The sequence below is a fragment of the Hoylesella buccalis ATCC 35310 genome (assembly GCF_000177075.1).
Lineage (GTDB): Bacteria > Bacteroidota > Bacteroidia > Bacteroidales > Bacteroidaceae > Prevotella > Prevotella buccalis.
In genome coordinates, this window is sequence record NZ_ADEG01000058.1 from 57,672 (window position 1) to 160,970 (window position 103,299).

Annotated in this window: 78 protein-coding genes and 2 tRNA genes (1 of these 80 cut by a window edge); 39 read left to right on the plus strand and 41 right to left on the minus strand. The window is 47.3% G+C overall.

Features of this window, described 5'->3' with window-relative positions; all coding sequences use genetic code 11:
* Positions 1-1,213 carry the 5' portion of an emp24/gp25L/p24 family protein gene (locus HMPREF0650_RS06360; RefSeq protein WP_155813593.1) on the minus strand. Its footprint begins 278 nt before the window's first position, so the window shows 1,213 of its 1,491 coding nt (coding positions 1-1,213); it begins with the start codon at positions 1,211-1,213; its stop codon lies off the left edge, out of view.
* A gap of 303 nt (positions 1,214-1,516) precedes the next feature.
* Here HMPREF0650_RS06360 and HMPREF0650_RS06365 point away from each other — a divergent pair, with 303 nt between their 5' ends.
* The 4 genes from HMPREF0650_RS06365 (at position 1,517) to gpmI (ending at position 4,748) form a co-directional block, all read left to right on the plus strand.
* Complete coding sequence (locus tag HMPREF0650_RS06365; protein WP_004349306.1) at positions 1,517-1,972, plus strand: hypothetical protein; 456 nt, start codon at positions 1,517-1,519, stop codon at positions 1,970-1,972.
* A 2-nt stretch (positions 1,973-1,974) separates the two neighbouring features.
* Positions 1,975-2,427 carry an energy transducer TonB gene (locus tag HMPREF0650_RS06370; protein ID WP_040562676.1) on the plus strand — a complete coding sequence of 151 codons (453 nt, stop codon included), beginning with the start codon at positions 1,975-1,977 and terminating at the stop codon, positions 2,425-2,427.
* A 192-nt stretch (positions 2,428-2,619) separates the two neighbouring features.
* The gene (locus tag HMPREF0650_RS06375; RefSeq protein WP_004349309.1) at positions 2,620-3,051 is read left to right on the plus strand and encodes an Hsp20/alpha crystallin family protein; all 432 of its coding nucleotides are present in this window, start codon (positions 2,620-2,622) and stop codon (positions 3,049-3,051) included.
* A 179-nt stretch (positions 3,052-3,230) separates the two neighbouring features.
* On the plus strand, positions 3,231-4,748 hold the full coding sequence (gpmI, locus tag HMPREF0650_RS06380) for a 2,3-bisphosphoglycerate-independent phosphoglycerate mutase (protein WP_040562678.1): 1,518 nt from the start codon (positions 3,231-3,233) through the stop codon (positions 4,746-4,748).
* Between the two features lie 122 nt (positions 4,749-4,870).
* Here gpmI and HMPREF0650_RS12455 read toward each other — a convergent pair whose 3' ends face one another.
* A complete protein-coding gene (locus tag HMPREF0650_RS12455) occupies positions 4,871-8,167 on the minus strand; it encodes a DUF2961 domain-containing protein (protein ID WP_162013126.1) in 3,297 nt (1,098 codons plus the stop codon).
* Between the two features lie 277 nt (positions 8,168-8,444).
* Positions 8,445-10,397: a T9SS type A sorting domain-containing protein gene (locus HMPREF0650_RS06390; RefSeq protein ID WP_004349312.1), complete on the minus strand. Its 1,953-nt coding sequence runs from the start codon at positions 10,395-10,397 to the stop codon at positions 8,445-8,447.
* 281 nt (positions 10,398-10,678) lie between these two features.
* On the opposite strand from HMPREF0650_RS06390, the gene ung reads away from it, so the two are divergent.
* Together ung and HMPREF0650_RS06400 are read left to right on the plus strand one after the other, a co-directional pair.
* Complete coding sequence (gene ung, locus HMPREF0650_RS06395; RefSeq protein WP_004349313.1) at positions 10,679-11,344, plus strand: uracil-DNA glycosylase; 666 nt, start codon at positions 10,679-10,681, stop codon at positions 11,342-11,344.
* Between the two features lie 14 nt (positions 11,345-11,358).
* Positions 11,359-11,961 carry a DUF3109 family protein gene (locus HMPREF0650_RS06400; RefSeq protein WP_004349314.1) on the plus strand — a complete coding sequence of 201 codons (603 nt, stop codon included), beginning with the start codon at positions 11,359-11,361 and terminating at the stop codon, positions 11,959-11,961.
* Here the strand turns inward: HMPREF0650_RS06400 and HMPREF0650_RS06405 are convergent.
* The 4 genes from HMPREF0650_RS06405 to alaS all read right to left on the minus strand — a co-directional run bounded on the left by HMPREF0650_RS06405 (position 11,946) and on the right by alaS (position 19,512).
* Complete coding sequence (locus HMPREF0650_RS06405; RefSeq protein ID WP_004349316.1) at positions 11,946-12,830, minus strand: helix-turn-helix domain-containing protein; 885 nt, start codon at positions 12,828-12,830, stop codon at positions 11,946-11,948. The genes HMPREF0650_RS06400 and HMPREF0650_RS06405 overlap by 16 nt on opposite strands.
* A gap of 126 nt (positions 12,831-12,956) precedes the next feature.
* Complete coding sequence (locus HMPREF0650_RS06410) at positions 12,957-13,877, minus strand: alpha-L-rhamnosidase N-terminal domain-containing protein (RefSeq protein ID WP_040562682.1); 921 nt, start codon at positions 13,875-13,877, stop codon at positions 12,957-12,959.
* A gap of 75 nt (positions 13,878-13,952) precedes the next feature.
* Positions 13,953-16,334: a glycoside hydrolase family 95 protein gene (locus tag HMPREF0650_RS06415; protein WP_004349319.1), complete on the minus strand. Its 2,382-nt coding sequence runs from the start codon at positions 16,332-16,334 to the stop codon at positions 13,953-13,955.
* A gap of 556 nt (positions 16,335-16,890) precedes the next feature.
* Positions 16,891-19,512 carry an alanine--tRNA ligase gene (gene alaS, locus HMPREF0650_RS06420; protein WP_040562684.1) on the minus strand — a complete coding sequence of 874 codons (2,622 nt, stop codon included), beginning with the start codon at positions 19,510-19,512 and terminating at the stop codon, positions 16,891-16,893.
* Between the two features lie 378 nt (positions 19,513-19,890).
* Here alaS and HMPREF0650_RS06425 point away from each other — a divergent pair, with 378 nt between their 5' ends.
* Entirely contained in the window at positions 19,891-20,241 is a 351-nt protein-coding gene (locus tag HMPREF0650_RS06425) for a MerR family transcriptional regulator (protein WP_004349321.1), read from the plus strand.
* Between the two features lie 212 nt (positions 20,242-20,453).
* On the opposite strand, the gene HMPREF0650_RS06430 is transcribed toward HMPREF0650_RS06425, so the two are convergent.
* The 5 genes from HMPREF0650_RS06430 to HMPREF0650_RS06450 form a co-directional block, all read right to left on the minus strand.
* The gene (locus HMPREF0650_RS06430) at positions 20,454-22,724 is read right to left on the minus strand and encodes a RelA/SpoT family protein (protein WP_004349322.1); all 2,271 of its coding nucleotides are present in this window, start codon (positions 22,722-22,724) and stop codon (positions 20,454-20,456) included.
* A gap of 28 nt (positions 22,725-22,752) precedes the next feature.
* Positions 22,753-24,120 carry a lytic transglycosylase domain-containing protein gene (locus HMPREF0650_RS06435; protein WP_004349324.1) on the minus strand — a complete coding sequence of 456 codons (1,368 nt, stop codon included), beginning with the start codon at positions 24,118-24,120 and terminating at the stop codon, positions 22,753-22,755.
* Positions 24,121-24,162: 42 nt separating this feature from the next.
* On the minus strand, positions 24,163-24,909 hold the full coding sequence (locus tag HMPREF0650_RS06440) for a DUF5683 domain-containing protein (RefSeq protein WP_004349326.1): 747 nt from the start codon (positions 24,907-24,909) through the stop codon (positions 24,163-24,165).
* Positions 24,910-24,927: 18 nt separating this feature from the next.
* Positions 24,928-25,836, minus strand: coding sequence for a ParB/RepB/Spo0J family partition protein (locus tag HMPREF0650_RS06445; RefSeq protein WP_004349328.1), 909 nt, complete (start codon positions 25,834-25,836; stop codon positions 24,928-24,930).
* Positions 25,837-25,968: 132 nt separating this feature from the next.
* Positions 25,969-26,733, minus strand: a complete 765-nt coding sequence (locus HMPREF0650_RS06450; RefSeq protein ID WP_040562687.1) for a ParA family protein — start codon at positions 26,731-26,733, stop codon at positions 25,969-25,971.
* Between the two features lie 195 nt (positions 26,734-26,928).
* On the opposite strand from HMPREF0650_RS06450, the gene surE reads away from it, so the two are divergent.
* Positions 26,929-27,732 (plus strand): 5'/3'-nucleotidase SurE, encoded by an 804-nt coding sequence (gene surE / locus HMPREF0650_RS06455; protein WP_004349331.1) that lies wholly within the window; start codon positions 26,929-26,931, stop codon positions 27,730-27,732.
* A 91-nt stretch (positions 27,733-27,823) separates the two neighbouring features.
* Positions 27,824-28,972, plus strand: a complete 1,149-nt coding sequence (gene lpxB, locus HMPREF0650_RS06460; protein ID WP_004349333.1) for a lipid-A-disaccharide synthase — start codon at positions 27,824-27,826, stop codon at positions 28,970-28,972.
* A 308-nt stretch (positions 28,973-29,280) separates the two neighbouring features.
* Here the strand turns inward: lpxB and HMPREF0650_RS06465 are convergent, their stop codons facing one another.
* From HMPREF0650_RS06465 to rsfS, 4 genes are all read right to left on the minus strand, one after another.
* Positions 29,281-30,363 carry an SGNH/GDSL hydrolase family protein gene (locus tag HMPREF0650_RS06465; protein ID WP_040562689.1) on the minus strand — a complete coding sequence of 361 codons (1,083 nt, stop codon included), beginning with the start codon at positions 30,361-30,363 and terminating at the stop codon, positions 29,281-29,283.
* Positions 30,364-30,556: 193 nt separating this feature from the next.
* Positions 30,557-31,420 carry a phosphatidate cytidylyltransferase gene (locus HMPREF0650_RS06470; protein WP_040562691.1) on the minus strand — a complete coding sequence of 288 codons (864 nt, stop codon included), beginning with the start codon at positions 31,418-31,420 and terminating at the stop codon, positions 30,557-30,559.
* Between the two features lie 121 nt (positions 31,421-31,541).
* Entirely contained in the window at positions 31,542-33,575 is a 2,034-nt protein-coding gene (gene ftsH, locus HMPREF0650_RS06475) for an ATP-dependent zinc metalloprotease FtsH (protein WP_004349337.1), read from the minus strand.
* A gap of 50 nt (positions 33,576-33,625) precedes the next feature.
* Positions 33,626-33,985, minus strand: a complete 360-nt coding sequence (rsfS, locus tag HMPREF0650_RS06480) for a ribosome silencing factor (protein WP_004349339.1) — start codon at positions 33,983-33,985, stop codon at positions 33,626-33,628.
* Positions 33,986-34,168: 183 nt separating this feature from the next.
* On the opposite strand from rsfS, the gene HMPREF0650_RS06485 reads away from it, so the two are divergent.
* From HMPREF0650_RS06485 to HMPREF0650_RS06495, 3 genes are all read left to right on the plus strand, one after another.
* Positions 34,169-34,242 (plus strand) — tRNA-Gln (locus tag HMPREF0650_RS06485).
* A gap of 181 nt (positions 34,243-34,423) precedes the next feature.
* Positions 34,424-35,494 carry a peptide-methionine (R)-S-oxide reductase MsrB gene (msrB, locus tag HMPREF0650_RS06490; RefSeq protein WP_004349343.1) on the plus strand — a complete coding sequence of 357 codons (1,071 nt, stop codon included), beginning with the start codon at positions 34,424-34,426 and terminating at the stop codon, positions 35,492-35,494.
* A 118-nt stretch (positions 35,495-35,612) separates the two neighbouring features.
* Positions 35,613-36,338: a nitroreductase family protein gene (locus tag HMPREF0650_RS06495; RefSeq protein ID WP_004349346.1), complete on the plus strand. Its 726-nt coding sequence runs from the start codon at positions 35,613-35,615 to the stop codon at positions 36,336-36,338.
* A gap of 185 nt (positions 36,339-36,523) precedes the next feature.
* Here the strand turns inward: HMPREF0650_RS06495 and HMPREF0650_RS06500 are convergent, their stop codons facing one another.
* From HMPREF0650_RS06500 to HMPREF0650_RS06515, 4 genes are all read right to left on the minus strand, one after another.
* A complete protein-coding gene (locus tag HMPREF0650_RS06500; RefSeq protein ID WP_004349347.1) occupies positions 36,524-38,509 on the minus strand; it encodes a DUF349 domain-containing protein in 1,986 nt (661 codons plus the stop codon).
* Positions 38,510-38,723: 214 nt separating this feature from the next.
* Positions 38,724-39,650, minus strand: a complete 927-nt coding sequence (locus tag HMPREF0650_RS06505; RefSeq protein ID WP_004349348.1) for a magnesium transporter CorA family protein — start codon at positions 39,648-39,650, stop codon at positions 38,724-38,726.
* Between the two features lie 985 nt (positions 39,651-40,635).
* Positions 40,636-42,396, minus strand: a complete 1,761-nt coding sequence (locus HMPREF0650_RS06510) for a M6 family metalloprotease domain-containing protein (protein ID WP_162013127.1) — start codon at positions 42,394-42,396, stop codon at positions 40,636-40,638.
* 436 nt (positions 42,397-42,832) lie between these two features.
* Positions 42,833-44,713 (minus strand): DUF4139 domain-containing protein, encoded by a 1,881-nt coding sequence (locus HMPREF0650_RS06515; protein ID WP_004349352.1) that lies wholly within the window; start codon positions 44,711-44,713, stop codon positions 42,833-42,835.
* A 275-nt stretch (positions 44,714-44,988) separates the two neighbouring features.
* Here HMPREF0650_RS06515 and HMPREF0650_RS06520 point away from each other — a divergent pair, with 275 nt between their 5' ends.
* The 3 genes from HMPREF0650_RS06520 to HMPREF0650_RS06530 all read left to right on the plus strand — a co-directional run bounded on the left by HMPREF0650_RS06520 (position 44,989) and on the right by HMPREF0650_RS06530 (position 46,108).
* The gene (locus tag HMPREF0650_RS06520; RefSeq protein ID WP_004349354.1) at positions 44,989-45,378 is read left to right on the plus strand and encodes a rhodanese-like domain-containing protein; all 390 of its coding nucleotides are present in this window, start codon (positions 44,989-44,991) and stop codon (positions 45,376-45,378) included.
* A 163-nt stretch (positions 45,379-45,541) separates the two neighbouring features.
* The gene (locus HMPREF0650_RS06525; protein ID WP_004349355.1) at positions 45,542-45,787 is read left to right on the plus strand and encodes a GlsB/YeaQ/YmgE family stress response membrane protein; all 246 of its coding nucleotides are present in this window, start codon (positions 45,542-45,544) and stop codon (positions 45,785-45,787) included.
* A gap of 3 nt (positions 45,788-45,790) precedes the next feature.
* Positions 45,791-46,108 (plus strand): heavy metal-binding domain-containing protein, encoded by a 318-nt coding sequence (locus HMPREF0650_RS06530; protein ID WP_004349356.1) that lies wholly within the window; start codon positions 45,791-45,793, stop codon positions 46,106-46,108.
* Here HMPREF0650_RS06530 and HMPREF0650_RS06535 read toward each other — a convergent pair.
* From HMPREF0650_RS06535 to lysS, 5 genes are all read right to left on the minus strand, one after another.
* Positions 46,105-46,701, minus strand: a complete 597-nt coding sequence (locus HMPREF0650_RS06535; protein WP_245543468.1) for a hypothetical protein — start codon at positions 46,699-46,701, stop codon at positions 46,105-46,107. The two genes, HMPREF0650_RS06530 and HMPREF0650_RS06535, sit on opposite strands and share 4 nt — an antisense overlap.
* A gap of 106 nt (positions 46,702-46,807) precedes the next feature.
* Positions 46,808-47,545 carry an inorganic diphosphatase gene (locus HMPREF0650_RS06540; RefSeq protein WP_004349358.1) on the minus strand — a complete coding sequence of 246 codons (738 nt, stop codon included), beginning with the start codon at positions 47,543-47,545 and terminating at the stop codon, positions 46,808-46,810.
* 6 nt (positions 47,546-47,551) lie between these two features.
* The gene (locus HMPREF0650_RS06545) at positions 47,552-48,910 is read right to left on the minus strand and encodes a glucose-6-phosphate isomerase (protein ID WP_004349360.1); all 1,359 of its coding nucleotides are present in this window, start codon (positions 48,908-48,910) and stop codon (positions 47,552-47,554) included.
* Positions 48,911-48,917: 7 nt separating this feature from the next.
* On the minus strand, positions 48,918-49,916 hold the full coding sequence (locus HMPREF0650_RS06550; RefSeq protein ID WP_004349361.1) for an NAD(P)H-dependent glycerol-3-phosphate dehydrogenase: 999 nt from the start codon (positions 49,914-49,916) through the stop codon (positions 48,918-48,920).
* A gap of 110 nt (positions 49,917-50,026) precedes the next feature.
* Complete coding sequence (gene lysS / locus HMPREF0650_RS06555; RefSeq protein WP_040562694.1) at positions 50,027-51,757, minus strand: lysine--tRNA ligase; 1,731 nt, start codon at positions 51,755-51,757, stop codon at positions 50,027-50,029.
* Between the two features lie 280 nt (positions 51,758-52,037).
* Between lysS and HMPREF0650_RS06565 the strand changes: the two genes are divergently transcribed.
* A complete protein-coding gene (locus tag HMPREF0650_RS06565) occupies positions 52,038-52,355 on the plus strand; it encodes a hypothetical protein (RefSeq protein WP_040562696.1) in 318 nt (105 codons plus the stop codon).
* 211 nt (positions 52,356-52,566) lie between these two features.
* Here the strand turns inward: HMPREF0650_RS06565 and HMPREF0650_RS06570 are convergent, their stop codons facing one another.
* Positions 52,567-53,928, minus strand: coding sequence for a TrpB-like pyridoxal phosphate-dependent enzyme (locus HMPREF0650_RS06570; RefSeq protein ID WP_040562737.1), 1,362 nt, complete (start codon positions 53,926-53,928; stop codon positions 52,567-52,569).
* 144 nt (positions 53,929-54,072) lie between these two features.
* On the opposite strand from HMPREF0650_RS06570, the gene HMPREF0650_RS06575 reads away from it, so the two are divergent.
* Complete coding sequence (locus tag HMPREF0650_RS06575; RefSeq protein ID WP_040562739.1) at positions 54,073-55,497, plus strand: sodium:solute symporter; 1,425 nt, start codon at positions 54,073-54,075, stop codon at positions 55,495-55,497.
* Positions 55,498-55,661: 164 nt separating this feature from the next.
* Here the strand turns inward: HMPREF0650_RS06575 and HMPREF0650_RS06580 are convergent, their stop codons facing one another.
* The 6 genes from HMPREF0650_RS06580 to HMPREF0650_RS06605 form a co-directional block, all read right to left on the minus strand.
* Positions 55,662-58,520 (minus strand): putative LPS assembly protein LptD, encoded by a 2,859-nt coding sequence (locus HMPREF0650_RS06580; RefSeq protein WP_004349368.1) that lies wholly within the window; start codon positions 58,518-58,520, stop codon positions 55,662-55,664.
* Positions 58,521-59,091: 571 nt separating this feature from the next.
* Complete coding sequence (locus tag HMPREF0650_RS06585; protein ID WP_004349369.1) at positions 59,092-59,628, minus strand: HDIG domain-containing metalloprotein; 537 nt, start codon at positions 59,626-59,628, stop codon at positions 59,092-59,094.
* Positions 59,629-59,720: 92 nt separating this feature from the next.
* Positions 59,721-61,496, minus strand: coding sequence for a hydroxymethylglutaryl-CoA lyase-like TIM-barrel protein (locus HMPREF0650_RS06590; protein WP_004349371.1), 1,776 nt, complete (start codon positions 61,494-61,496; stop codon positions 59,721-59,723).
* Positions 61,497-61,728: 232 nt separating this feature from the next.
* Entirely contained in the window at positions 61,729-63,186 is a 1,458-nt protein-coding gene (locus HMPREF0650_RS06595; protein ID WP_004349372.1) for an aminoacyl-histidine dipeptidase, read from the minus strand.
* 84 nt (positions 63,187-63,270) lie between these two features.
* Positions 63,271-64,296 (minus strand): lysylphosphatidylglycerol synthase transmembrane domain-containing protein, encoded by a 1,026-nt coding sequence (locus HMPREF0650_RS06600; RefSeq protein ID WP_004349374.1) that lies wholly within the window; start codon positions 64,294-64,296, stop codon positions 63,271-63,273.
* Between the two features lie 879 nt (positions 64,297-65,175).
* Positions 65,176-66,957, minus strand: coding sequence for a DNA polymerase III subunit gamma/tau (locus tag HMPREF0650_RS06605; protein ID WP_004349375.1), 1,782 nt, complete (start codon positions 66,955-66,957; stop codon positions 65,176-65,178).
* Positions 66,958-67,110: 153 nt separating this feature from the next.
* Here HMPREF0650_RS06605 and HMPREF0650_RS06610 point away from each other — a divergent pair, with 153 nt between their 5' ends.
* From HMPREF0650_RS06610 to mfd, 8 genes are all read left to right on the plus strand, one after another.
* Complete coding sequence (locus HMPREF0650_RS06610) at positions 67,111-67,452, plus strand: FtsB family cell division protein (RefSeq protein ID WP_040562698.1); 342 nt, start codon at positions 67,111-67,113, stop codon at positions 67,450-67,452.
* Positions 67,436-67,840, plus strand: a complete 405-nt coding sequence (locus HMPREF0650_RS06615) for a hypothetical protein (protein ID WP_040562699.1) — start codon at positions 67,436-67,438, stop codon at positions 67,838-67,840. The genes HMPREF0650_RS06610 and HMPREF0650_RS06615 overlap by 17 nt, the downstream gene beginning before the upstream one ends.
* A 257-nt stretch (positions 67,841-68,097) precedes the next feature.
* Positions 68,098-68,895, plus strand: coding sequence for a DUF4369 domain-containing protein (locus HMPREF0650_RS06620; RefSeq protein WP_004349380.1), 798 nt, complete (start codon positions 68,098-68,100; stop codon positions 68,893-68,895).
* A gap of 15 nt (positions 68,896-68,910) precedes the next feature.
* Positions 68,911-70,236 carry a dihydroorotase gene (locus HMPREF0650_RS06625; protein ID WP_004349381.1) on the plus strand — a complete coding sequence of 442 codons (1,326 nt, stop codon included), beginning with the start codon at positions 68,911-68,913 and terminating at the stop codon, positions 70,234-70,236.
* A gap of 53 nt (positions 70,237-70,289) precedes the next feature.
* Positions 70,290-71,459 (plus strand): metallophosphoesterase, encoded by a 1,170-nt coding sequence (locus tag HMPREF0650_RS06630; protein ID WP_004349382.1) that lies wholly within the window; start codon positions 70,290-70,292, stop codon positions 71,457-71,459.
* Between the two features lie 18 nt (positions 71,460-71,477).
* Positions 71,478-72,236: a lysophospholipid acyltransferase family protein gene (locus HMPREF0650_RS06635; protein WP_004349384.1), complete on the plus strand. Its 759-nt coding sequence runs from the start codon at positions 71,478-71,480 to the stop codon at positions 72,234-72,236.
* A 311-nt stretch (positions 72,237-72,547) separates the two neighbouring features.
* A complete protein-coding gene (locus HMPREF0650_RS06640; RefSeq protein WP_004349385.1) occupies positions 72,548-73,300 on the plus strand; it encodes a polyprenol monophosphomannose synthase in 753 nt (250 codons plus the stop codon).
* Positions 73,301-73,517: 217 nt separating this feature from the next.
* Positions 73,518-76,961: a transcription-repair coupling factor gene (gene mfd / locus HMPREF0650_RS06645; protein WP_040562741.1), complete on the plus strand. Its 3,444-nt coding sequence runs from the start codon at positions 73,518-73,520 to the stop codon at positions 76,959-76,961.
* A gap of 53 nt (positions 76,962-77,014) precedes the next feature.
* Here the strand turns inward: mfd and HMPREF0650_RS06650 are convergent, their stop codons facing one another.
* The gene (locus tag HMPREF0650_RS06650; protein WP_004349388.1) at positions 77,015-77,557 is read right to left on the minus strand and encodes an NUDIX hydrolase; all 543 of its coding nucleotides are present in this window, start codon (positions 77,555-77,557) and stop codon (positions 77,015-77,017) included.
* Between the two features lie 271 nt (positions 77,558-77,828).
* On the opposite strand from HMPREF0650_RS06650, the gene HMPREF0650_RS06655 reads away from it, so the two are divergent.
* The 7 genes from HMPREF0650_RS06655 to HMPREF0650_RS06685 all read left to right on the plus strand — a co-directional run bounded on the left by HMPREF0650_RS06655 (position 77,829) and on the right by HMPREF0650_RS06685 (position 84,978).
* Positions 77,829-78,245 (plus strand): PaaI family thioesterase, encoded by a 417-nt coding sequence (locus HMPREF0650_RS06655; protein ID WP_004349389.1) that lies wholly within the window; start codon positions 77,829-77,831, stop codon positions 78,243-78,245.
* On the plus strand, positions 78,242-79,357 hold the full coding sequence (locus tag HMPREF0650_RS06660; protein ID WP_004349390.1) for an isochorismate synthase: 1,116 nt from the start codon (positions 78,242-78,244) through the stop codon (positions 79,355-79,357). Before HMPREF0650_RS06655 ends, HMPREF0650_RS06660 begins: the two co-directional genes overlap by 4 nt.
* 247 nt (positions 79,358-79,604) lie before the next feature.
* Positions 79,605-81,317: a 2-succinyl-5-enolpyruvyl-6-hydroxy-3-cyclohexene-1-carboxylic-acid synthase gene (gene menD / locus HMPREF0650_RS06665; RefSeq protein ID WP_004349391.1), complete on the plus strand. Its 1,713-nt coding sequence runs from the start codon at positions 79,605-79,607 to the stop codon at positions 81,315-81,317.
* A 6-nt stretch (positions 81,318-81,323) separates the two neighbouring features.
* Positions 81,324-82,151, plus strand: a complete 828-nt coding sequence (gene menB / locus HMPREF0650_RS06670; RefSeq protein ID WP_004349392.1) for a 1,4-dihydroxy-2-naphthoyl-CoA synthase — start codon at positions 81,324-81,326, stop codon at positions 82,149-82,151.
* 127 nt (positions 82,152-82,278) lie between these two features.
* Positions 82,279-82,833, plus strand: coding sequence for a four helix bundle suffix domain-containing protein (locus tag HMPREF0650_RS06675; protein WP_004349393.1), 555 nt, complete (start codon positions 82,279-82,281; stop codon positions 82,831-82,833).
* Between the two features lie 10 nt (positions 82,834-82,843).
* A complete protein-coding gene (locus tag HMPREF0650_RS06680) occupies positions 82,844-83,905 on the plus strand; it encodes an o-succinylbenzoate synthase (protein ID WP_004349394.1) in 1,062 nt (353 codons plus the stop codon).
* Entirely contained in the window at positions 83,902-84,978 is a 1,077-nt protein-coding gene (locus tag HMPREF0650_RS06685; RefSeq protein WP_004349395.1) for an AMP-binding protein, read from the plus strand. The genes HMPREF0650_RS06680 and HMPREF0650_RS06685 overlap by 4 nt, the downstream gene beginning before the upstream one ends.
* A gap of 58 nt (positions 84,979-85,036) precedes the next feature.
* Here the strand turns inward: HMPREF0650_RS06685 and aroB are convergent, their stop codons facing one another.
* Positions 85,037-86,089 (minus strand): 3-dehydroquinate synthase, encoded by a 1,053-nt coding sequence (gene aroB, locus HMPREF0650_RS06690; protein ID WP_004349396.1) that lies wholly within the window; start codon positions 86,087-86,089, stop codon positions 85,037-85,039.
* An 874-nt stretch (positions 86,090-86,963) separates the two neighbouring features.
* On the opposite strand from aroB, the gene HMPREF0650_RS06695 reads away from it, so the two are divergent.
* Positions 86,964-87,485: an outer membrane protein assembly factor BamD gene (locus HMPREF0650_RS06695; RefSeq protein ID WP_245543469.1), complete on the plus strand. Its 522-nt coding sequence runs from the start codon at positions 86,964-86,966 to the stop codon at positions 87,483-87,485.
* 36 nt (positions 87,486-87,521) lie between these two features.
* Here the strand turns inward: HMPREF0650_RS06695 and HMPREF0650_RS06700 are convergent, their stop codons facing one another.
* From HMPREF0650_RS06700 to HMPREF0650_RS06720, 5 genes are all read right to left on the minus strand, one after another.
* On the minus strand, positions 87,522-88,442 hold the full coding sequence (locus HMPREF0650_RS06700; RefSeq protein WP_004349398.1) for a DNA/RNA non-specific endonuclease: 921 nt from the start codon (positions 88,440-88,442) through the stop codon (positions 87,522-87,524).
* Between the two features lie 90 nt (positions 88,443-88,532).
* A complete protein-coding gene (locus HMPREF0650_RS06705) occupies positions 88,533-88,784 on the minus strand; it encodes a type B 50S ribosomal protein L31 (protein WP_004349399.1) in 252 nt (83 codons plus the stop codon).
* A gap of 98 nt (positions 88,785-88,882) precedes the next feature.
* Positions 88,883-90,316 carry a DUF6359 domain-containing protein gene (locus HMPREF0650_RS06710; RefSeq protein WP_004349400.1) on the minus strand — a complete coding sequence of 478 codons (1,434 nt, stop codon included), beginning with the start codon at positions 90,314-90,316 and terminating at the stop codon, positions 88,883-88,885.
* A 95-nt stretch (positions 90,317-90,411) separates the two neighbouring features.
* The gene (locus tag HMPREF0650_RS06715) at positions 90,412-91,269 is read right to left on the minus strand and encodes a DUF5689 domain-containing protein (protein ID WP_004349401.1); all 858 of its coding nucleotides are present in this window, start codon (positions 91,267-91,269) and stop codon (positions 90,412-90,414) included.
* Between the two features lie 15 nt (positions 91,270-91,284).
* A complete protein-coding gene (locus tag HMPREF0650_RS06720) occupies positions 91,285-93,843 on the minus strand; it encodes a TonB-dependent receptor (protein ID WP_004349402.1) in 2,559 nt (852 codons plus the stop codon).
* Positions 93,844-94,013: 170 nt separating this feature from the next.
* Here HMPREF0650_RS06720 and HMPREF0650_RS06725 point away from each other — a divergent pair, with 170 nt between their 5' ends.
* The 5 genes from HMPREF0650_RS06725 (at position 94,014) to trxB (ending at position 98,731) form a co-directional block, all read left to right on the plus strand.
* Positions 94,014-95,063, plus strand: a complete 1,050-nt coding sequence (locus HMPREF0650_RS06725; protein ID WP_040562743.1) for an endonuclease/exonuclease/phosphatase family protein — start codon at positions 94,014-94,016, stop codon at positions 95,061-95,063.
* Positions 95,064-95,614: 551 nt separating this feature from the next.
* Positions 95,615-96,205, plus strand: coding sequence for a uracil-DNA glycosylase family protein (locus HMPREF0650_RS06730; protein ID WP_004349406.1), 591 nt, complete (start codon positions 95,615-95,617; stop codon positions 96,203-96,205).
* Positions 96,206-96,216: 11 nt separating this feature from the next.
* Positions 96,217-96,867: a uridine kinase gene (udk, locus tag HMPREF0650_RS06735; protein WP_004349409.1), complete on the plus strand. Its 651-nt coding sequence runs from the start codon at positions 96,217-96,219 to the stop codon at positions 96,865-96,867.
* 249 nt (positions 96,868-97,116) lie between these two features.
* Positions 97,117-97,665: a glutathione peroxidase gene (locus HMPREF0650_RS06740; protein ID WP_004349411.1), complete on the plus strand. Its 549-nt coding sequence runs from the start codon at positions 97,117-97,119 to the stop codon at positions 97,663-97,665.
* A 112-nt stretch (positions 97,666-97,777) separates the two neighbouring features.
* Positions 97,778-98,731 (plus strand): thioredoxin-disulfide reductase, encoded by a 954-nt coding sequence (gene trxB, locus HMPREF0650_RS06745; protein WP_004349413.1) that lies wholly within the window; start codon positions 97,778-97,780, stop codon positions 98,729-98,731.
* 228 nt (positions 98,732-98,959) lie between these two features.
* On the opposite strand, the gene pepT is transcribed toward trxB, so the two are convergent.
* On the minus strand, positions 98,960-100,183 hold the full coding sequence (gene pepT / locus HMPREF0650_RS06750) for a peptidase T (protein ID WP_004349414.1): 1,224 nt from the start codon (positions 100,181-100,183) through the stop codon (positions 98,960-98,962).
* A 34-nt stretch (positions 100,184-100,217) separates the two neighbouring features.
* Positions 100,218-100,294 (minus strand) — tRNA-Arg (locus tag HMPREF0650_RS06755).
* 341 nt (positions 100,295-100,635) lie between these two features.
* Between HMPREF0650_RS06755 and HMPREF0650_RS06760 the strand changes: the two genes are divergently transcribed.
* The gene (locus tag HMPREF0650_RS06760; RefSeq protein WP_040562703.1) at positions 100,636-102,864 is read left to right on the plus strand and encodes a glycoside hydrolase family 3 C-terminal domain-containing protein; all 2,229 of its coding nucleotides are present in this window, start codon (positions 100,636-100,638) and stop codon (positions 102,862-102,864) included.
* Positions 102,865-103,299 lie beyond the last annotated feature (435 nt).

Sequence of the window (103,299 nt, forward strand, 5' to 3'; positions counted from 1 at the left end):
CAACCTGCTCTTTCTTCCCAAACTGGCTGATGTTGCCATTGTGTAGGATGGCATCAAGCACGTCGATGCCCAGCTTGATTTGTGCCACCGACTCATAATTGCGGTCTGCCTGCATGGCTGGGGGCAGCTTGTGTTTCAACTGCTCCAACTCTTTTAGTCGGCTGTCCATCGCCTGTTTCATCTCTTCTATCGTGAGGTTTTTGGCCGAGAGCCGTGTGTGCAGTTCGTCTTTGATGTCGGCTATTTGCTCTTGGAATCGCTTGTATAGCTGATGGTTGCGTCGGTAGTACCAGTAGGAGAGGACAAACAATAGCAGCAAGAGGGCGATGATGACGACCGAGTAGCGGTATCGTTGGCGGGCACGATCCAATTGTAGCACGGCGTTGTCATAATCGTTTTGCACTTTGATGATGTCGGTGTGCGTTTTCTCCGAGTAAAGCGAGTCGTCGAGTGCTTTGAGGCGCAGCATCGATTCGTATGCCTTGCGGTAGTCACCGTGTGTCTCGTGCAAGTGCGTTTCGGCGAGCAATCGGTTGTACGCCATGGTGGAGTTGTTTTTTTTCGACATCATCGACATGACGAGCCTTACCTTCTCGGGCTGGTCTTGCCGAGTGTAGATTTGGCTGAGTAGCGTGAGTGCGTTGCCAAGTGCTGACGAGTCTTGTGCCAGCATGAACGCTTGGTAGGCGTGATGCTCGGCTGATGCAAGCGAATCGCGCAGCAGGTCGTAATGAGCCAGATGCTTTTGGATGACCGATTGTTGCCCTCTGCCAACCTTGTGGTAATACAGCATGGCTGTTTTGGTGGCGTTGCGGGCGCTGTCGGGCAGCTCCATATTGAAAAATGTATTGGCCTTGTTCACCAGAACGTCGACGATATGTTCGGGCTTTCCATACGTCATGGCATATTTTAGGGCGCGGTTCTGGTATTGCAAGGCCAGTTCGTTGGCACCGCTGTTCTCATTGATCCACCCGATGTACTGGTAAATATGGAAGATGGTTTTGGCACTGTCGAGTGCGGGAATCAGTCGCTCGGCTTGCTTCAGTTGCACCATGGCAGCCTTTAAGTTGTGTTGGTCGATATACTGCAGGGCGCTGTCAATGTAGGTGCGGGCTTGTTGCTCGGGTGCGGGGAGGGCGCTTTTTTGGCTGCTCGGGTTGCATGCGCCGAGTAGAAGGGTGGCAGAAAGCAGCATCACGAATATCTTTTGCATACGGCTGTGTTTTGGTCTTTTTTGTTCAGGGCAAAGATATAAAAAACAATTCATATTCGTTCTTTGATGTGTCAAAAGAGATGTTGGCGGTATTTTAAATACCTGCTAGTCAGATGTTTGCGTTTTCTGCGTGTGTCAATGTCTATCGGTCTATTGACAAGGGCAGTCTGAAGTTGTATCTTTGTCTGCGAAAGCTATATGCAAATCTGAAGTACAGTTCGCACCTGTCTTTGGTTTCCTCGGTCATAGACGGTGCGGATGTACTTTTTGAAAGGATGGAACAATGTTTAAAAAAGATAAGATATGAAGAAATATGGTATTTTGTTGGTTATGTTTTGCTTCGTTGTTTTTCAGATGACGTGGTCGCAAAGTCACAAGAAAAGCTTGCCACGACCAGATGGAAACATATGTTGGTCTGTCATTGACGACATACCTGTTTATCCTGGTGGAACAGTCGCCTTACGCCAATGGATGATTGATTCTGTGGCTCCCGGGCTGGACAGTATTAAAAGCTCGGCAGAAGGAAAGTTGTTGATCTCGTTTGTCGTTCTGGAAAATGGCGCTTGTGATAGTTTTAAAGTGGTAAAATCGGTGGCTCCCGAGATTGATACCTTTTTTTTAAACGGACTGAAAAAGATGCGGAGGTGGACCCATGGTAAGTTCAAAGGCAAGGCTATGCCTGTAAAATTTTGCTTTCCTATCACGATTAAGAGGGAGCGTGAGAATGAAAAAAATACTGTTTCCAAAACTAAAGAATAAATATGATGAAGAGAAGAAGTGTATTGTTATTTTGGCTTATGATGGCTGTTTGGGCGGCAATGTCGGCACAGTGTGTGGACTCATCGAAGTATGTTGAACCGTCGGATAAGATATTTTCCGATCCCGAGGTGATGCCAGTTTATCCCGGAGGGGAAAAAGCGTTGATGGCATTTGTAAGCGATAGGGTGATTCCTAAGCTGATGAAGGCTGACTCTACGTTAACGGGAACCATGATGGTGAATTTTGTTATCGATAAAAAAGGTCGTTGCAAAGATTTCAAAGTGTATCGTTCGAAAGGCCCAAGGTTTGATAAAATCATTATTAGAGAAATGAAACACATGAAACGTTGGACACCTGGCATGCTAGTGGGTAGACCAGTCAGTATGCGTTATTGCGTACGTATCAGAATGAAAGTGAAGCAAACACAGAGGGTGAAGAGCATGGAAAAGCCTTGATCTGTACGTCAATAACGCTGATACTTAGTTGGATGAAAAGTCTCAAATAGCTGACATAATGGCTTGGTTTTTGGGCTAAATAATGGAATATGCGCCATAATGGCACGATTTCTTCACTGGTACGCTCCTTGCAACAATGGTAAGTGAACTCGAAAGAGCAAATAAAAATAAACAATATAAAAATAGGAGGAAATGATTATGTTACCAGTAAGAAACAGAAATTCTTGGTTACCAAGTGTGTTTGATGACTTTTTTGATACAGGTCTTGCACCAAGATTGAACAGTACAGCACCCGCCATCAACGTCATCGCTCATGATGGTGATTATATAGTAGAGTTGGCTGCACCTGGCTTGAAGAAAGATGATTTTGTCGTGAATATCGATAACGATGGAAATTTGACTATCAAGATGGAAAAGAAGGTGGAGAACAAGGAAGAGGACAAGAAGGCTCACTACTTGCGTAGAGAGTTTAGTTACTCGAGCTTTGAGCAGACACTGATTTTGCCAGATGACGTAGACAAAGAGAAAATTTGCGCAAAAATGTCGGATGGTGTCTTGACAGTAACCTTGCCGAAACGTGAGGAAATCGTACAGACATTAGGCAAGCAAATCACCGTAGAGTAATCAATCTCTTAGGTGTCTATATAACCGCAGCCCTGCAATCCTAACAGATTGTGGGGCTTTTGCGTGGATGAAAATAGTGAAGTATTCTTGTATTTATAAGGTGTAGATGATGCGTAAGTCAGAAAATTGCAGTACCTTTGCCAAAAGGAAAATTATATATTAGACAGGTAACAATAATTATGGCAAAGAAAGCTTTATTGATGATCCTCGATGGATGGGGAATAGGAAACAAGGGTAAAGGTGATGTGATTAACAATACGCCTACACCTTATTTGGATTATCTGAATGCTACATGTTCGCATTCGCAGTTGCAGGCTTCGGGTGAGAATGTAGGATTGCCCGATGGACAGATGGGTAACTCGGAGGTAGGACACTTGAATATTGGTGCAGGACGTGTGGTTTATCAGGATTTGGTTAAGATTAATAGAGCCTGTAAAGATGGGTCAATTCTGCAAAATCCTGAAATCGTTTCTGCCTATACGTATGCACAGAAAACGGGAAAGAAGCTCCATTTAATGGGATTGACCAGCAATGGCGGTGTTCACTCTTCTTTGGATCATCTATATCAGTTGTTGATCATCTCTAAAAAATACGGTCTTAAAAATACGTATGTGCATTGTTTCATGGACGGACGCGACACAGACCCGAAGAGTGGAGTTGGCTTTATCGAGGCTTTGCAGCATGTTTGTGAAACGAACGATGCGCACATTGCCAGTATCATAGGGCGTTTTTATGCCATGGATCGTGACAAGCGATGGAATCGAGTGAAAGAGGCTTACGACTTATTGGTAAGTGGTGTGGGTAAGAAAGCAACGGACATGGTGCAGGCGATGCATGAGAGTTATGCCGAAGATGTGACCGACGAATTTATCAAACCCATCACCAACGCTGCTGTTCAAGGACAGATAGAAGAGGGCGATGTGGTGATTTTCTTCAACTTCCGTAACGACCGTGCCAAAGAACTCACTCAGGTGTTGACCCAAACCGATATGCCCGATGAGGGAATGCACACCATCAAGGATTTGCAATATTACACGATGACGCCCTACGATGCTAACTTTAAGAATGTTCATGTGCTGTTCCCGAAGGAAAATGTAGAGATGACATTAGGCGAATATCTTAGCAGTCTGGGTAAAAAACAATTGCATACAGCGGAGACAGAGAAGTATGCACACGTTACATTCTTCTTCAATGGAGGACGTGAGGAGCCTTACAAGGGAGAGGATCGTATCTTAGTCAATTCGCCCAAGGTAGCTACTTACGACTTAAAACCCGAGATGAGTGCCTACGAAGTGAAAGACAAACTGGTGGATGCTATTGGTACACAGCAGTACGATTTCATTGTGGTGAACTTTGCCAACGGTGATATGGTGGGACATACGGGTGTGTATAACGCCATTGCCAAAGCGGTTTGGGCCATTGACCATTGTGTGAAAGAGGTGATAGAGGCTGCCAAAGCCAACGATTATGAGGCGATTATCATTGCCGACCATGGTAATGCTGACAACGCAATCAACGAGGATGGAACGCCCAACACGGCACACTCGCTCAATCCTGTACCATTTATTTATGTGACAAACAACAACAGTGCCACCGTGAAGGACGGCAGATTGGCTGACGTGGCACCGTCTATATTGCACATCATGGGCTTGGAACAACCGGAAGCCATGACAGGTGAAAATCTGATAGTGGATTAAATCGGGTTGTGCAATTGCCCTATTTTCTCGAATTTTAGGGAGAAGAAAACAAAACAGCGATGACCCTCGAAAGCTGATAGGCAGCGGACGAGGGTCATTGCTGTTTTGATATCCGTAAGAAGTTAATTACGTTTGATGATGATTTTTGAGCGAGTGGTTTGCTTGTCCGAGGTGATTTCCAACACATACAGCCCGGGAATGAGCCGTTGTTGGAAAGTCTTGGAAAACATACGCTCAACGACTTTTTGTCCGAAGACATTATAGATGCTGACCTTTGTGCGAGTGGGACTAGTCATACGGATGTGCAGCGTTTGCCCCGATGTTGTGATTTGAGCAGCTTCGTATGTATGGTTTTTGATGTTTGTGCTAACTTGTAGTCTTCTGATGGGTGCGAATTTGCCACCAAAGCGTGCTGCATCAATGGCCTGTACGGTCCACTCATAGGTTCCAAGAGGCAGAGTAAGAGTAATCTGTTTGTTTAGAAACAAGTTGCCAAGTTGGTTGATTTTCCGCCATCCGTCATGTTCGCCGCCTATCACGGCCATAGGGTTATACAACCATTTGCCTGTGTTGACATCCTTAAGAGCTAAATTGTAGGTGATTCCTTGCTGGTGCCTGATGTTGTTAGGGGCGTCCCAGCTGAAGGTTACTTGGTAGGTTCGGCCGTGCAAAGTTGTAGTGGCATTCAGGTTTTGAGGCGATTCCAGCGGAACAAACTCATGGGCTTTGAACGACTGATGAGAGGGACTGGGTGACCATCCGGCGATGACTCGGTTGGGATGGTAAGGATTATCTTTGTATCCTTCCGCAAACCCTTGATAGATAAAGTCGGGTTTCATGTCGCCATCCACGTCGGCTATCTCGAAGTCTTGCTCTGACATGCCGGGGAGATATTGGTTGCTCAAGAAAAATTGTTCGTTAAAGTCTTCATATTCTAACGTCTCATCCCGGTTGTTGTTGACAAATACAAATGTTTTCTGTCGTCGTGAGGGTAGCAGTCGGTCACAATATCCACCAAACAGAAAGTCAACGTCTCCATCGTTATCAATATCCTGCAAGATGGTGGCTCCTCCCATTGAAAATTGTCGACATCGTTCGTATTTGAAAATTTCGGTCATTTTTTCATGGTCATTTTGATAGATGCGAGTCGTCCAGTCGTTAGGTTCGCTGCTGCCTTTTCCTTCACCATGGATGATAAGGTCGAGCCATCCATTGCCATCCAAGTCGTTCCAATCGGCTGAACCAAAGCATTTTTGCTTAATGTGAAATGTTGGGTTGAGGGTGAATCTGCCTGTTCCATCATTCATGAAAACGCCTGTGAACGGTTGGGAAGATGTGCCTTCTGGTGTAGAGGGAGTATAGGCCATGATGAAAACATCCATCTTTCCATCGTTATTATAATCAATAATTTGAACCTGTGGGTTGATGAATCGATAGTTGGAAAATGCAGTCTTGTCTTCTATGAACTGTCCGTTGGCTTGCTGAAAATAAATGGCAATGTATGAATCGGGATAGCTGCCTGCACAAAGATAGTCCATCTTTCCGTCGTTGTTGAAGTCGGCAAACCCGTTACCTGTAATCTTTGCGGGGGGCATGGGATATTGATGGGTAGATCCCAATGTAAACACTCCCTGTCCATTATTCAACGCTATGCCATTCGAATACGTGCATCCCGTGTTTGCTCCTCCATTAAAAATCACATCGATGTCACCATCTCCATCAATGTCAGCAGCATTCATGGTGGCCATCTTACCAGGAGTGATGGGGCAGTTGTGTTGTGTAAAATGACCTTTACCGTCGTTTTTGAACAGTCCTCCTTGATATAAAAAGGGAGCATCGCGTTGCTCTCCAGCCAGCAATACGTCCAGGTCGTGGTCGTCATCACAGTCAAAGACAAGGATATCCCCATGTTGTGGCCGCATGGTTGTGTTGAATTCTCTTGTGTCGGGCCGTAAAAAAGGATTGTCAGGAAGGTATACTTCTCGTAGAAGTGCTGTTGGTTCCATCAGTTCTGTCAATGGTTCAGAGTTGTAGAAGAGAGCTACTGAAGTGTAATCAACGGGAAATTCGTTACCAACCGGTCCATGTTCGACGGCATGTCGAATGCTTTTCTCGAACGACATCTTATCAGCGAGGAACAGACGGTAGCCTCCTGTTCTGTACAAGGCGGCATTGTATTCCAGCGAACCGTGAATGGGTGTGCTGTATGCTCTGTCCCATCTTCCTTTTTGGTTGTACCATCCGCCGTTAAAATAATCTTCTGTTCCAGTCCCATTGATGGTTCTTTTCCCATCTATTTCCGTGATATCATCGCCTTCAAAGAATAGGGTGACGCCGGGTCTGAGGCCTTGTGCTGACAAAATGGTACCTACATAATGACCTTTACCTTTGGTTTTTAGAAAATCATAGTAGCATCCTGAAGGGGGATTGATGACCCTTCTCCATACCGCATAGAACTTTCCTTCTTCTTCTGGAATGCGCGCTACGTCATTATAGTATACCTTGACAGAAATGGAGAGGGGAGGCTGTTGGGCACCATCACGCTTCTTGTAAATTAGCTTTAGCTGTGCCGATTCATCGAAAGGCATGGGTAAGTAACAGTAGTTCCTAGACTGAACCGTGCCAAGCACGACGGATTGCATGCTTCTCTTACCGTATGCATAGCCCATGAAATCAGCGATAGGTGCATGGATGGCTGCAAATTTCTCATGGTCCCAATGTGCAGAGAGAATGATGTCTTTATGAATTCCTTCAAATAATTCGCCGCCATCAATCTCGAATCCAACAATGCGTCCACCTGTTTTTGTATCAAAGAAAACTTTTTCCTGGCCGGCATTCAAAATAAAATGCTCGGCATGTATGCTTGGATTGGACGATCGTCCCGTGGTAAAAAGGTCGATGGTAGGGGTGTTCGTCGTCCATACTTTCTTGGTATGGTGAAGTGTCAGTCTGTCTTGGATTGAGAAGTTGCCAGTGTAACTCTCCACATCAGCTTGTGACATCTTGCGGTATTGAATCTGAATAAACTGTATTTTCCGCCCATGGAAAAGTATTTTGCAGGACTTCTGATAGGGAATGGGAATGTAAGAGAAATGTCCTCCAAGAATATGGTCGGCCAATGGAGCCATGAAAGGGTCTTTAGCTTGATTGAAAAGTTCACAGAACTTCATGGTGATCCGTGGCGTCTTTTCGCCGTCGAAATAGAATGAAATGGAGTCGTTGGTTGGCGTAGCAGTCCATATCCGGTTGATCACTCCAGGTCCAGATAGGTCGGCCAGTACCAACTTGTCGCCTTCTTTCCTAATATACGAATACTTTCCAGAGAATCCATCATCGTTTCCGCCTGTCCTATCATAGCTGGAAACTTGCTCAACGGTTGTGTGGGACCGATAGGATGGCAGCAGGTCAATTTGGCTCAATTGCGCCATTTCTGTGCTAAAAGTTGTTTTTTGTGCATTTAATGCTAAACAGCATAAATTGAATAAGGTGAGTACAAGGAGTCTAAATGCTGGATGATGTTTCATTGACTTGGTGATTCTAGAGAACAAATTTTGGGGGAGATAAAGGTCAGTTTTCTATATTATTATCAAAAATCCAGTTGCAAGAATTCTTTTCCTGCAACTGGATTGTTTAGTGACAGTGTTCACTTTGATTCGAGGAAAACTGCCTGTATATGGCTTATCAAAGACAGCTTACTTATTTTACTGTAACCTTTTGGTGCAGAACTTGGTCACCGTTCTTTACCTCAACGATGTACAATCCAGTAGGAACGGTGATGCGCAGACTGTTTTTAAATAGTGCATTCTCCACTTCAACACCAGTTGTGCTGTACACTTTAGCTTGCATGGCGTTTGTAGTTTGACTGGTGATGCCTATGTATCCCTTACCAGTTGTGATGACAGGTTTGGCAACTGTGAACTCTTGTACGTTGGTTGAAACACTTAAAGTTTGCATTGGTGCGAAGCTACCTCCAAATTTAGCAGGGTCAATAGCTTGTACGGTCCATTCGTATTCGCCTTTGGGAAGCGTTAGTGTCCATGATTTGTTGAGGTAGGTGTTGCCCATCTTCACCACCTGTCTGAAACCGTCTTTCTCTCCACCGATGATGGCCATTGGGTTGTACAGCCATTTACCAGTTGTCTTGTTGCGCAAAGCAAGGTTGTAAGTTACACTTTTCTTCGTCCCAATGTTGTCTGGTTCACTCCAAGCAAACGTCACTTTCATTTGTTCGCCGTCTGCAACTTGTGTGGCTGTTAGGTTGCTCGGTGCGTTCAATTTAACGAAAGGCTTTACGAAATTTGGATCGTTGAGGCCCGGAGTCCATCCGCCAAAGTTCACATCTAATTTATCCGTTGGTGGCATGTTCTTGTTACCTCCCTTAAATCCCATATAGACATAATCAAGGATGTAGTCGCCGTTGAGGTCGGCAGCTTTATAGTCATGTTCCGAAAAGCCAGGGAGATAGTTGTCACCCAAAGTCTTGTTTTCAACGAAATCTTCTTGTGTAATGTTTCCGTCAGCATCCTCATTGGCATACACAAAGGTTTTTTGTTTGCCTAATTTGTCTGCGAATCCGCCACAAAGAATGTCGACATCTCCATCATTATCCAAGTCTTGAAGGAGGTTGGCGCCTGTCGTAGAGTATGGTCTTGCACGATCTGATACAAATGACTCCTTAAAGACCATGTCTTGGTTTGTAAACAATCTATGATACCATGTGGCGGCATCCCAACCCGTCTTGCCATTGAATGGGCCGTCGCCTACGACGAGAAGATCAAGAAAACCGTTGCCATCAACGTCTGCCCAGTCGTGTGATCCATGTCCCAATGGGGGTAATTCTGTGTACTCTTGACGGCTAAAATGTCCCTTTCCGTCGTTTACGAAGATGTAACCTGTCCAGTTCGATTTGTCCAGTCCAAAAGGTGTGATGGATTTATCTACACGAGGATAGTACCCTTGGAAAAAGATATCTACGTCTCCATCATTGTCAAAGTCACCAAAAGAGCAAACTTCATCCCTGAAATAGTTGGAAAATTGGTTTTCATCCATCTTGAAAGTGCCATCTGGCTGTTGGAAGAACAGCGTCCACTTGCCTTTATATTCAATCCTTTTATTAGCCTCCCAGTCAAAGTGTCCCTGCATATCGGGTGGCGTGAGCATGTAATCCAGCAATCCATCATTGTTCAGGTCGGCAAACAAAGCATTGTAACAAGGCTGTGTTATTGTGGGGTATTTGGCAGGATCTGCAATCGTAAAATTGCCCTTCCCATCGTTCAAGGCCAGTCCGCGGGCACTGGCTTCCGGTACTTTGAGGTTCTTGTGTCCAGTAAAGATGATGTCCAAGTCGCCATCACCGTCAATGTCCCCAAAATCCATGTTGCCCTTGAAGCCTACCATGATCGGACAGTCTTTCTTCGTAAAGTTACCTTTACCGTCGTTGATGTACAGACCACCGCGTTGCAGATGAGGGTCTTTTCTTTGCTCCCCACCGATGAGTACATCCAAATCACCGTCGTTGTCAACATCTCCTATCAGGATACACCCGTGCTGTCCGTCGGCATTTTCAAAATAATTGTAAGCGTTACCTTGTGCTTGCATCCCCATTGCAACGATGAAAGACAAAGTAAATAATGAAGTAAATCTTTTCATGATAAAATGGTTTTAAATGGTTGTTTCATTGAGTTTTAGCAAAAATACAATTATTAATTGCGCTAAAGATTTTGCTAAAAGTTAATGTTTGTCAAAGGATTACTTTTTATAAGAATTCCCTAAGTTTAGTCTGCGACAAGGATTAAAATGAGCCATTTTTACGTTTTTAGCTTCTGTTAGGATGACGCTCATTTTGCATTCTGACAGATTCTTTGTACTTTTGTATCCATCAACTCCATCTTTTTATTGTTTCGTTTGATATTTGTGTGCGATAATCATTCATGGAAGTACAGATAGAACAGAGCTGGAAAGCTCATTTACAGCAAGAGTTTGACAAACCTTACTTTGCCAAACTAACCGAGTTTGTGCATGCCGAGTACAGCCAATTTGCGTGCTATCCTCCCGGAAAGCTCATCTTCAACGCCTTTAATCTCTGTCCATTCGATCAAGTGAAAGTGGTGATTATCGGGCAAGACCCTTATCATGAACAGGGTCAGGCGCACGGTTTGAGTTTTTCAGTTAATGACGGTGTGCCGTTTCCACCCTCGTTGCAAAACATCTTTAAGGAGATACAAGCCGATATGGGGATGCCCATTCCCACAACAGGAAACTTGACTCGCTGGGCGAAACAGGGCGTGATGCTGCTCAATGCAACACTCACCGTGAGAGCGCATGCAGCAGGAAGCCACCAGCGAAGAGGGTGGGAAACGTTTACAGATGCTGTCATTAAGTTGTTAAGCGACCATAAAGAGCACTTGGTGTTCTTGTTATGGGGCGGTTATGCGCGCTCAAAATCCTATCTTATTGACAAGCGCAAACACTGTGTTTTAGAAAGCGTACATCCCTCACCGCTATCTGCCAATCGAGGTGGCTGGTTTGGTAATCATCATTTCTCACGCTGCAATGAATACTTAATACAGCAGGGCATTGAACCCGTGAAATGGTAAAAACTCCTCAATGTATGAATCATTCATATCCTCCCATTATACAAGTAGGCAACGTCTTGGTGTCTCCAGATGTTTTCACGCAAAAGTTTTGTTGTGATTTAGAGGTGTGTCACGGCGCTTGTTGCATTGAAGGCGATGCAGGAGCTCTTGTCACTATTGAGGAAATTGCAAGCATAGAAGAGAACGTGGATGCTGTGTGGAACGAGCTTTCTGCTTCGGCTCAATCGGTCATTGACCAGCAAGGCGTGGCCTATGTCGATAGAGAGGGCGATATGGTAACCAGCATCGTCGGCCGCAAGGATTGTGTTTTTACTTGTTACCAGCAGGGCACGTGTCTGTGTGCGCTTGAGAAGGCCTACCGAAATGGGCAGACCAACTTTTGTAAGCCCATCTCCTGTGCGTTATACCCTATTCGGGAAAAGGCGTTGGGAAATGGACTTGTTGGGCTGAATTACCACCGTTGGAAAATTTGCCAATGTGCGGTAGAGAAAGGTAAAGAGCTCAATTTGCCACTTTACCAATTTCTCAAAGAGCCATTGATACGCCGCTTTGGGCAGCAATGGTATGAAGAATTGTGCGCCGTAGCCGAACAATTGAGTCGTCAAGACTTTCTGTAATCAGATGGCGACTGACCTGTTCGGTCTTTAAAGTACTTTCCTAAGAAGCTCTGGTTGGGAAAGTTCATCTCTACAGCTATTTCCTTTATGTTTTTGGAAGAATTCTTCAACAGCAAACGAAGTTCTTTCGTTACGTAGCTGTCTATCCAACTATTAGGCGTTTCCTTACTGACTTTCTTCACCGTTTCCGACAAATATTTAGGCGTAATGCACAGCTTCTCGGCATACCAGCTTACTCTTCTTATCTCCCGGTAATTCTGTTCGACCAGCTTAATGAAATCGGTGAATATTTTTTCACCACGACTCAGGCGGGCATCACCTCCTATTTGTTGGGTGCGCCAGATGTGGTTACCCATGTCGTATACTAAGGTTCCCAGCATGGCACATGCGCTTTCGCGACGAAAGTGATGTGACTTGTCGTCAACTTTCCGTTTGGTTATCTGGAAAAATTCATCAAACGCTTTGGCTTCTTTGCTCGTTAAATGTAACACGGGGTGCGTCTTTGTAAAGATAAAGAGCGATGACATCTCATGGATTCCGCGAGCGGTGTCTTGCAGAAAGTTTTCCGATGCCAGGAGGGCGATGCCTTTACAGTCGCGACTCAGCATGTAATCACTGATCACTTGTCCCTCGCTCAGGACAATCATATCGTTCGCCTGAATCGTACACTTCTTGGTGTCTACCAGATATTCTGCACGCCCTTGGACACACATTCCAATCAGCAGACAGCTCATTTTGTGCGGTTCTAGCGGTAAGGGCAAATCCTCAAAGTGTTCAAACAGTATCAGGTCGTTATCAATGTAACAGCTTTCTCCTGTGACAGACTTGATATGTTCAATCGTCACTTCTTTCATTGTCTTGTCCTGCATATTCCAATTACTTTTTAATTCTTATACGTTCTGAATTCCATCTGGTATTTCCAAAAAAGAAGAATGCGCTTTGATGTTCACCTTGCAAAGATAGGGGAAAAATACAACAATCAACGAAAACAGATGTTAATATTGCAAGCTTTCATGGAAATATGGAACAATTTCTATGCCTTCTACCGATTGAATCTGTTCGTTTTTGAAGTTTTGGTCGCCATTAATCAACACTCTTCGATGATCAGCCACGGTAAATTTCCGGCATGCTTGCTCGTCCATTTCACCCGTGCAAGTGTATTCCAAACCGTCAATGTATATCTTTTGTCCGCGTTTGGCATCGCGCAACGTAATTCTTAGTTGGCCTTTAAACGTTTTGTCGAATTGATAATACACGCCGTTACCTACCAAGTCGAAATAGCGGGGCGTATAGGTCATGTTCCTTTTTACGGCAGGGTAGCCCGTTAGATGATAGCTCGAAGCAATGGCAGGCATGTTGGTGTTGCGTGCAGGTTGCCACAATCCCCAGTCAACATCATCTGAGTTCCATTTCAATGGGTAGGCGTTGGCATCATACCGCTCACCACCATCTCTGGTAAGTGATACGTTTGCCCGCCTCGTCAGCCACCCATCATCCGAGCAGAAGGCCCTCTTCTCCCCGTTCTTCATCCTTCCGCAGAGCGAGAACGCCATCTGTTGCTGGTTGATGTGTGGAAAAGTGGGCGAATACCAGATGGCTATTGTGTTGATGCCTGGTTGCAGAAACCTGGTCACCTCCATGTTGATACTCACCGGAAGATTGTCGTTACCCATCCTGCAGGGCATCCAACTGGCGGTAGATACATTGCGCTCGTTGATGTACACGTCCACCTTGCCCGTGGTGGCTATTGTCGCAGAGGCAAATACGGGCAGTTCTTGTAACCATATCTGTTGCCTGAACCAAATCTCAGAAGTGCTGTCTACCTGCTGGGTGGCAATCCAGTGCGTGTGGAATGATTGTGAATGAGCAATCAGTACACACAACATTGTCATCGCAAGTATACTTATTTTTCTCATGAATCAATCGTCTATTGTGCTTCAGGCCAATGCGCTCTTGCAGTCTTATTCAAGAGGTTCAGCCTGCTTTTGTCTTCATTTTATCGTGGTGGTCTTGTCTCGTTTCAGACCAACTCTTGTCAGTTTCCCATTCATGTACACGGTTACGGTTTTAACATGATGCTGGGTGCCTGGTTTTAATTGAACCCATTCCACTTGTCCGTTCCTCCATTTCATGCTCACTTCGTAGCCTCCCCGCGCCCTGATGCCCCGCACTTCTCCGTCTTTCCACGCATCCGGAAGGGCGGGAAGAAGATACAATTCGTTGTCGGTGCTTTGCAACAACATCTCGCAAACGCCGGCGGTGCCACCGAAATTCCCATCTATTTGGAAAGGTGGATGTGCATCCATCAAGTTGGGATAGGTGCCGCCGCTGCTTCGTTTGTCGGCACCTTGATATTGATCAGGCGACACGTAGGTCAGCAATTTCTGGTACATGTGGTACGCCTGCTTGGCTTTTCGCAGTCTGGCCCACAGGTTGATGCGCCATCCCGTGCTCCATCCCGTGGTGTGGTCGCCTTTCTGTAGTAGCGTTTTTTCAGCAGCCAGAGCCAGTTGGGGCGTTTCTTTCAGCGAGAGGTGATGACCTGGAAAAAGTCCAATGAGGTGCGATTGGTGGCGGTGCTTGATGTCCCAGTCGTCCCAATCGTAGTACCATTCGTTGAGATCGCCCAGATGTCCTATGGTGTAGGGATGCAGACGTTTGAGCGATGCCTCAATGTCTTTCAACAGTTGTGACTGTCTTGCGTAGTCGGCCCCCTTCTTGTTGATGGCCTCCGCCGTGTTGATGAACAACTCGCGGATGATGGCCAGGTCGGCTGTTCCGCCATAACAGGTGGTGCCATGGTAGCCCTCGGGCGTCTTGTATTCGTTCTCGGGTGACGTGCTGGGTGCGGTAATCAGCTCACTGGGGTTCTTTGGGTTTTCAACAAGCCAATCCAACATGAAGGCAGAAGCGCCTTCCAGCAGAGGTAGGGCTGTGTCGTTGAGGAATTGGGCATCGGGGTTGAACCGATAATGTTCCCACAAGTTCTGCGTCAGCCACGCGCCTCCCATGTTCCAGTTGCTCCATTCGGGACTCTCACGCTTCTCGCCTACGGGGTTGGTCATGGCCCACACGTCCGAGTTGTGGCTCGAGCACCATCCCCGGTTAATGCCATAATAGTTTTTGGCGGTATGCCTTCCGTTCGCAGCCAGCGCCTGCATGAAGGTGAATAGCGGTTTTGCCATCTCGCCGAGGTTGGCCACCTCGGCCAGCCAGTAGTTCTCCTCGAGGTTGATGTTCACCGTGTAATTCGACCGCCACGGTGCCCGCAGATAGTGCGACCACAATCCCTGCAGGTTGGCCGGGATGCCTTTGGTGCGCGAACTGGCTATCAACAGGTAGCGTCCATACTGCATGTACAGCGTCTCCAGATAAGGGTTGTGTCCGCCTTGGTCGGTATAGTCTTTCAGTTGTTGCTCGGTTGTGCGACTGCAATCGGTCACCGATCCACCCAGAAACAATTTCATCCGGTCGTAGTAATGGGTATAGTCGGCCACATGCTGTTTCTTGATAGTTTGGTAATCTTTCTTTTCCAAGGCCTTTTGATGTGCCAGAGCCAGCTGCTCGCAGGGCTTTCCTTGTCGTACGGGGTGCTTGTCAAAACCGTTAAAACTGGTTTCGTTGACAAAAAACAGGGTCGCTTCGGTCGCATCTATAATCAGCAGCGTAGAGTCGGTGGCTTGAATCTTTCCTTGCTTGGTCACTGCCCGAAGCACCGAACAGAAGTGAATGCTGTTCTCTGGGTTGCCCATGGCGTGTCCCTTCATCGTGATGAGGTTGCCCGCGGCCTTAACGCTATGCGGTATCTGCGCTGACAGGTTGACCTCCAGGCTGATGCTTCTGGGCTTGTTGGCTGTGATGTGTATGCAGATGACGCTGTCGGGATGCGATGCGAAATATTCTCGCTTGATTTTCACGCCGTTCAGGCTATAGCTGTCTGTTAGCAAGGCCTTGTCGATGTCGAGCGTGCGTGTGTAGTTGGTTGCTTGCCCGCCCCGAGGGTCCAACAGGTGCAGCGTAGCCAGTGGTTGGTAATACTGAGAGTTGGGACCTTGCACGCGAAGCTGCAGCGAGTCGGCCTTTCGGTAGTCTTCTTTGAACAAGGCCTCGCGGATGGCCGGTATCCATTGGTGTGCGTTTTGGTCGAGATTCGGGTCTACTGGCTGCCCCGTCCAAAGGGTGATGTCGTTGAGGTATATCAGGTTGTCGCGCGTACCGCCATATACCAGCGCTCCCATCCGCCCATTGCCGATGGGCATTGATTCTTCAAAATACTGCGCAGGCTTGTCGTACCACAGTTGCATGGGGAGTTGTTGCGCCAGCGTAGGAAGGTGCATGGCGAGCAAGAAAAGTAATGAGCCAATGTTTCTCATGATGAAACCGATATGTGGGGTTGTCTATATGCAACGAACTGCGGGGTGGCAGGTGAGCCTGCTTTTACAGCTATGCAAAAATAATGAATTCTGTATAAACAGCAAAACGGCGGCTGTGAATTATTTGTTGATATCATACAATGACGGTGTTCGGACGGGTTGGGCATCAGGGAGGAGCTGTTGATAAATGACTTGTTGTCGTGTTCTCGTAACCAATTGTAAACGAGGTCTTTAGGGTTTTCTTTCAATAGCGTAGAGATTGGCCCCCAAAGCCATTGAGTTTGGAGGTCAATAGCATGCAGATTGGCACTTAAAGTCAATGAGTTTGTTTCGCAAGTGCAAATGACCATGGAGATACTGCCATTGACCAGCCTCATGGTACCCATAATTACACGGAAATTGTTTGGTCAAGAATAAAGCGAAACCCCACTCCTTACGAGTGGGATTTCGCTTCAATTAAACATGCTTCTATGGCGTTTGTTAACACACAAGGAAACATGTTTTTATTTTATGGTCATGCTTGTACGGTTGGCAGAGAGCCACCGTTGACGAACAATTACAATTTGGCCAATTCGATAACTTTATCGACCGCAGCCCTGATACCATCCACATTCTTGCCGCCAGCCGATGCGAAATGAGGTTGTCCGCCACCGCCTCCCTGAATGAGTTTGGCTGCTTCACGAACCATTTGACCAGCGTTCAAGCCATGATCTTTCACCATGTCTTCGCTCAGCATAACACTCAGAAGTGGCTTCTGCTGTGCCGTAGTTCCGATGACGCAAAGCAAATGCGACGGTATAGCCTCACGAATCTTGAACACCAAGTCCTTAGCGGCGTTGCCATCGATAGGCAATACCGCCTTGATAACGGTAACGCCATTGATGTTCTCAGCGCGTCGGATGAGTTCGTCTTTGGTTCTTTGTACCGCTTGTGCTTGGAACTGTTCTATCTCCTTGCGCATGGTGTCGTGTTCGTCCATGTACTTTTCAATGACTCCTTTCAAGTCCTTGGCATTATTGAACAAGCTGCGGATGGCCTTCACCGTGTCTTCTATGGCATACATGGCTTCTTCGCACTTGCGACCGGTGATGGCTTCGAAGCGACGAACACCAGCAGCTACCGAACTTTCGGATAGGATTTTGAACAGTCCGATGCGTCCTGTACTCTTGGCGTGAATACCTCCACAGAACTCACATGACGGTCCGAAGCGCACTACTCGCACCTTGTCGCCATATTTTTCACCAAACAATGCAATGGCTCCCATTTCTTTTGCCTCTTCTATCGGCGTGTCACGATGTTCGTCCAAGGGGATGTCTTGACGAATGAGGTTGTTCACCAACCGCTCTACCTGTCTGATTTCCTCGTCGGTCACCTTTTGGAAATGCGAGAAATCAAAGCGCAGCGTGTCGGGCGATACATACGATCCCTTTTGCTCCACATGGTCGCCAAGCACCTGCTTGAGTGCATAATCCAGCAGGTGAGTGGCTGTATGGTTTGCCGCACAGGCGTCACGTTTGTCAGTATCCACGCAAGCCATGAAGTCAGCCTCGGGATGTTGTGGCAGTTGCTTAATGATGTGAATGCTTTGGTTGTTCTCGCGTTTGGTGTCTATCACGTCCACCGTCTCGTGTTCACTCACCAATACTCCTTGGTCGCCTACCTGTCCTCCCATTTCTCCATAGAAGGGTGTGAAGTCCAAGATGACCTCGTAAAAACTATTTTTTTTCTGGGTTACCTTGCGATACTTCAAGATGTGGCATTCGTATTCGGTATAGTCGTAGCCCACAAACTGCTGTTCGCCTTGTCTTATTTCTACCCAGTCGCTATTTTCCACTTGTGCGGCATTGCGGGCACGGTCTTTCTGTTTCTGCATTTCCGCATTGAACTGTTGCTCGTCAACGCTGAATCCGTGCTCTCTGCATATCAGTTCGGTGAGGTCGAGCGGAAAGCCGTATGTATCGAAAAGGCGGAAGGCTTGTTCGCCATCGATTTGCGTCTTGCCAGCTTTTTTCAGCTCATCCATGGCATTGTTCAACAGGTTGATACCCTTTTCGAGTGTCCGCAAGAACGAGTCTTCCTCTTCTTTCATCACCTTGCCAATCAACTCACGTTGGGCAACGAGTTCAGGATATGCTCCTCCCATTTCGTCTACGAGTACCGGGAGCAGCTTATATACAAAGGCTTCTCGCTGCCCTAAGAACGTGTAAGCATAGCGAACGGCGCGGCGGAGGATGCGGCGGATGACGTAACCCGCCTTGGCATTGCTGGGTAGTTGTCCGTCAGCGATGGAGAAGGCTACGGCTCTAAGGTGGTCAGCCACTACACGCATCGCCACATCTACATCTTCTTGCTCGCCATATTTCTTGCCCGACAGGCGTTCCATCTCATGGATGAATGGCTGAAAGATGCCGGTGTCGTAGTTAGAATTCTTTCCTTGCAGCATTCTGACTAATCGCTCGAATCCCATTCCAGTATCGATAACGTTCATGGAGAGTGGCTCTAAAGAGCCATCGGCTTTGCGATTGAACTGCATGAATACGATGTTCCAAATCTCAATGACCTGTGGATGATCTTTGTTCACTAATTCCCGTCCGGGTAGTTGGGCTTTCTCTTCGTCCGAACGCGAGTCTACGTGTATCTCCGAACAAGGGCCGCAAGGTCCTGTATCTCCCATTTCCCAAAAGTTGTCGTGCTTATTGCCATTGATGATATGGTCGGCTGGCAGGTGCTTGCGCCAATACTTCTCTGCCTCACTGTCGTGCGGGATGTTTTCTTCAGGTGAGCCTTCAAACACCGTCACATACAAATCTTTTGGGTCCAAGTGCAGCACGTCCACCAAATATTCCCACGCATAGTCAATGGCACCTTCCTTAAAGTAGTCGCCAAAGCTCCAGTTGCCGAGCATCTCGAACATGGTATGGTGGTAAGTGTCTCGACCCACTTCCTCAAGGTCGTTGTGCTTTCCGCTCACACGGAGGCATTTCTGCGAGTCGGCTCTACGGCGTGGTTCAGGTTGTTTGTTGCCAAGGATGATATCCTTCCATTGGTTCATGCCTGCATTGGTAAACATCAGGGTGGGGTCGTCTTTGATCACCATGGGTGCCGAAGCCACGATGGTGTGTCCTTTCGACTCAAAGAATTTCTTGAACGATTCGCGTATCTCGTTTGCTGTCATCATCTGTTCTTATCTTGTTTATGGTTGTTTTTATTCTTCGTAAAGTGCTGGTGTAGCACCTGAATTAATTAGCGGCAAAATTATAAAAAAAAGGATAAAGCGCCAAAGATATCGCTTAAATTCAGTCGGTTAGGGAAGTTTGAGAACCTCGTATAGGCAGGCCTTTCTTCTTCATTATAACCCTGTGCCGTGAGCAACCTTTACCCTCCAATCATTGGAAAGTATTTCTTGTTGATTTGAAAGACGTGGTTGAATACATGGCATGGCGAGGTGTTCTTCGAAAACTTGTTTTAAAAGAATGGCTTGGGGATATGCATCTTTTCAAAAAAAATAAGTATATTTGCAATAGAAATCCAGCTTTTGACTTAAAAATTAACGACAATGGCACTGAATCCCAATAAGAATGTGAAGCTTTACTACTCCATTAAGGAGGTGGCTAAGCAGTTTGGTATCAATGAAAGTACATTGAGATACTGGGAAACCGAGTTCCCCCAGTTGAAGCCAAAGACTGTGAGTTCGACCAAGGTTCGGCAGTATACAGATGCCGACATCGAGGAGATTCGCGTGATTTATAACTTGGTTAGGGTGCGCGGTTTTAAGCTGTCGGCCGCCAGAAAGATGCTGGGTGCCAACAGAAAAGGTGCCGAAAAGAGTTCGGAAGTGCTGGAAACTTTGCTGTCTGTGCGCGATCAGTTGCAAGAATTGCGCAAACAGCTGGATATGATTGTGTGAGGGTTGAGTTTATAAGTTTTTGAGTTGATGAGTCTTTGAGTTGGTAAGTTTTCGATTTTTTAAGTTGATTAAGGAAACCGTATGGTTTGGTTTCTCGTTCGTTAATGCCTCACCTCAAACCCCAAAATGGCCTATTAACTCGCAAATCCAGAACTTAATAAACACTACACTTGTCAACTCGTCAACTCGTGAACTTGTAAACTAGGATAAACTTACATAATTTGTTGAATCTCTTGCAAGCCTTTTACCTTTTTCAAGCTGTTGATGATGTTCTTTACTTCTTGTCGATTATGAACGAGAACTTCAATCTTACCCATAAAAATATCTTCCTTGCTGGTCAGTGAAAGATTGTGCATGTTGACGTTCATCTCATCTGAAATGACATCCACGACATCGTGCAACATGCCTTGACGGTCGATGCCTCTGATCTCGATGGTGGCGTTGAAAAGACGGATGTTGCGCATATCCCACTTAGCATCCAGCAGTCGATTGCCGTAACTAGACTTCAGTTTGCTGGCCACAGGGCAGTTGCGCTTGTGTATTTCTACGTGGTTTTGGTTGTCGATGTAGCCCAGGATGTCATCGCCGGGGATGGGATGACAGCAAGTGGGGAAGAGGTAGGTATCGATGTTGCCGTCGTTGATGACGATAGCCTTCTTCCGATTGAGCGTATTGTCGACGGTGAATGGCTCGGCCTTCTTATCCTGTTCGTCTTTCTTGTCATGTCCGATGAAGGGTACATACTTGAGCCAATTGCTGGGTGAAGAGTTTTTCTTTTTCTTGTTCAGCTCGTCCAAGTCTTTTTCTGTCAAGATAACCGACTTATTACCGATACACAAGAACAGACTCTCGTGTTTCTTTAAGTTATGAAATTCGCATAACTTGTCGAGTACGGATGTGGTCATTTCCATGTCATTGCGCTCCAACCAGGCGTTGAGAAAGGCTTCGCCTTGCTTTTGTATCTCTCTGTTGTTGCGCCTGAGGATGGCCTGTATCTTTGCTTTAGCTTTGGCTGTGGTGGCAAAGTTGAGCCAAGAAGGCTGCACATGTTGCGACTTGCTGGTTAATATCTCTACCTGATCACCGCTTTGTAGCTTATGACTCAGCGGAACCAACTTATGATTGACCTTGGCTCCGATACAATGACTGCCCAGCAGGGTGTGTATCTGGAAAGCAAAGTCGAGCGCAGTGCAGCCGGCAGGCATGGTCTTGATTTCGCCTTTCGGGGTGAACACGAATATCTCGGAGGCAAAGAGGTTCAGCTTAATGGCATCGAGAAAGTCCATGGCATCGGGCTGTGGGTCGTCCAAAATCTCCTTGATGGTGCGCAACCATTCATTCAATTCGTTCTCATCTTCGGTATATTCACCTTTATCTTTGTATTTCCAGTGAGCTGCAAAGCCTTGTTCGGCCACCTCGTTCATGCGGTCACTGCGTATCTGAACTTCAATCCAACGGCCTTGTTTGCTCATCAAGGTGACGTGGAGAGCTTGGTATCCGTTGGCCTTTGGGTGGCTCAACCAGTCGCGCAGTCGGTCGGGATGCGACTTGTAGATGCGGCTGATGGCCACATATATTTTAAAGCATTCGTCAATCTCGTCGGCCCTTACCTTTGGTGTGAAGATGATTCGTACGGCCAAGATGTCGTAAATTTCGTCGAAGGTGACATGCTTCGTCTGCATCTTGTTCCATATAGAGTATGGACTTTTGACCCTTGCTTTCAGCTCATAGTCAATGCCCATGGCATCAAGGGTCTCCTTGATGGGCGCCGTGAACAGCTCGAAGAGGCGGTCACGTTGCTCCTTTGTAAAGGAAAGCTTGTTGGTAATGTTGGCGTATTCTTCGGGATGCTCGAACCGGAAGCTGAGGTTTTCCAGTTCGGTCTTAATCTTATTCAGGCCCAATCGGTTCGCCAATGGCGCATATATATATAAGGTTTCGCCGGCTATCTTGTATTGTTTATTGGCTGGTTGCGACTGCAAAGTGCGCATGTTGTGCAGGCGGTCGCATATTTTGATAAGGATGACGCGGATGTCATCGCTCATGGTGAGCAATAGTTTCTTGAAGTTTTCCGCCTGAGCCGATGCCCTGTCGCCGAAGATGCCTCCACTAATTTTGGTGAGTCCATCGACGATTTGTGCAATCTTGGGGCCGAATATGTTCTCAATGTCCTCAACGGTATAGTCGGTATCTTCCACCACATCGTGCAGAAGTGCCGAGCAGATGCTGGTTGAGCCCAGTCCCATCTCCTCACAAGCAATCTGCGCTACGGCGATGGGGTGCATGATGTACGGCTCGCCCGAGAGACGTCTTACGCCTTTGTGTGCTTGACGTGCGAAGTTGAAAGCCTTGGTGATGATGTCTACCTTCTTTCTGTGACGGGATGCCAAGTAGGTGTCCAGCAGATGTTGGAACGCATCTTGAATCTGCTTGTCTTCCAGTTCTTCTTTCCTTTCTTTATCTCGAATCTCTTGATTGTCCATACTCAATTCTCCCCATGATGGTTGAGCGTTACCTCACCCTTATTTTCTTTCCTTTCCTGATGTTGTTGCCTTTTAGGCCGTTGAGCTTTTTGAGCTTCTTAACGGTCGTATTGTTGCGAGCTGCTATTTCGGATAATGTATCTCCTCCTCTAACGGTAACTGACTTGCCTGACGAGCGTCTTCTTCGGCTGCTGCGTGACGATTTGCGGCTGCTGCGTTTACCTTTACTCCTGCTGTAGCTCTTGCGTGAGCTGGATACCGATGTTCTGCCACTCGAATAGCTGGGTACCTCTTGCGCTACTTCCACCTCTGAACGCTTGGTCAGCAGCACGTCGGCGTTGTAAGCATATACCGAATCCTCTTGATCGATAAACGAATTGATTTTGTCAACGGGCAGACGAAGGGTGGATGGCTTGGTGTATCCGATGACGATGTCCTTGCGATATTGTGGGTTGAGTGACCGTACAAGCTCCTCATCCATATTCAACACTTGTGCGATTTGTTTGAAATGAACGTCGCGGCTGACGAGGATGGTATCAGTCTTGGCTGGCAAGTCAGTTGTCATTGGGCAGATGTTGTGCTCGCAGTAGTAGTTCATGATGTAGTTGGCTGCGATGAATGCCGGTACATATCCTCGTGTTTCGCGTGGCAAGTAAGGGTATATTTTCCAGTAATCCTTGCTGCCACCGGCACGATGGATGGCCTGTGTGAGTTTGTCTGGGCCACAGTTGTAGGCTGCGATAACCAGGTTCCAGTCGCCAAAGATTCGGTATAGGTCGCTCAAGTAGTTGGCTGCGGCGTACGAAGACTTGATGGGATCGCATCGTTCGTCAAGCAAAGAGTTGATTTCCAGACCGTAATTTTTGGCGGTAGCCAACATGAATTGCCACAGTCCCGTGGCACCTACACGCGACACGGCCTTGGGATTGAGTCCCGATTCAATCACCGGAAGGTATTTTAGCTCGAGTGGCAAACTGTAGGTTTCCAAGGCCTGTTCGAAGATGGGCATGTAAAAGTTGGAAGCACCCAGCATGATCCCTACTGCGTTGCGCAGCTCGTTGCTGTAACGGTCGATGAACTTTTGTACCACGTTGTTGTATGGCATCTCCATAATTGTGGGCAAACGGCGCAGGCGATCCTTGTAAACATCGGGCTCGTAAGTCTTGTTTACATTTGGTAAGTTGCAATCAGCATCGCGTTTCAGGTATGTCTTGGTGTTGTAAAGGTGAAGCAGACTGTCAATCTCAGACGTCATAGCTTCGGGTAAGTCAAATGTTTCGTTTTCACCTTTATCATTCGTCACGGTGATTTCTGTATCGTCATCGACGACCTGCGCTTGCAGCGATGATGAGAATACAACAAGCAGGGTGACTATGAATAAATAAATTTTCTTCATGATTGGTTTCTTGTCTGTTTATTTGATTGGCTATCTTTTGTTTCAGAAGCTGAGGCTACAATGTATGCCCAGACCGCCTGATTTCAAGGGATTCCTGTTCATATTGGTGTTGACAACCGTGGGCTCAATGCGCAAACTTAAGTCGTCAGAGATGTCAAACTCTGACAAAGAGGCGTCAACGTAGGCGTCGATTACCGACAAAGCGTAGACCCCGATGAGCGTGAAGAAGCTCAAGTCGCGCCAACGACGGTAGCGATCCTTGCGCTTTCTAAACAGTTCCTTGTATCTATCAATGTTCGATGCGTCGATTTGGTTGCCTAAATGCAGAAACTGTTTGTAGCTCTGCGATTGCGGATCGTTGTCCATCAGGTCGATGTAAGCTTGCGAATAGTCGTGATACATCTGGTTGTTCCAGCGCATGGCATAGTAGCAGCCCACAAAACCACCATAGACAATGGGCAGCTTCCAGTATTTCCGGTTGTAGATTTGACCAGCTCCTGGCAGCACAACAGCCAGCCACATGGCTCGTTTGGCATCGGGTCGCCAGGTGTTCCAGTCGCGCTTGATTTTCTTCGCGGCCTTTTCTGTCTCTGCAAAGACAAGGGTGTCTGATGGGTTGACGGCCTTTTCTGCGGGAATGGCCTTGGCGTTGTCTTCTCCGATGATGACGCGTGGGTCGGTGTCCTTGATGCTGTCGCCCACTTGAATCTGGGCCTGACACCATGCTGCACACAGCAGAATGGCGCACGTCAGGCAGATACGAAGGGACGATGATAGGTTGTCACGCATGGTTTTCACGAAAGTAACTTAGTCTTTCAGTTTGTCAAAGATGTTCATCAGACGTTCCAATTCCTGTTCATTGGCGAAAGGAATGCTGATTTTGCCTTTTCCCTTGGCGCTACATGTCATTTGAACTTTTGTCTTCAGAAATGTTGATAAGCGCAGTCTCAGCACGTCAAACTCCTCTGGCAAGCCGCCCTTGACCGAGCTATGTTTCTCTGATTTTCGCAGTTCCCCGCCGTTTTTGAGCTGTTGAGCCAGCTCTTCTACCTTTCTAACGGGGTAACCATTCTTCTGTACTTCCTTGAACAGCTTGATTTGCATCGACGGGCTTTCTACGGCAAGTAAAGCCCGCGCGTGCCCCATGTCAATCTCTTTCTTTTGCAAAGCCATTTGTACTTGAGCCGGCAGCTTCAGCAAGCGCAGGTAATTGGTGATGGCCGTGCGACTCTTTCCCACGTGCTTAGACACTTTCTCTTGCGTCATTCCGCTCTTTTCCATCAGCTTTTCGTAAGCCAGTGCAATTTCGATGGCATTGAGATCTTCGCGCTGAATGTTCTCCACCAATGCCATCTCCATGACCGTTTCATCGTCTATCGTCCGAATATACGCGGGTATAGCCTCTAAACCAACGATTTGTGAGGCGCGCCAACGACGCTCACCCGCTACGATTTGATATTTGTCGGCAGCCACTTGGCGGAGGGTGATGGGTTGAATGATGCCAATTTCTCGAATGCTTGATGCCAATTCTTCCAACGCCTCTTGGTCAAATTCGCGACGAGGCTGGTTGGGATTGGCTTCAATTTGTTCGATGGGCACCTCGTTGATGGTCGAACTGCCTTGCGTTTGTATGTTGTCTGTCGAAATGAGAGCATCGAGCCCGCGTCCTAACGCCGGAGCCTTTGTGGAATGACTATATTTTTTTCGTACTGCCATGGGTCTGTTTTACTTATAGGGAAGATGGAAAATGGTGGTTTTGGTTATGAATGGAACAACAGAGAATGTGTGTTAACGCTGGATGAAGAGAGCTGTAGAGTCCTGATATTCCGCTGTCTTATTGTCTACTACTCAAGCGTTCTTGCCGATGATTTCCCTGGCCAAGTTCAGGTGGTTCTTGGCCCCCGACGAGTCGGCATCGTACAGGATGACTGGCAATCCGTGACTCGGACTTTCGCTGAGCTTCACGTTTCGCTGAATCACCGTCTTGAAGACCAGCTCCTGGAAGTGCCGCTTCACCTCGTCGTATATCTGGTTGGCCAGCCTCAGACGACTGTCGTACATCGTCAAGAGAAAACCTTCGATTTCCAATTTCGGATTCAGTTTGCTCTTGATAATCTTGATGGTGTTGAGCAGTTTGCTGATACCTTCCAGGGCGAAATATTCACATTGCACGGGAATAATGACCGAGTCGGATGCCGTGAGCGCGTTTACCGTGATCAAACCCAGTGACGGACTGCAGTCAATGAGTATGTAATCGTAGTCATCGCGGATGGGATCCAAGATGTTCTTGATTACTTTTTCTCGGTTGTCCAGGTTCAACATCTCTATCTCTGCGCCCACCAGGTCGATGTGGCTCGGTATGATGTCCAGTCCGGTAATGTCTGTGGTGTAGATGGCATCACGCACGTCAGCCTTGTTGATGATGCATTCGTATAGCGAACAATCCACCTCCTTGATGTCTACGCCCAAACCACTGGAGGCGTTGGCCTGCGGGTCGGCATCGACGATGAGTACCGATTTCTCGAGCGTAGCCAATGATGCGCCCAGATTGATGGTGGTGGTGGTCTTGCCTACACCACCTTTTTGATTCGCTAAAGCTATGATTTTTCCCATTTTCAGTATCCTTCTAAAGACATTAAATTGTTGCAAAGTTACATATTTTGTATGACAAAGTACCCATTTAAACTTTTTTTCGTACTTTTGCATGAGAATTAATAGGAATATTACCAGCCGAATCAAGCAAATTTACTTTCTCACTTCAGAAAGTTTTCCTTGAGCTTTTCGGCTTGATTAAAAGCGATAAAAGACATGCAGACAGAGCGACCCTTGATTTTGATTTCGAACGACGACGGCTATCATTCACCCGGCATTCATGCCTTGGTAGACATGGTTTCCGATTTGTCAGATGTACTGGTCTGCGCACCAGAGGCAGCTCGTTCGGGCTTTTCGTGTGCTTTTTCGGCTGTGGAATATCTGCGGTTAAAGCGCAGGAAGGACATCGGAACGGCTCAAGTGTGGTCGTGCAGTGGTACGCCGGTCGACTGTGTGAAGCTGGCTCTCGACCAGTTGTGCCCCAACAGGAGGCCGGCTCTCATCCTGGGCGGCATCAACCACGGCGACAATTCGTCTGTAAACAATCACTATTCGGGTACCATGGGCATCGCCATGGAAGGCTGCATGAAGTACATCCCCTCGGTGGCTTTCTCCAGTTGTTATTACGAGGAGGATGCCAACCTTGAACCGTTGCGTCCATACGTGCGGATGGTGGTGAAGAAGGTGCTGGCGGACGGATTGCCCAAGGGCATCTGCCTGAACGTCAACTTTCCTGCCCGACAAGTGTTTGAGGGCATCAAAGTGTGCCGGATGACGATGGGCCGGTGGGTCAACGAGATAGTGAAACAGCATCATCCGCGCCAATACGATTATTATTGGGTGGTGGGTGAGTATCAGAACGATGAACCCAATGCCGAGGACTCCGACCAGTGGGCACTCAATCATGGCTACGTTGCCATTACGCCCACTAAGATGGATGTCACTGCTTACGAGTTTATGGATGAGATCAGAGAGTGGGAAAAACCAGTTGCCCCTTCGGCATTCAACGCCCAAGACTGATCCGTGTAGCCTCTTTGAACCGCTCACCGCTTGCTGAACGCTCCATATCGACGAGTGTGCGCACCATACTATATTCCAAAATCATGAGCTTATGAAGTATTATTTGATTGTTGGCGAAGCCAGTGGAGACTTGCATGCCTCGCAGTTGATGATGGCTTTGAAAAAACAGGACAATGACGCTCAGTTTCGATTCTTTGGTGGAGACCTCATGACGGCGGTTGGGGGAGAGCGGGTGAGGCATTTCAAGGAAATGGCGTACATGGGGTTTATCCCTGTGCTGCTGCATCTGCGAACCATCTTTAAGAACATGAAAATGTGCAAAGAAGACATTGTTCGGTGGCAGCCCGACGTAGTGATTTTGGTCGACTATGCCGGCTTTAACCTGAATATTGCTAAGTTCTTGAAAACCAATACAAACATACCTGCTTATTATTATATATCACCCAAGCTTTGGGCTTGGAAGGAATACCGCATCAAGAACATCAAGCGCGATGTGGCTGAGCTGTTTTCCATCCTGCCTTTCGAGGTCCCTTTCTTCGAGAAAAAACATCATTATCCCATTCATTATGTAGGCAATCCGACGGCCGATGAGGTGCGTCAGTTCCGTGCTTCATATACCGAGAGTTTCGAGGAGTTTCGTCTTGCGAATCATCTTGACAAAAACAAACCTATCATTGCCTTGCTGGCAGGAAGCAGAAAACAGGAAATTAAGGACAATCTGCCTGCCATGATTCAGGCAGCCAACGCTTATCCAGACTACCAACCTGTGCTGGCGGGTGCGCCATCTATTGAGGATGCTTATTACGAAGAATACCTGACTGGTACGAACGTCGCCTTGGTTAAAAACAGGACTTATCCGTTGTTGGCCCATGCTGCGGCAGCTTTGGTGACCAGTGGCACGGCAACGCTCGAAACGGCTTTGTTCGATGTGCCGCAAGTGGTGTGTTACAAGACGCCTGTACCTCGACTCATACGCTTTGCGTTCGAGCATATCATTAAGGTAAAGTACATCTCTCTGGTCAATCTCATCGCTGATCGGGAAGTGGTGCGAGAACTGTTTGCCGACCGCTTTACCCTCGCGAACATCGTCAAAGAACTGGGACTTATCCTGCCAAGTGGCGGAGAACGCCAGAAAATGCTCGCCGATTATGCCGAGGTGCGTCATCAGTTGGGCGATCATGTAGCATCAGAAAATGCCGCAAAAATTATGGTTTCATTGTTGAAGGGCGAACGGCAGTAACCGAGCGGTGTCTGCTCTTTTTAATGAGCCTCTTTACTTCTTGTCTATCAGCGCTTTACAAATTCGTTCCAAAGTCTATGAGTTTGACCTGTAAAGTCATTGACTTTGCCCGCCAAACCCAATGACTTTGGCGGGCAAACTCAATGCTATTCATATGTGAGGGTAATGGGGTGCTGTTTCACGTTTCGTCAGAGAAGAATGTCGAATCTCTGTTTACGTCATCCTATTCGCGATTGACCGAAAGACGGAACGTGACGAGTGCCACTTTTAGCACGTTCTATGCCGTGGCGCTAAAGTTATGCTTCGGTTTATTTGACAATCCCCATCTTTTTAATTTCCTGTAACACTACATCTGCCATTCTCATGAAACCAAGATCTGTAAAGTGAATACCATCAACCGTTGCTTCGCCGTCATTTCCGATGAGGTTGTCGCTACTGATGTAATAGAGGTTGTTGTCTCCTTTTGCCTTGAGTGCCTGAAAACATTTTTTCAGTTCGATATTCTTGTCGTGGACAACTTTACTAATCTCTTGATCGTAAGTGCCATGGGGAAATATGGGGTTTTCGATGAGCACGATAGGTGTATTTGGATTTTCTTTTCTGATGATGTTGACGAAAGGAATTGTCTTGTTCTTGACATTCTCTGGGCCGTTGTTCGGTGCGAAATCAAGGATGAACATCTGCGCATTTGTCTTTTTGGCGATGACTTCAGCCACATCCATGTCCAGTCTGCCGTTGCCGCTGAATCCAAGATTGATTACCTCTGTGTTGAGCCTGCGTTCTAATATGTTGGTGAAACTCATTCCTGGTCGGGCCGCACAGCCACCTTGCGTGATGCTCGTTCCATACACAACGATGGGTGCTTCTGTCCTCGGAAATGGCAGCGTGGGTTGGGCGATGGTCTTGGTAGAGTCGATGCCAATCTCAAGTGAAACAATTCCGTCATACAAGGGAAGGTAGAGCATGTATTCTCGCTCGATGGGTTTCATGTGATCGATGATGACTTGCGTGGAAACTTTCGCCGTAGGTCTGCCTGTTTTCATGAATACCCATTTGCCTTGATCCCAGGTGTATAAGTCAAGTCCTTTGGTTCCGGTGGGCGACATGTGGTTCATGTAGGCATCGTTCAGGGTTTCCCATCTGGCAGCAATCGTTGTACTGTTGGTCTTGAACCTCACGGCGAGACCTGATGTGTTTTTGCCCAAATGCCAAACAGGAGGTCGACAGGTGTTTTTTAATTCTCGCGGCAAACGCTCGTATCTGGTTTCGGTATCATTGGATATTTTTCCAATAACCGGAAACTGATCGGCGTTGTAGTAAGTGATTTGTGAATACACAAGGGTAGGTGACAATAAGGTCAGGAGGAAAAAAATGACTTTGAAATGACGCATAAGTATGAGATTAATGTTATTGGTATGTAGTTTTTTTCATGTTAACTCATTGTGTCTTGCAAATTTAGAAAATTAAAGTATAAAGCACAAACAAAAGACGTGGAAAATGTTTATGTAGGCAAACTGAGGCGAAATGTGGTGCAGATGATTCTTGAGATGAATCACCCGTGTTGGTTTTGGGTATGTGGAAACCTTACAACAAGGTGATGGAATAAAGATAAATAACGGCTGCCGGAATGGCCATCAGGGAAGAGTCGAAGCGGTCGAGCATGCCTCCGTGGCCAGGTAGGATGTTACCACTGTCTTTAATTCCTAATGTTCGTTTGAACAACGATTCGACTAAATCGCCCCAAGTACCAAATACAACCACGACCAAACCCAAGCCCAACCATTCCCAAAGGTTCAGGGTGGATAAGTTTTCACCTTGCGACTCTAAAAAATAAATGATGGTAGCTACAATCAACACCAGTACGCCGCCACCGATACTGCCTTCCCAACTCTTGGCGGGAGAGATGCGAGGAAATAGTTTGTGCTTACCAAAGAGCGAGCCTGTGCAGTAGGCTCCCGTGTCATTGGTCCATAGAAAAATGAAGATACTCAGAGGAAGTAAGTAGTAAAAATGGGTCACACCGTCTGGTGATTGTCTGAAAGCCAGCACATTGATCATCGAGAGTGGCAGCGCAATGTACAGTTGCGAAAGCGTGGTGTATGCCCAGTCGTTCACCGCATCCTTGCTTTGCGTGTACAGATTACTGATGAATAGGTAAACGATGGTGAGGAGATAGGGAACAAATACCGCATTGGTTTGGATGAAGCCACTGTTGACACCTGCCACGGCAAGAAAGAAATAAACGCCGGCTATCGTTGTGATGAATCGGTTAACGGTAACGTTCTCACGGTCGTTTACCAATCCTGTAAACTCCCAAATTGTCATGCCAGTGATGAGTGTAAAGACGAATATCATGGCAACAGGGCGCAAAAAACAGGTTGTCATGATGGCAACGAACAAAATACCAGTGATGCTTCGCGTAATGAGATTTTTAAGTTTTGGTGTCATGGATGGTTCATAGTTGACAAGTTCACAAGTTGACGAGTTCACAAGTTGATTGTGAGGAGTTGACAAGTCGACAAGCAATAAGTCTATTTACTCGTCAACTTGTCAACTAAAAACTCGTCAACTAAAACTCTTGTTTATTCTCTTTCAATGTTCTTTGATGTTCTTCTTCAGCCGCTTTTACTTCTTCAGGCATGTCTTCCAGCTTGGGTTCATTGTCCTGCATGATTTCTTGTGAGCGGCTAACCCATGGGCGTTTGCCGAATATCTTTTCAACATCTTCAGCAAATATCACCTCGCGAGTGAGCAAAAGCTCTGCCAGCTTGGCATGACCCTCTTTGTGTTCAGTGAGTAATTGCTTGGCTCTGTCGTACTGTTCGTTGATCATCTTCAGCACCTCGTCATCGATAATCTTTGCCGTGGTCTCTGAGTAGGGCTTCTGGAACTGATATTCTTGGTTGTTGTAGTAGCAAATGTTGGGCAGTACATCGCTCATACCGGCGTAGGCAATCATGCTATACGAACTCTTTGTAGCACGCTCCAGGTCGTTGATGGCACCAGTGGAAATCTGCCCTACGCACAGTTCTTCGGCAGCTCGGCCACCCAATAAGGCGCACATCTCGTCGAGCATCTGCTCCTTTGTGGTGATTTGTCGCTCTTCGGGTAGATACCATGCGGCGCCTAAGGCTCTTCCGCGCGGAACAATAGAGACCTTAACGAGCGGATGAGCATGCTCGCAGAACCATGATACGGTAGCGTGTCCGGCCTCATGAAGAGCGATGGTGCGCTTCTCACCAGCCGTCATAATCTTGGTTTTCTTTTCCAGTCCACCAACGATACGGTCCACAGCATCCAGGAAGTCTTGCTTTCCAACTTGTGTCTTATTGTGTCTTGCGGCAATCAATGCGGCCTCGTTGCAGACGTTAGCGATGTCGGCACCAGAGAATCCCGGTGTTTGTCGTGACAGGAAGTCGATGTCCAAATCAGGTGCTACCTTCACTCTACGAAGATGAACCAGGAATATTTCTTTGCGTTCGGGTAGGTCAGGCAAGTCCACACTGATTTGTCTGTCAAAGCGTCCTGCACGCAACAGGGCATTGTCGAGCATGTCAGCGCGGTTGGTGGCAGCCAGAATAATGACGCCACTGTTGGTGCCAAAGCCGTCCATTTCGGTCAACAAGGCATTCAACGTGTTCTCCCTTTCATCGTTTCCGCCCATGGCAGGATTCTTGCTGCGGGCCCTTCCTACGGCGTCAATCTCATCGATGAAGATGATACAGGGTGATTTTTCTTTGGCTTGTCGGAACAAGTCGCGTACACGACTGGCACCAACTCCAACGAACATCTCTACGAAATCGGAGCCACTCATGGAGAAGAATGGCACACCAGCTTCACCTGCAACTGCCTTTGCCAGCAAGGTTTTACCCGTTCCCGGAGGTCCTACGAGCAGTGCTCCCTTAGGTATTTTACCGCCCAGGTCGGTGTATTTCTGTGGATTTTTCAGGAAGTCAACAATCTCTTGCACTTCTTGTTTGGCGCCAGCTTGTCCTGCTACGTCCTTAAAGGTGATGCCTAGGTCGTTGCCTTTCTCGTACATCTTGGCCTTACTCTTACCAACATTGAAGACGCCACCAGACCCACCGGCACCTCCACCGCCCATTCTTCGCATCAGGAAAATCCACATGACGATGAGAAAAATGGGGAATGAGAGGTTGAGAAGAATGTTCATCAGGTCGCTTCCTTTCTCGTTCTCGTAGCTGAAGTCGGCAATTTTACCAGATGATTGTTCTGCTGTTAGGTATTTTTCCAGTTCGTCAACCGATCCAAATTCCACTTCAACGTAGGGTGATGTGCCCGTCTGCTTGGCCGTCATGTTGAAGACATCGCGGATGTGTTCGGGCTTAACGTACATCTTCAAGATATTCTGTTCCTTGTTGATGACCACATTCTTGGCGTAACCTTTTGCGATGTATTGCTTGAATTTCGAATAAGTTGCTTTCTTATTGGCGCTTGCGTTGCCCAAAGAGTTACCACCTCCGGTCATGAAAAATATGGCCAGTGTAATAGCAACAATTGCGTAAATCCAGTTCATATTGAACTTAGGCATCTTGGGTTGATTGTCGTTGTTATTGTTGTAGGGATTGTTTTTATTGTCCATAAAGATGAGTTCTGTTATAATAGGATAGGAATATCAAATGCAATGCTAATTTAGTCTTGGTCTGGAATCCTCGTCAGTTTGGCGTCTTCCCAAAGGTTCTCCAGGTCGTAAAATGCTCTTGTTTCCGGCAAGAAGACGTGAACCAGCACGTCAGTGAAATCAATGGCCACCCATTGGTTCGCTCCAAGGCCGATAACATTGACCGGTTTCTCCTTCAAATCCTCACGGACTGTGTCGCCAATTGATTCGGAAATCGCCTCCACTTGGGTGGGAGAGTTGCCTTGACAGATGACAAAGTAATTGGCTATCGCCCCTTCGATGTTGCTTAAGTCAGCAATGACGATGTCCTGACCTTTCTTCTCTTGTATTCCTTTTGTGATGATGTCGACTAATTGTTTTGATTGTTTCATCCTCTAAAAATGATGTATAATATGTGGTACTATTATTCTACAAAGTTAGTGCTAAATAACTACAAAAGGCATAAAATATGAAATAAATTAGTTTTTTTAAGAAAAAAGCACCACTTATTATTGCGGTATCAAAAAAAAGTAGTAATTTTGCAAACGCAAATAGGCAATGACCGTATTTGATTTTGGGATATGGTGTAATGGTAACACTACAGATTCTGGTCCTGTCATTCTTGGTTCGAGTCCGAGTATCCCAACCACTTAAAAGTGTTTTCTTATCATAGAAAGCACTTTTTTTTGATTCCCTAAGGGCAACATGCTTGCTTTGTTCATCCACTAAAGGTGTTAGAAGACGGTTGTTTTTCATCTTTTTTAAGTGTATGAGTTCGCTAAACCTCATTTTTTTTCTATAGTTTTGTAAATCATCAGACCATAAAAGGTATGAAAATAATCAATTGCCAAATACTTTGTTTGTTATGGGCTTTCCTTTTAATGGGTTGTCATGGACGAGCACAAGTAGCTGCAGAAAAAGAATTAGATATGAACGAACAGGCTGAATTATACTTGGCAGGTGGATGCTTTTGGGGTACAGAACACTTTTTGAAGCAAATCAATGGCGTTCTCAGTACCGAAGTTGGATATGCGAATGGGCGTGGACTAAATCCTTCTTATGAGGAGGTATGTACAGATCAAACAGGTTTTGCAGAAGCTGTACACGTTGTTTATAATCCTCAAGTATTACCTATTTCTTTACTTTTAATATTGTATTTTAAGACGATCGACCCTACCTCTTTAAATAGACAGGGTGGAGATGTTGGTACACAGTATCGCACTGGTATTTATTATACAGATGCACATGACTTGCCCATGATTCAAGCTGAGATGGCCAAGTTGAGCAAAGAATATTCGAAGAAGATACAAATAGAAGTTCAGCCTCTTCGGAATTTCTATGCAGCAGAAGATTATCACCAAGATTACTTGGATAAAAATCCTGGAGGATATTGCCATGTTCCACAGGCATTGATGCAGTATGCGCGTGTAGCCAACAAGGATACAGCCGAATCTTCACGTTATGTGAAGAAAACGGATGCAGAACTGAAGCAGCAGTTGACACCTTTACAATACGAGGTTACTCAGCATGCCGCTACCGAGCGTCCTTATGATAATGAATACAATGGTGAATTTAGACCAGGCATCTATGTAGACATCACCACTGGCGAGCCGCTGTTTTTGAGTACTGATAAGTTTGAGTCTGGCTGTGGATGGCCTGCGTTCAGCAAGCCAATTGACCCACATTTCTTGGAAGAAAAGCAAGACTTATCTCACGGGATGCAGCGTACCGAGGTGCGAAGTGCTAAAGGTCAAGCCCATTTGGGACATGTTTTTAACGATGGCCCTAAAGACCGAGGTGGGTTGCGATATTGCATTAACAGTGCTTCTTTGCGTTTTGTTCCTCAAGAAGAAATGAAAGCGCAAGGATACGAAAAGTATCTTATTTTGCTGGAGCATTGAGAAATACGGGTCGTCCCGTTGACTTAATGGACTTTAGTCAATGGGATGATGGTCTTTCAAGCAGTGCTTTGGAAACGATAGGGTATTTTCTCTAAAACAAGAACTAAAACCAATAGATATGAGTTTACAAGATATTTTGAATCACCGACGTGCCATTCGTCATTTCGATCCTGTCAAACCGCTTGACACAGCGCGTGTACGTCATTGCTTGGAGTTGGCTGCTTTGGCACCAACCAGTTCGAACATGCAACTTTGGGAGTGTTATCATGTCACTCAACCGAAGATTCTCAAAAAGCTGACCCATGCTCTTTTAGATCAGCAGACGGCAGAAACCGCACAGCAAATGGTGGTGTTCGTCACACGTAGGGACAAGCATCGGGCGCATGCCAAGGCTGTGAAGGCGTTCGAAATAGAGAATGTCATGCAAAACAGTCCGAAGGAGAAACAAGCCAAACGCATCAAAAAATGGCAGGTGTATTACGATTTTGTGATGCCACTGTTTTACACTCGCTTCTTTTGGTTGCTGGGATTGTTTCGCAAATTGCTGGCTCAAATCATCGGATTGTTCCGTCCTATCGTGAAACAAGTGACCGAAGGCGATACGCGCATCACGGTTCATAAGAGTTGCGCCCTTGTCGTTCAGACGTTCATGTTGGCTATGAGCGAGGAAGGATACGACACATGTCCTGTTGAGGGATTTGACAGTTGGCTGGTCAAGAAGGCTTTAGGACTTCCTTACCACACGGAGATTAACATGGTTATCACATGCGGCGTGCGTCTGCCTGACGGTGTTCGATCCGAACGATACCGCCTTCCTTTCGAGCAAGTGTACCATCAAGTGTGATAGTTAACGAGTTTACAAGTTGACGAGTTTACGAGTTGATGGCTGGTAAGTTGATGAATTGCTAATTTACCAGGTGTCTGCGCAGGCTAAACCTGGACGTGTTGCGAGTGACAATCAAGCATAAATCCCAGTTGGCATCAAGCCAACTGGGATTTATTTAATTAATGTAAATCGCTATTTTAGCGTTATTCAGCATTTTTATTTTCAGCATCGATGGCCTTGATCTTCTCACGAATCATCTTGCAGTCATCCTTTAATTTCTCCACTTTCCGATTCATTTCGTCCAGCAGGTTGTTGCCTTTTTTGCTCGATGCGTTAAGAAAGCCGAGGTTGTTTTCATAAGTCGTAATCTCCGACTTCAGCTGTTCATAGCGGTGCATCAGTCTGCCACGCTCGTTGTCCAGCGCATCTTCGCCCATCTTGGCCATGTTCTTCAAGTTGTTCTTGAAGTTGTCAAGGTGTCGGCGGGCAAACGAAATGTGCAAGTCCTTATACAGCTTGTCCAAGATGTCGTGGTATTCCTGATAAACGTTATCTTTCTCTTTGTACGGAACATGGCCTATCTTGCTGTACTCGTCCACCAATTCCTGCACCTTTTCTTTGGTGTTTTCGTCAGGTTTTTCAACCAACTCTTTTAGCTGGGCGATGATGGCTCGTTTCTTTTCCAGGTTCTCGTGCTCGTTATTTTTCGTGCTTGCATTGGCTTTGTTGCGCGCCTCAAAGAAGGTGTTGCAAGCCGTAATAAAGTCGTTCCACAGGCGGTCACCTTGTTTCCTAGGCACCATACCAATGGTTTTCCATTCTTTCTGCAAGGCAATGAGTTTGTCGCTCGTCGATTTCCAATCCGTGCTGTCGGCCAAAGCCTGTGCTTTCTCCACAAGTTCTTTCTTCTTTTCGGCGTTCTCAGCGAAGCGTTGTTTCATCTGCTTGAAGAACTCTGCCTTGTTTTGGAAGAACTGATCGCAGGCTGAGCGGAAACGTTCGAATATTTTGACGTTCATTTTTTGCGGGGCAAACCCTATCGTCTTCCATTCTGCCTGAATGTCAATAATCTCCTTTGTATGCTTTTCCCATTCGCCAGCCGTCTTGTATTCCTGTGCAACGATGCCTTCTACTTTCTCGCAAAGTGCTGTCTTTTTCGTCAGGTTTTCTTCTTCTTCCTTGCGCAGTGTCTCGAAATGTTGCTGGTGACGCTTGTTGATGACAGTAGACGCAGCCTTAAAACGAGCCCAAATCTCTTCGCGCAGTTCTTTAGCCACCGGACCAATTTCGCGATATTGCTGATGCAATTCCTGCAATTGGTGGAAGGCACTAATTACGTCTTCTTCGTTGGCTAGGTTCTCAGCCGTTTCACACAGCTTCGTCTTCAGCTCCAGGTTTTTCTTGAAATCATATTCGCGCGCTTCCCTATTGAGGTTCAACAAGTCGTAGAATTGCTCAACATACAGCTGGTAGTTGCGCCACAATTCGCTGGCGTTTTGTGCGGGTACGGCCTTGATTTCTTTCCATTGCTGTTGTAATGACTTGAACTCTTGGAACGATTTGTTGGCTTCATCGGGCGATGTGGCCATCGCCTTGATTTTGTCAATAATCTCAAGTTTCTTTTTCAGATTCTCCTCTTTTTCAGCTTCTTGCTGTTGAAATATCTTAGCCCGTTTCTCTTTGATGATGGCCATCTCTGTTTTAAGGCTTTCTTCAAGCTTGTCAGGTATTACCTGATAATGCTCCGGATCACCACCATTCTCAAGGTATTCCTTCTGCTGTGCCTCTCGTTCGGCCAAATGAAGCTTGTAGAAGGTGGTCTTGAGCAGGTCAAGTTCGTTCTTCTGTGGGTTTTCATCGCTGTTGGCAATCTCCTTCAGTCTGTCCAGAACCTCTTGCTTCGTCGCGTAAATCTTTGGAGCCTCTTCCTCCTTTGGCGTTTCTTCTTCCTGTTTTGTCGCCTCAGGTTGCTCTGTTTGCTCTTCGGTAGTTTCGCTCACAGGTTCACCTTCGGTCTTGCCGTCTTGCGGCTCAGCCTCTTCCACGATTGCTTGTTGCGGTTCCTCACTCGTTACCTTTTCTTCTTCAGATGCATGAGTGTTTGGTGTGACAACTATGTTTTCGGTGCCTACAATTTGTTTCTCGCTTTCTAAATTACCCTGCTTCGGGGTGCTTTCTTGAGAGTCCATCAGTTCACTGTTTTAAGTTTATGATTTGGTTTTCCGGTGCTTTGACACATCCTGGATGCGTCACTTGTTTGCCTTCACTTCGTCTATGTAGATGATTGTCATGCCGATAGTAAGGGCGTTAGATGGTGCAAACTTATATAAAAATGTGCTAATTTCCTAAATAATAGTGATTTTTTTATTGTTTTGTCCGCTTTATCATCCGTCCATGCCCTGTCTACAACATGTGTTTGTGACGCATGATGGCCCATGAAACCACGGCCACGAGGATGGAAATGCCAAAGGCTACGATAAAACCGTACTTGTAGGTTTCCATGCCGTTGATGACGTTCATGCCATAGAGCGATGCCACCAGGGTGGTTGACATCATCAGGATGGATACCGAGGTGAGGGTCTTCATCACCGTGTTGACGTTGTTGTTGATAATGCTCGAGTAAGTGTCCATGGTCGATTCGAGGATGTTGGCGTAAATGCTGGTGGTCTCTCGGGCCTGCGTCATCTCGATGTTGACGTCTTCTATCAAGTCGGCATCCAGTTCGTCTACCTGCAACTTAAACTTCAACTTGGCCAACAGGTTCTCGTTGCCGCGTATGGAAGTGATGAAATAGGTGAGCGAATCTTGCAGTCGGCTCAGTCCGATGAGGCTTTCGTTGTTCACCTCATGGTCTAAGTTGTGCTTGGCTTTCTCAATGAGGGTGTTGATCTGCTTCAGTCGTTTCAAGTACCATACGGCGCTGGAGAGGAACAAACGGAAAGTCAAGTCAACATAATCGGTGAAACCCGAGCCTCGCTTTTGCTGATAGCTCACAAAGTCAATCATCATATTGGTCTCGTAATAGCACACCGTGATGGTCACGTCGCGCTTGTGGATGATACCCAGAGGAACCGTTGTGTAGGGCGTGCGCGAGCGTATCTCTTTGACGTAGGGGATACGCAGGATGATGAGCATCCAGCCATCGTCATATTCGTAACGGGCACGCTCGTCGGTATCGCTGACGTCTTGCAAGAAATAATCGGGTATTTGGAAACGTTCTTCCAGCTCTTGTTGGTCTTCCTCTGTTGGACAGGTCACCTGAATCCAGCAATTAGGCTGCCATTCCTCGATGGGCCTAAGTATTTCGTTGATGTTCCAGTAAGTTCTCATTTTCGCTAATCTCCATGGTTCATGGGGTCGAAGATTAGCCTCCTGGAGACTACTCTTCTACCTTTCGTTACTTTTTTCCGAATGATAGTCGTCCATAAATTGTTGTTAATAATAAACTTTTACCTGTCCGACAGGTTCCCAAACTCTTGTTGGAGGAAAAGGAATCTGCCGTCGGACAATGAAGTGTTTGCAAAGATAAGCAAAAAAAATGATAAAAGCTGTTGAGTGACATAAAATTATTTATCAACTGCATGGCACTTTTATTTAAGGGGGAGATAGTTAAACAACGTACATAGAGGTAGATTCGTTGTTGACACAAAAAAAGGGATTGATTTTTTCAGCAAGCTACCTTAATTAAATAAAGGAGCCGCGTTCCAAAAGTCTTCCGCTCTTGTTGGAACATGATGAAATAGCTCCCTTCATTTTGTCTGCAAGTCTGGAAAAGCATCACTTGATGTTGACGAAAGGTGATGAATCACGCCCCTATAATTTTGCATCGATCATCTTTTTTCTTGACAAACACCTCGCTGTGTTTACAATATTTATCAGTAGGTTGACAACCAGTCGCAAATACGCTCAAAATGAACGAGTTTTGTAATTTGTTGTTTTACAATGTGTTAGGTATATTGCGGTGATTTTTAGCCCTCATAGTTGCCAGTTTTGTTTATTAAAGCATTGTTATTGTACCGCAATAAGCATGCTTTTAAAGCTCAATGTCATGCATTTTGCCATTCAAAAGCGTGTTTCTTGTAGCATCATCTTGATGCTTTTGGGGTATAATTGTGAGTTTTTCAGTCAAGAATTAAGGTTTATGCTCCCTGTAGGCCTATTGATTTTTTCTGGAAGCCCCATTCATCATGACTAATTTTATTGTCATCTTATCGGACAAAAAACGCCACCCCGTCTCTTCTTAGTGGTGGATGATTCTTTTATCATCTTTACGCCTAACCCAAGAAGAGACGGGGTGTCATATACGGACTTTTTGTTATTTTACCACGACTTTACGCGTAGTGCCATCCGATAAGTTCAGAAGATACAGGCCGTGGGGCAGACCGTTGAGCTGCGTTGTGGACATTCGCTGCCCCCGCATGTTATAAATGGAAACGATTGTTGCAGTGGCGTTGCCGTTGAACGCAGGCTCTATTCCTGCCGTGTTGAAATGCGGGTCGGGTAAATAGTTGAAGCTGATGAGGCCGTTAGCGTCTTTTCTGATGTTCAACACCTTATTATATAGTACATAATTGTTGTCCCAGTTGGCGTTGTAAAGCGTTAGCGCAGGTGTGCTGTTAGCCGTCAAACTGTCGCGTTCTCCCAGCGGATAGGTGTCGCGGTCAGCGTTGCCGTAGCTGGCATCGGCCGGAACGATGGTCAGTCGTTGGTGCGTGTTGTACTGTTTCTGTTCGGTGTTGTTCACCATGTTGTACGCCCACAGTTTCGCATCATAGTCAACATGAAGCACCAGCAGACCACTTTTGGGCAGATAGGAGTCCCATTTACTACGTCCTTTGTTCTCTAACAAATAGTATTCATCATGGTTCTGCGGGTTGTAGATGGCGTATGCCTCGCCGCCTTCCAGCAGAGGTTTCATGCCGGTAACGTGCTGGGGCTCATGTTCTAAGACCGTATAATCCAACCAGCCAGCAAAGTTTTTCTCGTAACTGGTATAGGCGGGTGGTACCCATCCGATACCTAAAGGACCGTTATAGCTGCCACTGGCCATGATGTCCCAGTCGCCTGTGCCATAGTTTTTTGATTTTCCGGTATCGTAAAAGTCGGGTATTCCCAGACAATGCGAAAACTCGTGACAGATGACACCGATGCCCATAAGGGTGTTGCGCACGCGCCCTATGCCCGTTCCGGTGTAATATTCGTACAGCTCGTTGCTGCATGCGTAGGTGTTGATTTTTACCCCATCCAGCACTAAGTTCTTGCTTTTGATGTTGAATTCGTGAGGCCAGATGGTTTCTGGCTTCGCCGATGTGGCCTGTCCATAGCCGGCATAGATCACAACTATTTGGTCTACAACACCGTCATTATCCCAGTCGTAGTCCCGAAAGTCAACTTTTTCGTTGACCGCTTGGCAGGCTTCGACAATCATTTCAGAAACTCTCACGTCGATTTGACCGTCTTTATCTCCGCCGTAATAAGCAAGGGTATGCTTGAGTTGCACAGGCCCCATGACATCAAAAGAGAGGTCGAACCGTCCGTTGCTTTGGTCATAAAAATAATCATGGACGCTGCCAACGCCTCCATAGTCTTTGTATCCCGATTTGTTAACGATGTCGTCAAACACTTTCTGCGGGTCTTCGTCCCTGAAGGTCTTGTCGCTGAAGTTCGCCAAGATGATAAGGCCTTTTTTCTTTCCCGCATACTGATTCTTGCGCATAGCTGGTAGTTTGTTTAACTGGTACAGTCGGGTAGGAGCCTTCTCGCGCAGCGGTTCTATCTCTTGGACGGTGCGGATGTTCTTTTTCTCAACGGCTGTTCTCAGGGAAGCTTCGTGCGCCAGGATGTTGGAGGAAACCAATTTGTCCTTCTCAATCTTCGCATAGAAAAAGTTGTTGTCACGCTGGACCAGTGGAACCTGGTCGTCTGTCAAGAAATAATGCAGGTGCTCATCGCCCACCATAAGTACGCGGATGGTCGAACCATCACGTTGGGTGTAGGTTCTCCACATTTTTTTCGCTGGGATGGCATGGGCTATCGTCGTTGCAATAAGCAAGCATGAAAGTAGGATGGATCTCATCTTTTTGGGTCTTTTGCGTGCAAAATTACATGTTTTTTTCCGAACTTCAAGCCAATTGTAGCGCAAAACCAACTCCCAAGATGGCTTCCCACCAACTTGCATTGCCGTCAGAGAGGTCGTGTTGTGTTTGGCAAATCTGCAAATCGTAAATGATACAGCTTACGATATTCCATCATGATGGAAGAGGTTATATTTTAGTGAATACAAGGAAACACAATGAAGGCTGAATTTCGAGTGAGGAATTCAGCCTTCATTGTGAAATGTAATAAAGCTTTTAGTGGGCACTCATCATCAATCAAAAAGTCAAGGTAGTAAAACGAAAGGTATATGACTATTGATGTGATGAGTTGCTAACTTTAAAACTCTTTGCCCTATACAATCAGCGTGTGTGCAATGAATAGATGAACTTTAAAAATCAAGTACTCAAATTTTCTCCTTATTCTATAGTGAGTTGACGGTATTTGTCATACTTCACCTGATAGCCAAGCGACAGCTTTTTAACTTCACCTGGAGCAAGCGTCAGCTTCCAGACTACCTGTCCGTTCAGCTTGTCGAGTTGTCCGCCACTTAGTTCCTGAGGCGTGACGGTGATGCTTGAATTTCTCGAAACGGGCAGTTGGTCGTAAATACTGATGACCACTTGTTCGGCTCGGGCATTGCGTAAGCTGATTTCCCAGTTCATGGTTTGCACTCTGCTGCTACCCAGTAGTCTGCGGGAGGTGTTGTTCTTGATGAGTTTACGCTCGATGTGGATGCCGTTGTCGCGCCCCATGGCGAGGTGGAGGGTATCGCTTTGTTGGTCGGGATTGAGGATGGTTTTGCCCACATAGCTGTTGTCGAAGAACACGGTGGCCTCTCCCTGAATAAGGTTCAGCTCGTTCCAGCCAGTGGCATCAGCCACGAGGAAAGCGCTCTTGTCAATTTTGGGAACGCCCTTGTAAGCATAGGTGGTGGGTAATTGGTATTTGCCTATCTGGCAACTCACGGGCTTGTTGTTGGAGAGAATGGTCAGCGGATGCCCTATCTCAAACTCGTATCCAAACTTGGCAGCAGTGGAACTAACATCCATGCTGTTTTCATCAGCGATGCTTTCGGCCTTCACCTCCCTGTCGGCCTTTATCACTGGAGCTGTAAATTTCGCGTTCGATCTCGTGCTTTTGCTTCCAAATCCCTTGACCACCACTTCTTCCAATGCCAGTTTGTTATTCTCCATGCGGAAGTCGAGGCGGTTTCCTGTGGCTTGCTTCACTTGTGTTACCATACCAATATAGCTCGCTTCCACGTTGCGATTGCCATTGGGCAACGTGAGCGTGTAGTGTCCGTCAATGTCGCTTACGGTGCCGATGGTGGTGCCTTTCACTTTGATGGTGGCGCCGATGACGGGATTGTCTTCCTCGTCGGTGATAGTGCCAGAGATGCGATTGTTATCTATACCAAAGTCGTAGGTGGGTGCGGCGAGGTCATAGTCGAGCCAATAAGTCTTTAGCTCAGGCGACACATTGCTGCGATTTGGATTGGCCGACGACAGTGTGACGGGCACGTTGCGCCAGTCTTCATTGGTTTGTTGTGTGATGTTGGCTTTGTAGGTGAGTTGCAGGGGAGCCGCAGTGCTGCTTGAACGGAGTTCGTAGGTGGGGTACCATGACGCCCCATTGACGTAGTAGACAAAGGTGAAGTTGGCGTTAGAAGCTCGCGGAGCATCAACCTTGACATCGATTACGGTGAGCCGTTTGGTATTGAGTCCGGCGATGGAGTCTATAACTTCTTGTTGTTTTTCCACATTGTGGTTGGCCTGCTGCTCTTCTTCGTTGAGATCGATGAGCCGCTTGTTGATGGCCATGGTTTCGTCATAATAATATTGGTTGAGCTGCTTGATGGCTTCGAGGGGTGTCGCAACGGTGCGTGCAGCTGTGGAACTGTTGGTTTTCACCATCTCCAGTTGCGACTTCATGACCGTTCGCTTGGCTTTTACCTCAGCCTGGCGGTTGCGTGCTTTCTTTAGTGCAGCTTCGGCAGCACGCAGCTGTTCGGAAAGCATGGCACTGTCGGGACGAATGAATCGCTGACTGACGCCAAGTATTGTCACATTGCCTTCGGCCTTGACCTGTATGCTGTTGACGTCTATGTAGGGCGATAGCCCTGTGAAACTGAGCGTCTGTTCGCCGGCTTGCAGGGCCACTTGTTTGTGACGGTATACCTGTGCGCCTTTGGAAAAGATGGTTACCTTGTCGAGATTGGGCATCATTCGGCCTTGTGCCGATGCGTCTATGGACAAGACAGTAAGGAACAATAAGAGAATAAAGGTCTTGGTTTTCATCGCTTTCCGTTTGATGTTGTTACTTCGCAAAAGTAAAGAAAAAAAACAAATCGAGACAAATTTACTGATATAATTTTTTATGTTTGGAACGCAAAAAGCCACGCCTGGTGGAAAAGCTTGGCATTCGTGTGTTGTCTCAGACGCATTCTTCAAAAGGAGATAGCTGTGACCATAGATAAAGACAAATATGTCGTAAGTAGTGAACTTTTGTAAGATTTATTTGATAGATTCAACTTTTTTTTGTAATTTTGAGATGATTAAGAGTAACTAAACGGATGAATAATTTATTGAAAGGTCTTATTATCGTGATATTTAGTACGCTATTTGGAAGCTGTTCCAGTCATCAAGGAATCGAGTCTGTAACAGCAGACGAGTTTGAAAACGCCCTCTACGACGGACATGTACAATTGCTGGATGTGCGTTCGGCCGAGGAATATGCGCAGGGACACATCGCCAATGCGGAAAATATTGACGTGCAACAGCCTGACTTTATTGAGAAGGCGCAGGCAAAGTTGGATCACACTAATCCAGTGTATGTCTATTGTCGTTCAGGCAAACGCAGCATGTTGGCCGCTCAAAAACTAGCCAAGGCTGGCTTTAAGGTGGTTAATCTCCGTGACGGTATCGTGGGTTGGGAAGACGCAGGCAAACCTGTTCTTCCCTAAAGGGGGCAGGTGCCGGATGGAATGAATGTTGTTCTGGATGAAGAGTTGCATTCATCTTGCAGGATGACTTTACCCTGGTTCTTCTTCAACCGTCTGGCCATGTAACTGATGGTCGCATGGAACGGAACTATAAGAAATTTGTATCAATTTAAAAATAAAAATTATGTTTGGACTTATTGGATCAATTATTATTGGTTGTTTGGCTGGCTTTATTGCTGGTAAGATTATGCGTGGTGGCGGTTTCGGCTTTTGGATGAACCTGTTGCTGGGTATCGTTGGCGGTGTTGTTGGTGGCTGGACGCTGAGCCTGTTGAACATCTCTTGGGGTGGAACCATTGGCTCTTTAGGAACAGCTGTAGTGGGTGCCGTGTTATTACTTTGGATTGCATCACTGTTTAGAAAGTCATAATAAATGCTGTTAACAACAACTCCTACTGTTGAAGGAAGAAAAATCCTGGAGTACAAGGGTGTGGTAACGGGCGAAACCATTATTGGCGCCAATGTATTGAAGGATTTCTTTGCCGGTATACGCGACGTCATTGGCGGCCGTAGCAATGCTTATGAAAAGGTACTTCGTGAGGCGAAGGACACTTCCTTGCACGAGATGCAAGAACGAGCTGAGGCTTTGGGTGCCAATGCCATCGTGGGTATTGACATTGATTATGAAACCATTGGGCAGTCTGGGAGCATGTTAATGGTGGCAGTAAGCGGAACAGCGGTGCTCATTTAGTGCCGCTTTTCCCGTTGTTCTTGCCTCTCTTGTTCGCGTAACGTTTCGCGGTAGGCCTTTTCTATGGGGTCTTCTGCGGCATCTATCTTGCGGAATGCCTCTTTCAACTGCCTGAGGTGTTTCATATCTCTCTTCTTCCTAAAGTCGAGCATCTTGGCTAAATCGAACTCAAAGAAGCCATGGGGTGCGTCATGGTCTGGTGGCATGTAGGGGCGATTGGCCTTCAGACTGTCAATATTTTGCATGTGCTTTCCCCAAATAGTCACTTCGTCAATACTGTATGTTGCAGGGAAAAGGAAGACAGTGTCTTTCCTAATTTCTTCTGCAGAGAGTGTTTCTTTCAAGTAGTTGCGTTTGTAGAAAGTGGCACTCTTTGTATTGTAAGGTAAGGATATCAGTCCTCTATAGGTGGTTTTTCCAACAAATTTGCCATTTGCATGCACCTCCACGTCGCGGATAGGGATGCGGGTAATGGCGTCACACACCAAACATTGCTGTGCCTGGAGCTTCATTACGCCAAGCAATAATGCGGTGGCTAAAACAAAAATCCGCCGCAAAATGATGGTATGAGGTAAGTAAGTGTTAGTGGACATCTTACATTTTGTTGGTAGTCATTATACATTTTACCAGTAGTCACCCAACATTTTGTAGGTGGACATCTTACATTTTACCTTTCTTGACCATTGATTAAAGCTGGGTTTAAACGTGTTTGGCTGCATCTAAAAGCTGTTCCCAGACCGCACAAAACTCAGTCATTTGATGAAAAAGTAGGTCGGCACCTTCTTTTCTAAGGGTGCTGTCGGGTAGGGGACCACTGTTAATAGCTACCGTAAAGATTTGAGCTGCCACGCCTGCTCGTATGCCCATGGGCGCATTCTCCACCACGATTCCTTCCCAGGGTTGATGGCTTCCCGTTAGTTGTAAGCCCTTCAAATACGGGTCGGGCGCAGGTTTTCCATGCTTGATGTTATAGGCTGTGACAATATTCTCTTCAGATACGAAGTGGTGAAAATCGTTCACAAGTCGTTTAATCAATTTCCTTTGCGCACTACCTGTAACAATGCCAATGCTCAATCCGCTCTTCTTTATCTTGCTCATGAGGTTGAGTACCCCGTCAAATATGGGTGCTTCGGGCATTTGATGAAACAGTCTGCCTTTCTCATCGTACATCTTTTGCGCCTCTTCTTCCGAGATGTCACGACCTTGTTGTTGTTTAACCATCATCCTGATGGTGTCCACACCCTTCATTCCTTCAGTGGCATACACATCCGCTTCGGTCATATCAAGACCGAAACTCTTCATCGATTCTTTCCACGCAACGGCGTGATGAGGCATTGAATTGTACAGCACACCGTCCATATCAAAAAGCACGACTTTGGGTTGAAATGCCGCAAAGTCATGCTTTCTCAAATAATCTTGTATTTCGTTTTCAAACATTCAATCTTATTTTTCGTTAGCCAAACGCTCTTGTATGGCCTTGCTTTCAGCTTCGTAGCCAGGCTTGTTGAGCAAGGCGAACATGTTCTTCTTGTACGCTTCCACGCCAGGTTGGTTGAAAGGGTTCACGCCAAGGAGGTTTCCGCTAATGCCACAGGCTATCTCGAAGAAGTAAAGTAGCTGGCCGATGTAATACTCATTCAGTTCTGGAAGGCTGATGCGGATGTTGGGAACGCCACCGTCAACGTGCGCCAGTCGTGTACCCAGCTCGGCCATCTTGTTCACTTCGTCTACTCGTTTGCCTGCCAAGAAGTTCAAACCGTCCAGATTTTCCTCATCTTTGGGGAACAACATCTTCTTATTAGGCTGCTCAACACTAATCACAGTTTCGAAGATTGAACGCTCACCCTCTTGTATCCACTGTCCCATGGAGTGCAAATCGGTGGTAAAATCACATGCGGCAGGAAAAATGCCCAGATGGTCTTTTCCTTCACTCTCACCGTAAAGTTGTTTCCACCATTCACCGATGAAGTGCAGTTTAGGTTGGAAGTTGACGATAATCTCAATCTTCTTGTCCATTTCACGATACAGCGCATGACGCACAACAGCGTACTGTGCGGCTATGTTCTCCTGCAAAGCCACGTCTTTCCCCGTTGCCTTTTCCATGTCGGCAGCACCCTGTACCAAAGCTTTAATATCGAAACCAGCACAGGCAATGGGCAGTAATCCAACGGGAGTGAGTACGGAGAAGCGACCGCCTACATTGTCAGGAATGACAAAACTCTTGTATCCTTCTTTGTCGGCGCATGTGCGCGCGGCACCTTTTTTTGCGTCGGTGATGGCCACAATCACGTCCTTAGCCTCTTCTTTGCCACGTTGTGCCTCGCATTGTTTCTTCAACAAGCGGAAGGTAAGAGCCGTTTCAGTGGTGGTTCCCGATTTAGATATGTTGATGACACCAAACTTCTTATCCTTCAAGTAATCGGTGAGTTCTGCCAAATAGTCCTCGCCAATGTTGTTTCCTGCAAAGAGAATGGCAGGATTCTTCTTGTCGTTCACCAGCCAGGCGAATGAGTTTCCCAAGGCCTCTATCACGGCACGAGCGCCCAAGTAGCTTCCGCCAATGCCGGCAACCACCACCACTTCGCACTTTTCGCGTAAGGTGTTGGCGCATGCCTGTACTTCGTCAAGAAACGCAGGTGTGATGGAAGAAGGCAAATGTAACCATCCTAAGAAATCGTTTCCCGGACAAGTACCATTTTCAAGTGCTTCTTGTACGGCTTTTACCTTTTCTTCATAGGCCTCTATAGTGCCAGGTTTCAAGAACTGAGTGGCTTTTGTGATGTCTAAACTAATACTTTTCATCTTCAAGTTATCTAAATGAATCTGTTAATAATTTTATCTCTATTTGCGGACTGATGTGCTCGTACAAAATGTTGTACACAGCATCCAAAATCGGCATGTTCACATGCATGTGGCGATTGATCTCTTTCATGCACTTGGTTCCGAAATATCCTTCGGCAATCATCTCCATTTCAATCTGCGCGCTTTTCACCGAATATCCCTTGCCAATCATGGTGCCAAAGGTGCGGTTGCGCGAGAAATTGGAGTACGATGTCACCAACAAATCACCCAAATAAACCGAGTCGTACGCACTGCGTTCAATGGGATGGACGGCTGTGAGGAACCGAGACATCTCCTGAACGGCATTCGCGATGAGCACGGCTTGGAAGTTGTCACCGTATTTCAGTCCGCTGCAAATGCCCGAAGCAATGGCGTAAACGTTCTTCAGAACCGACGAATATTCGATGCCAATCACGTCCGATGAGGTTTTGGTCTTGATGACATCGCTGGCAATGAATTCGGCGAACGACTCCGCTTTCTGTATGTCAGCGCAGCCAATGGTGAGGTAAGACAAGCGATCCATGGCCACTTCCTCTGCATGCGACGGCCCTCCAATCACGGCTAAGTTCTCGTATGGCACGTCAAACACTTGGTGGAAATACTCTGAACACACCAGGTTTTCGTCGGGAACAATGCCCTTGATGGCGGTGATGATAAACTTGTCGCGCAGACGAGTCTTGAGTTTCCGCAGATGACTCTTGAAGTAGGGCGATGGTGTCACAAAGACCAGCGTGTCGTAGGCACCGGTGATGGTGTTGATGTCTGATGAGAAAAAAATCTCATCGGTGTTGAAATGCACGCTTGTCAGATAGGCGGGATTGTGTCCCAGACGCTTAAAATCCTCGATGCGGTCGTCTCTTCGCATGTACCACCCAATGTGATGAGCATGGCTCACCACGATTTTGGCGATGGCTGTGGCCCAACTTCCGCCTCCGATGATCGCTATCTTGCCGCAGTTATAATTCATAATTCTTCATTCATAATTCATCCTGATTGCTCACAAGTCATGATTCTTCTTTTCTCAATCCAATTGATAGTTAGCGAGAAGTGTGTGAATCATGAATTGTGCATGATGAATTATTTCTGGCTGTTGTCAATCCATTGTTGGAATTGTTCAACCTTCGGATTGTCGTAGCCCAATTTATATTTCTTGTTTACCCCGCAAACATTCATTTGCAAGGCCTGTGCCTTTACCTGCGCGATGTCCGAAATCAGGTTGTATCCTGCCTTTCTGAACACGGGAACCCACAGCTCCGGAACGCCAATGGCAGCCCATTCTTCCACCGTACTCTGCGGTATTTTCTTCTCAGGTTTCATTTGTGGGAAGAACAACACTTCCTGTATGAACGTCTTTCCGGTCATCAACATCACCAAACGATCGATGCCAATGCCGATACCCGATGTGGGAGGCATGCCATATTGCAGTGCGCGCAGGAAGTCTTGGTCGATAATCATGGCCTCGTCGTCACCCTTGTCAGCCAATTTCATTTGCTCCTTGAAACGCTCTTCTTGGTCGATAGGGTCGTTCAATTCAGAGTAAGCGTTCGCCAATTCCTTGCCATTCACCATCAGTTCAAAGCGTTCTGTCAGTCCTGGTTTGCTTCGGTGCATCTTGGTAAGCGGTGACATCTCCACGGGGTAATCCGTGATGAACGTGGGTTGAATGAACGTTCCTTCGCAGAACTCGCCAAATATTTCGTCAATCAACTTGCCTTTACCCATGCTCTCATCCACCTCCATGTCGAGCTTTTTACATATTTCTCTTATCTCGTCTTCAGTCTTTTCGTTGAGGTCATAGCCCGTCTTTTCTTTGATGGCATCAAGAATGGGCAAGCGTCGGTAAGGAGCTTTGAAGCTAATCATCTGTCCGTCAATCTCCCGTTCGGCACTACCGTTGACGGCAATGCAAATGGTTTCCAGCAGTTTTTCAGTAAATGCCATCATCCAATTGTAGTCTTTGTACTGCACATACAATTCCATGCAAGTGAATTCAGGATTGTGATTGCGATCCATTCCCTCGTTACGGAAGTTCTTGCCGATTTCATACACGCCTTCAAAACCGCCCACTATCAGTCGTTTTAAGTACAGTTCGGTGGCGATGCGCATGTACATGTCGGTGTTCAGCGCGTTGAAGTGTGTGACGAATGGGCGTGCGCTGGCACCACCGGCAATGGCTTGCAGGGTGGGAGTCTCCACCTCTGTGTAGCCAGCCTCGTCCAGTACCTTGCGCATCGTGCGTAACACCGTAGCACGTTGCAAGAATGTATCTTTCACACCGTCGTTGACAATCAGGTCTACATAGCGTTGGCGATAGCGCAATTCGGGGTCGTCAAACTTGTCGTAGGCCACTCCGTCTTTGTATTTCACGATAGGCAGGGGTTTTAAGGCCTTGCTCAACAGTGTTAAACTTTGTGCGTGTACCGATATTTCACCTGTTTGAGTTTTGAACACAAAGCCCTTGATGCCAATGACATCGCCAATGTCCAGCAGGCGTTTGAACACCACGTTGTACAAATCTTTGTTCTCATCGGGGCAGATGTCATCGCGCGTAACGTACACTTGTATTCGGCCTTTGGAGTCTTGCAATTCTACAAAACTGGCCTTGCCCATCACGCGTCGTGTCATCATGCGGCCTGCTATCACCACTTCTCGCTTTTCCTCACCGTCTTGATAGTCAGCTTTTATATCCGTGCTGAACGCGTTGGTAGGAAACTCTGCGGCAGGATAAGGGTCGATGCCCATATTTCGTAACTCTTGGAGACTTTGTCTGCGACCAATCTCCTGTTCACTCAATTCTAAGATGTTCATATATGATAAAATAGCTATTTTTTCCCGATTCTGATGGATAGAGCCCGCCAAAAGCACTCAAAGCTGTTTGCCTTGTTAAGGCGAAGCCTATTTTATGCAAAAATAGTGCAAGCCGAAGACAGTCAAACTACGTTTGAACTGCTGAGGTGCAGCCTGTTTTATGCAAAGATAGTGCAAGCCGAGCATAGAGAGAGTTTACTTTCTATATTAAGGCGCAGCCTATTTTATGCAAAAGTACGAAATAAATCTGAATGTGCCTACCTTTTCATATTTTTTATAATTGCGTGACAAGCTGACTGCTATTTTGTGCCGCTGCACACACTTCACCGCCATTGTTTTCAACAACGAATTTAAGGACTCAACAAGTCAAAGGAGCAGTGTGCCAGGTGAAGAATCATACCATTATGCACCAAAAAATGTTGGATATTTTCATCATTTTAAGCCCTTAAAATGGCACTTGAAAAGTGATGAAATAGAAAAAATCGGTAGGCAGGAAGGTAGCAAACATCCGATTGATCTGCCATCGATATCCACTTTTCTCCACAAAGCAATGAGTTTGGTGGTCAATCTGAATCACTTTGGCGGTCAATTAACATGAGTTTGTGCTTCAAAAGCATAGGAATTGTGCACTAAAAGCAATGCTCTTGGCTTCAATTAGTTTAGAAATAGAATGCTAAAAGTGGTTGCGAAAGCTATAACTCACTGTGAGGTAGTTGTTTATGAAAGTTGCTTATATTTGGCGTATTTGCACCACAAGGAAGGTTGGTTTGCAAATACGCCAAATATGAAGCGGTGTGTTGTCAAGAAAATTACACCTCGGGAACATCTTTGAGGCTGTCCGCAATCTCTTCATCGGTGATGTTGTAATTGCGCAAGTCGCCACTCAAATAACTGTCGTATGCCGTCATATCGATGAGTCCATGGCCCGAGAGATTAAAGAGAATCACTTTCTCTTCACCACTCTCTTTGCACTTTTGCGCCTCACGAATGGTGGCAGCGATGGCATGACAGCTCTCTGGTGCCGGGATGATGCCTTCAGTTCGGGAGAAAAGAATACCGGCATCGAATGCCTCCAGCTGTGGAATGTCTACGCCATGCATCAGCTTGTCTTTCGCCAATTGCGAGATAATCATGCCCGCACCATGATAACGTAAACCGCCGGCATGAATGTTTGCGGGCTTAAAGTCGTGTCCCAGCGTGTACATGGGCAACAGAGGCGTGTAGCCAGCCTCGTCACCAAAGTCGTATTCAAACTTGCCTCGGGTTAGTTTTGGGCAGCTGCTGGGCTCGGCAGCAATGTACTCAGTCTGTCTTCCTTCCAAGATAGTATGACGCATGAAGGGGAAGGTCAGTCCGCCAAAGTTACTACCTCCTCCGAAACAAGCAATCACGACGTCGGGATACTCGCCCGCCATCTCCATTTGTTTCTCTGCTTCCAAGCCGATAACAGTTTGATGTAGAGCCACATGGTTAAGCACCGAACCCAGCGTGTACTTGCAGTTGGGTGTGGTAGTAGCCAGCTCGATGGCCTCAGAGATAGCTGTTCCGAGGCTTCCCTGATGGTGTGGATCGCGCGTGATGATGTCCTTTCCGGCGCGTGTTGACATCGATGGCGAGCCTTCCACGGTGGCTCCGAAGGTGCGCATGATACTACTGCGGTAGGGTTTTTGTTGCATCGAAATCTTCACTTGGTACACGGCAGCTTCTAATCCGAAGATTTTTGCCGCATAACTCAAGGCAGCTCCCCATTGTCCGGCACCCGTCTCGGTGGTGACGTTCGTGGTGCCTTCCTGCTTGCAGTAGTAGCATTGGGCCAGCGCCGAGTTAAGTTTGTGCGAGCCAAGCGGGTTCACACTCTCGTTCTTGAAATAGATATGTGCCGGTGTGTCCAAGGCTTTTTCCAGCGCATAAGCACGAACCAATGGGGTGGATCGGTAGTATTTGTACTTGTCCAGCACCGCTTCGGGGATGTCAATCCATCGGTTTTCGGTGTCAAGTTCTTGCTTGGAGCATTCTAAGCTGAAGATGTGCGACAGGTCTTCAGCCGTAACTGGCTGCTTGGTCTTTGGGTTTAGCGGTGGCAAGGGCTTGTTAACCATGTCGGCTTGTATGTTGTACCACTGTGTAGGAATGTCGTTTTCCTGAAGTATGAATTTCTTTTGTTTGTTCAACATTGTTGTCTTTTTTTTGTTGGGTTTATGATTCAGATTGCCCGAAATAGGCTGATAAGCCTGGTTTTATCACCAACAAAGGTAAGAAAAAGATTGCATTTGTGGGTCAATACATGCGAGATTTGTTAACTTTGCATGAAAAACATGACGATTGTTCTTACGTTGTTAGGCTATTTTGCGGCCTTGTTGTTACTGAGTAGAATGACGACAAGGCATGCCACAAACGATACTTTTTATCGCGGAAACCGACAGTCGCCCTGGTATTTGGTGGCCTTTGGCATGATAGGTGCGTCGGTTTCGGGTGTCACCTTCGTATCCGTGCCGGGCATGGTCAATACCATTGGCATGACCTACCTGCAAACTTGTCTGGGTTTTGTGCTGGGTTATGTGGCGGTGGCCTTTGTGTTGTTGCCCATTTACTATCGTCTGAATCTCACCACCATCTACACTTATCTGCAACAACGCTTGGGAACTCGTTCGTATAAAACGGGTGCTTGGTTCTTTTTGTTGTCCAAAATGTCGGGTTCGGCGGTTAAGTTTTATGTGGTGTGCATGCTCTTACAGCGGTTTGTTCTCGATGACATCGGGGTGCCTTTCATGGTCACTGCGTTGGTGTTGGTGTCGCTTATCTGGCTGTATACGCGGCGTGGAGGCATTAAGACATTAGTTTGGACTGATACGTTTCAAACCTTTTGCATGTTCGCGGCGCTCATCTTCATCATCGTGCAGGTGATGTCCATGCTTGAAATGAATGTCGTTGAGGCCGTGAAAGTCATCGCCCAGGATGACAGAAGTCGCATCTTCGTGTTTGATGATTGGCTGTCTAAACAGAATTTTTGGAAGCAATTTGTAAGTGGTATCTTTATCGTTATCGTGATGACGGGGCTTGATCAGGACATGATGCAGAAGAATTTGACGTGCAAGACCTTGCGTGAGGCGCAGAAAGACATGTGTACCTACGGACTTGCCTTCGTGCCTGTCAACCTGTTGTTCTTGGCGTTAGGTGTGCTGTTGTCTATGTTGGCCGCGCAACAGGGCGTGCCTCTGCCATCCGCAGGCGATGAGTTGTTGCCCATGTTTGCAGCGACGGGCGAGTTAGGTGCCATGGTGGTGGTGTTCTTTACCATTGGCATTGTGGCGACATCGTTCAGTAGTGCCGACTCTGCCTTGACGGCTTTGACCACCACTTACTGCGTGGACATCTGTCAAAAGCCTGCCGATGAACGGCTCAGACATCGTGTTCATGCGGCCATGGGCGCGGTGTTTGTCTTGTTCATCCTGATGTTCAGGGCGTTCAACTCGACCAATTTGATCGATGCCATCTATATATTGGTATCGTATACCTATGGACCTTTGTTGGGATTGTTTGCGTTTGGACTGCTCACGAAGTACCAGGTAAACGACCGATGGGTACCCTATTTAGCCATTGCCGCACCCGTGTTGTGCTATGTGTTGGATGCCGTTGCGCAGCATGTGTGGCACTATCATTTTGGTTACGAATTGCTCTTGCTCAATGGGACATTAACCTTTGCTGGATTGTTGGTGACAAGGAAGAGAAACGTACCTTGAACTTTGAACTTTGAACATTGAACTTTGATGTTGCAATGTGTGAGCTAATGAACCAGTAAACTTTGAACTTTGAGCTTTGAACATTGAACTTTGACGTTGCAAAATGTGAGTTTATGAACTATCAACTCGTAAACTCGTCAACTTGTAAACTTGTCAACTATAACTCAATACCACTGCACTGCATTGCTGTAGCCGCTGCGTTTATCGTATTTCAGTGCGTCGGCTAAGGTGGCAGCGTTGGCCCTAAATGTGAAATTGTAGCTGGTATAAGGGGCCAACACCACGGAGCAACTCATGTTGAAGCAGTGGAGATCGCGCTGAAGTGATGCCGTTGTCATGGACATGGCATGGTTCTCGAAGTCGTAACCTGATGAGAAGCTGATGTTCCATCCATCACTGATGCGAACATTACCGCTGACATTGAGCGTCTGAGTGAACTTGTATGGATAGCGCATGGTCTTATAATTGAACTTTTTGAGGTCCCTATTCTCACTCATGGTGATACCATAACCGAAGGTAAGTGACCATGGTATCTTGAACGCCATGTAGCCATCGTCATCGGTTTCGGCCTTGCCAGCCTTTTGTTTCTTCTTCGCTCCATGCTGACCTTCAATCATATTGTCATCAATGTTGCTCTCTATGTCGGTGTCACGACCTTCAATATCGTTCTTGTTTTGTTCATCTTCATCCTCGTCATCATGGCTGCCGGTGAAGAGTTTTTTCAGCTTTTCGGGCGTCAGCGTGTAGGAGATGTTCTGCGACATGCCTTGGAAACGACCAAAACGGCCCATTCCCCATTCCGTGTGGTTGCCCTCGTAGGGTCTGCCATTCTCATCTAATTCATAAGCATACGATGCAAATCGCGCGTTGAGGTTGAAGGTATAGTTCTTCCACCACTTCAATCTGATACGCATGTTTAAGTCACTTAACGGCTTTTCTTTGGCCGCCATGTTGTACGACATCGATAATCCCAGCTCGTCAATGATGCTCACTTTCTTCATTCCAGTCGAGTCTTTGTCGCTCTTGACCTTCATTTCGATATTGTTACCCAAGTCGAATGATATATTTCCGCTGCGTCCTCTGCCCGGTACGGAGTACATGCCGCTCTCGTAAGGTGAATATCCTACGAGCGACACATTGCCGTCGGCGTCGGTCTTTTGATAGTAATCGTAATAGCCATAGCGGCGCGCACCGAAGTCGGGAGCATAGCTGAACGAAACGGAAGGGGTCAAGACGTGGCGGATGGCCTGCACCTTATCGCCGAAAATCTTGCGGTTTGGGATGAACATACCATAGAGCTTGGTAGACATACCCAAGTTGAGTGACCAGTTATAGACGTTATGAAAGCCATACGTTGTGTCGTTCACAACCTTTTGAGAGGCTGCGTCCCACGACCGATGTATCTTGTTTGTGTACATGCGATCGGTGAAATTGAACGACGGATTGACGTTAAGATAGTCGAAAAGTGTGAAGTTGGCATTGACCGGAATGTCGTGCTGGAAACCGTTTCTCCAGTCTTTGATGAGATTCGACTTGAACAATTTGTCCTCTTTTGTTTGGATAGAGTTGGAGAAACGGCCCGTGTAGCTTACGGCAATCTTCTCGTACCATCGCTCATTGCCCACCACATGCTTGCGCTTGAAGGGGTAGAAGCGGCTGATGCTGATGTTCAGGTCGGGCATTGTCAGGGCGATAGACGAGTCGCGCATGTTCTGCGAAAGGTTCATCGAGCTGCTCAGTGACAAGCCAATGCTTGAGAAGGTGGTGCTCCAACTCACAGAAGATGTACGGGTACTTTGCGTGAGTGCCTGCGGATTATACAGGCTCGTCAGGTTGTTGCGCTCGTAACTGGAGGAGGCGAAGTTGACACTTGCTGATAACGAGCTAAAGGGATTGGCTTTTGGGTCTTGCCGGTGGCTCCATTGTATCTTATAACTTTGCTGCCGAGAGAAGTCAGGTAAGCCCTTATCGCCCGTCTTTGAATCCTGGTAACTAAGAAATAAACTACCGCTATAGCGATATCTTTTATTGTAATTGCTGGCCAGTGAAATGCCCCAAGAACCCTTGGTGTAAATCTCGCCAAGTAGCTTCAAGTCGATTTTGTCACTGATAGCGAAATAATATCCGCCGTCCCTAAGATAGAAACCACGATCCATCTCATCGCCATAAGACGGCATGATGAAGCCTGATGAATAGCTCTTGGTAAAGGGAAAGAAACCGTATGGAACGGCAAGAGGCAGCGGAACGTCGGCCACTACCAAATGGGCAGGACCGAAAACAACGTCCTTGCCTGGGCGTACCTTGCCCCTCGAAAGTGCGATATAGAAGTCGGGATGCTTTTTATCGCAGGTAGTATAGCGGCCGTGTTCCATGTACACCACGCCCGAAGAATCGCGTTTTGACCGCTCACTACGCAAGAATCCCTCTTCTTGTTGGGTGTAAACGTTGTTGATAAGACCCTTCTTGGTCTTGAAGTTGAACGCCATGGTGTCGCTTTCGTACGAATCTTGCCCCAATTTAAACACGGGAGTGCCTTCCAACGCTTTAGTTGTAGTGTCCTTGATGGCACCAGTTGCGTGCACCAGATTGCTGTCCATGCTCATGTATATCTTCTCACTCTTGAGGTCCATGTTCTCGTATTTCACGGTAGATGAGCCGTAGAGGTGCGTGGTTTTGCTCTTTGCATTATAGACAAGCGAATCTTCTGCGGTATATTCTACTGGTGCATCGATGCCGTTGGCCCTCTTTCTGTTGAGCGAGTCGAGCCGAATCGAGTCGTCAATGAGTTGATTATGCTTGCGTATGGCCAGCTGTAGCGAGTCTAATGTGGTGGTGTCGGCGGCAACGGAATCAGAGCGTTTGTCAAAAGTAGAATCGCGCTTGATTGGCACCAAGGTGTCGTCCACACCCAGCGTGTCACGTTGTTGCGTTTGTTGCCTGGCGTATGAATCAAACCTGTTCATGTCTGCCATGACGAAGGCAAAGATGAACAGCAGCAGAACTATAACCGACGGAGTTCTCATTTAATGTGCAAAATTACACAAATAACAACGAATTGATATACAATTTTTTATTTTTAACTTAACACATCGTGCTAAACATGCGCTTTGATTGCTTTTCTTCTTGTGCGCAATCTCTTGTTAGCTTCTGTCCAAAAAAATGATAAAAAAACGATGATTGCAAAGTTTTGAAATAGAAAAAGCGGTCATGTTTTCAGACCGAAAAAATGTATTTTGGGAGCTGCGAAATAGACTTTTCCCGATAAAAATAGGGTAATAATGGTCCTGTTTGCATCACATTTCACCTCTATCTCTATGTAATTGAGCGGCAAAAGCATACGTTTTACCACTCAATAGCATACCTATTGCCAATCAAAAGCAATGCTTTTAGCATAAAATAGCATGCGGTGAACATGAGAAAACTGACTGTCTTGACGTAATAGTTTGGCCGTCAATTAGATACAAAACAATCGCATAACTCGCGTATTTGCAGCCACCAGCATGCTTGTTTGAAAATATGGCCGTATTTAAGAGGGTGTTGTAAAAGAAAATGACAGCAAATGTGATGCCCGATGGTGTATGGAGTGGGTGGCGATTATTCGAACAGTTGCATCCATCTGGTAAATCTCTTCGCACCCTCCTTGCCGAATCTCTCGAGGCTCTTTAGTGCCTGTTCGGGCGTTCTCACACGGTCAAGGTGCGTTTTGGAGTAGAACTTGTCGGCATAACAAATCACCTGTTCCTCCATGGTCTCGGGCAAAAAGTCTTGATGGGGTAGGGGCAGGTGCTGTTCTATGATGTCCTGCAAGGCGATTCCGGCACCCGTATGGCGTTCGCAAACCCGCGCGTGTTGGGGGAAACCAGCCGCGCGCAGCATGTCTGCTCCGATGATGCCATGCTTGATATACGGTTCGGTGCCAAAACATTCGATGCCTGGTGCATCGCATTTTACGATGCCGATGTCGTGCAGCATGGCCGCCTCTTGGATGAAGGTACGGTCGAGTTTCAGCTCTGGATGCTTGTCGACAATTTGCAACGCCTTGCGGGTTACGCATTCGCTGTGCGTCAAGAGGATGTCCCGCGCCTTGCTTCCTTGCGGGTAATACTGGTTGATGATGGCTAAATAGTCCATGAAAAAGCGTTTTAATCATTAAAAAAACTCATCTTCAGGCATGAAAGTACCCGAAGATGAGTTGTATTTTGTTTGGCTTTAAAACAAAATCATCAAGCTTGTGGGCGTTCGATGTAAGCAATCACATCACCCTTGTTCAGCTTGCTTCCCTGCTTAGCATTAATCTCAACCAACTTGCCTCCTAAGGCCGCAGGTATCTCTACGAACTCGCCCCATGGTGCTTGAATGTAACACAGTTTATCGCCTTCGGCGTACTCTTTGCCGATATATGGCTCAACGGAAGGAGCACATTCGCCCTCACCATTGAACTCCCAGAACACTTGTCCCTTGACCGGAGCCACAATAGCGTCAGCTTTTGCGTGCTTGAATGCGGTGAGTTCTTCTTTCGACACCTTGCTGCCGAGTTTCGCATCCTTCGCCTTTTGCAGGTCAGCCAAGAAGTTTTTCTTCGCTTGTCCGCTCTTGTAGTTGCGATATTGCTCGGGGTGCATGGCCAATTCGAACAGCTCTTCGTCGTCTTTGCCAAAGTCCCAACCGTTTTCCTTCATTTCTTTCTTGAAGTCATCCAAGTTGTTTTCCAGCAGAGTATGTGGGTCTGCGTCCGTAAACTCGTATCCCTTTTCCTTCGCGAGGTCAACTAATACTTGGTCAACCTTGCCGGGTACCTTGCCACTCTTGCCCAGAATCATGCCCCACATCGAGTCGTCCATCATGACAAATCTGCCCTTTCCCTGTTCCATGGTCAACAGGTTCATCAGTGCTATGTTCTTGGTATACTGTGAGAATGGCGTCACCAGGGGTGGATAACCCACGCGTGGCCATACGTATGCCACCTCATTAAACAGTTTGATGAGCATGTCGTCGGTGGAAAGTTCTTCCTCTCCCTTCTTCTTGCGGATGTTGTTAATGGTGCCATGAATGCCGGCCAGGTCGGCCATCATGCTGCCCATCATGCCACCAGGCAAGCCACAGCCCAGCAAGAGTGAGCTCATGAATTTGTTTTGTGGATTGATAAAGTAGCCCAACCAGTCGTCTATAAACTCTTGAGTCAATGCACGAGCCTTCATGTAAGCATCCATATTGATGTCTGGAACATCGAAACCAGCCGTCTTCAGCATGCTCTGCACCGAGATAACGTCAGGGTGTACCTTGCCCCATGATAGGGGTTCGATGGCCACATCCAAGATGTCAATGCCGTTTTTGGCCACCTCTAACATCGATGCCATTGACAGTCCAGGACCCGAGTGACCGTGGTATTCGAGGATAATCTCTGGATGTTTGTCTTTTATTATCTTGGTTAACTGTCCCAAGAACGTAGGCTGACCGATGCCGGCCATGTCTTTTAAGCAGATTTCTTCTGCGCCTGCCTCAATCAAAGTGTCGGCAATGTTGGCGTAATATTCCAGCGTATGGATGGGAGAGGTGGTGATACACAGGGTTCCCTGTGGTGTCATGCCCGCTTCTTTCGCCCACTTGATGCTTGGAATGATGTTGCGAACATCGTTCAAACCATCGAAAATGCGCGGGATATCCACGCCTTGGGCATGTTTCACCTTGTACATCAGGGCACGCACATCATCGGGTACGGGATACATGCGCAATGCATTCAATCCACGATCGAGCATGTGTGTCTTGATGCCTACCTTGTTAAAGGGTGCGCAGAAAGCGCGGACAGCATCGTTAGGGTTCTCGCCCGCCAACAAATTTACTTGTTCAAAAGCGCCTCCGTTGGTTTCTACACGAGCAAAACAGCCCATTTCTATAATGACTGGAGCAATGCGTTCTAATTGATCTTTGCGTGGCTGAAACTTACCGGAAGATTGCCACATGTCTCTATAAATGAGACTAAACTGTATTTTTTTCTTCATAATTTTCTCCTTATCAACCTTTACACGGTGTGGCAAAATTAAGCAAAAAAAATCAATTTGTCCATGACCTTGTTGCTTTTTTAAGATTTATAGGCATTCAAGTTAGTAAACATAAAAAGCCGATATGCAGGGCTTTTGGCTCGCACATCGGCTCTCTAAGAGGTTTGATGTCATGGAAGAATGTGGATTCTTCCATGAATCTAATTGTTATTATGAATCAGTTTTACTTCTGTTACTTCGTCGGAACCTCTTCCAACACTTTCTTCAACAGGTTCCAGAAAGGCTCTACCGTGCTGATAAGGCAACGCTCTGTTGAGGTGTGCGGACTGCGAATGGTGGGGCCGAACGATACAACGTCCAGGTGAGGGTATTTACCTAAGATGATGGAACACTCCAAACCGGCGTGGTCTACCTGCACGATACCTTCTTCATTGTTTTGCTCTTTGTACAGTTTCATCAGCAAATCGAGCACCTCACTGTCAGGATTTGGATCCCATCCGCCATAACTTCCGCTGAACGTTACCTTCATTCCAGCCATGTTGAAACAGCTTTGCAGGGTTTCACCGATGTAAGCTTTCATGGATTCGTTAGATGAACGAGCCAAAATCTTAAATGAAGCTTTGCCCGATTCTATGTCAATGATGGCCAAGTTGGATGAGGTTTCCACCACTGTAGGGATGGAAGGAATCATGCGCATCACGCCATTGTGGCAAGCATAGATGGCATCAATGAGGTTGTCTTGTATGGCTTCGGGAACCTGTGTGGCCGGCGTTTCTACCTCTTCGGCTGTCAATTCGATTCCGCTCTCAATGTCTTTGTATTCTTGTATGAACTCTTCTTTCCAGTCGGCTACCATCTCTTGCAGCGCAGGAATGTTTTCTTTCGGCAGCGTCAGCACCACTTCGGCCTTGAATGGAATGGCATTGCGCATGTTGCCACCATGCCATGTGGCCAATCGGGCATCGAGTTCGCATATTGCTTCGTGTACCAATCTAACCATCAGTTTGTTGGCATTGCCACGACCCTCATGTATTTCCAAGCCCGAGTGTCCGCCACGAAGACCCGAAAGTGTTACCTTCACGGCCTTGTCCGTAGCGTCAGTTGGCACCTCTTTGTAATCCAGTTCGGCGGTGATGTCCACACCACCAGCACTACCAATGACGAATTTACCCCATGTTTCGGAGTCTAAGTTCATGAGAATGTCACCATCCAATTCGCCTTCTGGCAAGTCGTTGGCACCAAACATACCCGTTTCTTCGTCGGCGGTGATGAGGCCTTCTATCGGACCATGTTTCAAATTCTTGTCTTCCATGACAGCCAAGATGGCGGCTACACCCATTCCATTGTCGGCTCCCAGGGTGGTGTTCTTTGCTTTCACCCATTCGCCGTCAATCCAAGTCTCTATCGGATCGGTTTCAAAGTTGTGCTTACTCTCCGGTGCTTTTTGTGGAACCATGTCCATATGTGCTTGCAAAATCACCGTCTTTCTGTTCTCCATGCCTTTTGTGGCGGGCTTCTTCATCACTACATTCTTGGCTTTGTCCACATAAGCCTCGACACCTGCGCGCTTTGCAAAGTCGAGTAAGAATTGATGTACTTTGTCAAGATGTCCAGAAGGACGTGGCACTTGCGTCAGTGCGTCAAAGTTTCGCCATACACAGGTCGGTTTCAGATCTTTAATTTCACTCATAGTATTTTGTTTTTTTTAGAGTTGTTGCTCGTGTGTTTTGATACACATTGCTTCCAACTCGTGGTGAATAAATAGGTTTTTCTGTTATTCTTGCGCTGGCAGAACGATTTTTCCTGCCTTCACGCATTTAAGTTTTTTCTTTGTGAACGATAGGGCTATCCATGCGTATATGCCCAGCATGGCCACTAAAAGAGTTTGCACTGAATGTACAATCAGCACAAAGTATAGGGCATCGGTTTCAGCTACTCCGTATAAAATCAGCATCGTCTTGACGGCAAAATGCCAGGGGCCGGCTCCGTTTGGCGTTGGTACGATAACGGCAATGGAGCCTACGATGAACGTTACCAATGCGCACGACAGTCCTAAGTGGGCGGTGGCATCAAAGCAAAAGAAGGTGAGATAATAGTGCAGAAAGTAGCATAGCCATATTAATAAGGTGAAAGCAATGAACAAAGGTATGCTTTTTACCTGTCGAAGTGAAGAAATACCTTGTCCGATGTCATGCAAGGTGATTTTCACCTTATTATATATAGACAAGCGTTTTAGTAGGAAAAATGCCAACACCAACACCGCCATGGCACAGATGGCCGTGACAATGTAGCCGGCAGTAGAGAATTGTCGCAGTATCGCGTCAATGCTGGTGCCCGTGTGAACGAAAAAAGTATCGAATATTTTGATTTGAGCTGTCAGCGTGAGGGCCGTGATGAGCAACACCAAGAGAGAGTCGATGATGCGCTCGGTCACTACGGTTCCCAATGCTTTGGGGAACGACACGCTGTCAAATCTGCTTAAAATGCCACAACGGGCGAACTCGCCTATGCGCGGAATCAACAAGCTGACGGCATACGATAGGAATACAGAATGAACCCTGACTGATGCCCTGGAACGCTCGCCCATGGGCTGCAACGTTTGTTTCCAACGCCAACCACGAAAAGCTTCAGCCAATATTCCGAAGGGAAACGACAGCCACATCCAGGTCCAATCCATCTCATGCAGTACCACGTTCTTGATGAGTTGAAAGTCAAAGTCGCGGTACATCCAGTATAGAATGGCACTGCCAAGGAGTAAAGACAGTGCTACCTTCAAGGTTTGATGGGTGGCTTGTTTCATGTAGACCCGTTTGTTGTATTGTTTGTTTGATATACTGGTATGTGAAATATACTATGCAAATGTAGCGTAATATTAGTGGATATCCAAATAAATAAATGGGTTTTTTAAAGTAGCTCAATGACTGTTTTCTTTGATTTGTATCAACAAAACAGCATAAAATGCGACTAATGAGTGAAAATGTTTGCGCACACAGCGCGATGGTTGTATCTTTGCATCGTCATTAAGACAAAAGGATAACAAATTTAAAAGAAAGGTAAAAAGATTATGGTAACAATTATGACTTTGGCTGTTGTGGCTATATCTATAGCACAGGCCATTCATTTGGGAAGCAAGATTAACTTGAACAGCAAGTAAAATCTTGCCTTTCATCTTTTGAAAGGAGAATTTATTTTATTTAATAATATGGTAAAGAGGCAACGTCACATGTGGCGATGCCTTTTTTTTATCTATGCATGTGATGGGATGTCGCAAGTGTTAAAAACAGAAAACTTTGCGGTTTTACCCCCTTCATAACTCGCGTATTTCTCACAAAATAATCTTCTGCCTGAAATACGCTCAAAATGTAAATCGTTGATAATTAGGTATTTGTCTTATTTTTGCCTATTCAGAAGCACTGAAAACCGCTGTTTTTGGGCGGTTAAATGCTATCTATTGGCGTCCAAACTCATGTAAATAGGATGGTAAAAGCTATGCTTTTGAAGGGTAAAGACATGTCCGTATGCGTGAGAGTGCAATTTTGGGGGATAAAAAGGGCATTTTTCCGCGCTGGAAAATCCTATTTTACAGAAAACTCGTGTTAAATAAATTTACTTGGTGGACATCGTCCAATGACCAATTTCTGGGTATGCGAGAGCTATGAAAAAACAAATGAAAATAGACTTACCCCAACTGCAATTTTAAGCTCTGGCATAGTTTGGAGAACTGTGGATTCTCGTTTTTGAGCATTTCAAAGATTTCGCGTTTCGAGTAAATCTTGGTCACTTCCTGGGCTTCAGCAAGCCGCAGGTTGATGTTGAGCTGCGCGTTTTTCAGTAGTGTGCGCATCTCTGCCAGGATGTTTTCCTTGTCATCTTGCAACTGTTTGAGCAGGATGTCGTTGTCGATAACCACTTCTATGTTGGGGAAGGTGGTGATACGGGGCGTCAAGTTCTTCATGCGTTGCGCCAAACCTATCTTCTCTTGTGGCATTCGGTTGCACATCATCTTCCACTGTATCATTAGCTCTTGCTCGCTGAAGGTCGTGTTTTGTGTGGTTACTTGCTGTTCGGGTTTGGTTTGGTAGGATGGCTTCTTGCCGCCGTTACGCAAGTCGTTGAAGGTCATTCCAATATCCGAGAGTGTCAGCCGCGGCCTTTGGCCGGCTGACTTACTTGTTGCAGCCGGTGTTGGGGTTGATGGTCGTTGTGCTGATGTGATGGGGGTGTGGCGGGCATTTGCTGGAGACACCTTGCTGGTCTCTGAGCTCGCCACACGTTGATTGGTCTCACCGCCCATCGCGGGAGCCAACTTTTTGAACAAGGATTTTAAGCGTTTGGGGCTGCGCCCCGCACCGTCGGAAGCGTCATCTGCCTGTGTCACTTGCGCCACTTCGATGAGCGTGAGTTCTACCAGCAGGCGTTTGTTGCTACTCTGACGGTAGTTCACGTCGCAACGGTTCAGTATTTTCAACGCTTGGTATAAGAATTTCGTTGGGCATTTCTGCGCCTGCTGCTGGTATTTCTGTCGTTGTTGCTCGCTCACCTCCAGCAAAGGCAGCGTCTGTGCATCCTTCGCCATGAGCACGTTGCGTATGTGCGAGGCCAGTCCGTTGGTGAGTAGTCCACCATCGAAGCCTTTCGCGAGAATAGAGTTGAGCAGCACCATCACGTCGCTCACTTTGTTTTCGAGGCTCAAGTCCACCATCTTGAAATAATTGTCTGCATCCAGCACGTTGAGATCTTCCAGCACCTTGTCGTACGTGATGTTACCTTGGCAGAAGCTGGCAGCCTGATCGAAGACCGACAAGGCATCGCGCATGCCGCCGTCAGCCTTCTCTGCGATGATGTTCAGGGCAGCGTCTTCGTAGGTGATTCCTTCCTGCTGAGCCACATTTTTCAGGTGGTTGATGATGTCTGTAGTGGCCATCCGCTCGAAATCATATATCTGACAACGCGAGATGATGGTGGGCAAAATCTTGTGTTTCTCGGTCGTTGCCAGGATGAAAATGACGTGTGCGGGCGGCTCTTCCAGCGTTTTGAGAAAGGCGTTGAAGGCCGATGTGGAGAGCATGTGCACCTCGTCGATGATGAATACCTTGTACTTGCCTACCTGTGGCGGTATGCGTGTCTGGTCCATCAGCGACTTGATGTTCTCCACCGAGTTGTTACTGGCGGCGTCAAGTTCAAAGATGTTGTACGATCTTTGCTCGTTGAAGGCCTGACAGCTCTCGCACTCGTTGCAGGCTTCACCATCTGCTGTGGGGTTCAGGCAGTTGATGGCTTTGGCAAAGATGCGTGCGCAGGTGGTCTTACCGACACCGCGCGGACCGCAGAACAGGTAGGCGTGAGCCAGCTTCCCGCTCTTTACGGCGTTCTTAAGGGTTGTGATAAGCGCGGATTGGCCAACGACAGCGTCAAAGGTCATCGGCCGGTATTTGCGCGCTGAAACAATGTAATCTTTCATTGTGGGTGAATTTGTTTTGCAAAGATAGCAAAAAGATTAGACATCCTTGGCCCGCCCTGTTTGATTATTTGTTAATAAGATGAAATTATGTCAGGTGCATTTTTCGTTTTCAATTATAATGTTTATTTTTGCAATCATTAAATCCTACCACTCTTGAAACGTGTCAATGTCATACTGAGCTTCGTCAATCACTATAAATACCTTATCGTGTTTGTTGGTGGATTCCTCATTGTTGGAGTCCTTGATGAGAACAGTTTCATGAAACGTGTACAGCTGGAATGGCAAATCAGTGATTTGAAAGAAGATATCAACAAGTACAAATCGCTGAATGAAATCAACACGAAGAAGCTGAGAGAACTAAAGCGTGATCCCAGTGCCATCAAGAAGATAGCGCGAGAAAACTATTTCATGAAGGCCGATGATGAAGACATTTTCGTGTTGAGTGATGACCCTAAAACAGAACAACCTCAATCGACAAATGAAACAACTCAATAAACTGCAGACCCTAATATTCCTCACCGGTGGGGCCATAATGGTGGTTGGCGCCGGATGCTTCGCCCTGATGTGGCAGCAGAAAATCGCTTGTTGGATTTATCTTGCGGGCGCTTTGATGTTTGGCGTCATGCAGATGATGCAGGAATACCAAGGTCACAATTTCATCGTGAAGCGGCTGAAACGCATTATGAGCTTGGCCGACATCTTCTTCATCCTGTCTGGTTTCCTGATGGTGGACATGGTCTATCGCTTTCTGCAATCGGCCTTTGACAACTACCTGACGTACTATAACACCATTTATAACAAGTGGGTGGTTCTGCTGCTCATTGCGGCTATCTTGGAGATGTACACCATGCACCGCATTGAACATGAGTTGTCAAAAGAGTAGTAGTTGAGGCTCTGTATTCCAAAAAAATGCTAAAAGGAGCCTGTAAACAAATTAAATAGCATTAAATAATTTTGTTCACAGACAATACATATTATCTTTGCAGAAGATGGGCGGCGCCTCAGCAATTTCAAACAAGCTTGACTGCTTTCGGCTTGCACCATCTTTGCAAAAGATGGGCGGCCAGGATTGTTTGTGAATGAGGTGTTCCAGAGAGTGCTGACAAGATGCCCTGAAAGAAACAGAACAAGAATACATATATGAATAAGATATTATACCTGCTTATTTCTCTTGTAGCGTTCACGTCGTGTGCGAATAGCTATCATGTGCAAGGGTCATCCAACGTAACCGACTTGGATGGTAGAATGTTGTACCTCAAGGTGCTGCAAGATAACGATTTCAAGAACATCGACTCCAGTGAAGTGGTACACGGGCAGTTTCAGTTCGCAGGAACATTGGACTCGGCTCGCATGGCAAACATCTTCATGGATGACAGGAGCGTGCTTACTTTCGTGTTGGAAGAGGGCGACATCAATATCAACATCAACAACACCCAGCAGATTGTGAGCGGCACACCCTTGAATGACAAGCTGTTTAAGTTCTTCAATGAGTACAATCAGCTGAAGAGTCAGCAGGCCGAACTGGTGCATCGACATGACCAAGCCATCATGAATGGAAGCAACATGGATGTGGTTAACGCGCAGCTCAATGCTGAAGCAGAAAGTTTGAGTCAGCGGGAAGACCATCTGGTTACTACCTTCGTGACAGAGAATTTCGACAATGTGTTGGGGCCGGGAGTGTTCTTCATGATGACCATCGGCAATCAATATCCCGAGCTGACGCCATGGATTGAGGACATCATGAGCAAGGCTACCAACCAATTCAAGAACGATCCGTACGTTAAAGATTACTATCAAAAGGCGCAAGAGAACGAACAAATCATGAATGGCTTGAAGGATGTGCCTGCTGCAGCTAGTCAATCGGTACCAAATGGGCAGCAGCTTCCACCACCAGCATCACCTGCTGATTTGGCAAAACCTTCGGAAAAGACAGAGTAGAAACAAACCATAACCATGACAATAGTTATATACGGTGGAACAATCGTTAATGAAGGTAGGGCTTTCGAAGGCTCTGTGCTGATTCAAGATGACCGTATCACTTCAATTATTGAAGGTAAGAAAGCTCCCTGTGGCCACTACGATAAGCAAGTAGATGCCACAGGGTGTTTTGTATTACCGGGCATCATCGACGAGCATGTGCACTTTCGTGAGCCGGGATTGACGGCAAAAGCCGATATTGACAGTGAGAGCCGAGCTGCGGCTTACGGTGGTGTTACATCTTTTTTCGACATGCCTAACACGGTTCCGCAAACTACTTCGCTGGAAACTTTGCTGGCTAAACACGAGTTGGGACGGCAGCATAGCCACGTTAACTATACCTTTATCTTCGGTGCGACCAATCAAAATGCCGACCTCATTCCAGCACTCAACCTCCATCAAGTGCCGGCCATCAAGTTGTTCATGGGTGCCAGTACAGGGGATATGCTGGTAGACAGACGGGAAACCTTGGAGCAAATTTTCCGTACTTGTCCATTCCCCATCATTGCACATTGCGAGGATTCAACCCTTATCAACGCCAACATGCAGACCTACAAACAGCGATTGGGAGAGCAGGTGGACATCTCTTTGCATCCCATCATACGCAGTGAAGCAGCATGTTACAAGTCGACAGCCTTGGCAGTGGCATTGGCAAAGAAGTACGGAACACGCCTGCATGTGGCTCATCTCACCACTGCGAAGGAGCTAACGTTCTTTGGTAGCGATGACAACATCACCGCCGAAGCTGTGATACCGCATTTGATGTTCTATGATGATGATTATAAAACCCTGAAAAGTCTGATTAAATGCAACCCTGCCATCAAGACAAAAGCCGACCGTGAGGCGCTAAGAAGGGCGCTCACTACAGGAGAAATCCATACCGTAGCGACCGATCACGCACCTCATTTGCTGCCCGATAAGCAAGGCGGAGCATGCACTGCCGCTTCTGGCATGCCCATGGTACAATTCTCTTTGCCCACGGTGTTGGAGTTGGTAGATGCGGGTGTGCTCACTATTGAGCGTTTGGTCACGTTGATGTGTCATCATCCAGCCCTGTTGTTCGGCGTGAACGAGCGGGGATTCTTGCGCGAAAATTACAAAGCCGACATTACCATCGTCAAGCCAAACACGCCTTGGACAGTGACCGAATCCGTGATTCAAAGCAAGTGTAAATGGAGTCCAATGATGGGACACACCTATCAATGGAAGGTCATGCAGACCTTCTGCAACGGTCATCTGGTCTACGATGACGGCGTGTTTGACGAGGATTATCGGGGTGAGGCTTTGTGTTTCCGACGATAACTTTCGTCCGCAGTCCACTCATTCAATAGCTTATCCGATGCCAGATTGACCCTATGATTGCAAGAATATTCATCTTTCTTCTCTTTCTCATCATCCTTCCGGATGTGTATCTTGACCTGCATTACCTGCGGAAGAAGAAAAAATACACCTGGTGGAAGCGTCTTTTATGGTGGCTTCCCGCTCTCTTGATGCTGGCTTACACCATCAAGATGACCATCGAACCTAACTTCATCCCCGACAATCCGGCTTGGATTGACAACTATTTGCTGCTGCTTTGCCTGCTCATCGTGCCCAAAGCGATGTTTTCCATCTGTTCGGTTATCGGACTATTTTTTTGCCGATTGCGCAAAAAACGCCGCAACTGGGGCAACTTGGTGGGGCTCATTCTGGGTTTGTTGCTCATCTATATATTTGTTTATGGGTCTACCTTCGGCATCAGAAAACTGAATGTGAAGCATGTAGACGTCACCTTCAAGGATCTACCCGCATCGTTTGACGGCTATCGCATCGTGCATTGGTCTGATGCGCATGTGGGGAGTTATCTGAAATCACGCCGCCCTATCTTGCAACGAGCCGTTGACAGTATTCGGGCACAGCAAGCCGATATGGTGGTTTTTACGGGCGACTTGCAGAACCTGCAACCCTCAGAACTCTATCCGTTTGTAGGGCTTTTCAGATCCATCAAGGCGAAAGATGGCGTTTATTCTGTTCTTGGAAACCATGATTACAGTGGATATATCCATGCCGATGCCGCCGTCAAGGTGGCCAATGAACGTGAAACCATTTCGCGTCAGCGACAATGTGGATGGACAGTCTTGCTGAACGAGAACCGGTCTATCTATAGAGGACGCGATTCCATCGTCATCGCTGGCGGTGAGAACGATGGCCTTCCACCGCATCCGATGCGTGATGACATCCATCAAACCTTGCGAGGTGTCGGCGATGATGCTTTTGTTGTGATGCTGCAGCACGATCCCTCGGCATGGCGACGGCACATCCTACCCGAGTCGAAAGCACAGCTCACGCTCAGTGGGCACACCCATGGTGGACAGATAAGCGTGCTGGGCATCCGCCCCTCCAAGTTCAAGTATGCCGAGGACTGGGGACTTTATCAGGTGGGCAACCGTTTTCTTTATGTGACAGCCGGGCTGGGTGGGCTCGTTCCTTTTCGCTTTGGAGTGCCGGCAGAAATAGTCGTCATCACCCTGCATCGGCAGAAATAATCAGAAAAAACAGGACGTATGAAATATCTGTACCGCATCTATCAATTGTTCATCGCAGCACCCATTATCGCTGTTTTCACCCTGCTCACAGCATTGGTCGTCACCATTGGGTGTACGCTTGGTAACGGACATTTCTGGGGTTATTATCCCGGAAGATGGTGGGGGCGGCTGGTTGTTCGTGTCCTGCTGTTGCCCGTGAAGGTGGAAGGACGTGAGCATCTGGAACCGAAACGCTCTTATGTCTTCGTCAGCAATCATCAAGGCGCTTTCGACATCTTCCTGATTTATGGATTCTTAGGGCGCAATTTCAAGTGGATGATGAAGCATCAACTGCGCAAGATGCCGTTTATCGGACGTGCCTGTGCAGCGGCACACCATATTTTTGTTGACAAACGCAGTCCCAGTAAGGTCAAAGAAACCTACGATAAGGCACACGAGACACTGCAAGATGGCATGTCGCTCGTGGTTTTTCCAGAGGGTTCGCGCACGTTCACGGGTCACATGGCTACTTTTAAGCGGGGGGCTTTCATGCTGGCCAACGACCTTCAACTGCCCATTGTGCCATTGACCATCAACGGATCTTTCAACGTTATGCCTCGCATGCGCGACATGAAATGGGTTTCCTGGCATCCTTTGCGTCTGACTATTCACGAACCTATCGCACCAAAGACGCTGGATGCTGGGCACATCAGTCAAACCATCGACGAGAGCTATCAAGCCATCATGAGTGCTCTGGCTCCCGAATATCAGGGTTTTGTCGAGAATCCTGACCAGTGAACGGCATGTGCGACAACAACTGCCGACTGTAAAAATGCCGTGAAATGTTTTTGCATATCACACTAATTCCACTACCTTTGCATAAGACAGGCATCGCCTCAACAATTTCAAGCCAGCTTGATTGCACTCGGCTCGCACTGTCTTTGCATAAGGTAGGCATCGCCTTAGCAATTCCAAGCAAGCTTGATTGCGTTCGGCTCGCACTACCTTTGCAAAAGACAGGCATCGCCTTGGCAATTCCAAGCCAGCTTGATTGCATTTGGCTCGCACTCATTTTTCACCACATCTTGAACCCATAAAATAATAAAACTATGAACAAAACCGACAGCATCGTCATCATTCCGACGTACAATGAGAAAGAGAACATGGAGAAAATCATCCGTGCCGTCTTCGCATTGGATAAGTGTTTTCACATCCTGGTCATCGATGACGGCAGTCCAGACGGCACCGCAGCCATCGTTCATCGGTTGATGCAGACCGAGTTCGCCGACCGATTGTTCATCATTGAACGGTCGGGTAAACTGGGGTTGGGCACGGCTTACATCACTGGATTCAAGTGGGCACTGCAACATCAATACGACTATATCTTCGAGATGGATGCCGACTTTAGTCACGATCCCAACGACCTTCCTCGCCTGTATGCCGCCTGTCACGACGAGGGATACGACCTTTCTATCGGCTCCCGCTACGTCAGTGGCGTGAATGTGGTCAACTGGCCCATCGGAAGAGTGTTGATGAGTTATTTCGCATCCAAGTATGTGCGATTTGTGACAGGCCTCAACGTGCATGACACCACGGCCGGATTTAAGTGTTACAAGCGCCGTGTGCTTGAAACAATTCCATTAGATGAGGTGCGTTTCAAGGGCTATGGCTTCCAGATTGAAATGAAATACACAGCCTATAAGATAGGGTTCAAAATCAAAGAGGTGCCGGTGGTCTTCGTCAATCGTCGTGAGGGCGTAAGCAAGATGAGTGGCGGCATCTTTGGAGAGGCCTTTTTTGGCGTGATGCGTTTGCGCTTAGATGGCTGGTTGCGCAAATATCCACCCATGCCCAAGGATTGAACTGACTTGCCTGCTGGTAACCTGTTGGTTTTCAATTCGATACAGGTTATGAATAAATAGCATTGACTTTGGTCGCCAAAAGCATTGACTTTGCCTGCCAATCTCATTGACTTTGAGGGTCAAAGTCAATGGGTTTGGAAGACGGTCTGATATTGCTCATTCTTTTATCCATTTTTCCAGCTTATTTCATTACCTTTGTATGCTCAACGCATTTGCGATGAATATACAAGACATTCAACAACTATATGGAGCGTCGCCACAGGCTGGTGCGCTTCGAAAAGCACTGGAAGACAAGTCGGTTAAGACCGTTTTCCTGCAAGGACTCATGGCTTCCGCCGCCCCTATGCTATTCGCCGGAATGGCCAAACAGCTGACCAAAACCATTCTTTTCATTCTTCAGGATGCCGATGAGGCTGGCTATTTCTATCACGACCTGACGCAGGCGCTTGGCAATCAGCAGGTGCTGTATTTCCCATCGTCATACCGTAGGGCCGTGAAGTATGGGCAACGTGATGCCGCCAACGAGATATTGCGCACCGAGGTGTTGTCCAAGCTGGCGGCGGGCAAGCCTCTTTACATCGTCGCCTCGCCCGAATCGCTCTGCGAACTGGTGGTGTCCAAGCAAAAACTGGACGAGGGTACCATCAAATTGAATGTGGGACAAACGGTAGACCCCATGCAACTGAAGAAAAACTTGCTGGCTTTTGAGTTCCAGGAAGTGGACTATGTGTACGAACCTGGGCAGTTTGCCGTACGCGGGAGCATTGTAGACGTCTATTCGTTCAGCAGCGAATGGCCTTTGCGAATCGACTTCTTTGGTGATGAGGTGGATACCATTCGCACCTTTGACGTACAAGACCAGTTGTCTAAGGACAAGCAAACGGCTATAGAAATCGTACCTCAATTGGCCACTGCGGACAGTGATAAAGTGCCGTTCCTAAACTTCTTGCCCGCCGACGCGTTGTTGGTGATGAAAGATTTCACCTACGTTCACGACACCATCGACCGTGTATACAATGAAGGTTTTGCGTCGCAGGTGGTGCAAGAGCGCATGGAAGGAGCCACAGAGGTAGAGCAACAGGAGATTATTCGCACGCTGCGAAGAGAGCAGCAACTGATTACGGCACGGCAATTCGCACACGATGTGGCTGGCTTTCAATGTATCCAGTTTGGTACGCAGCCACCCATCACACCACAGGCCACTATTACCTTCAGCATTACACCGCAACCCTTGTTTCATAAGAACTTTGACTTGCTGCGCCAAACTTTTGAAGACTATGCGCTGCAAGGGTACAGTCTGTACATCTTTGCCGAGAGCAAGAAGCAGGTAGAGCGCCTTCGTGAGATACTGGGAGCTACGCCCGATGCCGCCCTGCGTGACGATAATGGCGCCCCAAGGACATCATCCCGGCTCCAGGAGCCGCTTTCTTTGAAGGGAACGGGCGATGCTTCGCTGCATGAAGGGTTCGTGGACAACAACCTGAGGATATGCTGTTTTACCGATCATCAGATATTCGAACGCTTTCATAAGTACAACCTCAAGTCGGATAAGGCGCGCTCAGGCAAGATGGCTCTCACGCTGAAAGAGCTGCAAGAGATGGAGCCAGGCGACTTCATCGTGCATGTTGATTTTGGTATTGGTAAGTTTGGAGGTTTGGTGAGAGTGCCTACAGGCAATACGTATCAAGAGATGATTCGCATCATCTATCAGCGAGGCGACATTGTAGATGTTTCGATACATGCGCTGTATAAAATCTCCAAGTATCGTCGTAGCGACACTGGCGAACCTCCTCGTTTGTCTACATTGGGGACAGGTGCGTGGGAACGGCTCAAGGAGAAGACCAAGAAGCGCATCAAGGACATTGCGCGCGATCTCATCAAGTTATATGCCAAGCGTCGGCATGATAAGGGATTTTCTTTCAGTGCCGATAACTATATGCAGCATGAACTGGAGGCCAGTTTCCTGTACGAGGACACCCCCGATCAGGTAAAGGCCACGGCAGAAGTGAAAGCAGATATGGAGAAAGCGCGTCCCATGGATCGTTTGGTATGCGGTGATGTAGGATTCGGCAAGACCGAGGTGGCCATTCGGGCAGCGTTCAAGGCCGCTTGCGACTCCAAGCAGGTGGCCGTGTTGGTGCCAACCACGGTGTTGGCATTCCAGCATTACAAGACTTTCCAAGAGCGGTTGCGTGGCATGCCGGTGCGAGTGGATTATCTGTCGCGCGCTCGAAGTGCCAAACAGACCCGTCAGGTGTTGGAGGATTTGGCTGCAGGGCGTATTGACATCATCATCGGGACGCACAAGTTGATTGGCAAGTCGGTGAAGTGGCACGACTTAGGTTTGCTCATCATCGACGAGGAACAGAAGTTCGGCGTGTCCACAAAGGAGAAACTTCGCAAGCTGAAGACCAACGTCGACACGCTCACCATGTCGGCAACGCCCATTCCTCGCACTCTGCAATTCTCGTTGATGGGTGCGCGCGACATGAGCGTTATGCGCACGCCGCCGCCCAATCGCTATCCCATTCACACGGAGATTGGTGTTTATGGACATGAAATCATCACCGATGCCATCAACTTTGAGATGAGCCGAAATGGGCAAGTGTATTTTGTGAACGACCGTATCTCCACGCTGCCAGAGATTGAGAAGATGATTTTAAAATATGTACCCGATTGCCGTGTGGCGATTGGGCATGGACAGATGCCGCCCGAACAGTTGGAGACTATCTTGATAGATTTCATGAATCATGATTACGATGTGTTGCTCTCAACTTCGATTGTTGAGAACGGAATTGACATCAGCAATGCCAATACCATTATCATCAACAATGCTCATCGCATCGGATTGTCAGACCTTCATCAAATGAGAGGACGTGTGGGACGAAGCAATCGTAAAGCCTTTTGTTACCTGTTGGCACCTCCTAAGTCGGTTCTCACGCCCGAAGCGCGCCGACGACTCGAAGCACTTGAAACGTTCTCTGAATTAGGTAGCGGGTTCAACATCGCCATGCAGGACTTGGATATCCGTGGGGCAGGAAATCTCTTAGGGGCAGAACAGAGCGGTTTCATGGAAGATTTGGGGTACGAAACCTATCAAAAAATCCTTTCACAGGCTGTCACCGAGCTGCGTAATGATGAGTTCAGCGACCTTTACGAAGAGTCTATTGCAAGTGGAGAAGTGGTGTCTGGAGCCGATTTCGTGGATGATTGTGCCGTGGAGAGCGATTTGGAAATGTATTTCCCCGATAGTTATGTGCCCGGTAGCAGTGAGCGTATGTTGCTGTATAGGGAATTGGATAATATTGAAGATGATAACGAATTGGCAGCATATCGGCAGCGGTTGATCGATCGTTTCGGTCCCATTCCCCACGAAGGAGAAGAACTCATGAATGTCGTTGCATTGCGACGCGTGGGTAAGCGCTTAGGGTGTGAGAAGCTCATGCTGAAACAAGGCAGAATGACCATGCAGTTTGTGAGCAATCCCATGAGTGCATATTACAAGAGCAAGGCATTTGATAATGTGCTCAACTATATCGGTAGGCACCCTCGCCGATGTGATTTGAAAGAAATAAAAGGTAGGCGCATGATGCACGTCAGTGAGGTGGAAAGTGCCAATGAAGGGTTGAGCATACTTCGAGAAATCGACGGTATGGCTTAATGCTTTTGTGCTTTGTTCCCTAAGGTTGCCATCCTGCATGGAAAGGAGTAGGGTCAAAGATATTCAGAAAAGTATTTCCAGAGTGGCGCAATCATCAGGGCTTGCATGAATTCCCCGTTTTTCAACATCTCAAACACTTTTTCCTTGGGCAGCAATTTGAATTCGATATCTTCTGTGCGGTCCAAGTGTTGGCTGCTCACGGGCTTCACTCCCTTTGCCAAAAAACAATGACAAAGGTTGGTCATGGTGCTGGGATTGGCAGAGATGGTCATGAGTTTTGTCCATGTGCCACCACCATAACCGGTCTCTTCTTGCAGTTCTCGTTGGGCGGCATCAAGGGGTTTCTCATCTTTTTCAATCACGCCGGCACAGATTTCTGAAGACACGATGCCCAGTGCGTGCCGCCATTGCTGTTCGATAATCAGGTTGCCTTCTGTATCTTCTGCAATCACATTGATCCAATCGGGATATTCCAGTACATAATACTCGTCATGAATCACGCCGTTGGGCAGTTGCACCTCGTCTCGACGAGCCGTGAGCCAAGGGCGCTTGATGATGTAATCCGACTTTAAGGTTTTCCATTTCTTGATTGGCATAAGTTTCTTTTTTAGGTGTGAAGGTTAGACTGTATTTTTACCGTAGTAAAGCCCTGTTACGTCATCCTGTAGGCCAGTTATCCTGCAGGTCAACCCAATGAGCTGCTAGGCGAAGTTACGAATAAATGGATATTCCCACAAATGATGCAGGCATAAAATGATGATTGTAGTTGCATTTTGAAGGTGAATCTTCATTATTAAAAAAACAACGGGTATTTTTTGAAACCTCTTTCTTTTGTTGTATCTTTGAAGTTGATAACCAAAAATTACAATGGATTTAGAACGTATCAAAGATATTATCAAGCGACAGGATGGCTTGTCTAACACCTTGGGCATGGAATTTATCTCCACTCCCGAGCCTGATACCTGTATGGCACGGATGAAGGTGGACGATAGCAACAAGCAGGTATTTGGTTTTTTAAGTGGGGGTGCTACCTTGGCACTGGCCGAAAATTTGGCGGGTGTGGGGAGTATGGCACTTTGTCCCGACAAGATATGCGTGGGTATCAATGTCAGCGGCAACCATGTCAGGCCGGTGATGGAAGGCGATACCGTGACGGCCTACGGTCGGTTGCAGCACAAGGGTGACACACTGCACCAGTGGCACATCGAGATTAAGGACCAAAACGACAAGCTCATCTCAACCGTTCAGGTGACTAATTTTGCCATGCGTAAACCAAAAAAATGAGCAGTATAGCATACTATCGGCTTCCGCATGCCGAGCATTTCATCCGACTGGAACAGACACAGGGCGAGCCTGAAGTGCTGACTCGGCTGACTGAACTCAATGGACGGGAAGGGTTTGTTATGGCTCCCTTTACCATTGATGCCGCCCATCCCATCGTGTTGATGCATCCTGACAAGGTGCAAGAAGAGAATATAAATGAGAGTGACCCTTGCTCTTGCCAGCGTGACGGACGGCTTATGGATGCCGAAAAACAGGAAGAACGGTTGGCTTATGGACGTGATTTCCGCCAATTTCACCAAGCACTGAAGGCTGAAAAGTTTGACAAGTTGGTACTTGCCCGCAGCGAAGAGGTGGAGCGATGTGACGGCGCAAATGCCGAAAGTTTGTTCTTAGCAGCCTGTCGATGCTATCCGCGACAGGCCATCGTTTTGGTTTGCACGCCCATGACCGGCACTTGGCTCATGGCTACTCCCGAGGTGTTGCTGTCTGGGGATGGAGAACGGTGGCGAACCATGGCGTTAGCTGGCACGATGAAGCTCAACGATGATGAAAGTCAACCTGTGATGTCAAGACAGCTTGCTGGTAACAAGCTGTCGGTAGGAGAGCGTGTATGGTCAGATAAGAACAGACAGGAACAACGGTGTGTGGCCATGTATATACAACAAAGTCTGGTTCCTTTCGCAGCCCATGTCGAGGAGAGAGGCCCCTATACCGTACAAGCGGGTGGCTTGGTGCATCTACGTACTGACTTCACCTTCGAACTTCGTGACCCAAATCAGCTGGGAACGTTACTCGAAGCTTTGCATCCCACACCTGCTGTGTGTGGATTGCCCAAGGCGGAGGCGCACCGTTTTATCTTGCAAAACGAGCATATCCATCGAAGTTATTACAGTGGCTTTGTGGGTTTGCTCAATCCCAAGGGCGAGACACATCTGTATGTCTCGCTTCGCTGTATGCAAATCTCAGACCGTAGCTACCGCTTCTATGCCGGCGGAGGCCTACTCGCCGATAGTATTGAGCAGCAGGAGTGGGAAGAAACTGTGGCGAAGATGGAAACGATGAAAAAGGTAGTGGCCTCTCCCCCAACCCCTCCCCAAAGGGAAGGAGAGTGATTAGCTGATAACTTTGAACTTTGAACATTGAGCTTTGAACTTTGAACTTTATGGTTAGCAAAGCTATCAACTCGTCTACTTGTCAACTATCAACTTGTCAACTATCAACTTGTGCACTATCAACTGTCAACTTAAAAACTTAATAACTCACATACTCAAGATCTAAAAAAACTATCAACTCGTCAACTCGTCAACTTGTAACTTGTCAACTATTGACTTGTAAACTCGTCAACTAAACACTTCTTCCATGCCCTATTCAGACAAAGAGAACGTCAATATACTCACCGCATTATTAGTGGCACACGGTGTGAAACACGCTGTGGTGTGTCCCGGTTCGCGCAATGCACCCATTGTACATAATCTCAACGAATGCCCCAACATCACATGCCACCCGGTGACAGACGAGCGTTCGGCTGGATTTTTTGCCTTGGGTATGGCTCAAATCATAAGGCATCCTGTTGCCGTTTGTGTCACCTCGGGTACAGCGTTGCTCAATCTTTTGCCAGCTACGGCAGAGGCTTATTATCAACATGTGCCTTTGGTAGTGATTTCGGCTGATAGACCTGCGATGTGGATTGACCAACAAGACGGTCAAACCCTGCCACAGTTGGATGCTTTAGGGCGTTTTGTCAGTAAGGCAGTCTCGTTACCTGAGCCTTCTACTGATGACGAACGGTGGTACTGTAATCGATTGGTAAACGAAGCGTTGCTTTGTTGTCAGCGGCATGGTGGCAGTCCGGTACATTTGAATGTGCCTATTTCAGAACCCTTGTTCACGTTCAATGTGCCAGCGTTGCCAACCGAACGGGCGATTCGACAGGTAGTGGCAACGACCGATGTGGCTCACTGTCAGTCGCTTTTGGCGGATATCCAGTCAGCCCAACGCCCGATGATAGTCGTGGGACAGTTAAGTAACAAAGAGGCTCGGCGCATGGCTTTGCAATTATGTGCGTTGTCAGCGGATGTGGTAGTTGTGTACGAATGTCTCGGAATGGCTTGTCATGAGGATACGTCTCGCTATCCCGATTCACCAACCGAAGGGCTTTTTCCTCTACATATAGATAAGGTATTGATGCGCATGCAGCGGGTAGAACAATATCAACCAGATGTAGTGGTGTACCTTGGTGGAACGTTGGTGAGTAAGCGTTTGAAAGCGTTTCTGCGCCAATCTCCAGCCGCCAAGACTTGGATTGTCAATGAGCGGGGAGCAATATACGATACTTTTCAAAACCTGACAGGCGTGATTGAGGGTGCGCCGTATGATGTCTTGGAGGTAATCTTGCGGTATGTCCGTGGGGAAAAAGAAAGACAAAGGCTGCCTTTTGAGTCTGGTTTTCGTTCAAGATGGGCAACGCTGATTCAACAAGTGCAGGCGCAGACAGAGCGTTTTCATCCCCCTTACTCTTCATGGCTGGCTGTGAAAAGATTTTTTGAGACTGCAAGTCACAAGGACAGGTATGTACTCCATGCCGCCAACAGCATGTCCGTTAGGCTGGTTAACCACTTTTCCAGCGACTATGTTTTTTGTAATCGGGGTGTCAATGGCATTGACGGAAGTTTGTCAACGGCAGCAGGTTGCTCGCTGGTGACAACTCAAAACGTGTATTGCGTCATCGGTGATTTGAGTTTCTTCTACGACCAAAACGCCCTGTGGCATAGCTTAGGGGGCAATTTCAGAGTGCTGTTGTTGAACAATGGGGGTGGGGGTATCTTTCAAAGTTTGCCGGGTTTGAAAGAGAGTACGGCTCAGCAGACATTGATTTCTGCCCAACATCATACCACGGCTTGGGGGATTTGCCAGCAAAACAACGTAGCTTACCTTTCGGCACACGATGAGGAAGAACTTGAAAATAACATGAATCGCTTTGTGAACGACAACTTTGACCGCCCCGTAGTCTTTGAGGTGTTTACCTCGCAAGAACAAGATGAACAGGCAATGAACGAATACAAACAAGTTTAATTTGATATGGAAAAGAGACAATGGAAGTCCATTGACGGCTTCAACTTTAAGGAAATCCTCTTCGAGGAGTATAACAGAATTGCAAAGATCACGATTAATCGTGAGCGTTATCGCAACGCTTTTACACCGCTCACTACATGGGAAATGTCGCAAGCCTTTGCCTATTGCCGAGAGTGTGCGGGCATTCGTGTGGTTATTCTCACGGGAGCAGGAGACAAAGCATTTTGCTCTGGGGGCGACATGCACGTGAAGGGACGAGGCGGATATGTAGGAACAGACGGCGTGCCACGCCTCAACGTGCTGGACGTGCAGATGCAAATTCGACGCTTACCCAAACCTGTGATTGCCATGGTGAATGGTTATGCCATCGGAGGAGGGCATGTGTTGCATGTCATGTGTGACCTGACGATTGCCAGTGAGAATGCCATTTTCGGCCAAACGGGACCAAAGGTAGGCTCTTTTGATGCGGGTTTTGGCGCTTCGTACTTGGCTCGAATGGTGGGACAGAAGCGCGCCAGGGAGATTTGGTTCATGTGCAAGCAGTACTCGGCACACGAGGCAGAGCGTATGGGCATGGTGAACAAGGTGGTGCCATTCGATGAATTGGAGGATGAATGCGTGTCATGGGCGGAGACAATGATGCAGCGTTCGCCCTTGGCGTTACGCATGATTAAGGCTGGACTGAATGCCGAGTTGGACGGACAAGCTGGTATTCAGGAGTTGGCTGGCGATGCTACCATGCTGTATTACACCATGGATGAGGCGCAAGAAGGTGGAAAAGCGTTCTTGGAGAAACGCAAACCCGACTTTGATAAGTATCCGCAGTTTCCTTAAAACTAATGGGGCTAATAGGGCTAATAGGCCCAATTAGGCTAATTAGGCTAATTAGCCTAATAAGCCCAATAGGCCTAATAAGGCCAATAAGCCCAATAAATAATAACCACTAAAAAAACTACAAGCCATGCAAACCAACCAGTTTTTGCCGCAAAAAGGTAATTATCAAAACTTAATTGTTTATCAAAAAACCGAGTGCATCTATGACATTACCTTTTATTTTGCTCACCACTTTTTGGCAAAGAACGACAGAACGGTAGACCAAATGGTACAAGCGGCTCGCTCGGGAAAACAGAATATAGCGGAGGGATGTGCTGCTTCAACCACTTCATCTGAAACAGAAATAAAGCTATTGAATGTGGCTAAGGCAAGTTTGCAGGAGTTGTTGATAGATTATCAGGATTATTTGCGGGTGAGAGAGCTTGCTGTCTGGGATGTGAATGATGCGAGAACAATACAGACCAGACGTGTTTGCGCGCGGCATAACGACTCGGCATATTATCGAAACGCCATCAAGGAAAGAAGTGATGAGACCATTGCGAACATTGCTATTACACTCATTCATCAAGCTGACATATTCCTTAGAAAATACATCAACCGGGTGAAAGATGATTTTGTGAAGCAAGGTGGAATCAGAGAGCAAATGTCGAAGGCAAGAATTGATTATAGAAAAAGTCATTGATAAGATGAATATGAGCTTGTGTTATTCTGTCAGTAAGCGCACACTGCACTTCAAAAATCCTGCCACTACCTCACGGGGAGTATACCAAACGCACAAGAGTTACTATGTAACCCTTTGGCGTGAAGACCGTCCTTCCATCAAGGGGGTGGGCGAGTGTGCCACCTTGCCTGATTTAAGTTGTGACGTTTGTCCTGATTATGAGCAAATATTAACCGAAGCGTGCAATGAGATGACGCACGATGGGCGTATCAACTACGAGCGTTTGCGACCTTATCCGTCAATACTCTTTGGGTTGGAAACGGCGTTGGCGCAAATAAAGGCAAACGGAAGTGCTGCTTTGTTTCACACCCCTTTCGCACGAGGAGAGGAGGGAATCACTATCAACGGCTTGGTGTGGATGGGTACATTTGAGGAAATGCTGCATCGGATGCAGGAAAAATTGGAGCAGGGTTTTCGGTGCGTGAAGTTGAAAATAGGGGCTATCGACTTTGAGAAAGAATTGGAACTGGTGCGCGCTATCCGTTCGCATTTCACCTCAGAGCAAGTCCAATTGCGCCTTGATGCCAACGGAGGTTTCACACCTGATGAGGCTCTCGCAAAGTTGGAACAGTTGGCTAAGTATGACATTCATTCGATAGAGCAACCCATCAAGCAGCATCAGTGGCAGCAAATGGCGCGCTTGTGCCGTGAGTCGCCCATTCTAATCGCACTCGATGAAGAACTCATTGGTGTGAACCAGCGACATGAAAAAGAAGAGTTGCTCAATGCCATACGCCCTCAATACATCATTTTGAAGCCTTCGTTGCATGGTGGCATGTATGGAACAGAAGAATGGATAACGTTAGCAAGACAACGAAACATAGGCTCATGGCTCACCAGTGCGTTGGAGAGTAATGTGGGATTGAACGCCATTGCACAACTTGCCGCAAAGATTTATGGACCGCATGTCACCTTTCCGCAGGGCTTGGGAACAGGACTTTTGTTTACGGACAACGTTCCTATGCCGTTGGAAGTGAGAGGAGATCAGTTGTGGTTCATGCCGACAAAGACATTAAATGGAGGTAAAAAATGACTTATCAAGAATTTATCAGCGAATGGAATGATGATGCACGGACTATTCATGTGCAAACCAGTGGGTCGACAGGTGCGCCGAAGAAGATGAATGTAAGGAAGGACAGAATGATTGAAAGTGCCAAGATGACGTGTGACTTCCTTGGATTACAGCCTGGTGACACCGCATTGTTGTGCATGAATCTCGATTATATTGGCGCCAAGATGATGGTGGTTCGCTCACTGGTCAGGCAACTCCGTTTGATACAGGTAGCCCCCTCCGGCCATCCGTTGGCAACGGTTGGCGTTCCAATTACCTTTGCCGCTATGGTTCCCCTGCAAGTATATAACTCGCTGCAAGTACCCGAAGAACGGGAAAAATTACGCCAAATCAAACATCTTATCATTGGTGGAGGGGCTATTGACGATGTCTTGGCAGCCCAACTGCACGACTTTCCTCATGCGGTATGGAGCACATACGGCATGACAGAAACCCTTTCACACATTGCCTTACGCAGATTGAACGGTCTCGAATCTTCCAGTTGGTACACGCCCCTGCAAGGAATAAAGGTATCAACGAATGCCGATGAATGTTTAGTCATTGACGCTCCGAAGCTTTGTGATTCGCCCATTGTAACGAATGATATGGCCGAAATCCGAGAGACAAGCACGTCTGAGGGGCAAAACGCCCTTGCTTTTCGCATCATTGGTCGTCGCGACAACGTCATTAACAGTGGCGGCGTGAAGATTCAGATGGAAGAGTTGGAACGCCTGATTCGTCCTTTCCTCACCATGCCTTACATGGTGACCAAGCGCAAGAGTGAGAAGTTTGGCGAAATAGTCGTGCTGATGGTGGAGAAAGAGGACGATGACGAGGGAGTAACCTTTGAGGAAAAGTCTGAGTTACCCTTCCTGCGAGCCATCCACAAACTGCTGCATCGGGCCTTGCCTCGTTATTGGGAACCGCGCCTGTATCTGTCGGTAGACCGCATTCCGATGACCGAAACGGGGAAACCCAATCGGGCTTTGGCTCAGCGAATGGCCGAGAATCCCGACTTACCTTGCAGCTGCGTCCTTGCGGTGGATGACGAATGAGTGGGGAAAGAGCCGGCGGCAAGTAGGATGTCGCGGCAGGGCATGCCACTGATATGCGCTACTCGCCTTCGCGAAGGAAGTCGAAAGCGTTTTTAATCTCCTCCATCGTCGCCGTCTGGTTGAGCTTGATGTCGCCCACGTCGGCAAGCAACGTGAAGTTTATCTCGTCACCAAGATTCTTCTTGTCGTGACGCATCAAGGCGATGAGCTCGTCGTAGTCGTCGCATGTAAACGGCAATTGTCCATACCATTCTTTAACGAACCTGACCACTTGTCGCATCTTCTCCGTAGGGAAGCCGCACTTGACGCAGCTCAGGTACAACTCGCAAACCAGGCCATAGGCGACCGCACAACCATGTAAGACGGGCTTTCGTTTCAGCGACCACGACTCGAACGCATGACCGAAGGTGTGTCCGAGGTTCAGCGCCTTGCGTATGTTCTGTTCAAAAGGGTCGCGTGTTACCACTTCTTCTTTCACGGCAACCGAAGCGGCAATCATTCCTTGCAGCTGCTGGAAATCAACGTCACCGCTCAAGTCGAACGTCAATAATTCGCCCATCATCTTGTCGTTGCTAATCAAGCCGTGCTTCAACATCTCCGCATAGCCGCTGCGCAGGTTTTCCAGGTCAAGCGTTTGCAGGAATGCTGCGTGCAGGATGACGAAACAGGCGTCATTGAACACCCCTATCTCATTCTTCAGTCCCCCGTAGTTGATGCCCGTCTTGCCACCCACGGAGGCGTCGACCATGGCCAGCAGGGTGGTGGGGATGTTGATGAAGCGGATGCCGCGTTTGAAGGTAGAGGCGGCGAATCCGCCAAGGTCTGTCACCATGCCGCCCCCCAGGTTGATGACGCACGAATGGCGGGTAGCTCGTTCTTCTTGCAGTGCCGTCCATATCTTTTCCACCGACCGCAAGTCTTTGTGAACGTCAGAAGCGGGGATGGTGATGAGCTGTGCGCCTTTCAGCAAGTCAAACTCACGAATCTTCGGCCAACAATGTTCGGCGGTCACGTCGTCCGCAACGACGAAAATGCGGTCGGGTTGGCATGCTGCAATCGCCTTGGACAGGTCAGCTTGCAAATTTTTGGATAGGATAATCTTTTGTTTCATCTTCTCTTTTTATGGGTACAAATTTAATAAAAAAAGCATATACCCATGCCATTCGGGTGGTCTATTGAGCCACGGAACTCACATTTAAGATGGTTGTTCGGTGTAAACCGACAATTATAACCTTTTGCATGAATGAAGAATGAAACTGCCATTTACGACACGATGTGATAATATTGTCGAATGGCAACCAACAAAACCTTTTTTTTTGTTAACAAACCTTTCGTTTGTTAAATCAATTCATTTTCTTTGACAAAATAAAATTGGAAAATAGAAAAAATGGTGAGAATTTTAAGGCGTTGTCTGCCTTAAACTCATCATTTTGTACGCTATTCACATGGGTTAAATCGCCAATTAGTATGCTTTTGCTGTCCAATATGTATGCTTTTGCGCCCCAATATACATCATATAGAGGGCGTTTTTCGCACAAAAAAAGAGGTTTTTTGACCCAAACACGATGCTTTTTGATTTCGATTTATGCTTAATAATTATGTAAATCATTAATAATCAAATAAATATAAAAACTCTCTCATGATTAGTTTATTTTCCACGCATGAATATGTTGGTTGAAAAACGCTCAGCATTTGTGTTAAAAAAACGTTGCGACGGAAGACTTTTCATCGTAGAGCGTTCCATTTGTTTTAAAATGAAAAGCACCCTTGTTTCATGATAGAGGCGTGTGTGTTGAGCCATCTTTTCAACAAACTGTCGCTATGATTTACAGGTAGGCGATGGGGTAGATGCAGGTATTTCCCCCAACAAGGTAGGAAAAACCCTATGCAGCAATAGTGAAAACATCTTTGGATATACTAGATCTATTGTGTATTTTTGCAATAGATAAAATTATGAAACTTTAAAATATACGACGATGAAAAAGATGATGAAATTATTACCTATCGTGTTAATGGCACTCTTCACGGTCAGCGTTACCTCATGTAGCGACGACAATGATTATTATTATGAAGACCCTTACGATAACTCTCAGGACGTGCTGTATGAGATGGCACAGACCCTGCGTGGACATTGGACGGGAAAGACCGCTGCTCGCTTTAAAGACCCCGATGGACTATTGCGGGAAGAGGTGTACGACACCGACATAGAATTTGATATGTACGATTCCAACTCGCGCAATGGTCGTGGCCGCCAGGTGGATTATTTCAATGGGGAAATGGCTTACGATAGAACGTTCTCTTGGGCAATCGATTCTCGATCTGGAGACATCATCATTACCTATGATGGTGAAAATGGGAAGAAATTCCAGATGATTATTGATTTTGACGACATGAAGCTCGATGATCACACATTCTCTGGCGTGATGGTTGGCACTGGTGAGTCGGATGAGTTTTCATATACTCGCTATACTTATGCCAAGAAGGTGACGATGGATTTTGAGGAGTGATGAAGATAAGCCAGGGCCGGTTGCCATTGCTGATGATTAGGGCAACCCCCAGGCTCGTTGCACTTTCTCTACTGGTAATGTTTCTACTCGGCGTTCGATAGCGTCGGGTAGATTGCAGAAAAAGTCGATGCCGGTCTTCTGTTCCAGCTCGTGGATGTTGACGACGTATTTGCCGAGCGACGTGTCACCGTTGGCCTCGTGTTCCACCCAGAAACCGAGAGCTTTGTAACCCATCTTGTTCTTGCACAACACGGCCATGAAGAAGTATTTGGGAACGATGAGCCCTTGACCGAGGGTGGTCAGTATTTGACTGCCGTTGTCTATGGTTCCGCCTTTGCAGACGTACAGCGTGTCACGAAAACTGTCTTGATTCCAAGATCTTATTTGTGCTTCCATGTTCTTCCAAACTCCATCATTGAAGGCGTGCACTTGTGGCATCATGTTGGAGAGATAAAAGGTCTGGATGTTAGCTTCTCTTGACCCCAGACGGTCGGCTGAGGGGCAGATGTGGCCGTGGTCGTAGCCTGTACGCCAGAAAGGATCCCTGTCAAATTGGTAGGCTGATGGAATATTCTCGTCGCGTGGATATTGATTGGTATCCGATCGGTAGCGGCTGGTATGGGTTTCGCTAACGCCTCGGTACATCTGGTAGCAGCTCCAACGTAGTGATTTCTTGCTGGTGTCCCACTCGGTAGAATAGTTCACACCACGTTCGCCAGTACGTTTGTTGAGCAGTGCCTTGTGCACGATGATCATGCTGCTGCCTCCTTTTACTTTTGGAAACTCCAAACGACTGACCTCAGGAGGCATCATGGGGTTGCCTACGGTGGATACGCCAATATGTTGGTTGGCGTTGACGTTGGCTTCAGCAGACTTTTTTGAACCATTGTCGTCACTGCATGATGCCAGTGCGAGGATGGCGAAGAGTGGGAAGAGAAAGTGGTTTAGTTTGTTCATCGGCGTGTGGTGGAATGAAAAAAGTGCGACCGACCGTATATGCAACTACGCCCGAACGCACTTTCTTGTCGTCAAAAAAAGTTTTGTATCTTATTTCTGAATCTTACCGTAACGGTTCATGAAGCGGTCTACACGACCTGCCGTGTCAACAAGTTTGCTCTTACCGGTATAGAATGGGTGCGAGCTGCTTGAGATTTCTACTTTTACCACTGGGTAAGTTTCGCCTTCAAATTCTACTGTCTCGTTACTCTTGCATGTAGACTTTGTAAGGAACATATCGCCGTTGGACATATCTTTGAATACGACGGGGCGATAGTTTTCTGGATGAATTCCTTTTTTCATTTTGATTTCTTATTGAATATAATTGAATTAACTAAGCTATATGGGCTGCAAAAGTACGAAGAATTTCGCAAACAGCCAAACGTATCAATGCTTTTTTGTTATTTCACGACTAAGTTTTTCAGTTCCCAGGTGCCGGCCGACTGTGCAGTGCTTTTGTACTGGAAGGCGATTCTTACGTCTTTCTTGCCTGCGTAGACGCTGAGGTCAACGGTTGAGTTGACGGAAGTCCAGTCCTTGTTCGACGGCCATTTGCTGGGCGTAAGAACCTCCCAAGTGGCTGTCGAGGGCTTGCCACTCTTATAGTTCGTAGATATCTTGATGAAGATTTCGTCTTTCAGAGAGGTGAAGAATTTTGCGGCTTGTTCAACAGACAACGTGACAGAAGTCTTGCCGCTCAGGTCGAGGGCAGGTGAGATGAGCCAACTTTCCGTCTCGTATTTCTTGTTTTGGAAAAAGGCACTGGCCTTCACTCGGTGGTTTTTCTTGTCCAAAAACCATACAGCTTTAAGGCCTTGCGGCAGGTCTTTCTCGTTGGCAATGGTAAAGGAGCCCAGGCTCTCGGCGAACGTTTCGTTCAGGATGTCGGTGGAAGGCGTTACTGGCTGGCCGGGTTTTGTCCCGAGACTCTTGGTACCGACCAAGGCATACGATACGTTTTTCAGTCCCGTGATGGTAAAGTATGTCTCTATGTCTCCATAGAGTTTTATCTCTTTCTTGTATAAGTTCTTGTTTTGCTTGAGGTTGAGTCCAGTCCTAATGTTGCCTTTTGGCAGTTGTATAGGCATGCAGTTGGCGATGTTTGTTTCATCAGCCTTGTCGGCAATCAGGAGGTTGGTCTCTGTTTCGCATCCCTCTGCGGTGAACTTGGCCTCATTTTTGTCCTTTCCAGGAATGAATCCCACGATGTATCCCTTGACGAAAACCTTGGCAACCTTGTCCTTTTTCATCGCTGATGCTACGTTGAAGGGTGATGCCTCTGTGCCTTCACCGGAGGGATTGACAGTGGTTCCCGGTTCCTGTGGCTGCGAGTTGTCGCTCGTCTTGCCATTAACTGAGTAGAGATAGCTCTTGTTGATAACGGTTTCCGGCGTGTTCCCCATGTAGTTTGTGAACTGTCCGCAAACCACAACCTCGTCACCCACCTTGATATTCTCTGAGGTGAACTTCTTATTTCCCAATCCTAAGCTGCGGAAGATGTAGAGCTGCCCCTTGCTTGTGCCATCGTCAGATATATAATAGGTGGCATTGCCGAAATTGGATGTGTTGATTTCCTTGATGGAGACAATCTTGCCCTTGACGTAGACCTCAGCCGAGTTGGCACCGGTCTCGAGGCCTTTGATCATCTTGATGGCACCTGCCACGTTGTATGGGTCTTTTAGTGTTCCTGTTCCCTTGGCATCAGTTGGGACAATAATCTCGCCGCCGCCATTGTCCTTGGGGTATTCGTAGGGTGCGGGAACGTCCTCACAACTGGTAAGGCTCAGTGCCGAGATGGCCAGCGAAAGGAATGAATAAAATAGCTTTTTCATCATTATTTCTTTTATTGATAGTTGTTCTTTTGGGTTTGGGTTCTTGGCTTTCAGTCAAGAGTGCCATTAGTTTCCGAATCTCCGACAGTAGCCTTAGCCTATTTGGCCGGCTTGATGTCGTCGCCTGAGCGTAGCAGGATTTGCCAGGTGTCACGGTATCTGGTAAAGATGCCCGTGATGTCCACGGAACCTGTTGGCATGGGCTGGTTGGCAAAGTCGGCGAAGGTGCTGGTGCGAACTACCATTTTATTGCTGCTGATACCTGCCAGAGTGCGGTTCACCGCACTGGCTATCAGAGCGGCACTCTTGTCATTGGGTGCGAAGACGGCCTTGCCGTCAGCCTCTTTCAGTCTGACGTTTTTCAGGGTCATGAGCTTTCCACAGTGCTCTGCCATGTACTGTCCGTTGCTGATCTTGCTGACATCGAACACTGTAGGCTCTATCTTACCTGGTTGAACAGAGCCTATGAGCTTGTAATGGCGTTCCCAAACATAGCGGTTCAGGCGACCCACCTGTAGCTCTCCCGTTCTCTTGTTGGTGTATACGCCACCTATTTGTCCTTGGTTGGCATTGCCACCTATCTTTAATCCTTTTAGTGAAATAAGCACTTCCTGACCCACGGGCAGGTAACCGTATAGGGCACCTTGTGCCACAGAGATGATGATAGCCCCCGTCTCATCCTGTAAGGCAAATTGGTTGTAGAGGTTTCCTTCGATGTCGTTGCCAGTCACCCAACCTTTGATTTGCACGTCTTCGGTTATCTCTTCCAAGCCGTTCGATGCAATCGCACTATTGTACTTAGCTTTCAACTGCTCAATGGTGAGTACATTTGTCTCCGTGAGTTGCTTGTTTCCGTAGGGCGGTTCATTTAGGTCGGGAGCGTCATAGTCGGCACCCATGCACGAAGCCAAGAGGGTGCAAGCCAGCACCATGATGATATGTTTGAGCTCTTTCATGTCTTTGTCGTTATGTTAGAATCTGTATGAAATCTGGAACATGCCGTTGGTTCCGTATGCGTAATACTTTTTGGGATTGTGTTGGAACTTGTAAGTTCTTATCACGTCTTTTCCATTTTCGGTTGTGTAGAAGCTTGACCGGCTCTGCTCGTAGCCGCCCGTGACGATGCGCCGGTTATTCAAGATGTTGGTCACCATGAGGTTGAAGTTCAGTTGACCCTTCTTCAGGCGGAAACTCTTGCCGATGCTGCCGTCCAACATGAAACCACCATTGCCTTTCGCTTGATCCGGAACGAGGTAGTTGCTTTCGTTGTCCATGCTTTTTCTTTGGAGTAGTATGTTCTCATATCGGGAGCTTGGTGCGTAGGACAGGTAGATGCGGTCGTAGTAGTTTCCATTCAAATCGACGTACCATCCGTTCTGATGATAGCTCAGTCCGAGGCTGGCAGCCGTCAATGGTGTGCCTGCTTCGCGCATGTTCTTGTTCAGTACGATGTCGTCGGTATAGGTTGCCCGCGTTGAGTTGAGGTAGCGTACCTTAGCATTGTTGGTATTCTTGGCCTCGCTCCAGGTGCCGATGGTCTTCAAGTCAAGGTACGATGCCAGTTTGAATCGTGCACCCAACTCTACGCCATAAGCCTCTTTCTCGATGCCCGTCATGGAAACGTACGAGAACGAGTTGATGTCATCGAAATAGAAATTCTGCCACTCGGTGACGTGATCCATCCTGTTGTAGTAGGCGTTCACGTTGGCATGCACCCATGCGTTTTGATACTGATAGCCCAATTCGCTGCTGAAGATGCGCTCGTTCTTCAAGTCTTGTACAAAGTCGTTGTTCATTTCGGGCGAAGCAAATGCGGTGCGTGCCACGGGTGCGCGCCATTCATATCCTGCCCCAATGGACAGCACGTTGCCCCTGCCGGCGTCTAAGGTGAGGCCGGCTTTGCCGCCGCCATCTAAGAATTTAGCCCGACCGCTCTTGCCATACGAGTTGTTGGCAAACATACCGTTGCGCATGTAGCCTTCTCGCTGCATGTCGGTTGCACCTATTTTACCGGCCACCATCAAGTGCCAGCGCCCCATTGTGGCCAAATAGTTGGTCCAAGCCTGTGCTTTGTTGACGATGATGTCGTAATCGTAGCCAAATTTGTCACCTTTGCCAACCAGTCGTCCGGCACGGTCTGCCCCCATGGTATTCAGGTCATACTGCACCGCATCGCTACCGGCAGGATAGTTGCCCAGTGCGTAAGTATTGATGTTGTGATAGCTCTTGGCACCCAACAGGTCTTCTATGGTTTGATAATGTCTGCCCTGGTTGCGTCCCAGTACGAGTCCTAAGTTCCATGTTTGGTCCTTGCTCAACTTCTGAGTGAACGTTGATGCCAGATTCATCACCAAGTTGTCGTTGTGGCGAGCCTGCACGTAATACATGGCGTCGGCACCGTTCGCTCCAGCCTGTCGGTTCGACCAATACAGTCGATCCCAGTTAATTTGCCGGTTGGCCTTCGAGGCTGTCCAGTAATTGTACGCCTCGTTCCAGTCTAAAAAGGCCGCGTGACTTCTTTTCTGTGGGTCTGTATCTTCGCCCCATACATCGTAGTTGTAGCTTGGAAAGTTCTTCCAGTAGTCGGGCTGTGGATTCTCTGCGTTGCTGTAGTTCAGCTTGGTGCTCTTGTACATGCTGTATTTGCCGAAGAGAGAAGTGGTGAGCTGCATGTCCTTGTTGATGTCCCAGTCCCAGGTCATCAATGCTGAAGGTGCAAAATCGTTGACTATGCGCGAGTTGCGTTTCTTCCCATTCTGGTATCCCCAGTACGGATTGTACAGATAGTCGTTAGCCAACCAGTAGGCCTCATCGGTCGAAGCGCCCTGCGACGCACGCTCGGTGGGGTTGCCCCAGGTAGACAATGCCAGCGAATGGCCGTTGCTCCATTTCTTCTGTACGCCGAGAAAATAAGAGAGTGCGTTGTAGAATGTGCCCTCCACGTAGCCTCTGTTGGCCCACCGATAGGTAAGGTTGGCGGCCACGGCCCATCCCTTGGCATCGAATCCCGACGCATAAGTGTACATGCCTCTTGCACTGTAGTTGCGGTTGGCTGCACCCAACGAAAAGCGATGGCCAGCTGGCATGCTGCCCGCACGGAAGTCATAATTGTTACTGCCAGCCATGCCGTTCACCGCAAAGCTGTTGCTTTCGAACGGCAAGGCGAAATCAACGTTGCGGGTTTGTTGATTCAACCCGCCAATCATGGAATACCTAAACTGTCCCGACTCCATGTCGTTCATCGGTGCACCGTTGATGTACACGTCATTGTACTTCTGATTCAGTCCGCGGTAACGAAAGCGAACGGGGGAGAAAAGATAGCCTACCCCGGAAGCGTAGGCGTTGGTGTTCGAGTTGAGGATGGTCACGTTTTGGGTCATGTTGTCATCCTCGCCCAACTGTGCTTCCGTGAAAGTGAAAGCCGATTCGTCCACGAGGGGAGCCTTCTGTCGGTCGGTTTTATCGTTTTGGGCATGAACCACCGATGCGAAACACAAGGCAAGAACGGCAAGCGTTAGCTTATTCTGCATAATGGAAGATTTTCTGTGTGAATGATTTTCAGCTACAAAGTAACAAAATATATTTTGATGAATGAAATTTTCATGTCGTATTTTTTCTCTTTCCACCTTATTTTATTCGAAATAAATGACTTATCTTTGCAAAAGATAATATGCGTCATGTAAAAAACAAGAATATTAAGATGAAAAAACTATTCATGCTTCTGGGGCTGCTGGTGGTAGGCTTCATGGCTATTTCAGGACAGGACAAATATTCGGTGTACGCCGTAGGATTCTACAATCAGGAAAACCTCTTCGACACTTGTCATGATGAGGGAAAGAATGATTACGACTTCCTGCCCAACGGATCGTATAAATGGGATGGATTGAAGTATACGAACAAGTTGCGCAACATGGCGCGCGCACTGGCTGATATGGGTACGGACGTATTGCCAAACGTGGGCTGTGCTCTCATCGGACTGAGCGAGGTGGAGAACGCGCGGGTGCTCGATGCGCTGGTGGCTCAAGAACCCTTGGCGGCCCGCGGCTATCGTTACATCCATGTAGAGGGGCCCGATAGGCGTGGCATCGACTGCGCCGTGCTGTACAATCCGCAGCTCTTCAAACCCGCGTCTGTCAAGTTGGTGCCGTATGTTCAACCGCTTGAAAAAGACAGCGCTTACTTCACCCGTGGATTTCTCACCGTCACGGGTACGATGGGTGGTGACCACGTGGCAGCCATCGTGTGCCACTGGCCCAGTCGTTACAGTGGGTCGTTCTACCGTGAGGTGGCCGCTGCGCAGGTGAAAGCCATCAAGGACTCGCTTTTGCAACTCGACCCAGCCACCAAAGTCATGGTCATGGGTGATATGAACGATGATCCCGTGAACAAGAGTATGGCCGAGGTGCTGTCCGCAAAAGCTGAAATTGACGACGTGGGGGATGGTGATATGTACAATCCTTGGTACAACATTTTGGCAAACCATGGTAGAGGAACATTAATGTACCAAGGAGGATGGAATCTCTTTGACCAAATAGTACTCTCGCCCAACATGCTCAATCAAAACGGAAAACGCGATTATTCGTCGTTGAAATATTGGAAAGGTCAGATTGTACGTTACGATTATCTCATCCAGTCTACCGGCAAATATAAAGGCGCACCCAAGCGTACGACGGCCGGAGGCGTATGGCTCAATGGATATAGTGACCACCTACCGGTAGTGGTGTACTTGGTGAAACAGCAACAGAGGTAACTTTGAACTTTGAGGTTTGAACTTTGAACTTTATGGTTAGCAAAGCCATTAACTCGTGAACTTGTAAACTTGTGAACACATCTACTCATCAATCAATCAACTCATACATGCAACCCCACCTACTCCCCTCCTTCTTTGTTTCTCCCCTCCTTTGGAGGGGACGGGGGAGGCTGTATGGGGAGAGGCTTTAATCTCAATGAGTTTGCCCTCCAAAGTCATTGAGTTTGCACCACAAAGTCAATGAGTTTGCACCCCAAAGTCAATGAGTTTTGAACGGCGATTGATTTTATGAGCACCCTCATAAGCAATTTAGTGGGAATGAACAACTGGCGAGGGAAGATAAAAGCAATCAACTCGTAAACATGTAAATTTCAAACTCGTAAACATATAAACTTGTGAACTCGTCAACTTGTGAACTCGTCAACTTTTGAACTTTTAAACCTGTCAACTCATACATGCACAACCATCTACTCCTCTCTCCCTTCTTGTTTCTCCCCTCCTTTGGAGGGGCTGGGGGAGGCTTTCAGGGGAGATAGCCTGCACTACCCATAATGATAGAAACTCATCCCTTTGAACCATTCTTGCCCAAGAACGCCACCTTGCTGATGTTGGGCACGTTTCCTCCAGCTTCTAAACGTTGGAGTATGCCGTTCTATTACCCCAATTTTCAGAACGACATGTGGCGCATTTTCGGTTATTTGTTTTTCGGTGACAAACAACATTTCGTGAATCAGCGGGACAAAACGTTCTATTTGGACGCACTGAAAGTCTTTCTCGAAGAAAAAGGCGTGGCTCTCTTCGATACAGCCCTGCGTGTGCGCCGAACCAAGAACACCGCCTCTGACAAGGATTTGGAAATCATCGAGCCGGCCGATCTCGATGGTTTGCTGCGGGCTTTGCCACATTGTACAGCCGTACTCACGGCCGGTCAGAAGGCTACGGCCATCTTCACCGGCCATTTTGGCGTTACTGCGCCTGCGATGGGGCAGTACGTCACGTTCAGCTTCGACGGTCGACCGATGCGGTTATATCGCATGCCCAGCTCTTCGAGAGCCTATCCCATGAAGCTGGAGAGGAAGGCAGAAAGCTATCGGGTGATGTTCGAAGACGTGCTGGGACTGCCCCCTAAAAAGACTGAATAAAACAAACAAATATGATGACAGATAAAGAACGAAATCATGAAGTGACCGTCATTGGCATCGCAGGCGGCACCGGATCGGGAAAGACCACGGTGGTTAGAAAGATTGTTGAGGCCCTGCCACCTAATCATGTGGCCGTGGTGCCGCTAGACTCGTATTACAACGACACCTCAGAAATGACCGAGGAGGAGCGCCACGCCATCAACTTTGACCATCCCGATGCCTTTGATTGGAAGCTGCTCATCAAGCAGGTGAACGAATTGCGCGAGGGTGAACCCATCGAGCAGCCCACCTATTCTTATTTAAAGTGCAACCGCCTGCCTGAAACCATCCATGTGGAACCCCGGCCGGTGATTATCATCGAGGGCATCATGACGCTGCTCAACAAGCGGCTGCGCGAGATGATGGATCTGAAGGTGTTCGTTGATTGCGATCCCGACGAGCGGCTCATTCGCAACATCCAGCGCGATACCATCGAACGGGGGCGGGATGTTAACATGGTGGTTCAGCGATACTTGGACGTGCTGAAGCCAATGCACGAACAGTTTATCGAACCCACCAAGCGTTTTGCTGACGTGATTATCCCGCAAGGAGGAGAGAATCTCAAGGGCATTGACATCCTCTGTAAATATGTCGAGCGCCTGGTGCTGATGAATTTAAGTTGACCCATGAACAGTGCGGAGACGTGTGTCGAAATGGTTTTATGATGTACCTCTTGCCGTTTCCGATTAGACGTTTTCCTTCTTTTGGGTTATAAATTAATATTTATTCGCATTCCGTACCGTCGGAATGTCGATTTTATTCGCTATCTTTGCGAGAGCAAGATGGTTGAGATGTCAATGGAGATTGATTCGTCCTCATCATCAAAACAACTACGACATTGTAACATATTCATTTATAATAAACAGAAGAAAATGAAAACAATTTATGATTTTTCAGTAAAAGACAGAAAAGGTAACGATGTATCTCTCAAGGAGTATGCCAACGAAGTGCTGTTGATTGTCAACACAGCGACAAAATGTGGTTTCACTCCTCAATACGAAGAGCTGGAGAAGCTCTACGAGAAATACCATGCAAAAGGTTTCGAAATCCTTGATTTCCCTTGCAACCAATTTGGACAGCAGGCACCAGGAACGGACGAGAGCATTCACGAGTTCTGCAAACTGACATACGGTACCGAATTTCCACGCTTCAAGAAAATCAAGGTAAACGGTGACGATGCTGACCCACTTTACAAGTTCCTCAAAGAACAGAAAGGCTTTGCAGGCTGGGATATGAGTCACCCTATCGCTCCCGTTCTCGTTGACATCCTGTCAAAAGAAGATCCCGATTACGAGCAGAAGCCCGACATCAAATGGAATTTCACCAAGTTCCTTATCAACAAACAGGGACAGGTTGTCGCACGCTTTGAGCCCACAGAGAAGTTAGAGCACATCGCTCAGCAAATCGAGGAACTGTTATAATGAAAGGTGAAAAAGGTGAAACCCGCATGCATCCGTATGTGTGTTTCACCTTTTTCGTTTCATCTTTCCCATTTTACGTTACAGCGTTCACAACGCTTATTTCATATCTAACATGATGGAACAACAAAAGCAATATACCCGTTGCCTTATTGTTGGTAGCGGTCCGGCAGGCTATACGGCTGCCATCTATGCGGCTCGCGCCAATCTCAATCCCGTTCTTTATTGCGGATTGCAGACGGGCGGACAACTCACTCAAACCACTGAGGTGGAGAATTTTCCCGGTTATCCCGAGGGTGTCGACGGCAATCAGATGATGATGGATTTGCGTCAGCAGGCCGAACGCTACGGAACCGATATCCGAGACGGTGAGATTGTCAAGGCTGACTTGACTAAAGCGCCTTACAAGCTGGTCACCGACAGTGGCGATGAGATTCAGGCAGAAACTGTGATTATTGCCACAGGAGCATCTGCCAAGTATCTTGGCTTGGAGGATGAGGAGAAGTATAAAGGACAAGGTGTGAGTGCCTGTGCTACTTGTGACGGATTTTTCTATCGCGGCAAGGTGGTGGCTGTCGTGGGTGGTGGCGACACTGCTTGCGAAGAAGCTACCTATCTGGCTGGCCTTTGCAGTAAGGTGTACCTAATCGTGCGCAAAGATTATCTGCGTGCCTCTGATGTTATGCAACAACGTGTGGAGGAGAACGAGAAGATAGAGATACTCTATAAGCACAACGCCACAGGGCTCTATGGCGAGAATGGCGTTGAGGGCGTTCACCTGGTTAAACATTTGGGCGAGGAAAACGAGGAGCATTACGACCTGCCCGTCGACGGTTTCTTCTTAGCTATTGGGCACACTCCCAACTCGTCTGTGTTCAAAGACTTCCTTGAAACCAATCAAGCAGGTTACATCAAGACCATCCTTGGTACGCCCAAGACCAAGATTCCCGGTGTGTATGCGGCTGGTGATGTGGCTGATCCCGTGTATCGTCAGGCTGTCGTAGCTGCAGGGACAGGCTGTCAGGCAGCCCTTGAGGCAGAGCGATACCTTACTGAAATCAATAAATAATCTTGGACTTGCGCTGGATTTAAGCTTCTAATACCTTACTTTCAGCATGCCGTAGGGATTAGATATCTTACGTTCAAACATGACGGCAGCGTTGACAAGATGGATAAATAAAAGCGGTCTATAGCACACGATGAGTGTTATAGACCGCTTTTTGGCACATTGTTTTTATCTTTCTTACAATGGATTTGTTTTATATGTCAAGCTGGATTGCAGCCAAAACGAAATGCGTTAGTCGTTGTATTGGGCCGTAATTTCGCAAATCTTCACAATAACTTCGACCGCCTTTTTCATGACCTGAATAGAGACAAACTCATAAGGACCATGGAAGTTAACGCCGCCAGCGAAGATGTTTGGGCAGGGTAAGCCCTTGAAACTGAGCTGTGCGCCATCGGTTCCACCACGGATAGGCTCCACTTTCGGGGCCACACCGGTTTCTTGCATGGCTTGCAAAACAATGTCGATGACGTGCATGTTCGGTTCAATCTTCTCTTTCATGTTGTAGTACTGGTCCTTGATGACAATCTCAACCGTACCCTCACCATACTTTTCGTTCATCTTTCGTGCGCAGTCTTCCATAAAGTCCTTGCGGTCTTCAAACTTCTCACGGTCGTGATCTCGGATGAGATAACTCATCTTAGCCTCTTCCGTTCGGGTTTCCATGCCCAGCAGATGATAGAATCCTTGATAGCCCTCGGTGGTCTCTGGGATGTCTGTGTCGGGAATCATGGCGTTGAATTCGCATGCTAACCGATTGGCATTGATCATCTTGTCCTTTGCATATCCTGTATGAACGCTCACCCCTTTGATGGTGATTTTGGCACTGGCAGCGTTGAAGTTCTCGTACTCCAGGTCGCCAATGTCACCACCATCCATGGTGTAAGCCCAGCTGCATCCGAACTTTTCCACGTCAAAATGGTGCGCGCCAAGTCCTATTTCCTCATCAGGATTGAACCCCATGCGAATGTCACCATGCTCAATTTCATCGTGATCGCGCAGGTAGCACATGGCATCTACAATCTCTGCGATGCCCGCTTTGTCGTCAGCACCCAGCAAGGTGTGCCCATCTGTCACGATGAGATCCTCGCCAACGTGCGCCTTTAGTTCAGGAAATTTCTCTGGAGAAGACACGATTCCCTCTGACAGGACGATGTCGCCGCCGTCATAATTGTTCACAATGCGTGCCTTGATGTCAGCTCCGCTGGCATCGGGACTGGTGTCATAATGTGAGATGAAGCCGATGGTGGGTATGTCTTTTTTGGTGTTTGCCTTCAGTGTGGCATAGATGTAGCCTTTTTCATCCATCTCTACATCCGAGAATCCTTCACGTTCCAACTCCTCTTTGAGGTACTTGGCGAAAACGAGTTGTTTTGATGTACTGGGGACTGTCTGCGAGTCTTCGGACGACTGGGTATCAAACTTGGTATAGTTGATAAATCTCTCTGTAATGTCCATGTGTTTTTAGAATTAAGTGTGATTTCACTAGTAATGGTGACTCCGGCGGGATTCAAACCCGCGATCTCAGGAACCGGAATCCTGCATTCTATTCAGCTGAACTACGGAGCCATAATGTGTGTGCAAATATAAAGAAAAAAGTTGATACCGACAAAACATGCCTTCTTATTTTTCTTTTTTCCGTATTGTTGCCACCATGTGGTATGAGAACTCTTTCGGTCATATTTTATATTCCAGTCTTTCGTGTTCATTAAAAAATCAATACCTTTGCATAAGACAGGCTTCACCTCAGCAATTCCAAGCCAGCTTGATTGCATTCGGTTCGCACTGTCTTTGCAAAAGACAGGCTTCACCTCAGCATAAGACAGGCTTACGGCATCTATAAATAAGGTGAATCGATGCGGATGACGGGGAGAAGTTTGTTGAATAATGACCTAAACCACCCAATAAAAATGAGAAAAATTATTTTATTCTGCATCCTGTTGGGGATGACTTGTATGGCCAAGGCACAATCGTTGCCCGTGTATCTTGATCCAACCAAAAACGTGGAAGAACGCATTGAAGATGCATTGCAACGCATGACGCTGGCCGAAAAGATTAGAGTGATTCACGCGCAAAGCAAATTTTCGTCGGCAGGCGTTCCCCGGTTAGGGTTTCCTGACTTTTGGACAGACGACGGTCCTCACGGCGTTCGCCCAGACGTGCTGTGGGATGAGTGGGAACAGGCGGGTCAGACCAACGACTCGTGTGTGGCCTTTCCTGCACTGACCTGTCTGACTGCCTCCTGGAATCCACAGTTGGGCATGCTCTATGGACAGAGCTTAGGCGAGGAAGCCCGCTATAGAGGGAAGAACATGATACTCGGTCCTGGCGTGAACATCAACCGCACTCCGCTGAACGGACGTAACTTTGAGTACATGGGCGAAGACCCATTTCTGGCCTCCCGAATGGTGGTTCCTTATGTTCAGGGACTGCAATCGATTGGCGTGGCAGCCTGTGTGAAGCACTATGCCCTGAACAACGACGAGGAATACCGGCATCAGGTCAACGTGGTGGTGGACGACAGAGCCTTGCATGAGATTTACCTTCCCGCCTTCAAAGCCGCCGTGCAGGAAGGTAAGGCATGGGGTATCATGGGGGCATACAACCTGTATAAGAATCAGCACAACTGCCACAATCAGTATCTGCTCAACGACATCCTCAAGCGCGATTGGGGATTTGACGGTGTGGTGGTGAGCGATTGGGGCGGTGCGCACGATACCGAACAGGCCATTAAGAACGGACTTGACATGGAATTTGGCACCTGGACCGATGGACTCACCATGGGGGCCACCAATGCTTACGACAATTATTACCTGGCAAGACCTTATTTGAAGTTGATTCAAGAAGGGAAGTTCACGACCCGCGAACTGGATGAAAAGGTGCGCAGGGTGCTGCGTTTGTTTTATCGTACAACCATGGATCAGACGTACAAGCAAGGTTTCTTATGCTCTGACGCCCACTATGAGGCAGCCCAGAAAATTGCAGAAGAAGGCATCGTGCTGTTGAAAAACCAAGGAAACGTGCTGCCCATTGATCTCCATCAGGCCAAACGGGTGCTTGTGGTGGGCGAGAACGCCATTAAGATGATGACCGTTGGTGGCGGAAGCTCGTCCTTGAAAGTGCAACGCGAGATTTCTCCGCTCGATGGACTGAAGGCAAGATTGGCAGGAAAAGCAACCGTAGACTATGCCCGAGGCTATGTGGGTGATGTCACTGGTAATTACAATGGCGTAACAACGGGACAGGACTTGTCTGAAAAGAGGTCGGCTGACGAGCTGATTGCCGAAGCGGTTTCCAAGGCTAAAGCAGCCGACTATGTGATATTCTTCGGTGGCTTGAACAAGAGCGACTATCAAGACTGTGAGGGACACGACCGCAAATCATACGGTTTGCCCTACCAACAAGACCGCGTCATCACCGCCTTGGCCAAGGCCAATAAAAACTTTATCTATGTCAATATCTCCGGTAATGCCGTTGAAATGCCGTGGGTGAAGCAGGTTCCGGCCATCGTGCAGGGCTGGTTTATCGGCTCACAGGCCGGTGTGGCATTGGCTTCTGTGCTCGTGGGTGATGCCAATCCGTCAGGCAAACTGCCATACACCTGGTTCAAGACCTTGAACGACGTGCCCGCTCACCGACTGAACAGCTATCCCGGAACGTGGCGTGCCGACAAGAAGGTGATAGACGAAACCTACAAGGAAGGCATTTTCGTTGGCTACAGGTGGGTTGACAAGGATAAGACGAAGCCGCTCTTCGCCTTCGGACATGGGCTGAGCTACACCTCCTTTGACCTTTCAAATTTGCGCTTGAGTCAGAAGAAGATAACGGAAAACGACCAACTCACAGCCACCGTCACGGTCAAGAATACAGGCCACCGTGCAGGCGCTGAGGTGGTTCAACTGTATGTCAGCGACCTGAAATCGTCGTTGCTGCGCCCCAAAAAGGAACTCAAAGGCTTCAAGAAGGTGTATCTCGCTCCGGGAGAAACCAAGGATGTTGACATCACCATCGACCGTTCTGCCTTGAGTTTCTATCATGACAAACTTCAAAAGTGGGTGGCCGAGCCAGGTGATTTTGAGGTATTGGTGGGCAACGCTTCCGACCATCTTCCGCTCAAAGCCAAGTTTACATTACAATAAAGCCGCCTCGATGTTGATGACACGCATCAACGGAAAAGGTTTTTGACTCAAGCAGACTGCGCCACAGCAATTCAAACTAATAGGTTTGCCTTGGCCTTGTACTGTTTTACATATCAAATCCTCCACGTTTACCTCAATGGAAACGTGGAGGTTTTTTTGTCGGCACGGCACTCCAGTACCCTGAAAATCAGCGGAAGGCGGAACGGAATTAAATAGATATCAATAAGAGGGAAGTAGGATAAAACGTTGACTTTTTTTACCAAATATCGCCCTTAAAACTGCACTTGTAAATGTTCAATCTAGAAAAAATCAATAGGCAAGCAGGTGGCAAATAAGTGAAAACAGGGCAAGAGAAACATGAATTTTACCCCCAAAAGCTGCACTTTTCGTGCTTAAAAGCATCATTTTGGTGGACTATCTGCATGCTTTAGACGG

Excerpts from the sequence above, each read along its gene's own strand:
- HMPREF0650_RS06365 (WP_004349306.1), top strand. The coding sequence starts at position 1,517 with ATGAAGAAATATGGTATTTTGTTGGTTATGTTTTGCTTCGTTGTTTTT.
- HMPREF0650_RS06370 (WP_040562676.1), top strand. The coding sequence starts at position 1,975 with ATGATGAAGAGAAGAAGTGTATTGTTATTTTGGCTTATGATGGCTGTT.
- HMPREF0650_RS06375 (WP_004349309.1), top strand. The coding sequence starts at position 2,620 with ATGATTATGTTACCAGTAAGAAACAGAAATTCTTGGTTACCAAGTGTG.
- gpmI (WP_040562678.1), top strand. The coding sequence starts at position 3,231 with ATGGCAAAGAAAGCTTTATTGATGATCCTCGATGGATGGGGAATAGGA.
- HMPREF0650_RS06390 (WP_004349312.1), bottom strand. The coding sequence starts at position 10,397 with ATGAAAAGATTTACTTCATTATTTACTTTGTCTTTCATCGTTGCAATG.
- ung (WP_004349313.1), top strand. The coding sequence starts at position 10,679 with ATGGAAGTACAGATAGAACAGAGCTGGAAAGCTCATTTACAGCAAGAG.
- HMPREF0650_RS06400 (WP_004349314.1), top strand. The coding sequence starts at position 11,359 with ATGAATCATTCATATCCTCCCATTATACAAGTAGGCAACGTCTTGGTG.
- HMPREF0650_RS06405 (WP_004349316.1), bottom strand. The coding sequence starts at position 12,830 with ATGCAGGACAAGACAATGAAAGAAGTGACGATTGAACATATCAAGTCT.
- HMPREF0650_RS06410 (WP_040562682.1), bottom strand. The coding sequence starts at position 13,877 with ATGAGAAAAATAAGTATACTTGCGATGACAATGTTGTGTGTACTGATT.
- HMPREF0650_RS06415 (WP_004349319.1), bottom strand. The coding sequence starts at position 16,334 with ATGAGAAACATTGGCTCATTACTTTTCTTGCTCGCCATGCACCTTCCT.
- alaS (WP_040562684.1), bottom strand. The coding sequence starts at position 19,512 with ATGATGACAGCAAACGAGATACGCGAATCGTTCAAGAAATTCTTTGAG.
- HMPREF0650_RS06425 (WP_004349321.1), top strand. The coding sequence starts at position 19,891 with ATGGCACTGAATCCCAATAAGAATGTGAAGCTTTACTACTCCATTAAG.
- HMPREF0650_RS06430 (WP_004349322.1), bottom strand. The coding sequence starts at position 22,724 with ATGGACAATCAAGAGATTCGAGATAAAGAAAGGAAAGAAGAACTGGAA.
- HMPREF0650_RS06435 (WP_004349324.1), bottom strand. The coding sequence starts at position 24,120 with ATGAAGAAAATTTATTTATTCATAGTCACCCTGCTTGTTGTATTCTCA.
- HMPREF0650_RS06440 (WP_004349326.1), bottom strand. The coding sequence starts at position 24,909 with ATGCGTGACAACCTATCATCGTCCCTTCGTATCTGCCTGACGTGCGCC.
- HMPREF0650_RS06445 (WP_004349328.1), bottom strand. The coding sequence starts at position 25,836 with ATGGCAGTACGAAAAAAATATAGTCATTCCACAAAGGCTCCGGCGTTA.
- HMPREF0650_RS06450 (WP_040562687.1), bottom strand. The coding sequence starts at position 26,733 with ATGGGAAAAATCATAGCTTTAGCGAATCAAAAAGGTGGTGTAGGCAAG.
- surE (WP_004349331.1), top strand. The coding sequence starts at position 26,929 with ATGCAGACAGAGCGACCCTTGATTTTGATTTCGAACGACGACGGCTAT.
- lpxB (WP_004349333.1), top strand. The coding sequence starts at position 27,824 with ATGAAGTATTATTTGATTGTTGGCGAAGCCAGTGGAGACTTGCATGCC.
- HMPREF0650_RS06465 (WP_040562689.1), bottom strand. The coding sequence starts at position 30,363 with ATGCGTCATTTCAAAGTCATTTTTTTCCTCCTGACCTTATTGTCACCT.
- HMPREF0650_RS06470 (WP_040562691.1), bottom strand. The coding sequence starts at position 31,420 with ATGACACCAAAACTTAAAAATCTCATTACGCGAAGCATCACTGGTATT.
- ftsH (WP_004349337.1), bottom strand. The coding sequence starts at position 33,575 with ATGGACAATAAAAACAATCCCTACAACAATAACAACGACAATCAACCC.
- rsfS (WP_004349339.1), bottom strand. The coding sequence starts at position 33,985 with ATGAAACAATCAAAACAATTAGTCGACATCATCACAAAAGGAATACAA.
- msrB (WP_004349343.1), top strand. The coding sequence starts at position 34,424 with ATGAAAATAATCAATTGCCAAATACTTTGTTTGTTATGGGCTTTCCTT.
- HMPREF0650_RS06495 (WP_004349346.1), top strand. The coding sequence starts at position 35,613 with ATGAGTTTACAAGATATTTTGAATCACCGACGTGCCATTCGTCATTTC.
- HMPREF0650_RS06500 (WP_004349347.1), bottom strand. The coding sequence starts at position 38,509 with ATGGACTCTCAAGAAAGCACCCCGAAGCAGGGTAATTTAGAAAGCGAG.
- HMPREF0650_RS06505 (WP_004349348.1), bottom strand. The coding sequence starts at position 39,650 with ATGAGAACTTACTGGAACATCAACGAAATACTTAGGCCCATCGAGGAA.
- HMPREF0650_RS06510 (WP_162013127.1), bottom strand. The coding sequence starts at position 42,396 with ATGAGATCCATCCTACTTTCATGCTTGCTTATTGCAACGACGATAGCC.
- HMPREF0650_RS06515 (WP_004349352.1), bottom strand. The coding sequence starts at position 44,713 with ATGAAAACCAAGACCTTTATTCTCTTATTGTTCCTTACTGTCTTGTCC.
- HMPREF0650_RS06520 (WP_004349354.1), top strand. The coding sequence starts at position 44,989 with ATGAATAATTTATTGAAAGGTCTTATTATCGTGATATTTAGTACGCTA.
- HMPREF0650_RS06525 (WP_004349355.1), top strand. The coding sequence starts at position 45,542 with ATGTTTGGACTTATTGGATCAATTATTATTGGTTGTTTGGCTGGCTTT.
- HMPREF0650_RS06530 (WP_004349356.1), top strand. The coding sequence starts at position 45,791 with ATGCTGTTAACAACAACTCCTACTGTTGAAGGAAGAAAAATCCTGGAG.
- HMPREF0650_RS06535 (WP_245543468.1), bottom strand. The coding sequence starts at position 46,701 with ATGTCCACTAACACTTACTTACCTCATACCATCATTTTGCGGCGGATT.
- HMPREF0650_RS06540 (WP_004349358.1), bottom strand. The coding sequence starts at position 47,545 with ATGTTTGAAAACGAAATACAAGATTATTTGAGAAAGCATGACTTTGCG.
- HMPREF0650_RS06545 (WP_004349360.1), bottom strand. The coding sequence starts at position 48,910 with ATGAAAAGTATTAGTTTAGACATCACAAAAGCCACTCAGTTCTTGAAA.
- HMPREF0650_RS06550 (WP_004349361.1), bottom strand. The coding sequence starts at position 49,916 with ATGAATTATAACTGCGGCAAGATAGCGATCATCGGAGGCGGAAGTTGG.
- lysS (WP_040562694.1), bottom strand. The coding sequence starts at position 51,757 with ATGAACATCTTAGAATTGAGTGAACAGGAGATTGGTCGCAGACAAAGT.
- HMPREF0650_RS06575 (WP_040562739.1), top strand. The coding sequence starts at position 54,073 with ATGACGATTGTTCTTACGTTGTTAGGCTATTTTGCGGCCTTGTTGTTA.
- HMPREF0650_RS06580 (WP_004349368.1), bottom strand. The coding sequence starts at position 58,520 with ATGAGAACTCCGTCGGTTATAGTTCTGCTGCTGTTCATCTTTGCCTTC.
- HMPREF0650_RS06585 (WP_004349369.1), bottom strand. The coding sequence starts at position 59,628 with ATGGACTATTTAGCCATCATCAACCAGTATTACCCGCAAGGAAGCAAG.
- HMPREF0650_RS06590 (WP_004349371.1), bottom strand. The coding sequence starts at position 61,496 with ATGAAGAAAAAAATACAGTTTAGTCTCATTTATAGAGACATGTGGCAA.
- HMPREF0650_RS06595 (WP_004349372.1), bottom strand. The coding sequence starts at position 63,186 with ATGAGTGAAATTAAAGATCTGAAACCGACCTGTGTATGGCGAAACTTT.
- HMPREF0650_RS06600 (WP_004349374.1), bottom strand. The coding sequence starts at position 64,296 with ATGAAACAAGCCACCCATCAAACCTTGAAGGTAGCACTGTCTTTACTC.
- HMPREF0650_RS06605 (WP_004349375.1), bottom strand. The coding sequence starts at position 66,957 with ATGAAAGATTACATTGTTTCAGCGCGCAAATACCGGCCGATGACCTTT.
- HMPREF0650_RS06615 (WP_040562699.1), top strand. The coding sequence starts at position 67,436 with ATGAAACAACTCAATAAACTGCAGACCCTAATATTCCTCACCGGTGGG.
- HMPREF0650_RS06620 (WP_004349380.1), top strand. The coding sequence starts at position 68,098 with ATGAATAAGATATTATACCTGCTTATTTCTCTTGTAGCGTTCACGTCG.
- HMPREF0650_RS06625 (WP_004349381.1), top strand. The coding sequence starts at position 68,911 with ATGACAATAGTTATATACGGTGGAACAATCGTTAATGAAGGTAGGGCT.
- HMPREF0650_RS06630 (WP_004349382.1), top strand. The coding sequence starts at position 70,290 with ATGATTGCAAGAATATTCATCTTTCTTCTCTTTCTCATCATCCTTCCG.
- HMPREF0650_RS06635 (WP_004349384.1), top strand. The coding sequence starts at position 71,478 with ATGAAATATCTGTACCGCATCTATCAATTGTTCATCGCAGCACCCATT.
- HMPREF0650_RS06640 (WP_004349385.1), top strand. The coding sequence starts at position 72,548 with ATGAACAAAACCGACAGCATCGTCATCATTCCGACGTACAATGAGAAA.
- mfd (WP_040562741.1), top strand. The coding sequence starts at position 73,518 with ATGAATATACAAGACATTCAACAACTATATGGAGCGTCGCCACAGGCT.
- HMPREF0650_RS06650 (WP_004349388.1), bottom strand. The coding sequence starts at position 77,557 with ATGCCAATCAAGAAATGGAAAACCTTAAAGTCGGATTACATCATCAAG.
- HMPREF0650_RS06655 (WP_004349389.1), top strand. The coding sequence starts at position 77,829 with ATGGATTTAGAACGTATCAAAGATATTATCAAGCGACAGGATGGCTTG.
- HMPREF0650_RS06660 (WP_004349390.1), top strand. The coding sequence starts at position 78,242 with ATGAGCAGTATAGCATACTATCGGCTTCCGCATGCCGAGCATTTCATC.
- menD (WP_004349391.1), top strand. The coding sequence starts at position 79,605 with ATGCCCTATTCAGACAAAGAGAACGTCAATATACTCACCGCATTATTA.
- menB (WP_004349392.1), top strand. The coding sequence starts at position 81,324 with ATGGAAAAGAGACAATGGAAGTCCATTGACGGCTTCAACTTTAAGGAA.
- HMPREF0650_RS06675 (WP_004349393.1), top strand. The coding sequence starts at position 82,279 with ATGCAAACCAACCAGTTTTTGCCGCAAAAAGGTAATTATCAAAACTTA.
- HMPREF0650_RS06680 (WP_004349394.1), top strand. The coding sequence starts at position 82,844 with ATGAGCTTGTGTTATTCTGTCAGTAAGCGCACACTGCACTTCAAAAAT.
- HMPREF0650_RS06685 (WP_004349395.1), top strand. The coding sequence starts at position 83,902 with ATGACTTATCAAGAATTTATCAGCGAATGGAATGATGATGCACGGACT.
- aroB (WP_004349396.1), bottom strand. The coding sequence starts at position 86,089 with ATGAAACAAAAGATTATCCTATCCAAAAATTTGCAAGCTGACCTGTCC.
- HMPREF0650_RS06695 (WP_245543469.1), top strand. The coding sequence starts at position 86,964 with ATGATGAAATTATTACCTATCGTGTTAATGGCACTCTTCACGGTCAGC.
- HMPREF0650_RS06700 (WP_004349398.1), bottom strand. The coding sequence starts at position 88,442 with ATGAACAAACTAAACCACTTTCTCTTCCCACTCTTCGCCATCCTCGCA.
- HMPREF0650_RS06705 (WP_004349399.1), bottom strand. The coding sequence starts at position 88,784 with ATGAAAAAAGGAATTCATCCAGAAAACTATCGCCCCGTCGTATTCAAA.
- HMPREF0650_RS06710 (WP_004349400.1), bottom strand. The coding sequence starts at position 90,316 with ATGATGAAAAAGCTATTTTATTCATTCCTTTCGCTGGCCATCTCGGCA.
- HMPREF0650_RS06715 (WP_004349401.1), bottom strand. The coding sequence starts at position 91,269 with ATGAAAGAGCTCAAACATATCATCATGGTGCTGGCTTGCACCCTCTTG.
- HMPREF0650_RS06720 (WP_004349402.1), bottom strand. The coding sequence starts at position 93,843 with ATGCAGAATAAGCTAACGCTTGCCGTTCTTGCCTTGTGTTTCGCATCG.
- HMPREF0650_RS06725 (WP_040562743.1), top strand. The coding sequence starts at position 94,014 with ATGAAAAAACTATTCATGCTTCTGGGGCTGCTGGTGGTAGGCTTCATG.
- HMPREF0650_RS06730 (WP_004349406.1), top strand. The coding sequence starts at position 95,615 with ATGATAGAAACTCATCCCTTTGAACCATTCTTGCCCAAGAACGCCACC.
- udk (WP_004349409.1), top strand. The coding sequence starts at position 96,217 with ATGATGACAGATAAAGAACGAAATCATGAAGTGACCGTCATTGGCATC.
- HMPREF0650_RS06740 (WP_004349411.1), top strand. The coding sequence starts at position 97,117 with ATGAAAACAATTTATGATTTTTCAGTAAAAGACAGAAAAGGTAACGAT.
- trxB (WP_004349413.1), top strand. The coding sequence starts at position 97,778 with ATGATGGAACAACAAAAGCAATATACCCGTTGCCTTATTGTTGGTAGC.
- pepT (WP_004349414.1), bottom strand. The coding sequence starts at position 100,183 with ATGGACATTACAGAGAGATTTATCAACTATACCAAGTTTGATACCCAG.
- HMPREF0650_RS06760 (WP_040562703.1), top strand. The coding sequence starts at position 100,636 with ATGAGAAAAATTATTTTATTCTGCATCCTGTTGGGGATGACTTGTATG.